Here is a 110,900-nt window from a genome sequence, read left to right as displayed (position 1 = left end):
CCAACGTGACCTTACCGCTGCGCGTGTCGAGCCGGACATCGCCCGCGGTCAGTTCGGCCGAGGCATTGCCAGCGGCGCGGCGGATCAGTGCGCGAAGCCGGGCGATCAATTCCTCCGACTGAAAGGGTTTCGCGACATAATCGTCGGCCCCGGCATCGAGCCCGGCGACCTTGTCCGACCAGCTGTCGCGCGCCGTCAGCACCAGCACCGGCGCGGTGCGGCCTTCCTTGCGCCAGCGGTCGAGCACGGTCAGCCCGTCAATCTCGGGCAAGCCAAGATCGAGGATGATTGCGTCGTAATTCTCGGTCGAGCCCATGAAATGGCCCTCCTCGCCATCGGTCGCGAGGTCGATCGCATAACCGGCGCCTTCGAGCGTCGCTTTCAATTGTTGGCCAAGATTGGGTTCGTCCTCGACGATCAGAACACGCATGTGATTTTTCCCTTTGGACGGCGCGCCGCAGCGCTCAATTGCCGGAGCGGCCGATGATTTGACCGGAACTCCCATCGACCTCGACCCAGATAACGGTTCCATCGCGCAGGAATTTCAACGTGTAAATCCCGCGATCGGTATCGAAGTCGAACCCAAGATACTGGCTGCCGCGCATCGTCGGCAACACGCGCCCCTCGATCTCACGCAAGGGAAGGATACGGCCCTGCTGCCGCGCGCGAAACGCCTCGCGCTGGTCGCGGTGCTGCAACGGCACGCCCGGCGGCGGTGCAGGCGCGGTCGCGGTGGCAAGTCCGATCATAAAGGAAACGAGCATTGTCATGGCCGTCGCATACGTGACACGCATTGAACAGCTTGTGAATGCACCGCTCAGTAACTTGTAAGGTTGCGGGTTATGCTGCACCGCAGTAACGCGCATGCTATGGCAGCAGCACCAATCCTAGCTTACGAAAATCTCGGAGTCATTCAGGGCTCCGGTTGGCTCTTTCGAGGATTGGACATCCACGTCGGCCCGCGCGACCGGCTCGCGCTGATCGGGCGCAACGGCGCGGGCAAGACCACGCTGATGAAGCTGCTCGGCAACATCATCGATTCGGACGAGGGGCGCCGCACGATCGTGCCGGGGACGCGCGTGATCCTGCTCGAACAGGAACCGGCAATGACCGGCTTTGCGACGCTGGCCGATTATGTCCTGTCGGGCGACGATGCGCCGCAGCGGCATGAGGCGGAAGCAATCGCCGATCAGCTCGGCATCGATCTGACGCGCGAAGCCGCCAAGGCCTCGGGCGGTGAGCGCCGTCGCGCCGCGATCGTCCGCGCGTTCGCGCAAAACCCCGACGTCTTGCTGCTCGACGAGCCGACCAACCATCTCGACATCGGTGCGATTGAATGGATCGAGGAATGGCTGCAGCGCTTTCGCGGCGCGTTCGTCGTGATCAGCCATGACCGCACCTTCCTGACCAAGCTGACCAAACAGACGTTGTGGATGGACCGCGGCAATTTGCGCCGTGCCGAGATCGGCTTTGGCGGGTTCGATGCGTGGACCGAGGCGGTCTATGCCGACGAAGCGCGCAATGCCGAGAAGCTCGACGCCAAGCTGAAGCTGGAAGAACATTGGCTGCTGCGCGGCGTCACCGGGCGGCGCAAGCGCAACCAAGGGCGCCTGACCAAGCTGGTCGAGATGCGCGCGGAACGTTCGGCGATGGTCGGGCCGCAGGGTTCCGCCAACCTCACGATCGGCACCGACGACGCCAAGTCGAAAGTGGTGATCGACGCCAAGCACATCTCCAAGGCGTTCGGCGAGCGGACGATCATCGGCGATTTGACGCTGAAGGTCACGCGGCGCGACCGGATCGGGATCGTCGGCGCGAACGGTGCGGGCAAATCGACCTTGCTCAAGCTGTTGACCGGCGAGCTTGAACCCGACGGCGGCACGATCCGCTTCGCCAAGACGATCGAGCGGATCGTGATCGATCAGCAGCGCAGCAAGATGGAGCCCGACAAGACGATTCGCGACGTGCTCGCCGACGGCGGCGACTGGGTCGAGGTGCAGGGCATCCGCAAGCATGTGATCGGCTATTTGAAGGAATTCCTGTTCGAACCCGGCGTGCTCGATGCCAAGATCGGCACGCTGTCGGGTGGCGAGCGCTCGCGGCTGCTGCTCGCGCGCGAATTCGCCAAGCCGAGCAATTTGCTCGTGCTCGACGAGCCGACCAACGACCTCGATCTCGAAACGCTCGACCTGCTGCAGGACGTGATCGGCGATTATGACGGTACCGTGCTGATCGTCAGCCACGATCGCGACTTTCTTGATCGCACCGTGACGATTACGCTCGGGCTCGACGGCTCGGGGACGGTCGATGTCGTGGCGGGCGGCTATGAGGATTGGGAGCGTCGCCGCAAGGCGAACGCGCCGACCAAGCGCGGATCGATCGCTAAAAACGCTACCTCGGCCGCCGCCGCGGCGGTGCCGGGCGCAAAGGTCAAGCTGACCTATAAGGATCAGCGCGATTACGATTTGCTGCCCAAGCGGATCGAAGCGCTCGACGCCGCGATTGCGCGCGATCAAACGCTCCTCGAAGACCCCGATCTCTACACGCGCGACCCCGATGCGTTCGAGCGGCTGATGGAAGCGATTGGCCAGGCGCAGGAAGACAAGACGCTCGCCGAACTGCGCTGGCTCGAACTGGCGGAGATGGTTGAAGCGCTGGCTTAGGCCAACGCCCGTCCGTGCCGACCCGCCAAATCGGTGATGTAATGCCACGCCACGCGCCCCGAGCGACTGCCGCGCCGCGTCGCCCAGCCGATCGCGTCGGCCGGATCGAACGGCAAGTCATAGGCCTGCGTATAGCCCGCGACGATCGCGAGATAGCCGTCCTGATCGACGACGTGGAAGCCGAGACTAAGGCCGAAGCGATCGGCGAGCGCTAGCCCGTCATCGGCGGCATCGCGCGGGTTTACCGCACTCGGCTGATCGATCATCTCGCGCGGGACGAGGTGGCGGCGGTTCGAGGTGACGACCAGCCGCGCATTGGCGGGCCGCGCCTCCGCCCCGCCATCGAGCATCGAGCGCAACGCCCGCCCGTCGGCAGCCGCGTCGAAACCGAGATCGTCGAGGAACAGCAGGTACGCACGGGGCAGATTGGCGATCTGCGCGAACAGAGCGGGCAGAGTATCGAGGCGCGGTGTCACGATCTCGACCAAGGCGAGCGCGCTGCCGCGCTCGGCCTGCACCGCGCCGGCAACCGCCTTCACCAACGCCGATTTGCCCGACCCGCGCGCGCCCCATAACAAAACGTCATGCGCTGCCGCGCGCTCGGCCAAATGCCGCACGGTGCCGAGCAAAGCCGTTTTTTGCGCATCAATCCCGTGCAGCCGGTCGAGCGGCTGTGGGCGGAAGTCGCGCACGCTTTCGAGCACCGCGCCGCGCCAGACATAGGCCGGGTGGGCGAGCGGATCAGAGGCGACCGCGATGGGCGGCGCAAGGCGTTCGAGGGCTTCGGCGATGCGGAGGAGCGGGTCGGGGGGGGGAAGAGCCATGCCGCCCCCTTATCCTGACTGTCATCCCCGCGAAAGCGGGGACCCATCACGTGCCGCCGGAGCTGGGTCCCCGCTTTCGCGGGGATGACACTAACAGAAGGCGAGCTCGCGAACTTAGCCAAGCACCTTCAACGCGGCGAGTGCCGCCGCACGATCCCCGAAATTCGGGTCGGCCAGCGCCGCGCGGATTTGTGTCGCGGCTTCGGTCTTGCGGTCGAGATCGGCATAGGCCTGCCCGAGATGCCAGCGCAGCGCCGCATGATCGGGCGCGATCGACGCCGCCTTTTCGAGCAATTGCAGCGCCGGTTCGCTTTTGCCTTGTGCGTAGAGCGCCCAGCCATAGGCATCGCTCGCCGCCGGGTTCATCGGCGCCAGCGCATAGGCCGCCTTGCCATAAACGAGGCCCGCATCGCCATCGCCATCGCCGGTATAGGCGTAGGATAGTTCGGCAAGCAGCGCGGCGTCGCGATTGCCAATCCGCTGGCGCAAGGATTCGAGCGTCTCGATCGCGGCATCCCACGCGCCGCCAGCAATCTGCCAATGCGCGGTCAGCCGCTGTGCCGCGACGTTCTGCGGGTTTTGCGACAGGAACAGCGCGAGCACATTCGCCGCCTCCGCGCGCCGCCCGGCACGATCGAGCGCATCGGTCGCGCGCAGCATCGTCGGCTCGTCGAAGCGGATGTCGGCGGCGCGGCGGTAGGCGTCGGCGGCATCGCCATAGCGGTTCATCGCCATCAGCGTGTCGCCAACCGCGATGTGGGCAGGCGGCGCGCCGGGGGTGAGCTTGACCAGCGCCTGTGCTCGCGACAGCGCGGCAGCGGTGTCGCCCGCATCGATGAGACCGCGGATCAGCCCAAGTTGCACAACCGGTTCATCGGGCGCGTTCGCCGCCGCTTCGCTGAGCGCGGGCAAGCCGGTGTCGCTGCCGAACGGGGTCGAGCCGACGATCTCTGGCATGGCCGAGCGATCGAGATATTTCGCGGCCCAATCGCGCTCGCCCGATTGCTCGAACGCGCGCGCGACCAGCGATAAGGTGTAGCTGTCGGCATCGGGTCGAAGTGCAACGGCGCGCAGCACGTCGAGGCTCCCGCGCGGATCGCCCGCGCGGAGCAAGGCCGCCCCAAGCAAGCGCCGCGCAACGATATTGGTCGGTTGTTGCCCAACCAAAGCGCGCCAATTGTCGATCGCTTGTTGGTACGCCCCCGCCTTATAGGCGAGCGTCCCCGCTAGCAGCAGCGCGCCTGGTGTGCCGCCGAGCTGTCCCTTGGTGCGCTCCAGCAGCGAGCGGGCGAGATCGTCATTGCCTGCGCGCGCGGCGAGCACCGCCTGGAGATAGAGCGCCTGCGGGCTGCCTGGGCGGGCCGCGAGCGCCTTGCGCGTTGCGTCGAGCATGTCGGCATAGCGCCCGACGTCGCCGAGTGTGGCGGCATAGTCGATCAGCGCTGGGTGATAATATGCGTCATGCGCCAGCGCATTTTCGAACCAGGGGAGGGCTGCGACGAGGCCATATTGGCTCCGCACCAATTCGCCGCGCAGCGTCAGCGCTTCGACATTGTTGGGGTCGAGATCGATCGCATGCTGCGCCGCGCCGATCGCCCCGGCCATGTCCCCGGCGCGGTATTTGATCCGCGCGAGGTCGGATAAGGCGAAACTGTCGTTGGGTGCGTCGGCGATCAGTGCGTTCAGCGCCTCCTGCGCACGCGCGACATTGCCCTGCGCGGCCAGGGCCTGCGCACCGATGCGGATCGCATAGCCTGTGTAGCGTGGGCTGGCCTTGATCGATTCATCGAACGCGCGCTGCGCATCGCCCTGCAACAGCCAGGCGTGCGCATATAATTGATGCGCGCGCGCGGGATCAAACCCGACGTCGCGCGCGCGGTCGAGTTCACCCTCCGCCGCCACGCCGTCGCCCAGCGCAAGGAAGCTCCGCGCGAGCATGGCGTGGGCGAGGCCCCAGCCGGGATCGGCTTTGATCGCCGCCTGCGCGTGGCTACGCGCGGCACTGTAATTTCCCGCCTTCAGGGTGCTGACGCTTTGCGCGAGTTCGGTGCGCGCGGTGGCGGCATCGGCCTTCGCGGGTGCGGTCGTTGCGAAGGCGAGGAGCGTCGCGCTGGTTGCAGCGGCGAGACCCCCGAGGGCGATGGAGAGGTGGCGGTTACGCATGGAGATCATAGCTCTTCAACAAGTCGTAGAGAGTGGGCCGGCTCACCCCTAACAGCCTAGCAGTGTTGGAAATGTTACCCTCGGCGCGGGCGAGTGCTTGCGCGATTGTCGCGCGATCGGCGTTTTCGCGCGCGGCGCGCAAATTGATCGGCGGCTCGGGCGCGCCCTCGCGCAGATCGAGGTCGGCGGCGGTAACGAGCTTGCCCTCGGCCATGATGACCGCACGCTTCATGCGATTTTCGAGCTCGCGGACATTGCCGGGCCAACCCCAGGCGGCAATCGCGGCGCGCGCATCGGGCGACAGGCCGGTGACGGCGGAGTGCATCGATTTCGCATAGCTTTTGAGGAAATGCTGCGCGAGCAAGACGGCATCACCGCTCCGTTCGGCGAGCGACGGAATGCGTACGACGATCTCGGCCAGGCGGTAATAGAGATCCTCGCGGAAGCTTCCCGCCGCGACCATCGCATCGACATCCTGATGCGTCGCGCAGACGATCCGCGTATCGACTGCAATCGCCTTGCGCCCGCCGATCCGCTCGATCGTGCGTTCCTGCAGAAAGCGCAGCAATTTCACCTGGAGCGGCAACGGGACGTCGCCAATCTCGTCAAGGAACAGCGTGCCGCCCTGCGCTTGCTCGATCTTGCCCTCGGTCATTTTCACCGCGCCGGTGAACGCGCCTTTCTCGTGGCCGAAGAGTTCGCTTTCGAGCAAGGTTTCGGGGATCGCCGCGCAATTGATCGCGACGAACGCGCCCTTCCGGCGTGGGGACGTTTCGTGGAGCCCGCGCGCAAGCACTTCTTTGCCAGTGCCGCTCGCCCCGAGCAGCATCACCGAGACATCGGCGCCCGCGACGCGTTCGATCGTGCGCGTGACCTTGAGCATTTCAGGTGCAGCGGTGATCATCCCGCCAAGCGCGGTGGCGGTCCCGCGCGCGGCAAGGCGGCGGTTTTCGGTCTCGAGCGCGTGGACGTGAAAGGCGCGCGCGACGATCAGGCCGAGCGCATCGATATCGATCGGTTTTGCATAAAAATCCCAGGCGCCATCGGCAATCGCCTGTAGCGCGCTTTCACGCGCGCCATGGCCGGAGGCGACGATCACCTTGGTGTCGGGCTTGATCCGCAGGATTTCGGCGAGCGTGGCAAAGCCTTCGCTCGTGCCGTCGGGGTCGGGCGGCAGGCCGAGATCGAGCGTGACGACGGCGGGTTCCTCCGCGCGCACGGCGTCGAGCGCGGTCGCCCGGTCGACCGCGGTGATGACCTCATAGCCTTCATACGCCCAGCGCAGTTGGCGTTGCAGGCCGAGATCGTCCTCGACGATCAGGAGTTTGGGTTTATCGGTCATAGAGCGATCCGAAGCGGACTCCCCTCCCTTCCAGGACGGGGAGAAAAAGGAGATTGGCGCTCGTCATGCCGCCTGATCCAGCGTGAGCGCGCGTGCCGCCGGGAGCATCACGCGGAAAACCGTGCCCTCGCCGGGGCGGCTGTCGACCGCGACGCTGCCGCCCATCGCTTCGGCCAATTGCTTCGCTTCGAACGCGCCAATGCCGAAGCCGCCGGGCTTTGACGACACGAACGGCTTGAACAGTTGGTCGCGCAGGAAGGCCGGGGTCATGCCGCAGCCCTGGTCGATCACCGATAGCAGCACCCTATCCCCTTCCCTGGTCAGCGAGATCGTGACGGGATCGGTCGGCGGGCTTGCCTCGATCGCATTCTGGACAAGATGGCCGAGCAATTGCTCGAGCCGAGCTGGGTCGGCCTGGGCGAGCAGGCCGGACGTGCCAATGATCACGATCGGATGCTGCACGCGGCGGCGCGCGGCGACCTGTTCGACCAGCGGCAGCACATCGACCGCACGCAGATCCTCGCCGCGCGCCCGGTGGTTCTGCGACAAGCGCGCGAGCAGATCGTTCATCCGCCCCGCCGAATCGTGCAATGTCGCGACCATGTCGGCGCGGAAGGCCGGGTTGTCGGCATGGCGTTCGGCATTACGCGCAACCAGCGTCAACTGGCTGACGAGGTTCTTGATGTCGTGCAGAATGAAGGCGAAACGGCGGTTGAATTCGTCGAAGCGTTCGGCCTCGGCCAGCGCTTCCTGCGCGCGCGCCTCGGCCAGATAGCTCGCGACCTGGCGGCCGGCGATCCGCAACAGATCGAAATCCTCCCAGTCGAGCGCGCGGTCGACCGGTGGGCGCGCGAGCAGGATGGCGCCCTGCAAGCGGCCAAGGTGGACCAACGGCACCAGTACCCAGCCGTCGCCATCGAGCATCCACACCGGAACGCTTGCCGCCTCGATCGGCTCGGCGGTATCGGCGCGGATGCTATCGAGCTCGACGATCCGACCGCTGTCGGAGAGGTGCGCGACGAGGCGCGCATCGGCGCCTGCGCTCGGCGCTTCCCAATTCCATCCGGCACCAGTGCCAAGCCCAGGGCCATCGGGCACCAGCAACAGCCCAGCCGGCGAATCGGTCAGGTCGGCGACCGCCTTGACGATCCGCTGGTCGAGCGGGGCGGCCCCGTCGGGCTTGCCGAGCGTATCGGTGAAGCGAATCCATTCGACGCGGTAATCATAGCGATGGCGGAAGAGATGTTTGGCGACCTTGACCTTAGTCCACGCCTTGACCCAGGGCGAAGACAGAATCGTCAGGCCCGCTGCGGTCGATCCGAACACGAACGCTGTTTGCCACAGCCGGGCATTGTCGCCGCTCACGCTCGCGATCATGCTGGTCGCGGCAAGCATCGCCGCCGCATAAAGCAGCGTCGCGGCGAAGGAGAGCGTCTGCCACGCGACGGTGCGCGACAAATGCAGCGTCCAGTCGCCGTTGCGCTGCACCGCGATGGCGAGGACCGGCGCGGCCAGCGCCATCACGCAGCCGCGTCCCGCGATCAACGCGCTCGGCGCGGCATCGCCTGCGTAGAGCGCGGCGTAGAGCAGAAAATCGACGCCCCACATCGCCGAGAGCGCCACCACCACCAGCCGAATCCCGCCGCGTGCACGCGGGGCGACCGCCGCATAGAGGTGGTGGACCAATAGCAACGCCCCGACCGCGACCATCATCCGGAGCACGATTCCGACGGCGGCAAGCGGCGGAACGGCAGCCGCGCCAACGGCTTCCTCGACCACGGCGAGGCCTGCCCCGGTCAGCACGACCAGCGTCACGACGCCGTAGATGATCGTGACCGCGCGGTGCTCCTGGCTGCGCCGGTCGCGGCGGATCAGCGCGTACATGAAGCCCAGCCAGGCGAGGTTGCGCGCCGCTTCGGCAATGCAGGTGACGACATCGCTCGCCCCGATGCCGGCCACCGCCAGCGCCCATAACGCCGTCGTGCCGAGCGCGATGACGAAGGTCAGGCGCGGCAATGCCGCCGCGGCCGTCACCGCATCGGCGCGCAGCCGCGTCAGCGCGACGCCGGCGAACAGCAAGGCCGCGAGTGCATGGCTCCACAGGATGAGGGTGGCCGGGCCCGTCATCGCGTTACCGTGCGCCCTCGGGCCACAGCACGACGCGGATCGTCTGGAGCAGGATCAACAGGTCGAGGAAGGGTGAATAGTTTTTCGCGTAATACAGGTCGTATTCGAGCTTCTGGCGGCTGTCCTCGATCGACGCGCCATAGGGATAGTTGATTTGCGCCCAGCCGGTGATGCCCGGCTTCACCATATGACGCTCGGCATAATAATTGAGCTGCTGCTCGAGATCCTCGACGAATTGCGGGCGTTCGGGGCGTGGGCCGACAAAGCTCATTTCGCCCTTCAGCACCGACCAGGTCTGCGGCAATTCGTCGATCCGCAGCTTGCGGATGATCCGGCCGATTCGCGTGATGCGCGGGTCGTCCTTCTCGGCCCATACCGCTTGCCCTGCGACCTCGGCGTCCTGCCGCATCGAGCGTAGCTTCACGCAGTCGAAGCCAACGCCGTACAGCCCGACGCGCCGCTGACGATAAAAGGCCGGGCCCTTGCTTTCGACCTTGACCGCGATGGCGGTGACGATGATCAGCGGCAGCGTGAGCGTCAGCAGCAGCGTACTGGCGGTAATATCGAACAGACGTTTGAAGATGCTCGACAGCATCCGCCCGGACGAAAATCCGTCGGAAAAGATCAGCCAGCTCGGATTGACGCTTTGCAAGTCGACGCGCCCGGTTTCGCGTTCGAGGAAGGTCGAGATTTCGTTGACATGGACGCCGGTCGTCTTGATCCGCAGCAAATCCTTGAGCGGCAGCGCATTGCGGCGTTCTTCGAGCGCGAGCACCACTTCGCTGGCGTTGAGCAGCACGACATGGTCGGCGAGATTGTAGATCGCATCGCGTGCGATCGCCTCGGGAATGACGCGCGCGGGCTCGCTCATCGAGATATAGCCGACGACGACGAACCCCGCGCCTGGGGTCTGGGCGAGTGCCTTCAGCCGCGCCGCGCGCGCGCCCGCACCCAGCACCACCACGCGCCGCTTGAACGCCTGACCGCCGATCAGCTTGCCCACCAGAATGCGCAGCGCGATCAACAAAGCGGCGGCGATGCCCATCGAATAGAGCAGGTTCGAGCGCCAGAAGGTGGCGGCCGGCAGCAGGAAATAAATCACGCTCAGGAAGATTACGCCCAGCGAAACCGCCACCAGCAAGCGCGCCGTCGCATAGCGGAGCGATTGCAACGCTCCGGCACTATAAACACCAACCGCGATCATCGCCATCTCGAGGCTGCCAGCGAACGTCAGGAGTTGCGGGATGCGCGTCGCGATCGGCGTGATCGGCATCCCGACCTGGCCCATCCGCAGCGTATAGCCGACCTCGCCCGCCACGATCAGCAGGACGAGATCGAACAGACCGAGCAGCAGCACGGCATTGGGGATATAGTGTTTGAACACCCTGATCATCGCGCGCGCCTTGTCTGCGGGGCACTGACTGCCACGGCCCATGTCAAGAAAACCGACACCGACCGCGCCGATGTCGCAGAAATTGACAAAGAAAGGCTGAACGCAAATGGCGATCCGGGGATCGCACTTGATCCTCGTCAGTTACGCTGGCACCGGCACCGCGTTACAGCGTTTGCCACCCGGAGGACTTCCCGCATGCAGCATTCGACGCCGATCGTTCCTGTCATTTTGTCGGGCGGCTCGGGTACGCGGCTATGGCCGCTGTCGACTCCGGCCATGCCCAAGCAAATGCTGGCGCTGACGGCGCAAGAGACGATGCTGCAACTGACCGCGCAGCGCGCGCGCGGTGACGGCTTCGCCGCGCCAATTGTGGTCGCCAACGCTCAACATGCCGATCTGGTCGAGGCGCAGTTGGTGGCGGTGGATGCGGCGGCGCAGGCGCTGATCCTTGAACCGGTCGGCCGCAATACTGCGCCGGCGATCGCGCTGGCGGCGATTGCGGCGGGGGGCGGCGCGGCGCCGTTGCTGGTGATGCCATCCGATCACGTCATTGCCGATGTCGCTGCCTTCCACGCCGCAGTCGATGCCGCGCTGCCGCTGGTTGTGGATGGCTGGCTGGTGACGTTCGGGATCGATCCGCACGCGCCCGAAACCGGCTATGGCTGGATCAAGGTCGGGGACGAGATTTCGGGTGGGGTGCATCGCGTCGCGAGCTTCGTCGAAAAGCCGCCGCGCGATGCGGCCGAAGCCATGCTCGCGGCGGGCGATCATGCGTGGAATGGCGGGATCTTCCTGTTCCGCGCCGATGCCTATCTCAGTGCGCTGGCGATTCATGATCCGGCGATGCTGGCGGCGTGCCGGCACGCGATGGACGCCGCGCGGCACGAGGGCGCGCGCATTTATCCCGATGCCGACGCGTTCGCGGCTGCCCCGTCCGACTCGATCGATTATGCGGTAATGGAAAAGGCCGACCGCGTCGCCGTCGTACCGGTCAGCATGGGATGGAGCGACCTTGGTAGCTGGGACGCGCTGCACGAGATCAGCGATCTGGATAAAGACGGCAATGCGCACGCGACCGGTGAGGGCGGCGAGGTCATCGCGATCGACACCGCAAACTGCCTGGTGCGTAGCGACGGACTGCGGATCGCGATGGTCGGAGTCGAGGATTTGATCGTCGTCGCCAGCGGCACCGATGTGCTGATCCTGCCGCGCGGGCGCAGCCAGGAAGTGAAAGCGCTGATCAAGAAGATGAAAGCGAGCGCACCCAAGATTTAGCGCAGCTAAATCGAGCGGCGCGAAGCGGCGAGCTCCGGACGGCGGTGCCTAGGCACCGACCGACGACGCGGCTTTGCCGCGGCGGGTAGTTCGGATAAGATCAGGGCCATGCCCGCCCTGACAACCCACCGCTTCCGTGACGACCTCGCCCAGGCCTTCCACGATATCAACGCGCAGTGGATCGGCGCGATGTACCGGATCGAGCAGACCGACCGCGACGTGCTGGAGAACCCGCGCGCGCGGATCATCGCTTCGGGCGGGGATATTCTGTTCGTGGAGGCGGACGGGCTCGGTATCGTCGGCGCGTGCGCGCTACAAAAGACCGGTGAACGCCAGTTCGAACTGACCAAGATGGGTGTGCTGGAGGCGGCGCGCGGGCGCAAGGCCGGTGAATTTTTGCTCCAGGCGATCATCGCACGCGCGCGCGAAATGGGGGCGGAGCGGCTCTATTTGCTGAGCAATGCCAAGAGTGCGGCAGCGATCCACCTCTACGAAAAGCTCGGCTTCGTCCACGATGCCAAGATTATGGAAGAGTTCGGTTCTCGATATGAGCGATGCAACATCGCGATGCGGTATCCGATCGGATGAGGCCACCGCGCGTGCCGGATCGTCGCGCTGCCGGAACAATCGGTGTCGACGGGCGTCATGGCATTGCAAACCTATGAGGGAAACAATGATGCGGCGGACATTCATCACGGCGACTATGGTGGCAATGGCGCTGGCACCGCTCGCCGCCCATGCCGACGGGACGCAGGATAACAGCGTCGGCAAGGCGCTCACTCAGCCGCTGCGCGACACGCGGATCAAGGACGAGAAGATCCCCGAAATCCTGCAACTGGCGGCGTCGGCACCCTATTCGTCGGTCAATACCCGCAACTGCCGGGCGATTGCGGGTGAGGTGCGACAGCTCGACGAAGCGCTTGGCCGTGATGTCGATGCGCCGGGCGTGACCAAGAATCAACGCGCCGAAATGGCCGCGCTGGCGGCGCGCACCGCCGTCAATACGCTGATCCCGGGACTCGGCATTGTGCGGGTGCTGACCGGGGCCGACAAGCAGCAGCGCCGCGTAGAGGCGGCCGTCTATGGCGGTTCGGTCCGGCGGGCGTATCTGAAGGGTATCGGGCTGACGCGGCGTTGCGCCGTGCCGGCGGCACCAACGGCCGAGGCCGTATCCGACGTGCCGGAATTGCCCGGCGGCTGACCCGGCGGCTGACCCGTCGGTCAGTCCTGTGCGAAAAGATCGTCCAGCGATAGGTCGAGGCCGATCGAGGTGAGATGGATCGCGCCGGTTTCGACCCATTGGTCGGACCAGCCGTGCGGGCCGGTGCGCTGTATGTGTCGGACCCGGCGCGTGTCGGGATCAATCAGGACGATATCCTGAACATCGGCCAGCGCCTGATACTCCGGCACTTTGGTCCGCTCGTCGAGCAGCATGGTCGAGGGGGACAACACTTCGAACACGGCGCGCGGCTGGCCGATCAGCTTGTTGCGGTCTCCGTCATCGGCATGCGGGCGGCAGAAAATGCTGACATCGGGGTAGCGGATCGAGCGCGGGCCGGTCTGCACCGCAAGGTCCGAGCCGAAGGGGCGACAGCCTGTCCCGCGTAATTTGGGGCCAAGGGTCATGATGATGTTGGCGGCGACTCCGGCATGTTCGATGCTGCCGCCCGCCATCATAAAGATGACGCCATCATCGAGTTCGGCTTTTCGCCCACCGAAATCCATGTCGAGAAAGGCGTCGATATCGACCTTTCCGTTAGCGGAGTCGTTAGCGAAGGGTGTGGCCATCGGCGATGTTTAGCATCGCGCGACGGGCAAGACAAAGGGCCGGGGAGTGATCCCCGGCCCTTTGCTTGTGTCCAGCTTTGGGGCTGGGAGATGCGGGCTTCCGGCACCGGCAAAGCCGGTGCTCGTCGGACGGGTTCGACGGCATTGCCGCCGACCCGCCGTCCGGAGCCACGCGAGTCCTGGAATAGCATGCGCCATTCCAGGCCGCGTTGGCTCAGAAATCCATACCGCCCATGCCGCCCATGCCGCCGCCCATAGGCATTGCGGGCTTGTCTTCGGCCAGTTCGGACACGGCCGCTTCGGTCGTGATGAGCAGGCCCGAGACCGACGCCGCGTTCTGCAGCGCGGTGCGGACGACCTTGGTCGGGTCGATCACGCCGGCTTCGACGAGGTTCTCGTACGTGTCGGTCGCAGCATTGAAGCCCATCGTGGGGTCGTTGCCGTCGAGCAGCTTGCCCGAGACGACGGCACCATCATGGCCCGCATTCTGTGCGATCTGGCGAACCAGCGAGGTCAGCGCCTTGCGGACGATGTCGATGCCGCGGGTCTGGTCTTCGTTCGCGCCGGTCATGCCTTCGAGGCACTTGGTCGCGTACAGCAATGCCGTGCCGCCGCCCGGGACGATGCCTTCTTCAACGGCTGCGCGGGTTGCGTGCAGCGCGTCGTCGACGCGGTCCTTGCGCTCCTTGACTTCGACTTCCGACGAACCGCCGACCTTGATGACAGCAACGCCGCCAGCAAGCTTGGCGAGACGCTCCTGGAGCTTCTCCTTGTCGTAGTCGCTCGTCGTGATCTCGATCTGCTGACGGATCGCATCGGTGCGGCCCTTGATCGCGTCATGGTCACCGGCACCGTCGACGATGACGGTGTTGTCCTTGTCGATCGTGACGCGCTTGGCGGTGCCGAGCATGCCGATCGTGACCGACTCGAGCTTAATGCCGAGGTCTTCCGAGATCATCTCGCCCTTGGTCAGGATCGCGATGTCTTCGAGCATCGCCTTGCGACGATCGCCGAAGCCCGGTGCCTTGACCGCTGCGACCTTGAGGCCGCCGCGCAGCTTGTTGACAACGAGCGTGGCCAGAGCCTCACCCTCGATATCCTCGGCGATGATCAGCAGCGGACGGCCCGACTGAACGACGGCTTCCAGGATCGGGAGCATCGCCTGCAGGTTCGACAGCTTCTTCTCATGGATCAGGATATAGGGGTCCTGAAGCTCGACCGACATCTTCTCGGGGTTGGTGATGAAGTATGGCGAGAGATAGCCACGGTCGAACTGCATGCCTTCGACGACGTCGAGTTCGAACTCGAGCCCCTTGGCTTCCTCGACGGTGATCACGCCTTCCTTGCCGACCTTTTCCATCGCCTCAGCGATCTTCTCGCCGACGACGGTGTCGCCATTGGCGGAGATGATGCCGACCTGGGCGATTTCCTTGGTGCCCGAGACGGGCTTGGAGCGCGCCTGGAGATCCTTGACGACTTCAACGACCGCAAGGTCGATGCCGCGCTTCAGGTCCATCGGGTTCATGCCGGCCGCAACCGACTTCATGCCTTCACGGACGATCGCCTGCGCCAGAACGGTCGCAGTGGTCGTGCCGTCGCCGGCGACGTCGTTGGTCTTGGAGGCGACTTCGCGCAGCATCTGCGCGCCCATGTTCTCGAACTTGTCCTTGAGCTCGATTTCCTTGGCGACGGTAACGCCGTCCTTGGTGATGCGCGGTGCGCCGAAGCTCTTGTCGATCACGACGTTGCGGCCCTTTGGCCCCAGCGTGACCTTTACCGCGTCGGCGAGGATGTCCACGCCGCGAAGAATACGTTCGCGGGCGTCACGCCCGAATTTTACGTCCTTGGATGCCATGGTGAGGCTACCCTTTCAAAATGGAAGTTTAGGCTAAGTTTAGGCATAAAACGTCGAAATTCCAACGTTTCCAACACAAAGTCAGGATTAGCCAACGATGCCGAGAATGTCCGATTCCTTCATAATCAACAGGTCTTCACCGTCGACCTTGACCTCGGTGCCCGACCATTTGCCGAACAGAATCTTGTCGCCGGCCTTGACTTCGAGCGGGTGAATTTCCCCGGCTTCGTTGCGGGCACCGGTGCCGACGGCGACGACTTCGCCTTCCTGCGGCTTTTCCTTAGCGGTTTCGGGGATGATGATCCCGCCCGCGGTCTTCTCTTCTGCCTCTACGCGGCGGACGAGGACGCGGTCGTGCAACGGACGAAAGTTCATGCGCGAAGTCCTTCTATAATGAACGATTGTTAGCACTCGCCGGTGGTGAGTGCCAGCACGGCGCATATGATGTCGCCTCTGTCCCGCGTCAACCGGTGGCGGGGCCAATTGCGGGACAAAAATAATGCGTGTTAGCGACGCAACACGCATTTACTCGTGCCCGCGCTTGCCCTAGCCCTAAGGCCTATTTGCGCCAAGCAGGGAGCGGCGAAGTGAAACTGGTACGGGGCGCATGGAAGATTCTGGTCGGCATCAAGGACGGGCTCGTCCTGATCGCGATGCTGTTGTTTTTCGGTCTGCTGTTTGCCGGGCTTTCGGCCAAACCGAGCACGGTCGCGGTGCGCGACGGCGCGCTGGTGCTCAAGCTCAACGGCGCGATCGTCGAGCAGCCCGCCGAGTCCGACCCATTCGCCGGCCTTAGCGGCGGCGGCAGAGCAAATGAGTTCCGCCTGCGCGATGTCGTGCGCAGCCTCGACAAGGCGGCCAAGGACGACCGCGTCAAAGTGGTGGTGCTCGATTTGGATTCGTTCGGCGGCGGCTATCCGGCGGCAGTCGACGAAGTTGCCAATGCGATCCGCCGTGTCCGCGATACCAAGAAGCCGGTGCTGGCCTTCGCCACTGCCTATACCGATTCCGCCTATCGCCTTGCCGCCAATGCCAGTGAAATCTGGATGAGCCCGATGGGCGGCACGCTGTTCATGGGTCCGGGTGGATCGCAGCTTTATTATAAGGGGCTGATCGACAAGCTCGGCGTCAACGCGCACGTCTACCGCGTCGGCAAGTACAAGTCGTTCGTCGAACCCTATACCCGCACCGAAGCCTCGCCCGAGGCGAAGGAAGAAGTGGTCAAGCTGTACCAGGTGCTGTTCGCGCAGTGGCAGGAAGCGATCACCAAGGCGCGGCCCAAGGCGAAGTTCCAGCCGTTCCTCGCGACGCCGGGCGCGGTCATCACCGCTGCTCAGGGTGACATCGCCAAGGCCAATCTCGATGCCGGGATCGTCGACAAGCTCGGCAGCCGGCTCGATTTCGGCAAGCGCGTGGCCGAGATTGCCGGGGCCGACACCGACAAGGCGGCGGGCACGTACAAGACGATCAAATACGATGCCTATGTCGCCGACAACCCCTTGCCGACCAACGGCAGCAAGATCGGCGTGCTGACGATCGCAGGCGACATCGTCGACGGCAAATCGAACGGCGGCAGCGTCGGGTCCGATACGGTCGTCAAGCTCGTGCTGGATGCGTTGGCTAAGAAGGATCTGAAGGCGCTGGTCGTACGCGTCGATTCACCGGGCGGTTCGGCGCTCGCGTCGGAGGACATGCGCCGCGCGATTCAGGAAGCGAAGGCGCAGAAATTGCCGATCGTGATTTCGATGGGCAGCGTCGCCGCATCAGGTGGTTATTGGGTTGCGACCGCGGGCGACATGATCTTTGCCGAGCCGACGACGATCACCGGGTCGATCGGCATTTTCGGAATCATCCCGACCTTCGAGAATACGCTCAAGAAGATCGGGCTCACCACCGACGGCGTGCGCACCACGCCGCTGTCGGGCCAGCCTGACATTTACGGCGGCACCAATCCTGAGACCGATGCGATTTTCCAGGCGGGGATCGAGAATGGCTATCGCCAGTTCATCACGCGCGTGGCGAATGCGCGCAAGCTGAGCATGACGCGCGTCAATGAAATTGGTCAGGGTCGCGTCTGGGATGGCGGCACCGCGCGGCAAATCGGGCTGGTCGATCGCTTCGGTGGGCTGAATGATGCGATCGCCGAGGCGGCGAAGCGCGCGGGTCTGAAGCCCGACGACGTGCATGCCGAATATCTTGAGAAGAAGCCGAGCGCTTGGGCGAAATTCTTCGCGCAGATCCTCGAATCGAACAAGGATGACGATACGTCGGCCGGCGATGCCTTCACGCGGATGGCGGCCGAGCGTCGCGCGGTGTTCGCACGCGCGCTGGGCGATATGAAGCGGATCGGCACCGGCGCGGCGATCCAGGCACGCTGCCTTGAGTGCGACGGTCTCGGCGGTAACACGCCGCGTGCGGGCGATGCGCGGCTGGTCGATTTGGTCTTGGCGCGGATTGGCCTGTGAACGTCGATCCGGCACCGACCAAGATCGCGATCCGGCCGGCGACGCCCGACGATGCCGCCGCGATCGCCGCGATCTATCGGCCCTATGTCGAACGCGGCACCGTCTCGTTCGAACTCAAGGCGCCGACCGAGCATGTGATGCGGCAGCGGATGGCCTCGTCCGAGGGCAAATATCCGTGGCTGGTGGCCATGGCGGCGGCGGACGGGGAAGTGCTCGGCTATGCCTATGCCTCGGCGTTCCGCGATCGTCCGGCGTATCGCTACACGATCGAGACGACGGTCTATCTGCTCGAAGGTACCGCTGGCCGCGGCAACGGGCGGCAGTTGTATGACGCGCTGATCGACACGGTGCGCGCGCAGGGCTTCACCCATGCGATCGGCGTGATCGCGCTGCCCAACGATCATTCGATCCGGCTGCACGAATCGGTCGGCTTCAAGCGCACCGGCGTGCTGCGCGAAGTCGGCTATAAAGACGGGCGCTGGATCGACGTCGGCTTCTGGCAATGCGAACTCAACGACGCGACGATGCCGCCGATGGAGCCCAAACCGTTCAGCGAGACGGGGATGGTGTGGGATTGGTGACGCCGCGCTGACTTCCCGCGAAGCGGTTCCATCTCCCTTCTTCTCTGCGTCCTCTGCGCCTCTGCGCGAACAAAAAAAGGTTGGTTCGCGCAGAGGCGCGGAGGACGCGGAGGGGCGTTCGCGGCGGGCGCATCTCTTCTTCTTGGTGGCTTTGCGTCTTTGTGTGAGAAAATCGGGCTCACACAAAGGCGCAAAGCCACCAAGAAGAGAGATTGCGCCGCTACGCGGATCATGTCGGAGGGGGTTTATAGAGCGCCGCCCCTCGGCTAAGGCCGCACTCAAATGACCGACACCCCAGACACAGCACCCGCCCAGCGCGATTGGCGCGACACCGTCTTCCTGCCGAAGACCGATTTTCCGATGAAGGCCGGCCTGCCCGCCAAGGAGCCCGGCATCCTCGCGCGCTGGCAGGCGATGGACCTGTATGAAAAGACGCGCGCGGCGCGGGCAGGGCGGGAGAAGTTCATCCTGCATGACGGACCGCCTTATGCGAATGGCGACATGCATATCGGCCATGCGCTCAACCATATCCTCAAGGACACGGTGTGCCGCACGCAGAGTCTGCTCGGCAAGGACGCGCCCTATGTGCCCGGCTGGGACTGCCACGGCCTGCCGATCGAGTGGAAGGTCGAGGAAAAATACCGCGCGAAGAAGCTGAATAAGGACGAGGTGCCGCCGGCCGAATTCCGCGCCGAGTGCAGGGCGTACGCGCAGCATTGGGTCGATGTGCAGCGCGAGCAGTTGAAGCGGCTCGGCATCAATGGCGATTGGGACCATCCCTATCTGACGATGGATTTCGCGGCGGAAGCGACGATCGTCACCGAGCTGATGAAGTTCGCGGAGAGCGGCCAGCTCTATCGCGGTGCCAAGCCGGTGATGTGGTCGCCCGTCGAAAAGACCGCGCTAGCCGAGGCCGAGGTCGAATATGAGGACGTCGTGTCGACGCAGATCGACGTGGCGTTCGAGATCGTCGACGCGCCGAACGCACCCGAGCTGGTCGGCGCGCATGCGGTGATCTGGACGACGACGCCGTGGACGATCCCGGTGAACCAGGCGCTGAGCTATGGGCCGGAGATCGAGTATGTTGCCATTCGCGTTGGCCATGCTTTCCACGAAGGCCCTGCAGTTTCTCCTTGGTTTGGTAAGACTATTGTCGTTGCCAAAGAACTCGTCGACCCATCATTTTCTCGAGGAAAGCAAACTGCTGCTGCCCAAGAGATTGTCTGGAGCGGTAAAGGGACACAATTTAAAGGCGCCACCGCGCGCCATCCGATGCACGAACTTGGCGGCTTCTTCGCGAAGCCGCGGCCGTTCCTGCCGGGTGATTTCGTCACCACCGACGCGGGCACCGGGCTCGTCCATATGGCGCCCGATCATGGCGAGGACGATTTCCTGCTGTGCAAGCAATACGGCATTGAGCCGGTCTTCGCGGTCGATGGCGCGGGGATGTATCGCGACGATTGGGCGTGGCTCGGCGGGCAGGGATCGGTGATCAACAAGAAGTTCGTCTCCGCCGAGGGGCCGATCTGTTCGGATTTGCGCGGCGTCGGTGCGTTGCTCGCGGCGAGCGATGATTTTGCGCATTCCTATCCGCATTCGTGGCGTTCGAAGGCGAAGGTGATTTTTCGGGCTACGCCGCAATGGTTTATTCCGATGGATGTGCCGCTTTCTCCCCTCCCCTTCAGGGGAGGGGCTGGGGGTGGGGCCGTGCCGCAAGCGGTATCGCCCGCGGAGACGCCCCACCCCAACCCCTCCCCTGAAGGGGAGGGGCTTAGCCTTCGTCAAACCGCCCTGCGCGCCATCGAAGTCACCACCTGGTATCCGCCCAAGGGCCAGAACCGCATCACCGCGATGGTCGCCGGGCGCCCCGATTGGGTGATCAGCCGCCAGCGCGCGTGGGGCGTGCCGATCACGCTGTTCGTCGATCGCAAGACCGGCCAATATCTGGTGGACCCCGCCGTCAACGCCCGCATCGTCGCAGCGGTGCGCGAGCAGGGCGTCGATGCGTGGACGGAGGAAGCCGCGCAAGACCTGCTAGGCCCCGACTATGACCTCGCCGATTATGAGCGCGTCACCGACATTCTCGACGTGTGGTTCGACAGCGGCTGCACGCATGCCTTCGTGCTCGAGAGCGGGCGCTGGCCCGATCTGCAATGGCCCGCCGATCTCTATCTCGAAGGCTCGGACCAGCATCGCGGCTGGTTCCAGTCGTCGCTGATGGAAGCGTGCGGCACGCGCGGACGCGCGCCGTACGATGCGGTGCTGACGCACGGCTTCACGATGGATTCGAAGGGCATGAAGATGTCCAAGAGCCTCGGCAACACGATCAACCCGCTCGATTTGATGAAGGAATCGGGCGCGGACATCCTGCGGCTGTGGGCGCTATCGGTCGATTTCACCGAGGACCACCGCATCGGCAAGGAAATCCTCAACGGCGTCTCCGACCAATATCGCAAGCTGCGCAACACCTTCCGCTATTTGCTCGGCGCTTTGGATGGGTTCGAGGAGGCGGAGCGGCTGCCGGTGGCGGAGATGCCCGAGCTGGAGCGCTATGTGCTCCATCTGCTCGCGGAGCTCGACGCGAAGTTGCGCGCGGCGGTTTTGGTGTACGATTTCAACAGCTATGTCCGGCTGCTGACCGAATTCGCGCAGGAGGATCTGTCGGCCTTCTACTTCGATATCCGCAAGGATTCGCTGTATTGCGATGCGCCGACCGACCCCAAGCGGCGTGCCGTGCGCACGGTGTTCGACACGCTGTTCCATGCGCTGGTGCGCTACGCCGCGCCGGTGTTGTGCTTCACCGCCGAGGAAGTGTGGCAGGACCGTTTCCCGAGCGAGAATGGTTCAGTGCATTTGCTGGAGTGGCCCGAAGTACCGTTTCTGCCGCAGGACCGGGACCTTGCCGACAAATGGCGCAAGGTTCGGGAACTACGTGACAGGGTAAACGAGGCGATTGAGCCGGTGCGTCGTGAGAAGATCGTGCGGTCGAGCAACGAGGTCGACATCAGCGTCTACGCCCCTTTCAGCCAGGATGTGCGCTCGATCAATTTCGCCGAGATCTGCATCGTCGCCAAGGTGACGTGGGACGATGGCAACGAACCAGCTCCCTATTATCAGGTCACGAAAACGAACTTTCACAAGTGCGGTCGTTGCTGGCGGTGCCTGCCCGAAGTGGTGGAAGATGGCGATCTGTGCGACCGTTGCGCAAAGGTGGTCGCATGAAACTTCCTTTTGCCGGGTTCGCCACCGCCGCGCTGCTGTTCGTGGCCGATCAGGCCACGAAATATGGCGTCACCGATGTCATGCGGCTGAACGAGCTGACCAACGCGCATTATGTGACGGAGTTCTTCAACGTGCGTTTCGTCGCCAATCGCGGCGTATCGCTCGGACTTATGCGCGCGGACGATCCGATGGCGCGCTGGCTGCTGGTGGCGATGACGGGGGCGATCGCGCTCGGCGTGCTGGTGTGGATGCTGCGCGAGCGCAACCGGATCGACCAGATCGGGCTCGGGCTGGTGCTCGGCGGGGCGATCGGGAATATCCTCGATCGCATTCGCTTCAGCTATGTCGTCGACTGGGCCGATCTGCATTTTGGCAGCTGGCAGCCGTTTCTGGTGTTCAACCTGGCCGATGCGGCGATTACGATCGGCGTGCTGATCTTGTTCGCGCGCGCGCTTCTGGTACGAGATGCACCGAAAGCGGAATCGGGGACAGATTCCGGCCCCAATTCTGCGTCAGAACAGGGCGTAACGGAGACACATCATGCGTAAAGCCACCACCCTCATCGCCGGTCTCGCGCTGGTTGCCCTGGCGTCGGGCTGCGCAACCAACAAGCTTGGGCGCACCGGCCCCGACGAATTCGCGGTGGCGCGTCAGGCACCGCTGGTGATCCCGCCCGATTTCTCGCTGACCCCGCCGCGCCCGGGTGCGCCGCGTGCCAATGACGTGAGCCCCAATGCGCAGGCGCTCGACGCTTTGTTCGGCGGTACGGCACAGCGCAGCGCAGGCGAAACCGCGACGATCGCGGCGGCGGGTGTCGACAGCGACGACCCCGGCATCCGCTCGACCGTGGGCGACCCGGGTACGACCGTGGTCGACAAGGGTGCGACGACACGCGACGTGGTCGCAGCCCCCGAGGGCGACGGCCAGAACGCAAAGGCTGCAACGCCAAAGTAAACCGTCGCCGCGCGGAGCGAACCGCTGGCACGAAAAAGGCCGCGTACCGGATCATCCGGTACGCGGCCTTTTCGCTTTGGCGGACGGGAGGTGTTAGAGCGCGATGACGTTACGTTGATCCGGCAAGCCCCTCCCCTTCAGGGGAGGGGGTGGGGTGGGGCCTCTCCACGGATGCGTCGGTCTCGGTGAGACTGATACGCCCCACCCCCAGCCCCTCCCCTGAAGGGGAGGGGACCGTCAGATGTCATCGCGTTCTAGAAGCTTGCCGTCAGCGACGCGACCACGCCGCTCTTGCTTTCAACGGCGCCAACCAGATTGTTGAACTTCGCGTCGGTGTCGACATAGCTCACGCCGAGCGTCAGCACCTTGTAGGTCGCGGTGACGCCCAAAGCCCAATCGGTATAGCCGTCCTGTTCCTTGCCCTTGCCGAACGACGATGCCAGCCAGCTGGTGCCGAAGGTATGGCCGAGATGCGCAGTGAGGCTGAACGGTGTCTTCGGGATCGCGCCGGTAAAGTCACCCGCGAGATAGACGTTATCGCGGCTACGGCTGTTGAACGAGCTGCCGACGCCAGTCTGATCGAGCGCCAGAGCCTTCTGCTTCGGCGCGTAGTTCACCGTTGCCTTGGCGGTGACCGGGCCGAGCGTCGTCGAGATATCGACATACGGCTCGAAGAAATCCGAATGGACTCCCGGCGTCTTGTCGCGCGGGTAGAAATAATAGAGCACGCCGCCATCCAGCTTGATGCCGTTGATGGTCTTGCTGTAGCCCGCGATCAGATCGATTTCCTGCCGCGCATTGCCGCCGGCAACGACATAATCGGTCACCGACGACCCCCATGCCGAAACGTAGAAGCCCGAGGCGTGCGTGACCGTGATTGATCCCTGGAAAGCGAACTGCTTGTCGGTCTGCGAAATGCCGCGGAAACGATAGTCCGAGACGATGGCAGCCGTCGCGTTGACCGTAATCTCCGGCGGCGGTGCGGTGGGCGCGTCCTGCGCAAAGGCAGGGGTAGCGGAAGCGGCGAGCAAGAGCGCGCCGAGCGTCATTGTGGAGATGCGCATCATTTCCCTTTCGAAAATGCGATCGTCCCCGCCTGCTTCACCGGTGCAGCGTCTGTCAGGGGCAATCCGCCTCCCCGCGCTACTAACCGGTAAGGGCGTAGGAGTGGCGGTTCATGCGGCACTGCACAACTCAATTTTCCGGATTTGGCACCGGTTCGTGTCCGATTGTTGCAGTTCAGCAACAGTTGGGCAACGTAAAGGAAAGGTCCCAGCAATGTTTCAGCAATGAAAAAACCCTCAGCGCAGCGCCGCAAACCGCGCCAGAGCGGCCGCCAGATCGGCGATCAGATCTGCCGGGTCCTCCAGCCCGATCTGCAACCGGACGATCGGCCCTGCATCGGCGCGGCGGGTGACGCTGCGGTAGCGCTGCGGATCGACGGGGAGCGCGAGGCTTTCGAAGCCGCCCCAGCTATAGCCGATGCCGAAATGCTCGAGCCCGTCGATCAGCGCGGCGCGAGCTGCTTCGCCGCCGCCGTTGAGGACGAACGAGAAGAGCCCCGACGATCCCTTGAAGTCGCGCACGAAATGGTCGTGACCGGGGCACGTGGCAAGCGCGGGGTGGAGCACGATCGCGACTTCGGGCTGCCCTGCCAGCCAGTGCGCGATCTGCAACGCGCTCGATTCATGCTGTTTGAGGCGGATCGCCATGGTGCGCAGACCGCGACTGCCGAGCCAGCAATCGTCGGGGCTGGCGACCTGGCCCAGTTGGAAGCTGGTGTCGCGCAACTTGGCAAAATGCCCCGGCGCGGCGGTGACCGAACCGAGCATCACATCGCTATGGCCGACGACATATTTGGTGCAGGCCAGGATCGACAAGTCGATGCCGTGCGCGATCGCAGGGAAGAACAGCGGCGTTGCCCATGTGTTGTCGAGCAAGGTCACCACGCCACGCGCCTTGGCGGCCGCGACGATGGCGGGGACATCTTGCACGTCGAAGGTCAGGCTGCCGGGGCTTTCCATAAGGATTGCGCGGGTATTGTCGGCGATCAGGTCGGCGATGCCCGCGCCGATCAACGGATCGTAGAAGCGCGTCGCAATCCCCATGCGCTGGAGCAAGCCGGTCGCCATCGACCGCGTCGGATCATAGGCGCTGTCGGGCAGCAGCAGATCGTCCCCGGGGGCGAGCACCGAGAGCAACGCCGCCGCAATCGCCGCCACGCCCGAGGGATAGAGGAAAGTGCCTTCCGCGCCCGGCTCAAGCTCGGTCAGCGCATCCGCGAGGCTCCACTGCGTCGGTGTGCCCTTGCGCCCGTAGAACAGCCGGTGGTGCGTGTCGCGTCCGCCCGCTGTGCGCAGGTCCGCAACGGTATCGTAGAGGATCGTCGAGGCACGCCACACCGGCGTGTTGACGATCCCCTGCGTCCATTCCTTGCGCCGCCCGGCCGAGACGACGCGGGTCGAATCGCCCTTCGGGATTTTTGGTTCGTCACTCATTGGAATATCCCGCCGTCACCCCGGCCTCGTGCCGGGGTCCACCGTGGATCGCAACCATCATTTGCAGGACGCGCGGCACGGTGGACCCCGGCACGGGGCCGGGGTGACGGTTGGAGGTGTTACGCTGCCCCGGTCGCCTTGGGGGTGGTGCGATCGGCCCCCCATTCCGACCAGCTGCCGTCATAGACCGCGGCTTCGTTGCCGAGCAAATGCGCGCCGAACGCCAGCGCCGAGGCGGTGATGCCCGAGCCGCACGTGGTGACGAGCGGCTTTGCCAGATCGACGCCAGCGCCTTCGAACGCGGCCTTCAGCGCATCGCCGGTCTTCCACGTGCCGTCTTCGTTGAACAGCTCGCCGTACGGCAGGTTCTTCGAGCCGGGAATGTGGCCGGCATGCGTTGCCGGACGCGGGTCGGGCTCCTCGCCGGTGAAGCGTGCGGCCGAGCGGGCGTCGAGCACTTGCTCCGCGCCGCTGTCGATGTTCGCCTTCATCTGGTCGAGCGTGCGCACGCCCTTGTCATCGGCCCAGACGGTGAAGTGGCGGTGACGAAGCTGTTCCTTGCCGCTTGCCGTCTCCCGGCCCTCGGCCTGCCATTTGGCGAAACCGCCGTCGAGGATCGCGACATCGTGCGCGCCGAAGGTGCGGAGCATGAACCACGCGCGCGCCGCCGTGCGCAGCGGCGAATTGTCGTACAATACGATGCGGCTGCCATCGCCCAAGCCGAGCGACTGCATGCGGCTGGCGAATTTCTCGGGGCGCGGCAGCATCGAGGGCAAGTCCGACGACGTATCGGCGATCTCGGCCAAATCCATGAACACCGCGCCGGGGATATGCGCCGCCTCATATTCGGCGACGGGATCGCGCGATGCGTCGAGGATGTAGGTCGCGTCGACGATCCTGAGGTCGTTCGCGCCCAGTTCGTTCGCGAGCCATTCCGTCGTTACCAGCGAGTCCATACATCGTCTCCTTAGTTTTGCGTGTCCCTAGCCATCCGCGTCGAGCGTGTCGAGAAACGCATTGGCCGAAGCGCGCAGATCCTGCTTCACGCCGTCGTCCATTTTTGCCCAGTTGCGATACGGCATGGCAAGGCGTTGGTTCCGCCCGAGCTTGTCTTCGTTGCGCGCGAGAAAATCCCAGTAGAGCGCATTGAACGGGCAGGCGTCGGGGCCGATGCGTTGCTTCACGTCATAACGGCACGATCGGCAATAATCCGACATGCGATCGATGTAAGCGCCGCTCGACGCATAGGGTTTGGAGCCGAGCAGACCGCCATCGGCGAACTGGCTCATGCCGAGCGTGTTGGGGAGTTCGACCCATTCATAGGCGTCGATATAGATTTCGAGATACCACTGATGCACCGCCTTCGGGTCCGCGCCGATCAGCAGTGCGAAATTGCCGGTGATCATCAGACGCTGGATATGGTGGGCGTGGGCGTTGCTGAGGGTCTGTCCGATCGCCTCGGCCATGCAGTGCATATCGGTCTCGCCGGTCCAATAGAATGCCGGGAGCGGACGGCGCGCCTCTAGGAAATTGCGGTCGACGTAATCCGGCCCCTCGCGCCAATAAATGCCGCGGACATATTCGCGCCAGCCGATGATCTGGCGGATAAAGCCCTCCGCTGCGTTGAGCGGCACCTTGCCCGCCGCGTAGCGCTCGGCGACGGCGCGGCACAGGGCGAGCGGATCGAGCAGTCCGGCATTGAGATAGGGCGACAGGATCGAGTGCCACAGATGCGGCTCGCCGGTGAGCATCGCGTCCTGATAATCGCCGAACTTCGCCAGTGCGTGATCGAGGAAGTGCGTCTGCTGACGCAGCGCATCGTGGTGCGTCACGGCCCAACCGAAGGGAGCGAGCGTGCCCGGATGATCGGCGAAGCGCTTGGCGACGAGCGCGAGCACGTCTTGCGTCACCGTATCGGGCGCGAAGGCGAGCGGGCGCGGCATCGCCGAATCGGCCTTGGCGGGCTTGCGATTGTCATGGTCGAAATTCCATTGCCCGCCGATCGGCTTGTCGCCTTCCATCAGCAGCCCGGTCTTGCGGCGCATGTCGCGGTAGAAATATTCCATGCGTAGCGCTTTCCGCCCTTCGGCCCAGGCGGCGAATTCGGCATGGCTGGCGAGGAAGCGGTCGTCGGGGCGGATCTCGACGGGGATGCCGAACAGCGTTTCCCACGCCTCAAGCATCGCCTGCACGCGCCATTCGCCGGCTTCGGTGACGACGATCCGGTCTGGATTTAGCCGGGCGACCGCGCGCGCGATTTCGCCGGTGGAACTGCCGCTATTCTCCGGGTCGTCGAGCGTGACGTAATCGACCGTCCAGCCGCTGTCGCGCAACAGCGCAGCGTGGTGGCGCATGGCGGACAGGATGTAGGCGATCTTCTGTTTATGGTGCCGCACATAGGTCGTCTCGTCGGCGAGCTCCAGCATCAGCACGCGGGTCGTGGCGGGGTCGGCACCATGCAACGAGGAAATGGTCAGCGAGAGCTGGTCGCCCAGGATCGGGATGAGGGTCAGGTCGGTTGGTTTCATTTCGGGCGCTCCTATCCTATCTTGACCGGATGACCCCAAAGTATCTCGGCCAGACCAGCGCGCTTCCGACATCGCCCGACGACGCGGTGCTCGATTATGTTCCCAACCCGCGCCCCGGACGCACGTATCTCGTGCGCTTTGCGGTGCCGGAATTCACGTCGCTGTGCCCGGTCACGGCGCAGCCGGATTTCGCGCATCTGGTGATCGATTATGCGCCCGCCGCAACGATCGTCGAATCGAAATCGCTCAAGCTGTTCTTGGGGAGCTTCCGCAACCATCAGGCCTTCCACGAAGATTGCACGGTGGGGATCGGCGAGCGTCTGTTTACCGAGATGCAGCCGCTGTGGCTGCGGATCGGCGGATATTGGTATCCGCGCGGCGGCATCCCGATCGACGTTTTCTGGCAATCCGCGACGCCGCCCGATGGGCTCTGGCTGCCGCCGCAGGACGTGCCTGGCTATCGCGGTCGCGGGTGATCGTGTAGGTCGGATCATGACGCCACAAGATTGACTTAAATCAATGCGATTCCTCGTGTTGCAATGCAACATGTCTGCAACCATATTGAAACTTGGCCGTTCGTGGGGATGTAACTGAGGGCGTCTAGTCCATTTCATTCGGAGGATTACACACATGATGCATTTGGCGGATGTCGTGACCCCGATCGATCACATTGCGTTGATCGGCAATTTTCTCCCCCGGAAATGCGGCCTCGCAACTTATACGACGGATACGTTCACTGCGTTGAAGGGCCGGTACGCCGATCTGAAGATCGACGTTTACGCGATGGACGATCAACCCGGCCTGTATGAGTATCCGCCAGAGGTGACGCGGAGCATTCCAGATCAGGACCGCATGGCCTATTTCGATGCTGCGCGTGCGATCGAGGCGAGTGGTGCGCAGGCGATTTGGTTGCAGCACGAATATGGCATCTTCGGCGGGGCGGCGGGGGAGCATATCCTAGCCTTGCTCGACCGGGTTTCGATCCCCGTCATCGTGACGCTCCACACCATCCTTGAAAAGCCCAACGCCGACGAGCGGCGCGTGATGGAGGGCCTGCTGCGCCGCTGCGCGCGCGTCATTGTGATGGCCGAGCGTGGGCGTGAAATCATTGAGCGCGTTTACGGTGCGAGCGGACGCAACATCGTGATGATCCCGCACGGTGTGCCCGACCGTGATTTCGTCGATCCCGATTCGCTCAAAAGCCGGTTCGGCTGGGACGGGCGCAAGGTCGTGCTCACCTTTGGCTTGCTTGCGCCGGGCAAGGGAATCGAAGTGATGATCGAGGCGCTGCCCGCGATCGTCGCGCAACACCCGAATGTGCTCTACGCCGTGCTCGGGGCGACGCACCCGAACCTCGTCAAGCATGAAGGCGAGAAGTATCGCGACGGGTTGAAAGCGCTGGCGGCGGAGTTGGGCGTTAGTGCCAACGTGGATTTCATCGACGCGTTTCTCGAACATGAAGAATTGATCGATTATCTGCAGGCAGCGGATATCTATGCAACGCCGTATCTGAACCCCGCACAGATCACCTCGGGCACGCTCAGCTACGCCGTCGGGGTTGGCAAGGCGGTCGTGTCGACGCCGTATGTCCATGCGACCGAAATTCTGGGCGACGGGCATGGCGTGCTGGTTGATTTCGGCGATTCGGCGGCGTTTGCGCGCGAGATCAACGCACTGCTGGCCAGCGAGCGCAATCGCATCAAGCTGTCGGAACGTGCCTATGCCCGCGGCCGCACGATGATCTGGCCGCGTCTGGCCGAAGTCGCGATGCGCGAGATTGTTCAGATGGTCGCGGCCAAGCCGCAGCGCCTGCCCACAAATACGGTCGCGACGATCCCGCTCAAGCCCGACTTTTCTGCCGTCGAGCGGATGAGCGACGCGACCGGCATGTTGCAGCATTCGATCTATTCGGTGCCCGATCGACGCCACGGCTATTGTATCGACGACAATGCGCGTGCGTTGATGCTGGTCAGCCAGATCGTTGAGATGGATGAGGCCGCGCGCGATTCGTGGATGACGATTTATGCGTCGTTCCTTCAATATGCGTGGAATCCGGAAGCGCGGCGCTTCCGCAATTTCATGAATTTCGACCGGACGTGGTGCGAGGATTTCGGATCGGAGGATTCGAACGGTCGTACACTTTGGGCATTGGGCGTCACGGCGCGCGATGCGCAATTGGCCAAGCACCGCGACTGGGCACTGTCGATGTTCGACATGACGGCGTCGCTCGCGCTTGAGCTCGGTTCGCCGCGTGCGCACGCCTTTGCGATGCTGGGTGCGGCCGCAATCATCCAAGCGTATCCGAGCCATACGCTGGCGCGCACGATCTTGTCGCGCTTTGGCGACGAACTTTGTGGGCTGCTCGAAGAGGTGCGGCGGCCCGAATGGGAATGGTTCGAGATCGTGCTGGCGTATGACAATGCGCGGCTGCCCGAGGCCTTGATCCGCGCGGGCGTTGCGCTCGGCCGCGATGATTTGACCAAGTGCGGCATTTCGACACTCGACTGGATCGTCAGCAAGCAGACATCGCCTGAGGGTCGGTTCCGCGCGGTCGGCAGCGACAGCTTCGGGCGCATCTATGCCGAGCCGCTGCAATTCGACCAGCAACCGCTCGAAGCGCAAGCGACGATCGATGCGTGCAGCGCGGCGTTCGATGCGTCCAAGGATTCGCGGTGGGTTGAGGAAGCCGGCCGCGCGTATCGCTGGTACCTTGGTCATAACGACCTTGATCTGCCGCTGGCGACTGCGCGCGATGGCGGGTGTTTTGATGGCTTGATGCCGGGCGGTTTGAACCGAAATCAGGGGGCCGAGTCGATTTTGGCGCTGCAACTGGCCGGTTGCGCCATTTCGGGGCTGGCAAAGCGGGCGGAAAGCGTGGCAGGACCGATCAGCGCCGTCGCCTAGCCTCGCTCGGGACGCCGCCAAGGCGTTACGCGAGGCTGTCTAGTGATCGAGCTGTTTGAACATGCATTGAGACTCCATGCCGATCCGTCCCGGGTCGTCGTGCGGCCGTTCCACCTTGCCTGGAGCGGGAATGGCGGCAATCGTACCGAACGGATCGTGAGCGCAGTGATGGCGCTCGATGCGGCCGAGACGCGCGCCGAACTCGAGCTGGTGCTCAAGGATTTCGAAGCGCGCCATTGGCAGACGCGGCGCGTCTTCATGACGCGCTACGATGAGATCGAGCAGATGCTGGGCCTCGACGGGACCGAGATTGGCGATGAGAAGCGCCAGCTGATCGGCGCCTATTTCTGCCACGAATATAGCTATGCCGCCGCCGCGTTGATGAACCCAAGCGCGGTGCCGCATTTCGATCAGTCGGGGATGCCCGCCGGATCGCAGCGCATCCTGATGAGCCTGCGCGCGGTGGGGGAGGGGCATATCTCCTCCGTTGCGTTCCGCGAAGGGATTATTGCCGACGGTAACCTATTGAAACTGGCACCCGAACCGCCGTTTGCGACCGCGACCGATGCCGCCGGCCTCGACGAGGAAACGATGCCCGAAGGCCCGATCACCGTCTACCGCCACCGCGATTCGACGCTGTCGGGCACGGTGATTTTCCCGATCACGGCGGCGCAATCCAAGGGACTGGAGGATTTGCGCCTCGTTCAGTTCCATCACGACGATGGGTCGGTCGAATGGCTCGGCACCTATACCGCGTATAACGGTTCGGCGATCCAGTCGGAATTATTGCGGACGCGCGATTTCCGGGCGTTCGATCTGGTGCCGATGACTGGCCCGGCCGCGCGCAACAAGGGCATGGCGCTGTTTCCGCGCAAGGTCGGCGGGCAGTATATGATGATCGGGCGGCAGGATGGCGAAAATCTGTTCCTGCTCAAATCGGACACGCTGACGCACTGGGACGAGGGGCAGAAGCTGCTGACCCCGATGTTCCCGTGGGAGCTGGTGCAGATCGGCAATTGCGGCCCGCCGATCGAACTGCCCGAGGGTTGGCTGTTGCTGACGCATGGCGTGGGGGCGATGCGCAAATATGCGATCGGCGCGGTGCTGCTCGACAAGACCGATCCGTCGAAGGTGATCGGCCGCACGCGCGAGCCGATCCTCGCGGCGGCGGACCAGGACCGCGAGGGCTATGTGCCCAATGTCGTCTATACCTGCGGCGCGATCCGGCATGGCGACACGCTGTTCGTGCCGTATGGGGTGGCGGATAGTTCGGTGGCGTTTGCGTTCATTCCGATCGCGGCATTGCTGGCGGCGATGGCTTAGGACAGGCCGGTTGCCGAACGGGCGTCCATTGCGCGACCCACCGCCATTGGCGACGGCGCGGATGTCGCCGGGGCCAAGGATAACGGCATCGATGCTCCGAAACGCGATTGCGGCGCGATGCGTAGATCCCCCCGTGAAGTATGACTGGCGTGTCGGCCTTGCCTTCACCTGCCTGTGTTTCTGGGTCAGCTATCCTGGGCGGCTGAACGCCGATTCGCTCTATAGCGTCATCACCGCGACCGCTCCGGCGCAACTCGGCAATTGGCACTCCCCGACACTAGGCTGGCTGTGGAACTTGGCTGGTCCAATTCTCGGCCAGCCGTCCGCTGCGCTGTTGATGCAGTCCGCATTGTTCGGCCTGTTTGCGGGGTTTCTTCCGCGCGTGCCGGCGACTTGGCGCGGGCGTACCCCGATTGCTGCCGAGATCGCGCTGCGTGTCGCGCTCGTCGGCGCATTCGGGGCGATCGGGAAGGACGTCGTGGCGCTGGGGCTTATCCTTTTCCTGATCCGCCTTCTTCCCCGCGTCATCCACCGCCCGCTCCACCCGGTTGAAGCCGTGATCGTCGGGACGCTCATATTGCTGTTTCTGCTGATCAAGGCTCCCAATTTTCTCACGATCGTCTTGGCGACGGCGCTGGCGCTACCGTTTTTTGCGCGATCGGCCAAAGTGTACGGCGCCACGCTTTTGGTCGTGCTGCTGTTGGGATTGGCCGCCGTGCCGCTCAACCGCTGGGTGGATCGCACGCTGTTTGCGGCACAAGACCATCACCCCGACAAGCAACTCGTTATTTTCGATCTCGCTGCGATCTCGCTCCGAACTCATCACAACGCGTTTGCGGAGGTGCACGGATGGCCGACTGCGTCGGTTCCGCCGATCGCCGATTGCTTCTTGCCCAACATGTGGGACCCGTTTGCTCCGTGGGGGCCATGCAAGGGATATTCGACCGCGTTCGATCGACTTGACGCAGCGCTGACGCGGCAGTGGCTTCGGCAGATCGCGTTGCACCCGATTGCCTACGCACGGCATCGTCTGACCTATGCCGGGGCGTTGCTGATGTCGCGGGATCATATGAGTTGGGGTCTAAGCGGGAGCGCGGTGAACGATGCCAATCAGCCAATAGCGCAGCTTGAACGCGCAGAGATGATGCACCGCCTTGGCGCCAACCGGCCGATCCAGCTGTGGCGCGACAGCGGTGCGACCGAGGTTTTGAAGATGCTCGAGCGGGTGCTGTTCAAATATCCGAAATCGCAAGCTTTCCCGCTGATCGGTTGCCTGGGCCTTCTGCTGTGGTGCTGGCTACGGCGCGCGACGGAAATACGGCTGGACGTCCTGCTTCCGGCTACTTTTGGGGTCGCGAACTTTGGCATGTTGCTCTTTTTCGGGGTGGCCGACCCGGGACGATACATGCTGCTGACGATCGTGCTCTGCTATGGGAGCCTGATCGCCCTTTTGGTGCCAGCCACGACATCACCGCACAGCGCGCTGCATGGACGAGCGATAGAGCCAGGCGGCGATCAGTAAAAAGAGCGTGGTCCCCCCGACCAGACTCGCCGTCTCATACCCCTTGCCGATCAACGCCAGCGGCGCATCGCTGTTGGTGGCGTAGACGACCACCGCGAACGCCACGCCCCACAGGCTTTCGCCGACGATCAACCCGGTGGCGGTGAGCGTGCCCATCCGTTCGGCAACTTCGGGGTTGGCGGCGGTACGCGCCCAGCGGTTGTAGAACCAGCCGATCACAGAGCCGAGCACCGTCGGCAGGATCACCGACATCGGCAGATAGATGCCGAGCGCGACGCCAAGCGGGGGCAGGCGGAGCAGCTTCAACCGCCCGAGCAGCTCATCGAGCGCGATCAACACCACGCCTGCGAGCGCGCCATATTCGAGCATCGGCCAGTTGGCATTGCCCGACAGCACGCCCTTCGCGAGCGCCGAGATTAGTCCGGCCTGCGGGGCGGCGAGCGCGTTCGGCCCGGCGCCGGGCACACCGACAAAGCCGATCCCGCTGTTGAGCACGTTGAGCACCGGCGGGATAATGAGCGAGCCGAACACGACGCCGATCAGCAGCGCAACTTGCTGCTTCCACGGCGTCGCGCCGACCAACTGGCCGGTCTTCAAATCCTGCAGATTGTCGTTCGAGATCGTCGCGACGCCGAACACGATGCCCGTGACGATCAGCGAGTAAGCGATCAGCGCGGTGGTCGTGTCGGCACCAGGATTTTGTCCGAACAGGCCGACGAGCATTAGCGCCGAGCCCAGCACCGAGAGGATGCCGATGCCCGACACCGGCGAATTCGATGCGCCGATCAGCCCGGCCATATAGCCGCACACCGCCGCAATCATGAGCCCGGCGACGAGGATGAAAACCAGCGCACCTGCGATCAGCAGGAGCGCCGAGGCAGCGAGCGCGCCGCCTGCAATGACATCCCATAACAGCCAGGCGATCGGCAGCAGCGTCAGCAGCGATCCGCCCGCGACCCAGGCGATCGGGATATCGCGTTCTTCCAGCGCGAGCGTTTCACCTTGGCCGCGCGCCGCGCTGGCCACCAGCGCCGAGCGCACGCCGCCGATGACGGGTCCGGCGATCTTGAGCAATGTCCAGATCGCCGACACGCCGATCAACCCGGCACCGAAGAAGCGTACGTCATTCTTCCAGATCGTGGTGACCCACGCGGCGATGTCGCCGGGCATTGGATGCGCGGCCGTCATCACCGGCACGAGGATGAACCAGCCAATCACCACGCCCAGCGCCATTGCTGCGCCAACCGAAATGCCGACGAGATGCCCGACGCCGAGCAGAGCGAAGGACAGGCTGCCCGAAATGCCGGTCGCGCCCGCGCCGACGCGGAAGGTGGTGGCGGCGGTGTCGGTGACGATCTTGGTCTGGGTGAAGATCGCAAATCCGGCGGAGGCGATGCTGTTCCAAACCAGCACAAGCAAGCCTTGCTTGGCTTCGGCCTCGCCAGCACGCGAGCCTGCGCCGATCTGCAAGACTTCGGCCGCGGCGACGCCTTCGGGATAGGGCAAATCGCTGTCGACGACGAGCGCACGGCGCAACGGCACCGAGAACATCACGCCGAGAATACCGCCGGTCATCGTGATCGCGGCGGTCTGCACATAGGGAAAGCCGTGCCACCAGCCGATCATCACGAGGCCGGGCAGCACGAAGATGATCGCGGCGAGCGTGCCCGCCGCGCTCGCGACGGTCTGCACGATGTTGTTCTCAAGGATCGTAGCACCCGGCAGCATCCGCAGGATCGCCATCGAAATGACAGCGGCAGGGATCGAGGTCGCGAAGGTTAGCCCGACCTTCAGCCCGAGATAGACGTTGGCGGCAGTGAACAGCAGCGTGATGATCCCGCCAAGCAGGACCCCTCGCACGGTCAGTTCGGCGATGGGGTGAACGGGCGCGGTGCGGTGATCGGTCATGCCGCATCGTGGCACAGCGCGCGGTGCGGGAAAAGGGACGGAACCAATCGGGCCCTCGTGTTTTATTGCGCCGCACAATGCTACGCATTGGCAAACCTAAGTATGCTTATTATATGGATGTCATGAGCGACTCGATTGCCTTTCTAATCAGCGATGTTTCACGCCTGATGCGCCGCCGCTTCGATGAGCGCGCACGGCTGATCGGCGTGACGCGGACGCAGTGGCGTGTGCTGAAATTCCTGCAGCGCGACGAGGGGATCAATCAGGGCGGGCTTGCCGATTTGCTCGAGGTCGAGCCGATCAGCCTGTGCCGGATGATCGATCGGCTCGAAGATGGCGGCCTAGTCGAGCGTCGCCGTGATCCGAAGGATCGCCGTGCCTGGCAAATTTTCCTGACCGAGCGCGCGCATCCGTTGTTGAACGATCTGACGAAAATCTCAGAGGGTCTGCTCGGCACTGCGCTCGCCGGAATTCCGCAAAGCAACCATGAAGTCGCTGTCGCGGTGCTCGAGCGCATCTATTCCAATCTATCCGACACGCATGAAGACAGTGAGGCCGCCAATGGCTGATGCAGACCCCAGGATCGATCGGGCGAGTGCGACCGAGACCGAGACCGTCATTCTTGCGCCGCCGCTGACCGGGATGACCGAGGCCCCGGCCAAACGCCGCGTGTGGCTTTGCCCGGTCCTGATGATCAGCGTGCCGTTGCTGCTGATCGCGATTGCGGGCTATTTCTGGCTGACCGCCGGGCGTTTTGTGTCGACCGACAATGCCTATCTCCAACAGGATAAGGTCTCGGTTTCCGCCGACGTGGCCGGGCGGATCGTCGAGGTCGCGGTGCGCGAGAATCAGCCGGTCAAGGCTGGGCAATTGCTGTTCCGGATCGACCCCGCGCCGTATCGCATCGCACTGGCGCAGGCCGAGGCGGCGATTGCGACCGCGCGCGTCCAGGTTAGCACGCTCGCCACCGATAGCGGCAGCGCTGCCGCCGACATATCGAGCGCCAAGGCCGATATCGCGCTGGCGCAGGCGACCTATGGGCGGCAGGCCGAGTTGATGAAGCAAGGCTTCACGACGCGAGCAAGCTTCGACGCCGCCGCGCAACAGGTGGCGGCGGCCCGCGCGCGGCTCGCAACCGCGAATGCCAGCGCGAACAAGGCGCGCGTGCAAGTCGGCAGCGGTACTGGCGGATCGGGCGCACCGGCCGCCGTGCAGGCGGCCATGGTCCAGCGCGACAAGGCCGCGCTCGATCTGGCGCGGACCGCAGTCTATGCGCCGGTCGCGGGTACGATCAGCCAGTCGGACCGATTGCAGGTCGGGCAGATGATGATCACCGGGCTCCCCGCCGTCAGCGTCGTTGCCGCGCATGCGGCGTGGGTCGAGGCGAATTTCAAGGAGACCGACCTTAACAAAATGTGCGTGGGTCAGCCCGCCGAAATGGCGTTCGAAGCTTATGGCGGGCTGAAGCTCAAGGGTCACGTCCAATCGATCGGGGCGGGTACCGGGTCGGAATTTTCGGTGCTTCCGGCGCAGAATGCGACCGGCAATTGGGTCAAGGTGACGCAGCGCGTGCCGGTGCGAATCGCGATCGACGCAGCGAGTCCGCGTCCGCTGATCGCCGGGCTCAGCACCAATGTCACGGTCGACGTGCGTGGCCACTGCTAACCCGAGCGACCGCGAGGAGGCCGACCGGCTCGCCCGCACGCCATCGACCGAGGAGGCGGTCCCGTTCGAGGAGCGCGCCGCGCTCTCCACCAGAAACCGCCCGCTGCTGACGATCGGCGTGATGGCCGCGACGATCATGCAGATCCTCGATTCGACGATCGTCAACGTTGCTTTGCGCGACATGACCGCGTCGCTCGGCGCGACTGCCGATACGATCACCTGGGTGCTGACCAGCTATATCGTGGCGTCGGCCGTGGCGATTCCGCTGACCGGCTGGCTCGCTGACCGGATCGGGTCGCGTAACCTGTTTCTGGGCGCAGTGGTCGGCTTCGTGATCGCGTCGATGCTGTGCGGGCTCGCGACCAATTTGCCCGAAATGGTGGTGTTCCGGATCCTGCAAGGCATTGCGGCGGCGTTCATGAACCCGCTTAGCCAGACGGTGATGATGGACATCAACCCGCGTTCCAAACAGGCGGCTGCGATGTCGATCTGGGGCATGGGGATCATGGTCGGGCCGATTTTGGGGCCGGTGATCGGCGGCTGGCTGACCGACAATTATGATTGGCGCTGGTGCTTTTACGTCAACGTGCCGATCGGTGCGGTGTGCTTCGCGATCCTGTGGACGTTGCTGCCGTCGCGTAAGATCACACGGCGCGGGTTCGATTTGTTCGGCTTCGCGACGCTGGCGGTGGCGATCAGCGTGTTCCAGCTGATGCTCGATCGCGGCCAGACGCAGGACTGGTTCAGTTCGTGGGAAGTGTGGACCGAAGGGATGGTCGCCTTGGGCGCAGGGTGGCTGTTTCTGGTGCAATTGCTGACCGCGAAGAACCCGATGTTCGACCGCGCACTGTTCCTCAATCGCAATTTATTGACCGGCATCGGTTTCATGCTCGTCATCGGCGTGCTGATGACCGCGACGATTGCGTTGCTGCCGCCGATGTTGCAAACGCTCTATGGCTATCCCGTGCTCGATGCCGGGATCCTGCTGATGCCGCGCGGGATCGGGATTGTCGGCTCGATGTTCGTCGCTGGTCAGTTGATGAAGCGGCAGGTCGATCCGCGGTTTTTGGTCGGCGGCGGGCTGCTGATCGCGGCTTGGTCGCTGTATGACATGACCGGTTGGACGATCGAAATGGACGCGCGGCCCTTCGTCGTTACTGGATTCATTCAGGGCATCGGGCTTGGCCTCGTCTTCATCCCGCTCAATATTATGGCGTTCGGCACGCTTTCACCGCATTATCGCACTGAGGCGTCGAGCCTGATGAACTTGTCGCGCAATATTGGCGGATCGGTTGGCATTTCGGTGGTGACGGCGTTGCTGGCGCGCAACATCCAGACGAGCCATGCGGAACTGGCGCAGCACATTCCCGATCCTGGCCTGGTCGCGAACGATCCGGTGGCGAGCTCGATCACCGGCGGATCGACCGACGCGGTGCTCGCCATCGCCGATGCAATGGTCAATGCGCAGGCGGCGATGATCGCCTATCTCGACGATTTCAAGCTGATGATGATCCTGACGCTGTGTGCCGTGCCGCTGGTGCTGCTGCTCCAGCGACCTGCGCCACCGAAGCCCGGCGACGAACCGATCCACGTCGCGGTCGATTAGCGCTTTTTCCGTTGCGCAGCCGTCACCTTTGGCGGAGTCGTGCGTTGGCGACGCCATGCAGAAACTCTGGTTCATCACCAATCCGAAATCCGGCACGGCGACCCCGGCCAAGGCCGATGCGCTCGCCGCATTGTTCGTCGAAAGCGACCTGACGCTCGTTGGGCGGACGGCGTTCCCGGATGACGCGCTGCCGACCCCCGAATCGCTCGATGCGGCGGGGGTGGATACCGCGGTGCTGTATGCTGGCGATGGCACGATCAATGCGGCGGTGGCGGCGCTGGCCGAGTGGAACGGCGCGATCCTGATCTTGCCCGGTGGCACGATGAATATGCTCGCCAAGCTGCTCCACGGCCCGGCGGACCCGGCGGCGATCATTGCGGCGGCGGTGACACAGGAGCGCACGGTCGCGCTGCCGTGCGTCGAAGTGGCCGGACAGCGCGCGTTGGTCGGGCTGATCCTCGGGCCGGCGGCGAATTGGGTGCGCGCGCGCGAACTGGTCCGGGCCGGACGGTTGCGCGGGCTGGGGCGCGCACTGCGGCATGCGTGGCGGCGGACGTTCGGGCGCGGCATCCGGCTCGATGGGGTGCCGGGGCTCAAGCACGGTGCGCAGGCGGTGCTGGTTCGCGCCAAGGCCGGGCATCTCGATGTCGCGGCGATCGATGCACGCGATTTTCGCGCCCTGACCAGGCTGGGCTGGGAATGGCTGACCGGGGATTGGGTTGCGGCCTCCGAGGTGACGCAGTGCCATACGCGCGAATTCCGCACGCGCGGCGATAAGCCCGCGCTCGCGTTGGTCGACGGCGAGCCGATCATGCTGGAACCGCGCAGTGTGGTGCGTGTAAGCATGACGCGTGACCGGTTCGTCACGACGCTCCCGGAGGCTTGATGCGTCTGTTCCATGTCAGCGATGTGCATTTCGGGCGTGAGGATCCCACGGCGATCGCGTGGTTCGAAGCCGTGGTGAAGGCGGAGCAGCCCGATGCGGTGATCATGACCGGCGACTTGACGATGCGCGCACGGCGGCGGGAATTCGCGGCCGGGCTCGGCTGGCTGCAACGCCTTGGCGTGCCGGTAACGGTCGAGGTCGGCAATCACGATCTGCCCTATTTCAATCCGATCGATCGTTTCTTCCGCCCCTATCAACGGATGGGCGCGATCAAGCGCCTTGTGGAAGTGCCGCTCGATTTGCCCGGCGTTGCGATCGTGCCGCTGGTGACGACCGCGCGGGCGCAGTGGCGGTGGAATTGGTCGAAGGGCAAGGTGAGCAAGGGCGCGCTCGCGCGGGCGCTGGCGTTGCTCGCGGAGGTGCCCAAGGGCAAGCTCGTGTTCATCGCGTGCCACCACCCGCTGATCGAGGGCGCGACGTCGGCATCGGCTCGGACGCATCGCGGTGCCGATGCGCTGGCCGCCTTGGCCGAGGCGGGGGCACATGCGGTGCTGACCGGGCATGTCCATGATCCGTTCGACATCACCCACGTTATCGACGGGCAGACGATCCGGATGATCGGCGCGGGGACGCTGTCCGAACGCACCCGCACGACCCCGCCGTCGTTCAATGAGATTCGGGTGGATGGCGCGCAATTCGATGTCGTGGTGCGGGCGATGGATAGCGCGCCGGACGAAGTGCTGGTGCGCGAGCGGGCGGAGTAGAAGTTTTTCCTTTTGCTTCCCCGGCGAAGGCCGGAAGGGGACTGGCGCTCAGAACACGCCTTGCCGCACCCCGCCGCATCGATATGCTGGCGCAATGAAACCAGCCCTCCTGTTCGCTCCGCTTGCGCTGCTTGCAGCGCTTCCCGCTTACGCCGCGCCGTCCGACGTCGATGCCCGCGTCGCGCGCGTGCTTAAGGCGACACCGCTGATCGATGGGCATAATGACTGGGGCGAGACTTTGGTCGGCGTCGCGGGCGATGCGCGCTGGACGATCGACCTAAACCGGCTCGATCCGGCCAAGTTCGACACCGACATTGTGCGGCTGCGCAAGGGGCAGGTCGGCGGGCAATTCTGGTCGGTCTATGTGCCGGCAAGCTTGCCCGGCCCCGAACAGGTCGAGGCGACGCTCGACCAGATCGGGCTGATGCAGCAAATCTTTGCGCGCTATCCCACGGTGTTCGAACCGGCTGTCACCGCTGCCGACGTCCGTCGCATCCACGCGGCAGGGCGGATCGCGTCGCTGCTCGGGGTCGAGGGCGGCGGGCAGATCGACGGCAAATTTTCGGTGCTACGCGCCTATCGGCGGCTTGGCGCGTCGTACCTGACGCTGACCCATTCCCGGACGATCGCCTGGGCCGATTCGGCGACCGACGACCCGCAGCACGATGGCTTGACCAAGTTCGGTGAGGCGGTGGTGCACGAGCTCAACCGGCTCGGCATGCTGGTCGATCTCAGCCATGTCAGCGAAGCGACGATGCGTGATGCGTTGCGCGTCACCACGGCACCGGTGATTTTCTCGCATTCCTCGGCGCGCGCGCTCGACGATCATCCACGCAATGTATCGGACGCGGTGCTCAAACTGCTCGCGGCGAATGGCGGCGTCATCATGGTCAATTTCGCGCCGAGCTACATCTCGGAAGAGCGGCGGGTGTGGGAGGCGGCGCGCAATGGCGAAATCGCCAGCTACAACGCGCCGCCATTCGGCGGGCTGTATATCGGCCAGCCCGACAAGGCCAAGGCGGCGCTTGCCGCGTGGGAACAGGCGCACCCCCGGCCGATTGTGACGCTCGCGAAAGTCGCCGACCATATCGACCATATCGCGAAGGTGGCGGGCGTCGATTATGTCGGCCTGGGCGGCGACATGGATGGCGTGCCTGATCTGCCGCAAGGGCTGGACGGAGTCGATACCTATCCCGCGTTGCTCGCGGAACTCGCGCGGCGCGGGTGGAGCGACGGCGATCTTGCCAAGCTTGCGGGCGGCAACGTGCTGCGCGCGATGGAGGGGGCGGAACGCGCCGCGCTGGCGCTGCGGCGTGAACCGATGGCGACCGGGACCGTGGCTGCGATCGACGCCCGCTGACACATCGCTTTTACATTTGCGATTATCGTTAAATCTTAACGGGTAACGCGCCATTGTCGCGGGATGCACGAACGTCTCACACCCCCGTCCGCCGTGGCAGCCGGTTGCAAGGGATGCCGCGATGGCGCGACATTCGACTTGCCCTTCTCGATGGCGTTCCAGCCGATCGTCGATATCGAGCAGGAATGTGTGTTTGCGTATGAAGCGCTGGTGCGTGGCATGGGCGGCGAATCGGCGTCCAGCATCCTGAGCCAGGTGAGCGATGCCAATCGCTACGGCTTTGACCAGCAATGCCGGGTCAAGGCGATCGAAGCCGCGACTCGGGCTGGCATCCTCGCCACCCCGGCGCGCCTGTCGATCAATTTCCTGCCCAATGCGGTCTATTCCGCCGCCGCCTGTATCCAATTGACGCTCAAGACCGCGCGGGCAAATGCTTTCCCGAGCGACCGGTTGATCTTCGAATTCACCGAGAATGAGGAGATGGCCGACCCTCAGCATGTTTCCAAGATCATCGCCACGTATCAGCAAATGGGTTTCGGTACCGCGATCGACGATTTCGGCGCAGGCTATGCCGGGCTGAACTTGCTCGCACGGTTTCAGACCGACCTGATCAAGCTCGATATGGATCTGATCCGGGGTCTCGATACCAGTATGCCGCAGCGGATGATCGTCGGCGGTGTGGTCAGAATGTGCGACGCGCTCGGCGTCAAGGTCATCGCCGAGGGGATCGAGACGGCGGGCGAGTTGAAGGCGCTGCGCGAGATCGGCGTACGCTACATCCAGGGTTTCTATTTCGCGAAACCTGGGTTCGAACATCTGCCGGAAGTGCACTTCGCGGTGCAGTTCGGACAGCAATCGCTCACCGGATAAGCGTTAGTCGGTACCGTTCAGCGCAGCCAGCGTGTCATCGCCGGATAAGCGGCGTTGCTCGTCAGGCCGTAACCGACGAGCAAATGCACCCCGAGATAAACCCCCATTTGAAAGCTCATTGCCAGCGACGGCCCGTTGCCGCGATAGCCATCGCCGTGGAACACAATCGCCGGATCGAGCCCGATCGCCCGGGCGGCGGCGTAAGACCAGCAGATCGCGGCAAGCTCCTCGCTCTGATTGTCGGCGACCGTTTCGAGCGTATCGCGCACCGCCGGATCGGTTACGGCGATATGGCCGGCTTCGTGCAACAGGTCGCCGGGATAGGTCAGCCGCGCGGGGTCGACCAGCAAGGTGCCGCGCGTCACCGTCATGGCGGGGAGGAGCGTATCCTCTGGTAGCGGCGTCAGGACCACGGGAATGCCGATGCCGTCGAGAAAGGCGACGATTTTGGCGGTTATGAGGTCGGGGGCGGGCATTGGCAGAGTGTATCGTTACGCTGGCGCTGCGTCATCCCTGGCGGGGGGGGGGATACGAAAAGGGCGGCCCGTTTCCGGACCGCCCTTTCAATATTTCTGCATCGCGCCGTCACGGAGTAAATCCATGACGTTAGACGGGACGGCTGTGCCGCCCGTCGGCCGACGCTACGAGTCTTAACGCTTCGAGAACTGGAAGCTGCGGCGTGCCTTCGCGCGGCCGTACTTCTTGCGCTCGACCGTGCGGCTGTCGCGGGTCAGGAAGCCTGCTGCCTTGACCGGCGCACGCAGGATCGGTTCGAACTTGGTGATCGCCTGGCTGATGCCATGCTTCACGGCGCCGGCCTGGCCGGAAAGCCCGCCGCCCTTGACGGTGCAATTGACGTCATACTGGCCTTCGCGCTCGGTCACGCCGAACACCTGGTTGATGACGAGACGCAGCGTCGGACGCGCGAAATACACTTCCTGGTCGCGGCCGTTGATCATGATCTTGCCCGTGCCGGGCTTGATCCAGACGCGTGCGACGGCGTCCTTACGACGGCCGGTCGCGTAAGCGCGGCCGAACTTGTCGAGGATCTGTTCGCGCAGCGGCATCGGCTCGGGCACGGGGCCGGAGTTGTTGACCGGCGCGCTGACTTCGGTCGGCACGGTGTCAGTTGCGGCCTGCGTGACCGGCGCGGGGGTGTTGGTCAGGCCGGCGAGATCGGCCAGCGACTGGCGGTTGTCGGACATTATGCGCCCACCTTATTCTTGCGGTTCATGGCTCCGATGTCGAGGACTTCGGGGTTCTGGGCCTCGTGCGGGTGCTCGGTGCCGGCGAAGACGCGCAGGTTGCGCATTTGCGCGCGACCCAGCGGACCGCGCGGAATCATCCGCTCGATCGCCTTTTCGATGATCCGCTCGGGGAAACGACCCTCGAGGATCTTGCCGGCTGCGACGCCCTTGATGCCCCCGGCATAGCCGGTGTGGCGATAATAGATCTTGTCCTTGAGCTTGTTGCCCGTGAACCGCACCTTGTCGGCGTTGATCACGATGACATTGTCACCGCAATCGACGTGCGGGGTGAAGCTCGGCTTGTGCTTGCCGCGCAGGATGTTCGCGATGATCGACGCCATACGGCCGACGACCAGACCGTCGGCATCGACGATGATCCACTTCTTTACCACTTCAGCCGGCAGCGCCGGCTTCGTGGTCTTCATCAGCGCCTTCATGGGGCTTGTGACCTTCTATGCTAAAACGACAGGTGCCGCCCCGAAGGACGGCACCAATGGCGGCCTATTGCTGCGAGGCCGCGTGGAAGTCAAGCAATTGGCGGGTTTCGTGACGGGTAACCTGGTACCGCCGACCTTTATGGGCGGAGTTGCAGCGTCAGGATGGTCTCGATCTGCGTGGCGTGGATCGTCGCGCCGTCGCTCAATCGTGTCTCGGCGATGTCGCGCGCATCGCGCAGCAGCCCGGTTGCGGCATCGATATGACGGGTCGTGCTGATCGTGGCGGTGGGCAGATGCGCTGGTGTTGCGACGTCGTGGCCATGCGTTTCGGGCGTGGCGCGGGCATCGACGCCGCCGGACGCCTTGACCTCGATCGTGATGATCCCGCCTGCGCTGCGTGTGGTCTCGATTCCGCTAAGCGCGGTACCGGGCGCGAGCGGCGGCCGGCTGGGCACGGAGACCGGGCGCTGGCCCGGCGTGCGATCGGCTGTGGGACTGGCGATGACAGGGGTCAGGATCGAGCGCAGCATCGCGGCCTTGCGCTCTGGGGGCAGCGTGCGCAGCGGGCTGGTGAGGACGCGCGCATCGCCGCTGCGTACGCGCCGGGCGCTGATCCGATCGATCGCGTCGGCGATCAGCGCGATCGCGCTATCGGCATCGGCGACGTCAACGATCGCGCCGCTGGCATCGACCTGATAGCGGATCGGGCGGTCGAGCAAGGCGCCCGTCGCCGCGCGGAACATCGCCCCGACCTCGTCACCGGCCTGGTCATCGATCGTGTCGAGCGTCACCGTTACGGCATACCCGGTGTCGGTCTTGTGGAACACGACAGTGCGGCTGGCCTGGAAGCGCCGCGCGACGCCGTCCGCGGTACGGGTTTCGATGGTGTCGTAACGGTAGGGGCGATCCTCGACCGGGCGAAATTCCGCCGCCGCTGCGCTCGACCATAGCAGGACCGACAGACCGAACCCGGCGCGAATCACGCGGTGCGGCGGCTCACCGCATGCGCCGCTGCGGTCGCCGCGATCAGCGTCAGCGCGGCATTGGCCTGATGTGCGACCGCGATGACGATCTCGACACCGCTCAGCAAGGTCGCGATGCCGAGGATGATCTGGAAGCCAACCAGCGCGATAACGGCCCAGCCGATGCGCGGCGCTCCGGCCCGGATCGCCTTGGTCCCCAGCCAGACGATCCCCGCCGCCGCGACGAAGGCGAGCCAGCGATGGATGAATTGCACCGCCACCGGATTATCGACCGCATTGCGCCATAGCGGATCGGTTAGCGGTGTCGCGGCCGGGAAGATTTCGTCGCCCATCAGCGGCCAGCTCGAAAAGGCATAGCCCGCATCGAGCCCGGCGGTGAACGCGCCGAACATGATCTGCGCGAAGAGCAGGAGTAGCGCCGCGCCCGCAAAAGCACGCAGCCGCGCCGGGTTGGCGAGCCGGTTGGCCGCAAGATCGCGCAAATCGAGCGCGGTCCACACCGTGCCGGCGAGCAGGGTGAGCGCGGTGACAAGGTGGACGGCGAGGCGGACGTGGCTGACATCGGTGCGCTTGGCGAGACCCGACGACACCATCCACCAGCCGATCGCGCCCTGGAAACATACCAAGGCGACGAGCGCGAACAGCCGCGGGGCATAGCCGCGCGGAATCCGCCCCGCCGCCCAAAAGGCGAGCAACGGCAGCAGATAGGCCGCTCCAACGACGCGCCCGAGCAAGCGGTGGATATATTCCCAGAAGAAGATCGCCTGGAACCCGGCCATCGTCATGCCGCGGTTGAGCTGCTGATATTCCGGGATTTTCTTGTAATTATCAAACTCGGCTTGCCACTGCGCACCGGTGAGCGGCGGGATAATCCCGCTGATCGGTTTCCACTGCGTGATCGAAAGTCCCGATTCGGTCAGCCGCGTGATGCCGCCGATGACGACCATCGCGACGACCAGCGCGGCGACGATAAAGAGCCAGTTCGACAGCGTGCGCGGACGAAGGCGGGTGGGAAGCGTGGATGCTTGGAGCATGACGCTGCCTTACGCCCCCGTAAGGCCCGCGTCGATTGTGGATTTTGGGTGTGCGGGTGCAAATTTTGGGGGTGGGGCATGGTTGCGGGGTTTGCTGGGTCGCAGATCGACGGCGTTCAGAAACGCCGATCGCTTAAGCTGCGGCCCGTTGGATCGGTCGATAACGACACCGTGCGCCAATCACGGCCGGGCCACAGCCCTCGATTTGAGCCGGAATCTGCCAATGGCGCGACCATAAGCGCAACCGTTGTCCCAGTTCGGCGAGGCCGGTACGTCGCTACATGCTTGGCGTGGCAATCCGGCCGAATGTGGCACGGCCGTTCCGGATTGCACGTCTAATTGGGTGCTGGGCAAGGCCGGCATCGGCAATCGGCCCGGCGATCCGCCACATCAGGAATGCGAGCGCGATGCCAACGACACCGTCGATCGCGTAGTGCCAGCCAAGGTGGACTGACCCGAACAGAATGAGTGCGCTATACGGCACCGCCAGCCACAGCCAATGGCGGCTGAAACCCATCACGAAGCACAGGAACAATGTGGATAACGCATTGTGCATCGACGGCAGCGCCGCGATGCCGCCGCCATCCGCGATGCTGGGCGCGCCCAAAAGCGACTGCAGTTTTGCTTGGGCGGCGAGCGATTCAAATCCGGGATAGCCGTTGGCGACAAGGCTAGCCTGTTGCGCTGCAAGCGTGTTGGTCAATTCGGCGAACTGCAGATTCTGGTGGTAAAATGCTTCGAAGCAAGGCCCCACCGCCGGCACCAGTGCCGCAACAAGGCTCGTCGGAACGATGATCAGCATCGCAAAAGACAGCGTGTGTCGGAGGCGGTGGCGCGAATCGAGCGGCAGGAACGTGCAGATCGCAATTCCCATTGTCATCGGAAAGAAGAAGGGATGATAGGCCAGATCGATGATCCGCGTGGCCTCTGCACTGGGCAGCAGAGTATGGGTCAGCCGCCAAGGATCGGTACCGAAGACGCTACGATCTATCCCTGCGAGAACGCCGTCATAGCCATATCCCGTCGATGGCAGCATTCGCTGCTTGAAAACGTTATACGCGGTGCCAACCAAGATTGCGGTGAGCAAGGGCGTCAGGAAGGGGAGCCCCCATCCGGGGCGGATGCGCGTCCGGACGAACGTGCGGACGATATCGGTGACCGACTCATCGATCCCGTACCGGTGGTTGTACGCCATTTTGCCAAGCAACATGACGGGCGCGACAAGCGTTATCGCGCAGATAAAGCCCTTACTTTTCAGCCGAGCGACCGACGTCCAGTCGATCAAGGGATCGCGCACGAGCAGGTAGACGCAAGTCGCGTAGAGAAATGCGAAGATAAATGGCATCACAATCGGCTGAAGCGGCGGCATCGTATAGCCGTCGTCTGCCTTGATTCTGGAGGATCGCCGAATAGTCGGGGTCATCGGCTCCGCTCCCTGCGGCGTCGCCACAATGTCCCGGCGAGCATGGCCGTCGCGACGGATCGCGATAACCACGGTTTAGCGTATAAACGCCCTCGCGCGCTCTGGATCATCAAACCTGACAGCGACCAAAGGGCGATGGTCGCCACAAACGCCACGACGCCGTCGAGCGCATAATGCCAGCCGAGATGGATCGAACCGATCCAGACGATGGCGGCATAGCCCGTCATGATTCGCCCCAGCGAACGCGACAGATGCCAGGCGACACAAGCGAACAGCACCGCCAAGGCGTTGTGGAGCGACGGCATCGCCGAAATACCCCCGCCCATCACGATCGTTCCGTGCTTGAAGTTGACAAGAAGATGCTGCTGATAGGTGAGCGCACTCAGCCCGCTCGCGCCATGCATCCGGAGCGTCGCATCCTCGGACGCCAGCAATTGTGACAGCTCGGCAAAGCGCCCCGCTTGGTGCTGGAACTCAGCAAAGTAAACTGGCCCAGCGGCGGGAAAAGCATAGGCCATGAGTGACCCGAGCACGATCCAAAGGAGACAGTAAGAAAGCAGGTAGCGCCACGACAGAATTGAGCCCGGCTTCGCAAAAGCGCAAAATGCCACGCCGAGCGTCATCGGCGCGAACCACGCGTGATACGCCAGATCCAACGCCTGGGTCGACCAAGGCGAGGCAAACAGAATGTGGGTGATGCGCCAGGGATCGGTCCCAAACAGCGTCCGGTCCGCATCAGCAAACCATGGACCATAGCCAAAGCCAGCGCCTCGCAACGCCGATTGCTTGAAAAACGTGAATGCGGTCATCAGAACGATGAAAGTCAGCAAGGGTTGCCATAACGACAGACCTCGGTCGACCCGCCATCGTTCCAACAAAAAATGACAGATCAGTGACGTGACCGAAGTCGCCTCGCCCCGACGTCGACGGATCCAGACCGCATAGACCAGTATCGCGCTTGCGTTAAAAACACATGCCGCCATGATAGCAGATACGTAGCCCGTGCAAAGTGCGATCAGTTCTGCTGTATGACCACTACCCCAGCACATTATAACGACAAACGCATATGTTGTAGCAACAATTAATGGTGCAGCAACAACAAAAGGGTTGCTGATCGAATCAGAGCTCATGCAGCGTTAAATAACAATGCGCTCCTTACCGGTACGTTACTTTCGCATCAAAATATCTTGTAGTGAAGGATCAGCAAAGATCTCCGGACAGCGCTCCGTTGCCGCAGCGCTGTGCGGCGGGGCATGATTCGCTCAAGTGGGGCGCGGTGTTGGTGCGGCGTCACGGGGCGCGGCACATAGGAAATGCCCACGCCGCTCAAAAACCGTAAGATGATATGTTGTAACTTGTCGCTCGCCGTGCCACATGGCGGCCAGCATGACGACTCTCGCTTACACCCCCGCGGTCAACTGGATCGAGCAGCGCTTCGATAATATGGCGATCGGCCTGTCGGGGCTGTGCGTGGTGCATTGCATCGCGAGTTCGGTGTTCATCGCGCTGGCCTCGACCGCAGGCGGGCTATTGCTCAACCCGCTGTTCCATGAAATCGGCCTGACGATCGCGATCGGTTTCGGGATATTGGCACTTGGGCGCGGGATTTTCGCACATGGCTATATGATCCCGGCCGTGGTCGGCTCGGCCGGGCTGGGTACGATGGCGGGGGCGATTTCGCTGCCGCACGACGGGTCTGGCATGGAGACGGTGTGGACGTTGATCGGCGTCGCGATCCTCGCGCTTGGCCACGACCTCAACCGGCGCGCGGCCAGCTAGGCGAGCTCGAAGCGTCTGGCCCCAAGAGTCTGCCGCGAGTCGGCGCATTGCGGGGCGGGTGCCGAGAGCCTATCTCTGGACGATGGCAGCGCATCATCATCACGAGCCGCAAGGCGCCGATCTTGCAACGGCAGCACAAGCAACGCTCGAAAAATCGGGCGAGCAATGGACCGTGATGCGCGCCAATATCTTCCGCGCGCTCGCCGGGTTCGACAAGCCGGCCTCGGCCTATGACATTGCCGAGGCGGTCTCCAAGACCGAGGGGCGCCGCGTCGCCGCCAACAGCGTGTATCGCATCCTCGATCTGTTCGTCGGCGCGAACCTGGCGCGGCGAGTCGAGAGTTCGAACGCATACATCGCCAACGCCCATCCCGATTGCCTGCACGACTGCATCTTCCTGGTGTGCGACACGTGCGGGCAAACCACGCATCTCGATGACGATAGCATCACCCGGGGCGTGCGTCTGGCAGCGGAGGCGGCCGGTTTCTCGCCAGTGCGCCCGGTAATCGAAGTCCGCGGTAAATGCGCGACGTGCGACTGATCTAACGCTTCAGGGCAAGTCCTTGCCCATCCGGACACCGGGCACCGCCGGGCCGGTTTCCGCCATTTTCATCACCCGTTCGATCGGTTGATAGCCGCACGCGAGGTAGAGCGGCTCGCCCGCCAGCGTCGCCATCATCTCGACCCGGCGGAAGCCCGCCGCGCGCGCGGCATCCTCGCACAATGCCAGCACCAGCCGCCCGATCCCGCGCCGGACATAGGCAGGATCGGTATACATCGCGCGGATTCGGGCGGCATCGCGCGCCGGATCGAGCGTGCGGACATCGCGTAGCGCCGCGCTGTGGTCGCCGCCATACAGCGTGGCGCGGTAGCTCCACCCGCCGCAGCCGACCGGCACGCCATCCTGTTCGACCAGGAAATAGGTGCGGTCGGCGATCAATTGCGTATCGAGCCCCATGCTCAACCGGCTCGCCATGACCTGCGCCGAGGAGAGAAAGGGGCGCTGCAGCGACTCGATCGCGCGTTCCATCAGCGTTGCGATCGCGGGGATATCGGCCTCGGTCGCGAGGCGGTAGGTGAGGCCGGGCATCCCCCATATGTGGTGCGCCGATGCATCATTCGTCAAGAAAATGTGGCGTCTCAAAGTGGTGTTGATCCGACAATCGACACGGCCCCGGAGCGGCGCTAAACAGGGGGATGGTTGACGTACTCACAACGCCGTTGCTCGACACGGTCCAGCTCCCCTCCGATCTTCGTGCGCTCGCGCCGACGCAGTTGCGGCAGCTCGCCGACGAGTTGCGCCAGGAAACGATCGCCGCGGTCGGCGTGACCGGCGGGCATCTGGGTTCGGGGCTGGGCGTGGTCGAGCTGACCGTCGCGATTCACTATGTGTTCGACACTCCCAACGACAAGCTCGTGTGGGACGTGGGCCACCAATGCTATCCGCACAAGATCCTGACCGGGCGGCGCGACCGCATCCGCACGCTGCGCATGGGCGGCGGCCTGTCGGGCTTCACCAAGCGCAGCGAGAGCGAGTACGATCCGTTCGGCGCGGCGCATTCGTCGACCTCGATCTCGGCCAGCCTCGGCTTTGCGATCGCCAACAAGATAGCGGGCAAGCCCGGCAAGGGCATCGCGGTGATCGGCGACGGCGCGATGTCGGCGGGCATGGCATATGAGGCGATGAACAACGCGGCCCAAGCCGGCAACCGGCTGGTCGTCATCCTCAACGATAACGATATGTCGATCGCGCCGCCGGTCGGCGGGCTGTCGGCCTATCTCAGCCGAATAGTGTCGAGCCGCGAGTTCCTGGGTTTTCGCGATCTGGCGCGCAAGCTTGCCAAGCATTTGCCCAAGCCGATCGCGGCGGGGATGCGCAAGACCGACGAATTTGCCCGCGGCATCGCGATGGGCGGTACGCTGTTCGAAGAACTCGGCTTTTATTATGTCGGGCCGATCGACGGGCACAACCTCGACCAGTTGATCCCGGTGCTCGAAAACGTCCGCGATGCCGAGGAAGGCCCGATCCTGGTCCATGTCGTGACCAAGAAGGGCAAGGGCTACGGTCCGGCGGAAGCCGCAGCGGACAAATATCACGGCGTGCAGAAGTTCGACGTGATCTCGGGCGTCCAGTCCAAGGCCCCTCCAGGGCCGCCGCAATATCAGAACGTGTTCGGCGCGCAGCTGTCGAAGGAAGCCGAGAGCGACCCGACGATCTGCGCGATCACCGCGGCGATGCCGTCGGGGACCGGGCTCGATGCGTTCAGCAAGGCGCATCCCGACCGCTTCTTCGACGTCGGCATTGCCGAACAGCATGCGGTCACCTTCGCCGCGGGCCTTGCCGCGCAGGGGATGCGGCCATTCTGCGCGATCTATTCGACCTTCCTGCAGCGCGCCTATGACCAAGTCGTCCACGACGTGTGCATCCAGAACCTCCCCGTCCGCTTCGCGATCGACCGTGCGGGCCTCGTTGGGGCGGACGGCGCGACGCATGCCGGGTCGTTCGACGTGACCTATCTCGCCACGCTGCCCAATATGGTGGTGATGGCCCCGGCCGATGAAGCCGAGCTGGTCCATATGACGCACACCGCGGTGCTGCACGATAGCGGGCCGATCGCGATTCGTTATCCGCGCGGCAATGGCACCGGGGTCGAGCTGCCGGCGCAAGCGCAGCAGCTCGAGATCGGCAAGGGCCGGATCGTCCGGCTAGGGCACAAGGTGGCGATCCTCTCGCTCGGCACGCGGCTGGGCGAGGCGTTGAAGGCGGCCGAGGCGCTCGAGGCCCGGGGGCTCAGCACCACCGTCGCCGATCTGCGCTTCGCCAAGCCGCTCGACGAGGACCTCATCCGCAAGCTGCTGACGACGCACGAAGTGGCGGTCACGATCGAGGAGGCCGCGGTCGGCGGGCTCGGTGCGCACGTGCTGACCTTTGCGTCGGATGATGGCTTGATCGATGCCGGGCTCAAGCTGCGCACGCTGCGCTTGCCCGACATCTTTCAGGACCAGGACAAGCCCGAGGTGCAATATGCCCAAGCTGGGCTTGATGCCGATGCGATCGTCGAGACGGTGCTCAAGGCGCTGCGCCACAATTCGGGGACGGTCGCGGAGGGCGCGCGGGCCTGATCGGGACGGGCGCGAACGCGCGACCGATTGCTGCCTGCGGTTTTCGGGATTAGCCTTGACGCTTTCCAGCCGAAGGAAACCGTCATGCGCCTAGCGACCCTGATCCTCCCCACGCTCCTCATCGCAGGGGGCGGCGTTGCGGCTCTTGCCCAGACCGCGCCAGCGGTCGCCCCGGCGGCGAGTTCCCCCGCGAGTGACATCGTGCAGGGCCGCCGTGCGGCGTTCCGCCTGTCGGGCGCCACCCTGGGGAATTTGAAGGCGGCTGCCGCGCGCGGCGATGATCTGACCAAGGTTGCCGGACAGGCCCGCGCACTCGCCGGATGGGCGCGCGCGATCCCCGGCATGTTCCCGGCGGGCAGCAATGTTGCGCCGAGCGAGGCGCTCCCCAATGTGTGGACCGACCGCGCGGGCTTCGCCGCCAAGGCCGCCGACTATGCCGCCGCCGCCGATAAGCTCGCCGAGCTGGCCAAGGCGGGCGACACAGCGGGGTTCACCGCGCAGGTGGATGCGGTGGGCAAGACGTGCGGGGCGTGCCACGCGGTGTATCATGTGCCGCCCAAGGCATGAGCGGGTGCGCGCAAGATTTAGCGCAAGCTAAATCGCGCCTCCAGCGCGCCCGCCGGCCGGCGCGGCCAGCAGCCGCGTCCGACGCCGCGGCTTTGCCGCGGTGCTGTAATACCCCCGCTAAAGTCACACGAGTCACACCATCGCGGGTGCGGGGCGGGCGCTAAAGTCACACCGAGTCGCACCATTGGCGACCTTGCGCCCGGCACCTCAGGCGCCTTCGTCGCGCGGCGGCTGGGGCATGTAATCCTCGGAGACCAGCGCGTCGGGGCTCTCCTCGTCCACATCGGTCAGCGCGCCGAGCGTGGCGGGCAAGGCGGCGCGGGCGCGCTCGATTTGCGCCTCGACCGTTCCGTTGCCGGGGCCGGTCTGGCCGTAGATGAGCGGAAACAGGCGCTGCAGCATGAACATCAGCATCTTGTCCGACGGGATCGACATTTCGGCGATCAGCTTGCCGCCGCGCCAGATCTCGCGCGGGGTGCCGACGATCGCGCGTTTGAACGCGATCGCGACGAGCCGCCCGGTCGCGACCAGCAGCGCGTCGTCCCACGCCTTGGCAAAGGCGGCACCCTTCGGATGGCGGCGCAGCCGGTAGCACGAGCGTGGCGTGATATCCGCCGCCTCCGCCGCGACCGAGACGCAGCCGGTGTCGGCGAGCGCGGCGAGGAAGGTGCGCTGCCGCTCCGCCGTCCATCCGTTGATCCGGTGGCGGGCGAGCTGGACGGCTTCGTAATTGGCGCGTCGTTTCGCAGCATCCTCCGCCGCGATTTTCTCGTCGGCGATGTTCATGTTGATCAGGAGGTCGGGGTTGGGATGGTCGGCGATTTGTTCGTCACTGAACATGGGGTGCTCCTTGGTTGTAGGAGCGCGACTATTTAACCGTTCTGGTTCGTGTAGGACAGCGCGGCGTATTTCCGTAACGGTGTTGGCATACCAATTGGCGCACCCCCACGAATAGCCCTTCCCCGGCGAAGGCCGGGGCCCAGCAGCGAGGCGAATGTGGCGGCGGGAAGCGCTTCGTCATCGACGGCCCGCAACTGGGCCCCGGCCTTCGCCGGGGAAGGGAAGTGGGTTGGCGCCACTTCCCTTGCACCGGGCGCTGGGATATGTTGCCAAAATGGCAATCGTGACTGTCCCTGCCGAGAAAGTGACCGAGGAAGCCGGTGCTGTGGAGCGCGGCCATGCCGCTTGGCAGCGTGCGAAGGTCGAGCGTGGTTCGGCGCAAAGCAAGGACCGCGCGGCGATGATCCCGCTCGAGCAAGTCTGGCGCGATCTCAAGCTTGAGGGTTAGCTTCACGCCGCAAGCGCGGGACGATCTGATCGCGATCCGCGACTGGATCGCACAGGATGATGATCGTGCGGCGGATCGCGTGGTCAGCTGCTATGCGGCCTCCCGCACCAGCGCGCCTGCGGAGTCGAGGCGGCGGTGGAGCGCATCGGCGGAGAGTTCGAAGCCGTTGGGCCATGCCAGCGAACCTGCCTCGATGAACGCGCGCGCGAAATAGGCCGGATCGGCGAGGGGGCGGGTCATCACCGTGTCGCGCGCGATGTAGTCGGCGGCGGACCAGCGGGCGGTCGCGCCATCGGAAAAGGTCAGCCACAGCGTGGCGTCGCCGTCGGGATTGATCTGGACGAGCTTAATCATCGAGGTCTGCTCCGGGGATCATCTCCATCGGCATCAACGAAATGCCGCGCTGCCAGTTTGCCACGAGTTCGGCTTGGTGGTCCAGCGCCCATTGGCGGACGATGCGAGCGGCCTTTTTGGGAAGCGTGCCTGCGACGATCTCGCCGGTCTCGATAGCAACGAACGCTTCGAAGCCCTGATAGGTGGCATGGAAGTGGGGCGGCGGATGATCGTCGAAGTACATTCTGATGACGATGCCGAAGAAGAGCGAGATAATGGGCATCTCTCGATTAAGCTACCGGCCGGAGTTCGATTTCTTCAAGATTGGTTTCTTCCTCGCATTCGTGGCAGAAGGCGTAATCGAATACAGCACCCAACGCCCACTCCTGCTTATCTTGGTCCCAATCGGCCCAAGCGTCGCGCGTAACGGTTTTTCCTCCGCAACGATTGCAAACAAAAGTTACGCGCATCTAGCGTTCCCCGAGTTCTGCGATTGCGCTACTGTATATCGGAGGGTACTTTTATTTCCATTGGGGATGGAGGTAAATCGCTCCGAAACGGACAAGTTTGGGATTCCGATGACAAGTTGGACGGAAGCAGTTGAACAGGCGGTACGACGTCACGTGGCAAACACCGGAGATATGGTATTCGAACGGCAGGCGCTTATTGACGCCGAACTCCTGAACATCGTTGAGCAGACAGGGTCGGTTGGCGCGACTCCTGCGATGACATTAAGCCGCGAACTGCAGGAAATGCGGGATAGAGGATTGTTAGAATTTGTAAATGACAGAGGAACTTATCGTCTTTTGTAATAAGTTATCCAAGCGTATTCGGCCTACGGACACAGATTAGCTGAGTATCGATAATTCGCCATTCGGACGCGCCACGGGCAAAGCCCGTGCCGTCGGTCGGCGCTTTAGGCGCCGCCGGCCGGTCGCGCCTTGAGGCGGGGATTAGCGGCGCTAATCCCGCGCCCGGCGCGACTTACTCCGCCGCCACCCCAGCCCGCGAGAACATATCCCCGCCCTCTGCGTCATCCGCCTCATTCGCCGCAGGCCCAGCCTTCGCCTTCTGCCGCTTATCGAACCCGTCCCACACTTCGTTCCAATTCCCGCGCGTCGCGGCCTTCGAATATTCCGTCGCGCGCTGTTCGAAGAAATTGGCGTGCTCGACGCCGTTGAGCATGGGCGCTAACCACGGCAGCGGATGTTCGTCGATCATGAAGATCGGCTTGAGGCCGAGCTGGCCGAGGCGCCAATCGGCGGTGAAGCGGACGTACTTCTTGATTTCCTTCGCGGTCATGCCGTTGACCGGACCCATTTCGAAGGCGAGATCGACGAAATTGTCCTCGAGATGGACGGTGTGCTGGCACATCTCGCGAATGTCCGATTTCACCGCTTTGGTGAAGCAATCGCGTTCGCGCACGAAGGTGTGGAACAGCTTGATGATGCCTTCGCAGTGCAGGCTCTCGTCGCGGATCGACCAGGTGACGATCTGCCCCATGCCCTTCATCTTGTTGAAGCGCGGGAAGTTCATCAGCATCGCGAAGCTGGCGAAGAGCTGCAGCCCCTCGGTAAAGCCGCCGAACATCGCGAGCGTCTTGGCGATGTCCTCGTCGGTGTCGACGCCGAAATTCTGCAGATAGTCGTGCTTGTCCTTCATCTCGCTATATTCGAGGAAGGCGCCATATTCGCTCTCGGGCATGCCGATCGTGTCGAGCAAATGGCTGTAGGCGGCGATGTGCACCGTCTCCATGTTGCTGAACGCCGCGAGCATCATCTTGATCTCGGTCGGCTTGAAGATACGGCCGTATTTCTCGTGATAGCAATCCTGCACCTCGACATCGGCCTGGGTGAAGAAACGAAAGATCTGCGTGAGCAGGTTGCGCTCATGATCGCTGAGCTTCTGCGCCCAGTCGCGGCAATCCTCGCCCAAGGGCACTTCCTCGGGCATCCAGTGGATTTGCTGCTGACGCTTCCAGAAATCGAACGCCCAGGGGTATTCGAACGGCTTATACTGCTTGCGGGCTTCGGTGAGCGACATCGGGATTTCCTGAAGTGATGGACGAAAAAGGGGGGTGGATCAGAGCAAGTGCGAGAGGCTGAACACCGCATAGCCGAGGCCGAGCGCGATCATGCCGATGCCGAGGCCGCGGCGGCCCGGGCTTTTGGCCGGTGGCGGAGACTTGCCGGCTGACAGCCCCTTGGGCGAGCCGACGACGAATCCGACCACCCAGCCGAAATACACGATATTGAGCGCGATGATAACGCCGAACAGATCAAAGGCATTGGTCAAAATGTCTCACTCCACGGCCGAGGGATATCGGCAAAACTGTTCATGCCGCCATGCTCCAGCGCCACATCGCGGTGGCACTCATCGCCAGCACGATGCACAGCGACAGCGCCATGATGCCGACCATGCGGAAGGCATAGACTTTGGCCTCGCTCGTCTGCCGGATCAGCGCGAGCAGCAGCGCGGTGCCGCTTGCGCCGAACAGCGCTGCGACGACGTACATGATCACGATCGAAACGGTCATCGCCGCACCGTGCGGTTGATATAGACGGTCTTGCTGCGGTGCGACCCGACGCCCAGAAACACGACGCCGATGAAGAAGCCGAAATCATACCAGCCGCCATTGTTGGGCACGGCGTAGACCGCGACATCGGGCACGAACAGCGATGCGACCCACGCGACCGGGAAGATGAAGCCGTGCCACAGCCCGAGCAGGAAGCCGGGTGCGGCAGGCGCGACCGCGCTTGGCACCTGATGCGCGCACGCCGTGAGTAGCAGGGGGGCGAGCAGCAGCGGTCCGGCGAGCAGGGCGCTGCGAAGGCGTAACAATCCCATCATACGTTCTCCCGTGCATCCATTGCGCGGGTAGCGCGTTTGGAGCGAGCAACGATAACGCAGGAGCTACGCAAATGGTCGACGCATCGCAGATTAAAGAACATGCTGAGGTCATCGGCGCGGACGGCGTCCATGTCGGCACCGTCGACCATGTCGAGGGCGGTCGCATCAAGCTGACCAAGAAGGATTCGGGCGCGCAGGTCAACGAAGGTCACAGCGCGCATGAGGGGCATCACCATTACATCCCGCTCGGCCTGGTCGCCGATGTCGAGGACGGCACGGTCCGCCTCTCCGCCAACGCCGACGTGGCGGTGACGTTCGAAGAAGAGAAGTGACCCTTTAAACCCTCTCCCTTTGGGAGAGGGTGGCCGAGCGTAGCGAGGTCGGGTGAGGGCAGGGCGAGTCATTCCGCGCTGCCCTTTTCATTTGTGCTGTCCTCGCCCTTCCCACGCGGCTTCGCCGAGCGGGCCCCTTCCCTCTCCCGGAGGGAGAGGGAGATTGCGGCGACTACACCTTCCCGATTTTCCATGACGTCGTTGTTCGAGAAGCGCAGAACGCGGCACCCTTCGCCTTCGATTATTTTGGTCCGGCTTGCATCGCGCCCGGCCTGATCGGCATGCGTGTCGCCATCCACTTCAATTACCAGCTTCTCCGAAAAGCACAGAATGTCGGCATAGAATGGCCCGACCGGTGCCTGATGCCGCCACTTCAGCGTCGGAAATGTCTCACGTAACGCCCGCAGCAACCAACGCTCGGGTTCGGGCGCGTCACGACGGAGTTGTCGCGCACGGGGAACGGTGCCGGAGGGCTGGTTGTCGTAAAGGCGCATCGCCCTCACCCTTCCGCGGCTTCGCCGCTCCCTCCCTCTCCCACAGGGAGAGGGAATTTGGGTGCGCCGCAACCCCTCTCCCTGTGGGAGAGGGAGGGGCCCATTGCGTCAGCAATGGGAGGGTGAGGGTGACTTAACGCCGCCACCTCACTGACACGCCAAACATTCATCGTAATTCTTCACTTCGATGTCGAATTGCGGCTTTTCGATCGTGTTGTCGGCCTCGACCCCGCCGGCGAAACCGGCGCGCTGCACCGATTTGGAGCGGAGATAGTAAAGCGACTTGATGCCCAATTCCCACGCGCGGAAGTGGAGCATGAGCAAGTCCCACTTCTCGACATCAGCGGGGATGAACAGGTTGAGCGAGGTCGCCTGATCGATATAGGGCGTGCGGTCGGCCTGGAGCTCGATCAGCCAGCGCTGGTCGATCTCGAAGCTGGTCTTGAAGCAATCCTTTTCCTCGGTGCTGAGGAAATCGAGATGCTGGACCGAGCCGCCTTGTTCGAGGATCGAATTCCACACCGCGTCGCTGTTCTTCGATTTCTCGTTGAGCAGCTTTTCGAGATACGGATTCTTGATCGAGAAGCTGCCCGACAGCGTCTTGTGGGTGTAGATGTTGGCGGGGATCGGCTCGATGCACGCCGAGGTGCCGCCGCAAATGATGCTGATCGATGCGGTCGGTGCGATCGCCATCTTGCAGCTGAAACGCTCCATCACGCCCATGTCGGCGGCATCGGGGCAGGGACCGCGCTCGGTCGCGAGGTGCATCGAGGCTTCGTCGACCTGGCCCTTGATGTGCTTGAACATGCGCAAGTTCCACGACTTGGCCATCGCGCCTTCGAACGGCAGCCCGCGCGCCTGCAGGAAGGAGTGGAAGCCCATCACGCCGAGACCCACGGAACGCTCGCGCATCGCGGAGTAAGCGGCTTGCTCCATGCCGGGTTCGGCGCGGTCGATGAAATCCTGCAGGACGTTGTCGAGGAAACGCATCACGTCCTCGATGAAGCCCTTTTCGTCCTTCCACTGGTCCCACGTCTCGAGGTTGAGCGACGACAGGCAGCACACCGCGGTGCGCTCATTGCCGAGATGGTCCTTGCCGGTCGGCAGCGTGATCTCGCTGCAAAGGTTCGAGGTCGAGACCTTGAGGCCGAGATCGCGGTGATGCTTGGGCATCGCCTTGTTCACGTGATCCGAGAAGATGATGTACGGCTCGCCGGTGGCGAGGCGCGTCTCGACCAGCTTCTGGAACAGCGAGCGCGCATCGACGGTGGCGCGCGCCGAGCCGTCCTTCGGGCTGGTCAGCGTCCATTCGCTGCCCGCGCGGACCGCTTCCATAAAGGCGTCGGTCAGCAACACGCCGTGATGCAGGTTGAGCGCCTTGCGATTGAAATCGCCCGAGGGTTTGCGAATTTCGAGGAACTCCTCGATCTCGGGATGCGACACGTCGAGATACACCGCCGCCGAACCGCGGCGCAGCGAGCCCTGCGAAATCGCGAGCGTCAGCGAATCCATGACGCGGACGAACGGGATGATGCCGCTGGTCTTGCCGTTGAGGCCAACCGGCTCGCCGATGCCGCGGACATTGCCCCAATAGGTGCCGATCCCGCCGCCGCGCGACGCAAGCCAGACATTCTCGTTCCAGGTGTCGACGATGCCGTTGAGGCTGTCAGGGACCGAGTTGAGGAAGCATGAGATGGGCAGGCCGCGCCCGGTGCCGCCGTTCGACAGGACGGGCGTCGCGGGCATGAACCACAGCCGCGAAATATAGCTGTAGAGCCGCTGCGCGTGGCCGGCATCGTCGGCATAGGCCGACGCGACGCGCACGAACAGATCCTGGAAGGTTTCGCCGGGCAGCAAATAGCGGTCCTTGAGCGTGTCCTTGCCGAAATCGGTGAGCAACGCGTCGCGCGAATGGTCGACCTCGACCGGGTAAAGCTGCGCGCGCACTTCCTTTGAATCACCGCGCGCGGCGAGTGTGCGGTTTGCGCCGCTCGTGTCGCTGACGGGCGGGGCTGCGCTGGTCGTCAGCGCCTCGATCGTATCGGTGGCCATGTCCGTATTCGCTTCCCTGCTGTCCCGAAAATCCATCGTCATCGCCTTCGTCTTTCCCGCCACATATCGAACCGGAGCGCCGCCATTTCACAATGGGCGTTCCCGGTCCGTTTGAAGCGGGGGGCCGAACCCCCATGCTATCATTTCCGGGCGACCACACGAGAACAAAATAGGTCCGCCCCGCGCTATAAACACAGGCCAGGACGTCTCTGCAATATGGGGTTGCAGGCTCTGTTCTACCAGTTCTTGGGTTCGCCCCCGAACTCAACCCCAACAGATTGTGCCGGATCGCTCGGCGGCGCAAGTCGGTAAATGACAAATTAGCGACTCAACTCGTCGCTATTTTGACTCGGTTCACAGCAAGTCCCGATCGGCCCTATCGTGCGACGCGCGGTCAAAGCTGGCGTTGGCGAAACGCAAGAGACCGAAGCGGGAACATGACGTTTTTTTCACACGTCGGATGAATGCGACGTCCGAAGCGATTGCGGTAGGTCGACGGCCGCAGCCAAGCCCCCGAGACTCGCAGATTCGAGCGTCAGCGTGCCGCCATAGAGCGTCGCAAGCTCGTACGCGATCGACAGGCCGAAGCCATGGCCGTCACCGCGTTCGTCGAGTCGCTGCCCGGCGGCAAGCGCTGCGACGCGCGCTTCGGGCGCGATGCCGACGCCGTCGTCGGCGATGCATAGGCGGATGAAGCGCGGGTCTGCTCCAACCGCGGCGGTGACAGTGATTCGAGTGGCGGCCCAGCGCCACGCATTGTCGAGCAGATTGCCGATCAGTTCGTCGAGATCCTGCCGGTCGACCGCGACGCTGAGATCGGGCGCGATCTCCACGTTTGCGGTGACGCCGCGCTCGGCATGGATGCGGGCGAGGGCGTCGGTCAGGTCGGCGAGCACGGGCGCGAGCGCGGTGGCGACGCGCATCCCGCCGCCCGGCGTTGCGGCGCGCGCGCGGCCGAGATGGTGGCGCACCGCGTGGTCAATTCGGTCGACCTGTTCGCGCAAAAGGCCGTCGGGGTCGTGCGGCGGGAGCGCGAGTGCGAGCGTCGCGAGCGGGGTTTTGAGCCCGTGCGCGAGATTGGCGACATGGCCGCGGGCGTTGGCGAGCGCGGCGGCATTTTCGGCAAGCAGCGCGTTGATCTCGCTCACGAGCGGGGCGAGCTCGCTCGGCTGGTCTTCGGGCAGCGCGGCGGCCTTGCCGGCGCGGATCGCAGTGAGGCTTTCGCGCATCGCCTTGAGCGGGCGCAGGCCGATGCGCAGTTGCACGAGTGTCGCCGCTGCCAGCGCGAGGCCGAGCAGCAGCAGCGAGCCGAGCAGCGGCATCATGGCGGCGCGCAAGGGACGATCGACGATCGCGCGTGGAGCGGAGGCGGTGATGCGGACGGGGCCGGCGGGGGTGGCGAGCATCAGGCTGCGCGCGTGACGCGGGCCGTCGTGATCGCGCCAATCGAGCGCGCGCGCGCGGTTCCGATCACGACGGTCGTGCCAGTCGAGGAAAGAATTTGGCGGCCCGAGCATCGCGCCGAGATCGGGCGGGGCAGGCGAGGCGGTGGTGCGGCCCGCTGCATCGATTCGCCAACCCCAGCCGCCGCGCGGATCGTCATAGGGGGCAGCGAGGATCAGGCGGCGGCGGTCGATCCCGCCATCGGGGCGGACGGCTTGCGCGAGCACTGCGATCTGCGCGTCGAGCCGATCGTCGAGCCCGCGCATCACGAACCGCTCGAGCACGGCGCCGATCGAAAAGGCGGCAAAAGCGAGCGCGGCCAGCGTGGCGATCAGTGCGGTGGCGAGGAGGCGGCCGTAGAGCGAGCGGGGGAGGAGGTTCATGTTCGCCCACCGTGTTCTCCCGCGAAAGCGGGAGTCCAGGGCTGCAAACACAATGCGTGTGGCTCTGGACTCCCGCTTTCGCGGGAGAACAACAAGGATCGCGTAACCCCCATCATCCCACCACCCGATACCCGCGCCCGCGCACCGTTTCGATCCGCTCTGCGCCGATCTTCTTGCGCAAGCGGCCGACGATCACTTCGAGCGAATTGGAATCGGGATCGGCATCGCCTTCATAGACATGGTCGAGCAAGTCGAGCCGATCGACCACCACGCCCTTGCGCAGCATCAGCGTCGTCAGCACGCGCCATTCGAGCGCGGTGAGGCGCAAGGGCAGTCCGTCGCGCTCGACCTGACCGGTCTGTGCATCGAACGCGACCGACCCGCAGACGATGCGCGCGGCGGCGTGGCCAGCGGCCCGGCGTACCAGCGCGCGCAGCCGCATGACGAGCTCCTCGACGCGGAACGGTTTGGTGAGATAATCGTCGGCTCCGGCGCGGAAACCGGAGACCTTTTCCGACCAGCCGTCGCGCGCGGTGAGGATCAGCACGGGCAGCGCGCGCCCGGCGGCGCGCCATTCTTCCAGCACGGTGAGACCCGATTTGATCGGCAGCCCGAGATCGAGCACTGCCGCGTCATAGCTGCCGGTGTCGCCGAGATGCGCGCCATCCTCGCCATTCGCGGCCACATCGACCGCGAAATGTTCGGCGCGGAGCGCCCGGGCGATGCCGTCGGCGAGCGCGGTGTCGTCCTCGACCAGCAGGATGCGCATGCATGTGTCCTTTGATCCGGTTGCTAGGCCGCGTCGCTAAACCGGGGCTGAACCGGCGGGTTCAGCGGGGTGGTGGGGTGATCCCCTAAAAAGGGCAACACCAACCACCAAGGAATGCCGATAATGACCGATTACATCGAAGGACCGACCCCGACCCCAACCCCGGCCGCACCGAAGCGTGCGCGGCGCTTTTCCACGCAGACCGCGCTGGTTGCCGCAGCGTTGCTCGCGGTCGGGGTCGGTGGTGGGGCGACGTTCGCGCAGCTGAGCGCGCCCGCGGCCGAAATGGCGCCGGCCAACCCGGTGGCGATCAGATCACTGGCGGATGGCGGATCGATTGTCACGGTGCGGGGCAAGGTCGCCGAAATCTATGGCCGTGCCTTCATCCTGGCCGATGGCAGCGGGCGGGCGCTGGTCGAGGCGGGGCCGCGTCACGGTTTCATGGGGGGCGAGTCGAGCCTGGTCGCCATTGGACAAACGGTAACGGTGCAAGGGCCGTTCCGTGACGGGACGATCCACGCCTCGTTCCTCGTCGGCGCGGACGGCACGGTGACGGCGTTGCGACCGATGGGGCCACCGCGTGGCGGGCCGGGGGGGCCGGGTGGGCGACACGGCCCGCATAGAGGTCCCGGCGGAGCCGAGGGCTTCGGTCCAGATCGGGGGCCGGACCGTGGGCTGGATGATGGCGCGGACGGCGGGCCGGATGGGGCGGGTGCGCCGCCGCCGCCAGCTGCTGCTGCGGTGACGGCGAACAGCGCGGGCTGAGCGATTTGCTCCCCTCCCTGGAAGGGAGGGGAGCAAGGGCACGCCCGCCCGTCTAGGGGGGAGCTAGCGCATCCTACCCCGCCTTGCGCAACGGCACCGGTGCCGTTGCCAGACGTTCCATGTTGAAGGTCTCGGCGAATTCGAGGCCGGCCTTGCCGTCGGCAGCCCAGCGCAGCGTCGCCGGGAACATCTGGTCCTCGAGCAACTCGATCAGCACGTCGAGATCGCCGGTGCCGTCCTCAACATCGATCCCTTCGATCATCACGCCGGTCGCGGAGATGTTGCGGATGCGCACTTCGCCGACCACGTCGCCCGATTGGATGCGCGCGGTGCGCAGCATTGCGGTGCGAGGGGATCGGCTGATCCGATACCCGCTCGCGGTCGCCATTCCGTCCGCGATCGCCAAATGCATCAGCACGTCGGCGGCGCGCGCCGGCTTGCCGTAGACATAGCCCTGAATATGGCTGCAGCCGAGTTCGCGGATCAGTGTGACTTCGTCGTGATTTTCCACGCCTTCCGCGGTCGTCTCCATGCCGAGCGTATCGGCCAGGCTGACGATCGCCTTGATGATCGCGGCGTTGCGATTGCCCGCGATCGTCGCGCCTTTTACGAAGCTCTGATCGATTTTGATCTTGTCAAACGGCGCCTTTTTCAAATAGCCGAGCGAGGAATAGCCCGTCCCGAAATCGTCGAGCGCGAGGCGGACGCCACAACCTTTGAGCGTCCTGAACATCTGTTCGGTCGTGGCGGTTTCATCGACAAACACGCCTTCGGTGATTTCGAGTTCGAGCCGGTGCGGCGCGATCCCCGACTTCGCGAGCGCCGAGGTGACGATCGCGGGGAGCGCGGCGTTGGCGAACTGGATCGGCGAGACGTTGACCGCGACGCGGACGTCGTTCGGCCAGCCCGCCGCTTCGATGCACGCCGTGCGCAGCACCCACTCGCCGATCGCCTCGATCAACCCGCAATCCTCGGCGACAGGAATGAAGTCGGTCGGGCTGATCAGGCCGCGCGTCGGATGTTCCCAGCGCAGCAACGCTTCATAGCCGACGATCCGTTCGGAACGCGTACTGACCACCGCCTGATAAACGATGTAGAACTGGTTGCTCGCCAGCGCATTGCGCAGATCGTCCTCAAGCTGCTTGCGGCTTTGCGCGCCGACCAGCAGCTCGTCGCGAAAAAAGCGGTGGATGCCACGCCCGTCGCCTTTGGCGGCATAGAGCGCGAGATCGGCGTTGCGGACCAGCGTTTCGGCATCGGTCCCGTCATCGGGCGACAGCGCGACGCCGATCGAACAGCCGATGCTGATTGCCGATCCGTCGATGCTGTAGGGCTGCGACAAGTCGAAGATCACGCGGCGCGCGAGCTCGCTCAACGTTTCGCGGTCGGCCATCGTCGGCAGGATCACCTGAAATTCGTCGCCGCCGATGCGGCCGACCAGCCCGGCCTCACCGATCGTGCGCTGCAGCCGTTGCGCGACTTGCCGCAGCAGCGCGTCACCGGTCTGGTGGCCCAGCGTGTCATTGACCGCTTTGAACCGATCGAGATCGAGCAGGAACAGTGCCGAGGAACGCATGTGTCCCGGTTGCGCCAGACGCTGCGCGAGCGTCTGATCGAGCGAGAGGCGCAGCCGCTGCCGGTTGGCAAGCCCGGTCAGCCCATCGAACAGCGCAAGACGTGTGATTTCGGCATCGGCGCGGCGGCGCTCGGTCAGATCGCTACCGCTGCCGACGAAGCCGACGAAATGACCCAAATCGTCGATCACCGGGCGACCGGAAATCGACCACCAGCGATCGAGCTTGGCATTGCTTGCCGGGCGCACCGAATAATTGGAAAAAGCAGTGCGCGACGCGAGATGGAAAGCGAGTGTCCGCTCGGTCTCAGGCGTGGCGCTGTCCATCCGGAACAAGCTGGTGAGCGGTGCCCGGATCGCGGGCGCATCGGGCAGATCGAGTTCGTTTGCGACCTTTTCGGTAAGATAGGTAATCCGTCCGTTCGCATCGCTTTGCCAGAACCAGCCGTTCGAATGCGCCTCGAACTCGGCGACCAGGCGCGATGCCATCCGCCCTTGCGCTTGCTCCACCTCGCGCCGCGAGCCGGCGCGACGATCGAACACTCCAAGCCGATAGGTGGCGACGGCGAGGCACAGCAAGAAGCATAGCCCGATGCCAAATGCCGTGCCGAAGCCGTCGCGCACGCCGAGCATGCCGACCAGACCGAGCGCGAAGCCGAGCGTCGCCGCGCGTACCGGATGCAGCGCGATGATCGTCACGATGATCGCGCCGAATACGGCGACGAAGCTGATCAAGGGAAACGCGCCAGACCCTGCTGCGACGGTTGCATAGAGCAACGACAGCAAGGCCGCTGCGATCCCGGTACCGACGAGCGTGGCGATGCGTACATGGACATAAGGCGACCACCGCCGCGCCCGGGGATGCGCGACCGCGGCGAGCAGGAGCAGGCCCAGCCCCGCAATTACGCCGCCCCATAGTACCACCACCATCATTGCGCGCAGGCCGTCGTGGCGCGATTCCCAACAGACAATCGCCGGCGCAGCGCTCGCCACGACGAGCGCGAACGGCCAGGTCGAGGCCAGCCGCCGCACCTGTATCCGGAGCGCATCGCGGTGCGGTTCCGATGCGCGCGCACCGGGAACCAGATCGGTCCGAAACGCCGTCAACGCAAAGGCCAGGGCCTGGAGGGGATTGAAACGGGACCGCATCGCGTGTTGCCTAGGCCGCGAACCTTGCCAAAGTGCCTGCGGCCCATGGTAAACGATCGGTAAGGATAGACTGGATCATGCATAAAGCGAGTAGCTTGGCGGCAGGCGTGCGGGCGCATAGAGGGAGCGCAGACGCCAGCACCGAAAGCCGCTTCATGACGACCATCATCCGCCAAGCCGATCTGATCGAGAGCGTCGCCGACGCGCTGCAATTCATCAGTTACTACCACCCGATGGATTATATCCACGCGCTGGGTGCCGCGTATGAGGCCGAGCAAGGCCCCGCCGCCAAGGACGCGATCGCGCAGATTTTGACCAACAGCCGGATGTGTGCCGAAGGGCACCGCCCGATCTGCCAGGATACCGGCATCGTCAACGTCTTCCTCAGATGGGGGATGGACTGCCGCTTGGACGAGACCGGCCGATCGTTGCAGGACGTGGTCGATGAAGGTGTGCGGCTGGCCTATCTCAATCCCGATAACAAGCTGCGCGCCTCGGTACTGGCCGACCCGGCGTTCACGCGGCGCAATACCAAGGACAATACGCCGTGCGTGCTGCACGTCGAGATGGTGCCGGGTGCGAAGGTCTCGGTCGATGTCGCGGCGAAGGGCGGCGGATCGGAGAACAAGTCGAAGTTCAAGATGATGAACCCGTCCGATTCGATCGTCGACTGGGTGCTCGAAATGCTGCCGCAAATGGGGGCGGGCTGGTGTCCGCCGGGGATGCTCGGCATCGGGGTCGGCGGGACGGCGGAGCAGTGCGTGCTGTTGGCGAAGCAAGCGCTGATGGAGCCGATCGACATGGCACCGCTCAAGGCGCGCGGGCCGAAGAATGACATCGAGGCGCTGCGCATCGAGATTTTCGACAAGGTCAACGCGCTCGGCATCGGCGCGCAGGGGCTGGGCGGGCTTTCGACCATTTTGGACGTGAAAATCCTCGACGCGCCGTGCCATGCCGCCGGCAAGCCCGTCGCGATGATCCCGAATTGTGCCGCTACGCGCCACGCCCATTTCGTGCTCGACGGATCTGGCCCAAGCTTCCTCGAAGCGCCCAAGCTCGATGAGTGGCCCAAGGTCGACTGGCAACCCGACAGCGCCGCGATCCGCGTCGATCTCGACACGCTGACGCCTGCCGACGTGCAGGGGTGGAAGCAAGGCGACCGGCTGCTGCTCAATGGCAAGATGCTGACCGGGCGCGATGCCGCGCACAAGCGAATCAAGGACATGCTCGATGCGGGCGAGCCGCTGCCGGTCGATTTCGCGGGCCGCGTGATCTATTATGTCGGTCCGGTCGATCCGGTCGGCGATGAAGTCGTTGGCCCGGCGGGCCCGACCACGGCGACGCGGATGGATTCGTTCACGCGGATGATGTTGGGGCAGGGTCTGCTCGCGATGGTCGGCAAGGCCGAGCGCGGGCCCGATGCGACCAAGGCGATCGCCGAGGGGAAATCGGCCTATCTGATGGCGGTCGGTGGTGCTGCCTATCTGGTCGCGCGCGCGATCAAGGGATCGAAGGTCGTGGGCTTCGCGGACCTCGGCATGGAGGCGATCTACGAATTTGAAGTGGTCGATTTCCCGGTGACGGTGGCGGTCGATTCGACAGGGGCGAACGTTCACCAACTGGCACCCTTGATGTGGAAGGAAAAGATCGCGCGCGAGGGGTTGCTGGTCACCTGATCGGCGCGCCCGCGCTAGGCGTCTTCCTCCTCGTCGATCGGGCGGGTTGCCCAGCTCGCGTGGAGAGTGGGTACGCTGGACCACATCGTCATAAGATAGACGGCGGACGATGTCAGCGCGCGGAGCGAATCCGGCGCCGACCACGCCTGGGACAACGTGAGCCAACAGAGCAAGACGAGCCCGAAAATCGAGATTGCGCTGATCGCCGAAAAGGTGGCGAAATAGGCGTTGTGTCGCACCTGACGATCCCACTCATCGACGCGGGCTCCGGACCATGGTTTGATCGGGCCGAAAAGGGGCAGGATAGTGCCGAGCGAAAAGCCGACCATCAGCAGCGTGTAGCCCAGCCAGTAGAGCTGGCGATCGGCGAGCAGCAGCACCATGCCGACGCTGGCCAGACCAAGCGTAATGATCGGCAGGATGCGGAGGTGATAGCGCGGCTGACGGCCCTCGCCCATCGCTTCCAACAGTTGCGGAATTCCGGTCCAGCGAACGCTGTCATCGGCATAGTCGGCGAACGTCTTGCGGGTCATGGGGTGTCTCCGGCGCGGCGCAGCACTGCGGCCACGCTTTCGAAAGGGGTGAAGGAAAACAGGTGTTCGACCGCGACGCCGAAATAGGCCGCGATCTTCATCGCCAGCTCGAGGCTCGGCTTGTAATCGCCGCGCTCTAGATAGCCGATCGTCTGCGGGTTGACCCCGACCGCGTCCGCCAAGGTGCGACGCGAGATGCCGCGCTCCGCGCGAAACAGCGCAATTCGATTGTAAATTTCCGCATTCATGTCGGTTTCTATATCATATTGTTGTGTATAAACAACGATTCGTTTGCGAACGATGGAGAATGCGCTGCATAGATGTGGGCCGCATCGATGGGCTCGATGCGGCTGCCTGCGTCGCACTGCGGGACGGGCTTGGGATGGCGGTCGCGCGATGCTACACGCGCGCCGGGGAGAAAATGCTTGGCGTCTGAGGGGGCAGTGCGGACTTACGAAGCTTCGCTCGACCGGGCCGGGCTCGCGCTCGGCGCGGGCGGGCTGGTGGGTGGCGTCTTCGCGGCGGCGCTGGTGAGCGTCGGTAGCGGGCTTGCCCCGCTCGAACTGCTGGTGGGGTTCGTCATCGGCGTGCTGATTACCACGATGGCGGCGGTCGCGATCGGTGGCCCGGTCGGGCTGCTCTGCCATGCGATCGGCTGGCGCGGGCCGGGGGTGGCGGTCGCGGTCGGTGGGCTGGCGGGCTTTGCTTTATTTCTGGGCGGCCAGACTTATGGTTTTGGCCTGTTCGACATGCCGGTCAGCGACACGCAGACCTTGCTGTTCCGCTGGATGAGCGCGGTCGCGACCAGCCTGATCCTGGCGCTGGTCGCCGCGCTGATCGGCTGGACGATGTGGCGCGTGGCGTATCGCCGGGTGCGCTGAGCCGGTTACGGCTTCAGGCCCGCTTCCGGCACGCTGGGGTGCCCCGCGGGGAGCTCGGGCGGGGTGATGTCGCCCGGCTTGCAATCGCCGCCCCGGATGGCGCGCACGCGCATCTCCATCGTGCCTTGCGTCTTGCCGGCCGCATCTGACCCGACCATCGTCATCGTGATGTCCTGCACGGTGGCTGCGTTGCTGCCGATGGCGGTCAGTTTCATCGAACCGCCCCCCGCCTGCTTGCACACCGCATCGAAGCCGATCGACGGACCGGTCGTGTCACGATTGCTGAAGGTACAATTCTGCCCGCGCGATCCCATCTGTTCGAGGTTCTTGCCTAGATCCTCCTTCGCCACCGCGGCGGGGGTGACGCAAATCGACAGGCCCGCCATCGTATCGAACATCTTCTGCATCTGCAGCCGCGTCGCGGGCGTTGCGCCTTTGCCCTCGAGTTTCAGGATTTCGACCTTTTGCGACCAGCTGCCGGGTTGCCGCTTGATCTGCGCCTCGGGCCCGCACGCGACGGCGAAAAGGGGGAGGGCGAGGATGGCGATGTTGCGAAGGGACATGGCGGGGAAACTCTCCGGGCGGCGCGGCGCCGGGAGGGCGACGGGCTGGGTGGGGTCATCCTCCCAAGATTGGCGCGCTATGGCAATCGCGGATTGATTGGCGAGGGTTTGGCCAAGCTGAGCGTGGAATGTAACGTTGTTCTTGCAATGTTCTCATTTTTCTGGTAGCGTGTCTTACTCTTTGATCAGGGGGAGTGGGTATGCCGGGAGGGCTTCAGCGCAGATCGCGCGACACCGCGTTTTCGATCTATTTGCGCACGGGACAGCGGGTCGCGGTCGGGCCGATCGAACTCAAATTCAATCCGTATCACGATCCGAGGAACGGGCGCTTTACGTTCGCACCGGGTGGCAGCGTGGGCAATGCGGCACCCCGTAGAGCCGCCCGTCCAACCCCCGGAAAAACGCCGCCCAAGCCCGTAAAGTGGGGTGGTGATTCTTTCGCAGGCGGGGGTGGCGGGTCCGGTGGTGGTGCTGGCGCGACCGGCGACGGGTATTGGCTAAACCCAAAAGAGGTCGCGGACTTCAAGCGAAAGCATCCCACGATGAAACCCGTGGTCGTCGAGCCCGGCGACACGATGCATTCTGTGGCGCGAGCTAACCATCTGACCGCAGCGGAACTGGCGTCGGCCAACCGGATGTCGGTGGATGCGAAGCTCAAGCCGGGCGACGTGTTGGCGATCCCATCCCCGAAATCACGCGCGCCGAAGGCTGCTCCAGCGCCGGATTTGACCGCGCCGGTGACCGGTGTGGTCGCAACGCGAGACCCGTATCGGCATCAGGTTAGAAATGGCTATGATTACGCGATCGACGACGGCGACAGGATGCGGCGGGCAAAGGGGGTGCTATCCAATGAGACAGCGAGGCGGTCGCGCCGCAATCAGGCGGCGGCTGGCGGGACGGATCGTTTGCCTAGCGATGACGGTGGCCATTATATTGCCGCTCGCTTCAACGGGCCACGCGATGCGTTCAACCATTTCGCGCAAGACTCAAATTTCAACCGCGGCGCATATCGCCAGCTCGAAGAGCGCTGGGCGAGGGCGCAACGTGCCGGACATCGCGTCTATGTCGATATCGTTCCCGAATATCGAGGCGCGTCGAAGCGACCGTATGCGATCGAAGTCACTTGGTATGACAACGGTGAGCGACGCTTTAGGGCGTTCTCGAACAGCAAAAAGGGCCAATAGGATGGCGGACAAATTTGATAAACTCGGCCCGATCTTCGATGAAATCGGCCATGAATTGGGTCGAATTGTTGGTGGAGATCCCGACAAGACCTATCTCTATGCAGAGCTACAGGAGGGTGTCGTAGGCGCGGGCGTTTTCAAGGATGAGGGGAACAGCGTTCGCTATTTTGATCCAAGTCGCCCGTTGATCGATCTGCTCATCGAAGCATGGGAAACCGAAGAGCCGGGCAAGCGCTGGGAAGTGATCGAGTATGCGGTAGTCGGCAAGGAATTCGACGCGGTCTTCAAATTTCCAGAGGAATTGAACCCGGATGAATTTGAGGATGAGCGACGCGATGTGGCGTTGCACGCGCGCTATGGCGACAAGCCTGTGATCTATCCGCCGATGCCGGAGCACTGACAGCCACGCCTCGGTTGGCTATCGCGCGCACCCTCTGGAACAAACCCGGTCCGGTCGCCATATTACTCCAATGGCTATCCAGATTCGCACCTCGCTCGACGAACCCGAGACCGGGCAGAGCTTTATCCCGCACCGCCCGGCGCGGCCCCCCAAGGCGGAAGGCGGGCGGCCGTTCAAGATCGTGTCGGAATACACGCCGGCGGGCGACCAGCCGACTGCGATTGCCGAGCTGGTCGCGCAGACCGAGGCGGGCGAGCGTGATCAAGTGCTGCTCGGCGTCACCGGATCGGGCAAGACCTTCACGATGGCCAAGGTGATCGAGGCGGTGCAGCGACCGGCTTTGATCCTGGCGCCCAACAAGATCCTCGCGGCGCAATTGTATGGCGAGATGAAGTCGTTCTTCCCGGACAACGCGGTCGAATATTTCGTCAGTTACTACGATTACTACCAGCCCGAAGCCTATGTCGCGCGCAGCGACACCTATATCGAGAAGGAAAGCTCGACCAACGAGGCAATCGACCGGATGCGGCACGCCGCGACGCGCTCGCTGCTCGAACGCGACGACGTGATCATCGTGGCGTCGGTGTCGTGCCTGTACGGCATCGGATCGGTCGAGACCTATTCGGCGATGATCTTCGACCTCAAGAAGGGCCAGGTGGTCGATCAGCGCGAGATCGTGCGCAAGCTCGTCGCGCTGCAATATAAGCGCAACGACACGGCGTTCCAGCGCGGCAGTTTCCGCGTGCGCGGCGATGCGCTCGAAATCTTCCCGTCGCATTATGACGACACCGCGTGGCGCGTGTCGTTCTTCGGCGACGATATCGAGGAGATCGTCGAGTTCGATCCGCTGACCGGCAAGAAGATCGCCAGTCTCAATTCGATCCGCATCTATGCGAACAGCCATTACGTCACGCCCGGCCCGACGCTCAAACAGGCGATGGAGGCGATCAAGTTCGAGCTACAGGAACGGTTGAAAGAGCTGATCCCCGAGGGCAAATTGCTCGAGGCGCAGCGGCTCGAGCAGCGCACCAATTTCGATCTCGAAATGATCGCGGCGACCGGATCGTGTGCCGGGATTGAGAATTATTCGCGCTTCCTCACGGGGCGGATGCCGGGCGAGCCGCCGCCGACCTTGTTCGAATATCTGCCCGAGAATGCGCTGCTGTTCGTCGACGAAAGCCATCAGACGATCGGGCAGATCAACGGCATGTCGCGCGGCGATCACCGGCGCAAACTCACGCTTGCCGAATATGGCTTCCGCTTGCCGAGCGCGATCGACAACCGGCCGCTGCGCTTCAACGAATGGGACGCGATGCGCCCGCAGACGACCTATGTCTCGGCGACGCCGGGCGCGTGGGAAATGGAGCAGACCGGCGGGGTGTTCGCCGAACAGGTGATCCGCCCGACCGGGCTGATCGACCCGCCGATCGAGATCAAGCCGGTCGAGGAGCAAGTGCAGGACCTGATCGTCGAGGCGCGCAAGACCGCCGAGGCGGGGTATCGCACGCTCGTCACCACGCTGACCAAGCGCATGGCCGAGGATCTGACCGAGTTCATGCACGAAGCGGGCATTCGGGTGCGCTATATGCATAGCGACGTCGAGACGCTGGAGCGTATCGAGCTGATCCGCGACCTCCGGCTCGGCGTGTATGACGTGCTGATCGGCATCAACTTGCTGCGCGAGGGGTTGGATATCCCCGAATGCGGGCTGGTCGCGATCCTCGATGCCGATAAGGAAGGGTTCCTGCGCTCGGAAACTTCGCTGATCCAGACGATCGGCCGCGCGGCGCGCAACGTCGACGGGCGCGTGATCCTCTATGCCGACCGGATCACGGGTTCGATGGAACGCGCGATGAACGAGACCAGCCGCCGCCGCGAGAAGCAGCGGCTGTACAACGAAGCGCACGGCATCACGCCGACGACGATCAAGCGCAACATCGGCGATATCATCAAGGATGTGTCGAACCGTGATCAAGTAACGATCGAAATCGATGAGGACCGTCCGCACATGGTGGGCCACAATCTGCGCGCTTATATCGAGGATCTGGAGAAACAGATGCGCGCAGCGGCGGCGGATCTGGAGTTCGAGACGGCGGGCAGGTTGCGCGATGAAATCCGGCAATTGGAGCAGGAGGAACTTGGGCTGCCGGTCGACCAGCAGAAGCTGCCGGTGATGGGGCGGTCGAACGAGGGCAAGCCGGGGACCCGAAAAACGCGGTATGGGAAGAGCCAGAAGATGCGGGCGGGGATGGCGGGGAGTTCGCGGCGGGCGCGGTGAGGACGGCTAAAGGGTCGCCAGCTTTTGTGGTTGTGACGCGATGGTGTAATCTCGGATAATCTCGGGAAAGGAGCTTCCCGGTGACCGACGACTTTGACAAGCGCAGCTTTGTCCTTTACAAAGGACAGGTAAATGAGGTTCGGCAAACGTCCGAATTCCACGAGTGGCTCACATCTCTGCGCGATCTGCAGGGTCGGGCGCGTGTTTTCGATCGACTGCTGCGCGTTGCCGATGGCAATTTCGGCGATGCCAGGTCGGTCGGCGAGGGTGTCGAGGAGTTACGGATGCGTTTTGGCCCAGGGTATCGGGTCTATTTCAAACGCCAGGGTAGCGCGGTCGTTTTACTGTTGGCAGGCGGTGACAAAAGCGGCCAACGGCGTGATATTGCCAAGGCGATCAAACTGGCAAAGCGAGAAGATTATGGCGCTGAAAACGACGATCTTTGATCCGGCCGAATATCTCGATACCGAGGAAGAAGTGATTGCCTTTCTCGATGCGTCGATGGACGGCGGTGATGCGCAGCATATCGCGCGCGCGCTGGGGATCGTCGCGCGCTCGAAAGGCATGACCGAAATCGCGCGTAAGACCGGTGTCGGGCGACAGGCGCTCTATACCGCGCTATCCGAGAATGGGAATCCGACGCTGGCAACGCTTACTGCCGTGCTTGCCGCGATGGGTTTGCGTCTGAGCGTTTCGCGCGACGCGGCCTAACCACTCACCCCAGCGACAAATCCTCACCCGCCACATCATAATATTTCGACACGCGGTCGGCATAGGCCTGGTCGAACTCGGGCGCGTTGGCCGCCCAGCTTGGGCCGCCTTCCAACACGCGGCGGTCGATCGTCACCACATAGGTATCGTTGACGGGGTCGAATTGCAGCAGCGAAAAGGGCAGCGGGTAGTACGCCTTGCCCATGCCGAGGAAGCCGCCGATCGTCAGCACCGCGTACAATGCCTGCCCGCTGCGCTTGTTGACCATCAGCGTGTAGAGCGTGCCGATCTTGTCACCGTCGCGGCTGCGCACCGCAATCGCGTCAGATTTGTTGGCTTGCAGCAGCAATTGGGTCGGTTCGGTTTGGGCCATCGTCTTTCCTCAATATCGGTGGCGTAACGGTGCGGGGACCGTGGCGGTTCCTCAATCTTCGGAAATCAGGCTGGTCCGTTTGGTTTCAGGCAGCAGCCAGAAGCACAAGGTCGTCATCGCCAGGATGATCGCGACGTACCAGTAGAAGCCGCTCTCAACATGCGCTTGCTTGAAGCGGAGCGCGACATATTCGGCGGTGCCGCCGAACAGCGCATTGCCGAGCGCATAGGGCAGCGCGACGCCGAGTGCGCGGATGTGGGCGGGGAACAGCTCGGCCTTCACCAGTGCGCTGATCGAGGTATAAGCCGCAAGCAGCAGCAGCGGGATCATGATGATGCCGAACGCCGCCACCGGATCGCGTGCTATCGCGAGCGCGCTGAACACTGGGACCGACACCAAAGTACCGCCAACCCCGAACAGCAACAGCATCGGCTTGCGCCCAACCCGATCGGCCAAACTCCCGAACAGCGGCTGGACGAGCATGAAGACAACCAACGCCGCCGTCATGATGCCGGTCGCGGTCTGGATCGAGAAGCCGGCGGTATTGGCGAGGAATTTCTGCATGTAGGTGGTGTAGGCGTAGAAGGCCAAGCTGCCGCCGGCGCTGATGATCGCCACGAGCACGAATTCGCGCGGGTGGGCGCGCCACAGCGCCGCCGCGCCCGACGCGGGGCGATCCTTGGAAAGCGCCTCGAACGACGCCGTCTCGGCCAGCCGCCGCCGCAGCAGATAGACCCCGAACGCCAGTGCCGCGCCGAGCAGGAAGGCGATGCGCCAGCCAAAGTTTTCCATTTCGGCCTTGGTCAGTAGCGCTTGCAGGATCAGCGTGACGGCGAGCGAGGTGAGCTGTCCGCCGATCAGCGTGACATATTGGAAGCTCGACCAGAAGCCGCGATGCTGTCGCGTCGCCATTTCGGAAAGATAGGTCGCGCTCGCGCCATATTCGCCGCCGACCGAGAGGCCCTGAATCATCCGTGCGATGAGCAGGATGATCGGCGCGGCGAGTCCGATGCTGGCATAATTCGGCACGAAGGCGATCATCAGCGAGCCGGCGCACATCAACGCGACCGAGACCGCCAAACCGGCTTTGCGGCCATGGCTGTCGGCATAGCGGCCCATGACATACGCGCCGATCGGCCGCATGAAGAAGCCGACCGCAAACACCGCCGAGGTGCCAAGTAATTGCGCGGTGGCGTCGCCCTTGGGAAAGAAGGAAGCGGCGAAATACAGCGAGAGCGAGGTATAAGCGTACCAGTCATACCATTCGACGAGATTGCCGGCCGATCCGCCGATGATGGCGCGTAACCGTTTCGCTTCGAGTGCCATCATCATCCCCTGTAAGACGCGCACAAGAGGCGAAATCGCGACGAGGCGCAAGATCGTCCGGGGATGCGTGGTTGAGCCGGGATGCCGCATGTCGCATAGACAGGGGCATGCGCTTGACCTTTGCCCCGCTCGCTGTGCTGGCAGCTACCCTTTTCATCTCCGGCTGCGTCAGCCCGCCGGCGCCGCCGCGCCCGGCACCCGAGCCCGTCGCCCCGCCCCGCTCCACGCCACCTGTATCGCCCAAGCCGCAGGGGGCGGATTGGCGCGATTGGGCGGTCACGCCGGGCGACTGGGCCTATCGCGCCGATACGCGTGGGTCGACCGCCGTGTTTGGTGCCGCGCGGGGGGACGCGCTGTTGACACTGCACTGCGACCGGACGGCGGGGATGGTGTATCTGTCGCGCAGCGGTGCGGTGGCAGCACCGCTGACGCTGCGCACGTCGAGCCTTGAGCGGACGGTGCCCGTGCAACCGAGCGGCGCATCGGTCTCAGCCACGTTGACGGCGCGCGATCCATTGCTCGACGCGATGGCGTTTAGTCGCGGGCGCTTCATCGTCGAGCAGCCGGGCGCGACGACTTTGGTGGTACCGGCCTGGGCCGAAGTGGCGCGCGTGATCGAGGATTGCCGAGGCTGAGCGCGCGTTTCGCGGTGCTTTGGGCAGGCGGAAGAGAATCGTCCAAAACCCGGAATATTACAAGACTTGTTTCGTAAAATTTTATGATTCAAAGAGGTTTCGTGCCCAGGCCTGGGCACGTCGTTTTAACTAGCGAAAGGAGGTGATCCGATGTCTCATGGTTCAGCAAAGGGGTCGGTTCAGTTGGTTTGGAGGACGCACCTTTAAGCCCTTTGGGATGACGGCGGGGGGTATTCTTCCCCAAACAACGCCGCCGTCTATCGGGGTTTTCAGGTTTCGCATGGTCCTCCAAGCTGGAGCTTCCGGCCGCTGACCATGTCAGGAGGTTGCCGGGGTGTCGTGAGACCCCCGGCAGCCTCTTTTCATTTGGGGCGAAGGCGCGCGCCGCGCGCCGGTGCCCGCAAAGGCGGGCATTGCCCCAAACGGCCGGCGGGTTACGCGCCAGCGAGAACCCGACCGACGGCTTTGCCGGCGGCGCGTCGGTGTTGCGGACATCAAAGGCAAGCGTATCTCAATCGTCACCCCGGCCTTGTGCCGGGGTCCACCGCGCAGCAAGATAGTGCCCAAGAGGATCGAGATCCGCATGAGATCAAGACAGTCTGGCACGGGATGATCTTGCCGTCGCGCTTGGCCTACCGCCCCTCACCGTGTGATCGCGGAACGGTGGACCCCGGCACAAGGCCGGGGTGACGGTTGGGGAGACGTCCGCACCCAATCCCCGCCTTGCCCTCGACCGCATTCTCCCCGAAGATACCCGACACGCGCCGCCACGAGCGCGTCGATGTTCAAAGGGTTCCGATTATGCGCACCGTCCTTCTATCGCTGCTGCTCGCCTCCGCAGCCGCCCCGCTCGCGGCGCAGACCGTGCCTGCGGTCGAGGAGAAATCGATCGACCAATTGCAGGCGATGATGGCGGGGGGCACGTCGTCCGAGGCGATCACCCAGGCTTATCTCGCGCGGATCGCAGCGATGGATCGGACCGGCCCGACGCTCCGCGCGGTCATCGTCACCAATCCCGACGCGATCGCCGAGGCACGCGCGAGTGACGCGCGACGCAAGGCCGGTAAGGCACTCGGCGCGCTCGACGGTGTGCCGGTGCTGATCAAGGATAATATCGAAACCAAGAACCCGATCGCGACCACGGCGGGGAGCCTCGCGCTGAAAGACAATGTCACGCTGCGTGATGCGCCGCTGGTCGCGAATCTGCGTGCGCAGGGCGCGGTAATCCTCGGCAAGACCAACCTCAGCGAATGGGCGAATATCCGTTCGACCAATTCTATCAGCGGGTGGAGCGCGGTCGGCGGGCTGGTGCGCAATCCGTATGCGCTTGATCGGACTTCGTGTGGATCGTCGAGCGGCTCGGGTGCGGCGGTGGCGGCAAGCTTTGCCGCAGTGGCAGTGGGGACCGAGACCGACGGATCGGTCGTCTGCCCGGCGTCGATGAACGGGTTGGTCGGGTTGAAGCCGACGCTCGGCATGGTCAGCCGTACGCATGTCGTGCCGATCAGCCATAGCCAGGACACCGCCGGGCCGATGGCGCGCAGCGTGAAGGACGTGGCGATCCTGTTCGCCGGGATGGTCGGGGTCGATCCGGCCGATCCCGCGACGACGCGCCAGCCGCAATATCGTGTTGCGCCGACCGGCTTCGTCGAGGGCCTGAAAAGCGCGTCGCTCAAGGGCGTGCGCGTCGCGGTGCTGCATCCCGACATGCCGGCGATCCTGAAGGCGCAATATGAGGCGGCGCTTGGGGTGTTGAAAGCGCAGGGTGCGGTACTGGTCGATGTCGAGCAGCCCAAGCTCGACGGACTCGGCGCGGCCGAGGGGATGGTGCTGCATGTCGAGTTGAAGGCCGATCTCGACGCCTATCTCGCCACCACACCCAAGGCGGTCAAGGTGCGCACACTCGACCAGGCGATCACCTTCAACGAAGCGAACAAGGCGACCGAAATGCCGTTCTTCGAACAGGAAACCTTCATCGAAGCGGCGAAGACCGATGGCCTCGCCAATCCCGAATATCTCGGCGCGCGGGCGAAATCGCTGCGGCTTGCAGGGAAAGAGGGGATCGACGCGATGCTGGCCAAGGCGAATGCGACGATCCTGGTCGAGCCGACCTATGGTATGCCGTGGCTGTCCGACACGGTTTATGGCGACAATTTCAACGGTCCCTCGGCGAGCGAATTGCCCGCGGTGTCGGGCTATCCGCATTTGACCGTGCCGATGGGGCTTGTGCGCGGCGTGCCGGTTGGGCTGTCGTTCATCGCGACCGCATGGGCCGATCGCGCGGTGCTCAATGCGGGTTATGTCTATGAGCAAGCGGCGAAGGCGCGTGTGGCGCCGACCTATGCGGCGACCAATGATGCCGGGCCGGGGCTGGCGGGCGTGCGCTGATCGCCTCCCCTCCCTTGCAGGGAGGGGGGCCTTGGGGTTACCGCTCCAGCAATTCCTGCCGGACGTGGATCGCCGACAGCGAGATGCGGACCTCGATCAGGAAGCTGACGAGCGACGCGATGAGCAGACCCATCGCCAGGATGAACGATAGCGCCACCACGGTGCCGATGTGGAGCTTGACCAGTTCGGCGACGAACAGCAACGCGACGACGATGCAGGTCATCACCGCGCTCGACACGGCGAGCACCAAAGCGCGGTTGATCACCGACATGCGCCGGTCGAGCAGGCGCAGTTCCCAGACGTGGCGCTCATGCTCGGGTCCGCTCGACAGCGGATGCAAATCCTCGAGCGACCGCGCGCGATCGACCACGCGGGCGAGGCGACCGACCAGTACGTTGAGCAACGCCCCGATTCCCGCCAGCATAAAGACGGGCGAGAGCGAGAGCTGGATCGTCTGCGCGATCGTGGTGACGCCGGGAATGGAGAACATCGCCGCCTTCTGCGGTGCGGCGCGTCGCGACGCAAGCCGGGCCTGCACGGAATGGTAACCCGTATGCGCTAACCCTTTGCGACATGACGAATTCTATGTGCCTTGCCGACTTCACGCGCTTGCCGTCGCAGACGCGCGCGGTCGTGCTCGACGGGCTGGCCGGGGCGATCGACACCGTGGCCGAGCATGCTGCCCCGACCCATGGGTTCCTGCGCTATGCCTGGTTCGCGGCGGCGCTTGCGGCTTACGGCGGCGCGGCACGCACGATCGTGGTTGAGGAGGATGACGTCCCGGTTATCGCCTTGCCGATTGTCGGCGTCGGTCCGGCGGTGGCAGGGATGGCGACGGTGCCGGGCAGCTATTGGCCATTCCGCAGCTTTCCAATGCATGAGGATGCGGGGCCACGCGCGATCGATGCGCTGCTCGGGGCGCTGGCAGGGGCGGTGACGGCGCTGCGGATCGGGCCGGCCTATGATCACGACCCGGCGCTGGCACCGGTCCTGGCGCGCGCGCGGGCAAAGGGTTGGGCGGTGCTCGATCGCTTCGTTGCCGACAGTTTCGTGTTCGATCTGCAACAACCCGATTGGCCGCGCGGATCGAGCTTGCGCAAAAATCGCTTCCACGAAAAACATCTGGCCGATCACGGCGCGCTCGACTGGTCGTTTCCGGAGGCGGGTGAATGGCCAGCGACGTTCGATGCGATGGCGACGGTCGAGCAGAAAAGCTGGATCGCGGCACGGACCGATGGCCGCGACGCGAAGTTTACCGAGGCCGGCCACGGCGGCTTCTGGCGCGAGGTCGCGTGCGATCCGGTGCTGGCAAAGATGCTGTCGGCGGCGCTGCTGACCGTCGATGGGCAGCCGGCGGCGTTCTCGTTCGATCTCGATTGCGGGGCGACCAAATATGCCATCGCCAACAGTTATGATCCCGCCTTTGCCAAACATTCGCCGGGCAAGCTGCTGTACTATCGCAACCTCATCCGCGCGCGCGGCCACGGTATCCGCACCGTCGATTGGGGTGCGGGCGATAGCGGGTATAAACAGACGATCGGCGCGGTGCAGGGGCCGGTGCTGCGCGACTGGCTGCTGGTGCGACCGGGGTTGTCGGCGATGGTCGGCCGCATGCTCAAAGGGTGGTGGGGCGCGAGCGGCAACCCCGGTTGAGGCCGAACCGCGTGTCGTGCGTTGGTGCGGTTATGGATGAGATTGAACGCCTGCGCCTCGCAATGGAAGCAGCCGCCGCCGCGCTCGATTTCGAGCAAGCACGGCGGTTGCGCGATCAACTCTCCTTGCTGCGCGGCGGGGCGAGCCTCGTCGATGCGGCGGCTGCCGATACTGCTGACATGATCCGTCAGCAGCCCGGCGCGATGGGGCTGGGCAGCAGCCAGCAGCGCATGACGCCCCCGCCGGGGTGGCAAAAGCCCAAAAAGCCCGACCCGATGACGCGCGCGACCGGGCGGCGTCAGACGCGCAAGTAGCGGAAGTACCAAACTTCGCGACCTTGCCGCCGCGCCTTGCGTTCGTAGCGCGTCTCGGGCCAGTCGTCGGGGCGCGTCAGAAAGTCGGCCGGGCCTTTTGCGGTCCATGCGAAATCACGCCGCTGATTCAGGACCATCATCGCCCAGCGGCAATAGGTCGGATCGTCGGTGCCGAGCCTAAATTCGGCGCCGGGCTTCAACTTTGCGGCAATCAGGTCGAGCGGACCGTGGTTGATCATGCGACGCTTGGCATGGCGCGCCTTTCGCCACGGATCGGGGTGGAGCAAATAGACGCGGGAAAGCGAGCCGTCGGGCAAGCGTTCGAGCACGTCGAGCGCATCGCCCATGTGCAGCCGGACATTGTCTAGCGCCGCGTCACGGATATGGCTGAGCGCGCCGACGACGCCGTTGAGGAACGGCTCGCACCCGATGAAGCCGGTGTCGCGCCGTGCGGCGGCTTGCCCCGCGAGATGCTCGCCCGCGCCGAAGCCGATTTCGACCTCAAGCGGCCGGTCTTCGCCGAACAGGCTGGCGGCGTCGATCGGCCCGGTTTCGGGCACGCTGATCTCGGGCAGCAATTGCTCGACGAGATCGGCCTGGCCGAGGCGCAATTTATGCCCCTGGCGGCGGCCATAGAGGCGGCGGGTGGTCATCGGATCAGTCATCCGTCGTGGCTCTAGCGAAGCCCGGCCACGGAGCAAAGCGCCGTCGGCATCGTTACAGGCGATCAACGATATCGGGCGACACACTTTGGCGGACAACGAAGAGAAGAATGGCGAGACAGGGACGGTCGAGGACCTGAAGTCTGCCAACGCGCTGGAACTCCACCGCGCGGTGCGGGAGGAAGGGCAGGCGGAACTCGAGCGGCCGACCGGGTCGCTGTTCTGGTCGGGCGTGGCGGGCGGTTTGGCGATCACGGCATCGCTCGTCGCGGAAGGGGCGATCGCCGCGCATACCGCGCCCGGCCCGGCGCGACCGTTGTTACTGGCGATCGGCTATCCGATCGGATTTCTGATCGTCATTCTCGGGCGGATGCAATTGTTCACCGAAAGCACGGTCACCGCGATGCTCCCGTTGGTCAACGCTCCGTCCTGGGGTGCTACGGGGCGGACGCTGCGGTTGTGGAGCGTGGTGCTGGCGGCAAACTTCATCGGCACCGCGCTTGCTGCGGCTGCCTTCGCGTTCCTGCCGCTGGGCGATGCGGCATTGCACGCCGGGATGCTCGAAGTGTCGATGAAGATCACCGAACACGGCCCGCTTGCCACCTTCGTCAATGCCGTGCCCGCCGGGTTCCTGATCGCGATCGTTGCGTGGACACTTCCCAATGCACGCGAACAGGCGTTTTTCGTGGTGTTCGGGATCGTCTATGTCGTCGCGATCGGCGGGTTCAGCCATTCGGTGGTCGGCTCGACCGAGACGTTCCTGTTATTGTTCTCGGGCAAGATCGGTGGCGCGCAGGTGCTCGCATTCCTGGCGCCCGCGGTGCTCGGTAATCTGTTCGGCGGGGCCGGCCTGTTCGCCCTCCTCGCACACGCTCAGGTGCGCGAGGAGGGCGTGTAACTCAGGCCACCGCCGCCTTCAGCGCATCGACCAGATCGGTCTTTTCCCAAGTGAAGCCGTCGGCATCGGGTTCGCGCCCGAAATGGCCGTAGGCCGCCGTGCGCTTGTAGATCGGCTGGTTGAGATTGAGATGCTCGCGAATGCCCTTGGGGGTCAGGCGGACCAGCTTGGGCAGCACTTCCTCGATCTTGGCTTCGGGCACGGTGCCGGTGCCGTGCAGATCGACATAGAGCGACAGCGGCTCGGCAATGCCAATGGCATAGCTCAATTGGATCGTGCAGCGGCGCGCGAGGCCCGCCGCGACGACGTTCTTTGCCATGTAGCGCGCGACATACGCCGCCGAGCGATCGACCTTGGTCGGATCCTTGCCGCTGAACGCGCCGCCGCCGTGCGGGGCGGCACCGCCGTAAGTGTCGACGATGATCTTGCGGCCCGTCACGCCGGCATCACCATCCGGCCCGCCGATTTCGAAGGCGCCGGTCGGATTGATGTAGATCGCGGTATCGGCGCTGATGAAGCCGTCGGGCAGCACGTCGTGCAACACGCCGCTGACATAGGTGTGGAGCTCTTCGTACAGCGCCGGGTTGGCATTGTCGCCTTGCAGGCAATAGCCTGCCTTGTGCTGGGTCGAGACGACGAGCGCGGTCGCGCGGACCGGGACTTCGTCCTTATATTCCAGCGTGACCTGGCTCTTGGCGTCGGGCTCGAGGAAGGGCGCTGCGCCCGAATGGCGATCGGCCGCCATGCGTTCGAGGATCTTGTGGCTGTAATAGAGCGTCGCGGGCATCAGGCCCGGCGTCTCGTCGGTGGCATAGCCGAACATGATGCCTTGATCGCCAGCGCCCTCATCCTTGTTCGCGCCTTCATCGACGCCCATCGCGATTTCCGCCGACTGGCCGTGGAGGTTGTTGTGGAACGCGAACGACTCCCAATGGAAGCCCGATTGCTCATAGCCGATCTCGCGCACGGTGTTGCGCACCGCCGCCTCGATCTCGGCGAGCGCGCCATCGGCCCACTGACCATTCTCATACACGCCCTTGCAGCGGATTTCGCCGGCGAGAACGACAAGATTGGTGGTGGTCAGCGTTTCACACGCGATGCGTGCGTACGGGTCCTTGCCGAGGAACAGATCGACGACGGTATCGCTGATCTGGTCGGCGACCTTGTCGGGATGGCCTTCGGAAACCGATTCGGAGGTGAAGAGAAAACTGGAACGCATGCGTGAAATCCTCAAAGGTTGAGGAGAGCTTTGGCCGTTGCCATGCCTGATATAAAGCTTTCCTTATATCCGCCCCTATCGCGCGAAACGGCGCAATGCAATCGCGGAAAACCCGAGGATTGCGGCAACGAGCAATGCCATCAAATTGCCGAACCGCGCGAACAGCGTCGGGGGTGCGGCGGGCGGGATGGGGAGTTCGATCGCGCCCGCCGTCTCCGCCGGGACCTGTGCGAGCACGCGGCCCTGTGCGTCGATGATCGCGGAAATGCCGGTCGGCGTTGCGCGGATCACGGGCAAGCCCTCCTCGATCGCGCGCATCCGCGCTTGCGCGAGATGCTCGGCAAGGCCCCACGGGCCGTACCAGCTGTCGTTCGACGGGTGGAAGATAAAGGCCGGGCGATGCGCGCGGTCGACTACTGCGCCGGAAAAGATGATTTCGTAGCAGATTTGGAACCCTACCGCGCCGAACGGCGGGAGCGATAGCGACGCGGGGCCGTTGCCGGCCGCGAAATCGAACTCGCCGGGCACCAGCCGCGACAGGCCGATCGCCGACATTAGCGGCCGCGCGGGCAGATATTCGCCCCACGGCACCAGGTGTGCCTTGTCGTAGCGGCCACGGATCACGCCCTTCGCGTCGAACACGAAGATCGAATTGGTGGCGGCGGTGACATTGCCCGTCGCATCGAATTTCAGCGCGTTGCCGCCGGTCATCACCAAATCGTTCGGCCCGAGCAACGCGGCGATGCGCGCGCGGGTGACGGCGGGGGTGCCTTTCCAGTAATATTGCGCTGGATAGCCGTCTTCGGGGAGGAAACGGAGCGCGCCTTCGGGCCAGACGATTAGCCGCGGGGCAGCGCCGGGGGTGCCGCTGAGCTTGGCGAGCGCGGCGAAATTGGCCTCGGCATAATCGTCGCGTGGGCGCTGTTCCTGGTCGAGATTGGGTTGCACGACGCGGATGCGGGGGGCGTTCGTAATGTCGACCGAAGTCACCGACGCGGACCAGTCAACCGCGGAGATTACCGTTGTAACAAGCATAACGCCCATCGCAACGGGGAATCGCCACTGACCTTCCATGGCGATGATCGACGCGCCCGCAATCGCTATGGTCATGCCCGACAGCGCATAGGTCCCGATCCACTGCGCGCTGCGAGCAACGCCGATCAGCGGCAGCCAAATCTCCGACAACGGGTTCCAAGGATAGCCCGTCAGCATCGTCCCGCGCAGATATTCGGTGGCGATCCATGCCACCGCGAAGATCAGCACGAACGCCGCATCGGGCCGCTCGCGCCGGAAGCGCCACGCGACCGCGCCGGCTGCCATCGGGAAGATCGCCAGATACACCGACAGCAACACCGGCGCGACGATCCCGAGCGCCTGCGGCATCGCGTCCTGAAAGGTGAAGGCCTTGGCGATCCAGTAATTGCCAACCGTGAAATGCGCGAGCCCGAACAGCCACCCGCGCCACAGCACCGCCTTAAGGCTCGGCGTGGCGTGGACCAGCCACATCCACGCGGCGAAACAGGCGAGGGTGACCGGCCACCAGCCGAGCGGCGCGAACCCCGTCGCGGCGATCCCGCCGAGCAGGAGCGAAAGGAGGGCGGGGCGGGTGAACATGGGGGGGCTATTGCTGTATTTGCTCTTATCGGCAACCATTCCCCTTCCCCGGCGAAGGCCGGGGCCCAGTAGCGCATCGCGTATTGGAGGCCGCTTCCCCTCGTCACCTCAGCCATTTCGGCTGGGCCCCGGCCTTCGCCGGGGAAGGAACTCTCTTGAAGGGTGACGCAGAAATGGGACGGCGCTATCCAAGACCCATGACTCGCCCCTTCCACCTCGCTTTCCCCGTCCACGATCTCGCCGCCGCGCGCGCGTTTTACGGCGGGGTGCTCGGCTGCTCCGAGGGGCGCAGCTCGGATGCGTGGATCGATTTCGACCTTTACGGCCATCAAATCGTCGCGCATCTCGATCCGGCGGCGCGTGCTGTCGCCGTCTCCAACCCGGTCGATGGCCATGACGTTCCCGTGCCGCATTTCGGCGTGGTGCTGACGATGGCCGATTGGCAGGCGCTCGCCGATCGGCTCACCGCTGCGGGGACGCGCTTCGGGATCGCACCGCACATCCGCTTCGTTGGCCAGCCGGGCGAGCAAGCCACGATGTTCTTTTATGATCCCTCCGGCAACGCGCTTGAGTTCAAGGCGTTTGCCGATGATGCGATGTTGTTCGCGCAATAAGGAAGCCCGGATGAGCGAACCGATTACGTTGGAAATTCCGCACAAGCTCGGTCTCGCCGCGTGCAAGGCGCGGGTGGCTGGTGGCATCGACAAGCTCGCCGGCATGTTCCCCGGTGGGGCGGCGGTCGATCATCGCTGGGAGGGTGACACGCTGCATTTCACCGTCGCCGCGCTGGGTCAGCGCGTGGCGAGCCGGTTGAGCGTTGGTGAGGCTAAGGTCCGCGCCGAGATCGACTTGCCGCCGTTCCTGGCGCTGTTCGCCGACAAAATTCGCGCGAAGCTGGCCAAGGAAGCGCCCAAGATGCTGGAGTAGAGCGCGAGCCCCTCCCCTTCAGGGGAGGGGTTGGGGTGGGGCCGGGCCCCAGACGCAAGCTCGGATCCGCGGAGAGGCCCCACCCCCAGCCCCTCCCCTGAAGGGGAGGGGTGAGAGTTCCGCCCTACTTCGCGCGAACCCGCCAGATCGTATTGCCGACATCGTCCGCCACCAGCAGCGCGCCGGTCGCATCGGTGATGACGCCGACCGGGCGGCCTTGCGCTTCGCCCTTCGCGTTGAGGAAACCGGTCAGCACATCGACCGGCTTGGTCCCCTTGATCGGAAAGCCGCGATCGCCGAACGGCACGTACGCGACCTTATAGCCCGAGACCGGCACGCGGTTCCACGATCCATGCTCGCCGACGAACGCGCCGTTGGTATATTTCGGACCGAGCTTCGCATCGGTCGCAAAGGCCAGGCCGAGCGCCGCGACGTGCGGGCCCATCGCGAAGTCGGGCCGCTTCGAATATTCCTGCAAGGCAGGGTTTTCCGGCTGCACGCGGAAATCCTGATGCCCACCCCAATAATACCAGGGCCAGCCGAAATTGTCGCCGATCCCAACGCGCGTGATGTAATCGGGAACGATGTCCGACCCGAGCATGTCGCGTTCGTTGACCGCGACCCACAGCGCGCCCGATTTTGGCTCGAACGCCATCCCCTGCGGGTTACGCAGCCCCGCGCCGTACACGCGGAAGGTCTTGGCTTGCGGATCGACTTGCAGGATCGCGGCGCGATTTTTCTCGGCCGCGATGCCGTTATCGGCGATGTTGGTCGACGAGCCGACTCCGACATAGAGATATTTCCCCTCGGGATCGGCGAGCAGTGTGCGCGCCCAGTGATTGCCGCCACCGCTCAGCGCGATGACCTTTTCGGGTTTGGCATCGATCTTGGTCTGGCCGACGGTGAACGGTACGCGCAGCAGCGCATCGGTGTCGGCAATGTAGAGATAGCCGCCCATCAGCGCCATGCCGGTCGGCGAATTGAGCCCGCCGATCAACACCGTCTTTGCCTCGGCCACGCCATCCCCGTTTGTGTCGCGCAGCAGTGTGATGCGGTTGGGCGAGGCGACTGCCGCGCCGCCCTTCGTCATCAGATAGCCCATCACGACATCGGCAATGCCCTTGGTCGCGCGCGGCGGCGAATTGGTTTCGGCGACCAGAATGTCGCCATTGGGCAAGCGGTAGAGCCAGCGCGGATGGTTGAGCCCGCTCGCAAAGGCCGCGACCTGCAGCCCCGCCGCAGCAACCGGGGTTGCGCCGTCCTTCCAGCCAACCGCATCGGCAACCGCGATCGTCGGGATCGTCTGCGCGCGGGGCGGGGTGATTTTGGGGCGCTCGCCTTGCACCGCCGCGATCGGCAGTCGCGCCGGATCGGGCTGGAACGCCCACCACAAAGCGGCACCCCCCGCGACGATCGCGATCGCCAGGATGATCAGAATATGTTTGCGCATGGGGATCAGTCGCCTTCGGGCTCGGGCTTGGGGGGATGCAGCCGCAGACTTAGCACGCGGCGCGTATTGGCGGCGACCACTTCGAGCGTCCAGCCACTATCATGCACGATGCACTCGCCCACTTGCGGAACATGGCCGGCGAGCACAGCGGCAAGCCCGCCGATCGTATCGATATCGCCATCGACTTCGGCGAGCCGCGGATCGATGATCTCGCCGACATCCTCAAGCTCGGCGCGCGCATCCGCCGCCCACGCACCGCCGTCGAGCGGATTGAGCAAGGCGGTGGTGGCGGCGTCATGCTCGTCCTCGATGTCGCCAACGATTTCCTCGATCAGATCCTCGATCGTGACGAGGCCCTCGGTCCCGAAATATTCGTCGAGCACGATCGCGAGATGGACGCGTTTGGTGCGCATGTCGGCGAGCAGATCGAGCGCCCCGCGCGACATTGGGACGTAGAGCGGCTCGCGGATGAGGCTCGACCAATCGTCCGGGTAAGGCGCGTCGGTCGCGATAATCTTGAACACATCACGCAAGTGAATCATGCCGATGATCGTATCGAGCTCGCCGCGATAGACCGGCAGCCGGCTGTGCGTCGCCTCGGCAAAGATCTTTACCAGATCGGCAAAGCTGGTGCGTTCCTCGACTGCGACGATATCGGCGCGCGGCACGCCGACATCGCCCGCGTCGCGCTCGCCGAAATGGAGCAGATTGCGCACCATCGTACGCTCCAGCGGGGAGAGATCGCCCTTATTGTCGGGCGCCGGATCGTCCTCATGCGCGTCGATCGCTTCCTCGAGCGTGGCGCGGAGCGAATCGTCCTGCGCGCCGCCCGAAATCCAGCTGCGGAAACTGCGCCAGATGCTGGTCTCACTGTGCACGGCACCGCCGAGATGGCTCGGGGTGCCGGTGGTACTATGTCCGTCAGACATTGGGGGTTTTCAATCCTCTTCGAGCAAATACGGATCGGCCAGACCGAGTGCTGCCAGGGCGTCGATCTCAATCGCCTCCATCGCCTCGGCTTCCATGCCAACCATATGATCATACCCTAGCAAATGTAGCGTGCCATGCACGATCAAATGCGTGGCATGATCGTGCAGTGTGATGCCTTTCTCCGCCGCCTCGCGCGCGCACGTCTCGAACGCGAGCACGATATCGCCGAGCAGCACTTCGCCATCGTCGCTATTCTGGTCGATTGCGTCGAGCAGATCGGCCTGCACCATCGGGAAGGAGAGGACGTTGGTAGGCTTGTCCTTCTGCCGGTATTGCGCGTTGAGCGTCTGCACCTCGGCATCGTCGGCCAGCCGGATCGAGATCTCGACCGTGGCCGGGCCGGTGGCAAGCTCGGCATGTGGCGTTCGCGTCAGCGCGGCGGTGGCGGCGCGGGTGGCGAGGGTATCCCAGTCGTGGTCGGGCCATATGTCTTCATGGCTGAGTTCTACGAGGATCATGCTAGGTCCGTTCTGGAAAAATCGTTGCCCTTATAGAGCAGCCGCGCGCCATTGGTCTTGGCGCAAGCGTAGGCGAAGCAATCGCCAAAATTTAGCTTTGCCGGGTGGCCGCTATCCCGACCATAGCGCTGATGCGCGTCGAGCGCCGATGTCAATTCGAGCGCCCCTATCGCAACCAGCCTCAGTCCGAGCGCTTCGGCGGAGCGCTCCACCACGTGCCGGGCAATTTCGATGGTTATGCCTTCCGCCTTGCGAACGGCGTTCACCGTTTCCCAACACGACATTGCCGACTACAATGGATCTTGAACCGCGATGATGGAATCGCGAAAATGCTCACGCTCCGGTTCGTTCAAGACGATCGCGACGAGCGCGGATGCATCAACGAACAGGCTCAATCGTCGTCCTCGCCCCACATCTTGTCGAAAAATGCCTTATCGACCTTGGTGCCTGTCGAGCGCGGAAAGGGATATTCTCGCCAGAGCGCATCGAGCTTGTCCCGAACGTCTTGTCTCGGGTCGGTTCGATCCAACTCAGCCTCGCGCGCTGCAGCAAGTTCGCGAACAAGCGCAGTCTTGGTCATTCCCGAACGCTTTGCCAGGCGCTCGACAAGGGCTGCCGTCTCATTGTCCTTGATATAAAGCGATGCCATCGCGTGGCCTCCAGGATATCCTGAATTTAGTCGAGGATATCCTTTTGTTCAAGCATCCTTCCCCTCATACGCCTCGACGATCCGCCCGACAATCGGATGACGCACCACGTCGCCCGAGCCGAAGCGGCAAATCGACAGGCCGTCGACGCCCTCGAGCCGCCCGACGGCGTCGTTCAACCCGGACGCATTCATGCCCCCGGGGAGATCGGTCTGCTTGGGATCGCCGCACACCACCATGCGGCTATTCTCGCCGAAGCGCGTCAGGAACATCTTCATTTGTCCGGGCGTCGTGTTCTGTGCCTCATCGAGGATGATGAAGGCGTCGGCGAGCGTGCGGCCGCGCATGAAGGCGATCGGCGCGATTTCGATTTCGCCCGATGCGATCCGGCGTTCGACTTGTTCGGCCGGCAGGCAATCGTTGAGCGCGTCGTAGAGCGGCCGCAAATACGGATCGACCTTTTCCTTCATGTCGCCGGGCAGGAAGCCGAGCTTCTCGCCCGCTTCCACCGCAGGGCGCGACAGGATCAGCCGCTGGATGCTGCCGGTGATCAGCTGCGCCACGGCTTGTGCGACCGCGATATAGGTCTTGCCGGTGCCTGCTGGCCCCAGCGCGAAGATGATGTCGTTGTTGAGCAGCTCGCGCATATAATGCGCTTGGGCCATCGTGCGCGGGACGATCGTCTTTTTCCGCGTGCGGATCATGATTTGCGGCGCGCCGCCGCCGCCGGCATCGGCCTGGATGATCCCGGCCAGCGTCGGTTCGGCCGACATTGCGATCACCGCTTCGATCAGCCCGGTATCAACCACTTCGCCGCGTACGATCCGGTTGTAGAGGCCGTGCAGCACGTCGCGCGCCTGTGCGACCGATTCGGCAGTGCCTTCCAGCCCGACTTTGTTGCCGCGCGCGGTGATATAGACGCCGAGTCGGCTTTCCAGAGCGAGCAGATTTTTGTCGAATTCGCCGAACAGCTGCGCCATCAATTGCGGGCGGTCGAACACCAATTCAGTCCGGCTGCGATCGCCGGATTGTGCGGGGACGGGCTTGCGGCTCATGCGGTTCCTTCGGGGGAAAGAGGGCGTGACGGCGAGTGCGGGAGGATGAAGCGGCGGCGCTGAGCGCGGCGAGATTTGAGGGACTGCATCCGCCGACGAGTTTGGCAGAGCGACCGGCGATAGAATAGCGAAAAGTGCGGTGTCGGCGTCGTTTGGTCCGACAGCCGGGTCAGCGCCGCAACCCGATCCGCTCAAGCACGATGCGACCGCCTGACCACAGGATCATGCCCACGCCTGCCGCGATATAGACCCACAAGCCGACCGGATTACGCTTCCATTGTGGCGGCACGAGATCGGTCGGGGCAGGTTTGGGCATACGGCGGTTTTGCGCTTTTTGTGGAGGGTGTCGAGGTTTTCTATGCCTCCCCTCCCTGGAAGGGAGGGGGTAGGGGGTGGGTAGGTATGGGGCGAGAATGACGTTCGACAACGAGCCAACCCACCCCTCGATCCCTTCCCTTTCAGGGAGGGGAGGAATGTGCTGTCAACACCCCCAGCATCGAATTCGCGCCCGCTTCGGCCAGCGTCACGTCGACCAGATCGCCGATCGCCGCATCGCTCACCAGATGGACCGATTGCAGCCACGGGCTCTTGCCGATCAACTGCCCCGGCAGCTTGCCCTTACGTTCGAGCAGGACCTGGCAGGTGCGCCCCACGCTCGCGGCGTTGAACGCCGCCTGATCGCGGTTGAGCGCGGCTTGCAGCCGCTGGAGGCGGTCGTCCATTACATCTTCGGGCACTTGCTCGCCCATCGTCGCGGCGGGGGTTCCGGGGCGCGGGCTATATTTGAAACTATAGGCCTGCGCATAGCCGACCGCATCGACGAGGCTGAGCGTTTCGGCGAAGTCGGCCTCGGTCTCGCCGGGAAAGCCGACGATGAAATCGCCCGACAGCGCGATGTCGGGGCGGGCGACGCGGACGCGGTCGAGGATGCGGAGATAGCTGTCGCGCGAATGGCTGCGGTTCATGGCTTTCAGGATGCGGTCGCTGCCCGATTGTACCGGCAAATGCAGGAACGGCATCAGTTTTTCGACGCGGGCATGCGCGTCGATCAACCCCTGCGCCATGTCGTTGGGGTGGCTGGTGGTGTAGCGGATGCGCGCAAGGCCATCGAGTCCGTCAAGCTCGGCGATCAGGTCGTGCAGGCCTTTGCCTTTGTCTTCCCACGCATTCACATTCTGCCCGAGCAGCGTGATCTCGCGCGCGCCTGCCGCGACCAGCGCGCGCGCTTCGTCGACGATCTGCCCCCAACCGCGCGAGACTTCGGCGCCGCGCGTATACGGCACGACGCAATAGGTACAGAATTTGTCGCAGCCTTCCTGCACCGTCAGGAAGGCGCTCGGCGGCACGCGGCGGCGCGCGGGGAGGTGGCCGAACTTCATGTCGACCGGCATATCGGTATCGAGCGCTGCCTCGCCGCGCGTGGCCTTGGCGACGAGCTCGGGCAAATTGTGATAGGCTTGCGGGCCGACCACGACATCGACCTTCGCGCGGCGCACGATCTCGGCACCCTCGGCCTGCGCGACACATCCGGCGATGGCGATCATCGGGCTGCGCCCTTGTTTGGCGGCATCTTTGCGGAGGCGGCCGATGTCCGAATAGACCTTCGCGGTCGCGCGGTCGCGGATATGGCAGGTGTTGAGCACGACGAGATCGGCGTCGCCGGGGGCGGCCTGCGTCAGGCCTTGCGCGGCCATCAGCTCGGCCATGCGATCGCCGTCATAGACGTTCATCTGGCAGCCGAAGGATTTGACGGCATAGGTTTTGGGCGCGGGTTTCATGATGCAAGCGCTATAGCGGCTGTTGCGGTGGAAAGAACCCTCTCGCTGTTGAGCGGCAGTTTGGGAAGAAGGGGTTCGTGCGAAGGGCGCGAAGAGAAGGAAAGGACGCGAAGCAGAAAGCAGATAACGCTATGCCGCTGCGCGGAAAGTGTGGCTTTGGTCGATGCGTCGCACTGAAACTCGCGCGAACCTCTTGTCCTAAAGCTCTCTCAAGGCTGCGCATGCCCCGTAAACGGCACCAGCGGCCGCCCAATCGCGGCGACCAGCGCGTCTTCGATGCGGCGGCGGCTTTCGGCGGCGATCGCCTTGCGCCCGGTAAAGTCACGTGGGTGGAAGGGTTCGAGAAACGTTACCGTCACCCGAAAGGTGCCGGGGCGAGCGAGCAGGCGTACTGCATTGTCCTTGCCCGATTCTTCGCCGATCCAGGCGATCTCCTCGCTGACTGCGCCATAATCGAGCAGCACGGGCTGGACCAGCACGCCTGGCGGCGGCGGTTCGAGCACTTTGAGCATCGGCGTCTTGAACGGGAAGAGTGAGCGGCCATCGGTGGTCGTCCCCTCGGGAAAGACCGTGACCGACCATGTCTCGGCCAGCGCATCGCGCAGTCGGTTGATCTGCTCGGCCACCCCAAGACGGTCCTCGCGTTCCACAAACACGGTGCGGTTGAGCGTGGCGAGCCAGCCGACCACCGGCGCATCGCGGATCTCGGCCTTGGCAACGAAGGCGGTACCGCTCGCGCCGGCAATCGCCAGGATATCGATCCAGCTGACATGGTTCGCGATATAGAAGGCGTCGCGGCGCAGGGCCGTTCCCTTCACCTTTACCCGCGCACCGCAAATCCGCGCCGCCGTGGCGAGATAATACCGTGGCCAGGGGGATGAGATGTGCAGGATGCGCCACAGATAATGCGGCGGCACGGTGATGCCGAGCATCAGCGCGAGCAAGACGATCCGCGTCCACAGCCGCAGGAAAGCAAGCCAGCTGAGCGGCGGGGGCGTGCCCGCCGCAGCGGCGGCGCGCGCTTGCGGGCTGATCGGCACGGCGCTCAGCTCTTGCGGTCGAGCGCTACGCCGTAGAGTTCCATCCGGTGGTCGACCAGGCGAAAGCCCAGGCGCTCGGCAATGGCCTTTTGCAGCTGTTCGAGCTCGGGATCGACGAATTCGATCACCTTGCCGCTCTCGACGTCGATCAGATGGTCATGATGCGCCTCGGGCGCGGGCTCGTAGCGGGATCGGCCATCGCCGAAATCGTGGCGGTCGAGGATGCCGGCCTCCTCGAACAAGCGAACGGTGCGATAGACCGTTGCGATCGAGATGCCGGGATCGATCGCCGAGGCGCGCTCATAGACCTTCTCGACGTCGGGATGATCCTCGGCATCGGACAGCACGCGTGCGATCACCTTGCGCTGATCGGTGATGCGCAGGCCTTTTTCCGCACAGAGAGCTTCGAGATCGATCTTACGCGCCATAACGGAGGCTGTACGCGCTTAACGTTTGTTGCGAAAGAGGAGAGTCATTCGCAATAGCAGGCCCAACGCCCCCTCCCCGAAGGGAAGGGGCAGGAGCGATCATTTAGCGAACAATTTTGCGACGCTTGGTACCGAGGCCGATCTTCTTGGCCAGCGTACGACGCTGTTCGGCATAGTTTGGTGCAACCATCGGGTAGTCCGCGGGCAGGTTCCACTTTGCGCGATATTGCTCGGGAGTCATTTGATAATGCGTCATCAGATGGCGCTTGAGCATCTTCAGCTTCTTGCCATCTTCGAGGCAGACGATGAAGTCCGGCTTGATCGAGGACCGGATCGAAACCGCTGGTTCCTGCTTGACGACTTCGACCGGGGCCGGGCCACCAAGTCCGCTCAACGCGCCATGAACGTGGGCGATCAAGATCGGAAGATCCGAAACCGCGACGCTGTTGTTGCTGACATGAGCCGCGACGATATCGGCGGTAAGCGTGATCAGGGTCTCCTGAAGCTCGTTCATGCTGTCCATAATAATCCTTTCACTCCAATTCGGACGGCAATTACACACCGTCGAGACTTGCGCCTATCATCTTTTAGGCTGAGTGATGCAAGTCGTAATCGCCTCTATCAAAAGTCTGTCAGGAAATCTCGCGACGATAGGTCAAAGCATCGAAAGCCTTGCCGTCAACACCACGATAGTAATGGCGACGTTCGCCGACTTTGTCGAAACCGACCGCGCGGTATAGTTTGATCGCATCATTGCCATCGCGCACTTCGAGATGAAGCGTGCGCGCGCCCTGCATTCCGGAATCGCTGATCACTGAGCGTAACAAGGCTGCGCCAACCCCGCGGCGGCGAAACATCGGCGCGGTCGCGAGCAGCAGCAATTCCGCTTCGTCGAGCACGCGGCGCGACAAAGCGAAACCGGCCGGTTCGCTTCCAATCTCGGCGATCGTAAGCCACACGCCGGGCATCGCCATTAGGCCAAGTACTTGATTATGCGTCCATGCTTCGCCGAAGCGCGGCTCGAACGCGTCGCGCATCAAGCGGTCGATCACAGCGAGATCGGCGACCGCACCACTGCGGAGATCAATCCGCAACATCGTGCTCATGCCACCACCATTGGTTTTGCGTCGGGCGCGCGACCGTAAATCGGCTTTGGCTCAAGCGTCGTGAAGGCGGGCGGGAGCAGCACTGCGTCGGCGGCATCGGGCAGGGCGCCCCGCGGCGCGGTGCGGGGATCGCCAAATCCGAGCCAGCGCAGGCCGTCGCCGACCGCGTGCATTCCGCCGAGGCGAAGCCGGGCGTCGGCGGGCGCAAGCGAGGCGAGCGTGGATGTCTCGGTCAAAGGAGGCGCTTCGAAGGTCTGCATGAAGACTTCGCCATGCCCGCCCTCCAAAAGCACGGCAAGGGGGCCGTAAACTGTCTCGCGCGCAAAGGCGCCCGCCGCCAGCGCGGCAAGCGAGGAAAAGCCACCGAGCGTCGCCCCCCAACCGAGCGCCAGGCCACGGGCTGCGGCCACGCCGACGCGAATGCCGGTAAAGCTGCCCGGCCCGCAATCGACCAGAATATGCGCCGCGCGCCCGCCGTCCGGCAGCCCCGCGATCATCGGGATCAGATGTTCGGCATGGCCCCGCCCGACCGTCTCATGCGCGCGGGCGATGACCGCGCCATGCTCGATCAGCGCGACCGAACAGGCAGCGGTCGCGGTTTCAATGACCAGCGTGCGTAAGGTGGGGTCACGCAAACCGGATCAAGCGACGCTGTTGAACATGCCGAAATCGGGCCGCGGCGAGCGATCGAAGATCGTGGCGGGGTCGCCATGCCCAAGCGTCGAGACGAAGTTCACCGTGACCGAGGGCGTTTCAGCAAAGAAGCCAGCGTTGACCTTGGCCGCGTCGAAGCCCGACATTGGCCCGGTATCGAGTCCGAGCGCGCGCGCCGCCATGATGAAATACGCGCCTTGTAGTGACGAATTGCGCATCGCCGATTCCGCGCGCAGGTCGGGATTACCGTCGAACCATGCCTTGGCATTCGTGTGCGGGAACAATTGCGGCAGATACTCGTGAAAATCGCAGTCCATGCCGATGATCACGCTGACCGGGGCCTTCAGCACCTTGGGTGCATTCTGTGCCGAACAGCATTCGGCAAGCTTCGTTTTTGCCGCATCGCTCGTGCACCAGATCAGTCGCGCGGGCAGCTGGTTAGCAGAGGTGGGGCCCCATTTCATCAAGTCCCAGATCGCGTGCAAATCGCTCTCTGCGACAGCCTGGTCGGTATACCCATTGAAGGTCCGCGCGGTGCGGAACAGTTGGTCGAGCGATGCATCGGGTAACACGGTCATCAAACGGCTCGCACTTCGGTGACTTCGGGGACATAATATTTGAGCAATTGCTCGATCCCGTTCTTCAGCGTCGCGCTGGAGGAGGGGCAACCCGCGCACGCGCCCTGCATCGCCAGGAACACCTTACCCTTGTCGAAGCCGCGATAGACGATGTCACCGCCATCATTGGCGACCGCCGGGCGGATGCGCGTCTCGATCAGATCCTTGATCTGCGCGACGATATCGGCGTCGGCCGGATCATCGTTGAACGCGTCGTCGGCGGGAACTGCGATACCGCCGGCATTGCCCGGCTTGAACAAGGGCATACCGGCGCTGAAATGATCGACCATCAAGCCGAGAATGTCGGGTTTCAAGTCGCTCCATTCGGCGCCGGAGGCGGCGGTGACCGAGACGAAATCACGTCCGAAGAATACACCGGTGACATCGCCCAGCCCGAACAGCGCTTCGGCAAGCGGCGAGGCCTCGGCCTCTTCCGGCGTCACGAAATCGCGCGTGCCAGCCTCCATTACCGTACGGCTGGGGAGGAATTTCAGGGTCGCCGGGTTGGGCGTCGTTTCGGTTTCGATCAGCATGCGTGGCATGTGGCGCGCGAGGCGGGCGAGTGCAAGGGTCGATGTCGCGGCTGGCGGTCGGCGCTTTCCGCCGCTATCGTTGTGCACATGACGGTCTTCTTGCGTACGACGCGCCTCGCCCTCCTGTCCTTTCTCGTCATCGGTGCTGCGCCGCAGCAGGCGGTGCCCAATGCCGAGATGCCGCGCGCGACCCCGACGCCCGCCGCCACCACCGACGCCGATGCCGCCATCATCAGTCGCAGCGCCTGGCTCTATAAGGGTAGCGACATCACCCCCGATCCGGCATGGCATTTCGGTACGCTGAAGAACGGCGTGCGCTATGCCGTGCGCAAGAATGGCGTACCGCCGGGCCAGATTTCGGTGCGCGTGCGGATGGATGTCGGATCGCTGATGGAGGCCGATTCGGAGCGCGGCTATGCGCATCTGATCGAGCATCTCACCTTCCGCGGCTCCGAATATGTCGCCGATGGCGAGGCCAAGCGCGTATGGCAGCGGATGGGGACGACCTTCGGCTCGGACACCAATGCGCAGACCACGCCGACCCAGACCGTCTATAAGCTCGATTTGCCGAGCGCGACCGAAGCCGGCATCGACGAGAGCCTGAAGATCCTGTCGGGCATGGTGGCCAAGCCCAACATCACGCCGGTCGCGCTGAATGCCGAGCGGCCCGCCGTGCTCGCCGAACAGCGTGAGGCGCCGGGGCCGCAAGTACGGCTGAGCAATGCCGTGCAAGCGACGTTTTTCGCCGGGCAGCCGCTCGCGGATCGCTCGCCGATCGGCCATATCAAGGAATTGGAGGCCGCGACCGCCGACACGGTTAGGGTGTTTCACGATCGCTGGTACCGCCCCGAACGCGCGGTGGTGATCGTCGCCGGCGACTTCGCGCCCGAACAGATCGAGACGATGATCGCGCGCCATTTCGGTACGTGGAAGGGTGTTGGCACCGCGCCGGCCGACCCCGATTTCGGCCAGCCCGACCCCAAGCAGACGGCGACCAAGGCGGTGGTCGAACCCAGTATTCCGGCGCTGATCCAATTCGCGATCGTGCGCCCGTGGCACTACAATGACGACACGATCCTGTTCAACCAAAAGCGCCTCGCCGATTTCGTCGCGCTCGCGGTGATCAACCGGCGGCTGGAGACGCGCGCGCGCACCGGCGGCAGCTATCTTCAGGCGGGCGTTCGGCTCGACGATCCGTCGCGCTCGGCCAATGTCACCTCGATTTCGATCCTGCCGGTCGGCACCGCCTGGGCACCGGCGTTGCGCGACGTGCGCGCGGTGATCGCCGATGCGCAGGCCTCCGCGCCGACCAAGCTCGAGATCGAACGCGAACTCTCCGAACAGCGCGTGCAGTTCAAGACGTTGGTCGACACCTATCGCGCCGAGGCGGGCTCGAAGGAAGCCGACGACATGGTCCAGGCGCTCGACATTCGCGAGACGACGACTGCGCCCTATGTCATCCAGAAAGTCTTTGCCGATGCCGAGAAGAAGGGGTTCTTCGCCCCCGACAAGATCCTCGCTTCGACCAAGCGGGTGTTTCAGGGGACGATGCGCGCGCTGATTTCGACGCCTGCCGCCGAAGCCGGGATCGAAGCGAGCCTCGCCACCGCGCTAAAGGCCGATGTGAAGGGCTTGGCGGGCAAGCGCACGACGCAAGCCAATGTCACCTTTGCCAAGCTTCCCAAGGTCGGCCCGCCCGCGACCATCGTATCGAATACGCCGATCCGCGAATTCGACATGCAGGAGTATAATCTCTCCAACGGCGTGCGCGTGCTCGTCTACCCAACCACGTCGGAAGACAGCCGAGTTTATGTCCGCGTCCGCTTCGGTGGCGGCGATACCGCGCTTCCGGCCGATCGCGAGACCGCCGCCTGGGCGGCGGACGGCACGCTGACCGCCGGCGGGATCGGCACGTTGAAGCAAGGCGATATCGAGGCATTGGTGCAGGGCCGCCGGATCGGGCTCGATTTCGGGATCGACGACGATGCGTTCGTTTATAACGCGCTGACCTCACCCGCCGATCTGACCGATCAGTTGCGGCTGATTGGCGCGGCGATCACGGCACCGGGCTGGGATCCCGCTCCCGTCAACCGCACCCGCGTGGCGGCGCTGGCGGGCTATGCCGCGTTCGAGTCTTCGCCAACCGGGGTGCTGAGCCGCGACCTCGAACGCTTGCTCCACGATGGTGATCCGCGCTGGGGCACGCCGAGCCTAAAGGCGATCGAAGCGACCACGCCCGCCGCGTTCCGCGCGCTGTGGGAGCCGCTGCTCAAGACCGGCCCAGTCGAGGTGATGGTGTTCGGCGATATCAAGGCCGATGTCGCGATTGCCGCCGTGCAAAAGACCTTGGGCGCGATCCCGCCGCGCGCCGCGCCGACCGACTTCGTCCCGCCGCCAGTGCGCTTCCCGGCACACAATACGACACCGATGGTGCTCACGCATAATGGTCCCGAAAATCAGGCGGCGGCGGTGATCGCGTGGCCGACCGGCGGCGGTGTCGCGGGCGCGACCGAATCGCGGCGGCTCGACGTGCTTGCGGCGATCTTCAGCGATCGGCTGTTTGACCGGCTGCGTTCGCAGGCAGGCGCGAGCTACAGCCCCAATGTCAGTAGCTCGTGGCCGACCGGCCTGCCGAGCGGCGGGCGGATGTTGGCCATCGGCCAGGTCGCACCCGAGAACCTTCCGCTCTTCTTCAAACTCTCGCGCGAGATCGCCGCCGAACTGGTCGCCAAGCCGATCGACGATGACGAGTTGAAGCGCACGATCGGCCCGATGCAGCAATCGATCATGCGGCAATCGACCGGCAATCAGTTCTGGATGAACCAGCTCGATGGCGCGGTGTACGATCCGGCGCGGATCGAGGCGTTGAAGCGGCTCTACAGCGACATTTCGAACATGACCGCGGCGGAGCTGCAGGAGACGGCGGCGAAGTATCTGCGACCCGATCGCGATTGGACGCTGCAAGTGGTGCCAGCGAGCGCACCCAAGAAATAGCGCAGCTATTTCGCGGGCGCCCATCAGCGTGGCGAGCCCGGCCGGCGGGGCCAAAGCCCCGACCGACGGCGCGGCTTTGCCGCGACGGGGTGCTTCGCCGAACCCGTCCACCCCCAGCCGTCACCCCAGCGAAGGCTGGGGTCTCAGCGACGTCAGGCAAGCCGGTGGTACAAATCTTCCCACCCGGGATTGCTCTCTTCGATCAAACGGATTTTCCAGGCTCGTTTCCAAGCCTTCAATGCCTTTTCGCGCGCGATCGCAGTTTCGATATCGTCGTGCCATTCCGCCAATACGAGCGTATGAATGCCGTAGCGACGGCAGTAGGCAGAGCCGACATCGCGGCGATGCTGATCAACCCGCGCAGCGAGATGCGCGGTCACGCCGATGTAAAGTATACCGCGAGCCTTGCTCGCCATGATGTAAGTCCAGCCCCCGCGCGCCATATGGCGATGTTAGCGCGAAAACCCTGAGATGCCAGCCTTCGCTGGCATGACGAGGGTGGGTCGGACCGCTGAGACCCCAGCCTTCGCTGGGGTGACGGACGGCGGCTCAATGCAGCTTCAGCTTCGGCCGCACGATCTGGTTCACATGCCCGATCACGATCAGCGCGACGCCGCGCCACCAGCCATGGATCGCGATCAAATGCATGCGGTACAGCGACATATACACCATCCGCGCGATCCAGCCTTCGACGCGCATCCGCCCGCCGACGAGGTTCCCCATCAGGCTCCCCACGGTCGAAAAGCGGCTGAGCGACACGAGCGACCCGTGGTCCTGATAGACGAAATTCTTGAGCGGCTCGCCGGCCTGCGCGCGCACAAGGTTGGTGAACACCAGACTCGCCATCTGGTGCGCCGATTGCGCGCGCGGCGGGATCGGCTTGTCGCGCCCCGGCAGCAGGCACGAGGCGCAATCGCCGAGCGCGTAGATGCGATCGTCGCTGGTCGATTGCAGCGTCGGGCGCACGACGATCTGGTTGCCGCGCGTGAGCTCGAGATCGCTCATCGTCTTGAGTTCTTCGGCCCCCTTCACGCCCGCCGCCCAGACGATCAGATCGGCGTCGATCGCGCCGCCGTCGCCGGTATGCACCGCACGATCCTCGAGCCGGACGACTTGCGTGTTGTCGAGCACGCGCACGCCGAGCTTTTCGAGCTCGCGCTTGGCAGTCGCCGCCAGCACCTCGTCGAGCGCGGGCAGGATGCGCGGGCCGGCCTCGATCAGCGAGACTTCGAGCTTGCTCTCGTCGAACACCTCCAGGCCATAATGCCGCAGCGCCTTGGCGGCGTTGTAAAGCTCGGCGGCAAGCTCGACCCCGGTCGCGCCGCCACCGACGATGCTGACGCGGACGCGCGCCAACGGGTCGCCGGTCTGGTGCGCGTGGTTGGTACGCAGGCAGGCGTTGAGCAATTTCTGGCGGAAGCGGTCGGCCTGCGGGCGATCCTCGAGGAACATCGCATGCTCGCGCACGCCGGGGACGCCGAAATCATTCGAAATGCCGCCGACCGCCATCACGAGATAATCGTAGCGGATCTCATGCCGCCCGATGATCTCCTCGCCGCGTTCGTCGAGCATCGGGGTGGTCGTGATCGTGCGGCTCACGCGATCGACGCTTTCGATGCTGCCGTTGAAGAAACGATAGCCCCAGCGCACCGCATGGCCGCCATAGCCGACTTCGTCGAGATTGGCATCGAGCGACCCGGCCGCGACTTCGTGCAGCAGCGGCTTCCAGATATGCGTGAGGTTGCGGTCGATCAGGATGATGTCGTGCTGCTTGCGGCCATAGCGCGCGCCTAGCTTGCGCACGAGTTCCAGGCCACCGGCGCCGCCGCCCACCACCACAATTTGCGTTTTTTGATTCGGCACCGGATTCCCCATGCGCACGATCGTTAGCGCATGCCTCCCTTGCCAGAAGAGCGCAGGCGAACTCAAGCAAGCGATTGTCGGACGCAGTCTCTACCAGATTGGGTTGCGGACAGGCCGCGGCCCGAACACGCCGTGTTTTACCCCCGATACAACCCCTCGAGCCGCGCACCGTACACGTCCTTCAGCACGTGTCGCCGGATCTTCAGCGACGGCGTCAGTTGCTCATTCTCGATCGCGAACGGTTCGTCGGCGAGCACGAAGCGGCGAATACGTTCGGTGACCGACAGATCGGCATTGACCCGCTCGACGGCGAGGCCAAGCGCGGCGCGGTATTCGCTGTTTTCCGCCAACTGCTTAAAGTCGCAACCAGCGCCACCCCTGGCACACCATTCCTGCGTCCAGTCGGGATCGGGCACCAGCACCGCCACCATATACGGCCGCCGGTCGCCGAAGATCATCGCTTGCGCGATTTCGGATTGGAGCGTCAGCATCCCTTCGACCTTTTGCGGCGCGACGTTTTCGCCTTTGTCGTTGACGATGATGTCCTTTTTGCGGTCGGTGATCTTGATCCGGCCCTTTGCGTCGATCAGCCCGATATCGCCGGTGTGGAGCCAGCCGTCCTTGAGCACGCGCGCGGTCTCGGCGTCGTTGCGCCAATAGCCCTTCATGACCAGCTCGCCGCGCACCAGGATTTCGCCATCCTCGGCGATGCGCACTTCGGTGTCGACCAAAGGTGGCCCGACCGTGTCCATCTTGAGCCCGACCTTGGGGCGATTGCACGAGATGACGGGGGCGGCCTCGGTCTGGCCATAGCCTTGCAGGACGGTGACGCCGATCGCTTCGAAGAAGGTGCCGATTTCGGGCGTCAGTGGCGCGCCGCCCGCGACCAGCGCCTTGATCCGCCCGCCGAAGCGCTGCGCGACCTTTGGGCGCAGCGTCGCGCCGAGGAGCAAGTCCATCGGGCGGTCGAGCAGACCGGCATTGCCCGCCGCCTTCTTCGCGCCCAGCACTTGCGCGCGGGCGAGCAGGAAGCGTGAGAGCTTGCCTTGCTTCTCGACTGCCTTCGAAATGCGCGTGCGCAGCACTTCGAACAGGCGCGGCACGACGATCATCATCGTCGGTCGGACGTCCTCCATATTGGCGGCAAGCTTGTCGAGGCCCTCGCTATAATAGATTTGTGCGCCCAGCCCGATCGGGAAATATTGCCCGCCAGTATGTTCGTAAGCGTGGCTGAGCGGCAGGAACGACAGGAAAATCTCGTCGTCCCAGCCGAAATCCTCCGAGATGACGGTGCAGCAGCCATTGACGTTGTGCAGGATCGCGCCGTGATGCTGCATCACCCCGCGCGGCGCGCCGCCGGTGCCGCTGGTGTAGATGATGCACGCGGTATCCTCGCGCCGCGCGGTGGCGACGATGCTCGCGGGGTCGGCGGCATGTTCGGCGAGCAGCGTGTTCCACTGGTGGAATTCGAGCGCACCCGATTGCGTCGCGCGCAATTCCTCGATGCCGATGACGATCTTCGCGCTGCTCGCGCGGATCGCGGCGGGGAGGAGGGTTTTGGCGAGCTTCGCGGTCGAGACGATCACCGCCTTCGCACCCGAATTCTCGATGATGTGCGTGTGGTCGCGCTCGGTATTGGTGATGTAGGTCGGCACGGTGATGCACCCCGCCGCCATGATCGCGAGATCGGCGATGCACCATTCGGGGCGGTTTTCGCTGACCAGCATGACGCGGTCGCCGCTTTCCAGCCCGATCGCCTTGAGGCCAGCGGCGATGCTCGCGACCTGCCGTGCGGTCTCGGCCCAGCTGCGCGACACCCAGACGCCGCCCGCTTTGTGCCACAGGAACGGCGCTTCGCCTTTTTCTGTGGCACGCGTGAGGAACATGGCGACAAGGTTGGGGAACTGTTCGAGGCGACGGACGGTCTTGGTCAAGGGTCTCTCCCGGGGCGGGCGTGCCGTGTTCGGCTACGCGGATAGGATTATTCGGGCGGGCGAACCGCGATCTGGCGGACGATCTGCGTGGTCTGGCCATCCTCACGGATCGCGACGCCCTCGCTGCGCGGATCGGCGGCCCCGATCCACTGACCGTTCACGCGCTCGATCGCATTGGCTTTCAGGCCGAGCGGCGCGCTGAACACTTGCTCGCCCAGCGCTTGCAGCGCGGGGACCATCGCATCGAGCTGCGTGCCCTTTTCGGCGATCGCGTTGCGCTGTGGCGCATAGAGCAAGCCAAGCCCGATCGCATCCTGCGCCGGCATTTTCCAGTCGAGCACCGCGACGAGCGCTTTTGCAACTTGCGCGATGATCGTCGATCCGCCCGCCGCGCCAATCGCGATGCGGACCTTGCCGTCGGGGCCGTACACGATCGTCGGCGACATCGAGCTGCGCGGACGCTTGCCGCCCTGCACGCGGTTGGCGACGAGATAGCCGCCCTTGGCGGGGACAAAATCGAAATCGGTCAGCTGATTGTTGAGCATCGTCCCCTCGACCGACAGGCCGGAGCCGAATGAGCTTTCGATCGTCGTCGTGACTTCGGCGACATTGCCGCGCCGGTCGACCGCGACAAGATCGGTCGTGCCGGGGACGTCGGCATTGGGGGCGGCGACGCGCGGTGGGGCACCGGGGGGCGTGCCGGCGGCGATCGCGGTGATGCTGCGTTCGGGCGAGATCAGCGCCGAGCGTGCGGCGAGATAGGTCGGGTCGAGCAAGCCTTTGACCGGCACCGTCACATGATCGGGATCGCCAAGGTACAGGTCGCGATCGGCATAAGCGAGCCGCGACGATTCGGCAAAGAGGTGCCACGCGACCGGCGAATCCTTGCCCAGCGCCGCCATGTCGAAACGTTCGAGCTGCTTGAGGATCATCAGCACCGCGATCCCGCCAGATGACGGCGGGCCCATGCCGCAGATCTTGTAGACGCGGTACGTGCCGCACACGGGGGCACGTTCCTTGGCGCGGTAGTTGGCGAGATCGGCGAGCGTCATTTTCGACGGGTTCTTGCTCGCGCCATTGACCGTGGCGACGATCTTCGCGGCGACCGGCCCGGTATAGAAAGCGTTCGGGCCTTTGGTGGCGATCGCGGTGAACAAGGCGGCTTGTTCGGGATTCTTCAGGATCGTGCCGGTCGCGACCGCTTTGCCATCGCTCGCGAAGAAATGCGCCTTCGCCCACGGGTCAATATGGTTGCCATAATTGCCGATCCCGCCGTGCAGCCGCGGGCTGACCGCGAAGCCGTCGCGCGCCAGCTTGATCGCCGGGCCGAACAGGCTGGCCCAGGGCAGCTTGCCATAGCGTTGATGCGCCAGCGCCATCATCCGAATATTCCCGGGCACGCCGACGCTGCGCCCGCCGGGAATCGCGGTGAAGACCGGCAGCGGCTTGCCGTCGGCACCGTAAAACCATTGCGCATCAGCAGCAGCAGGGGCCTGCTCGCGCCCGTCGAAGCTCGCAAGCTTGCCGGTCGCCGCATCGTGATAGACCATGAAACTGCCGCCGCCGATGCCACTGCTCTGCGGCTCGACGACGTTAAGCGCGAGCATCGTAGCGATCGCGGCATCGGTCGCGCTGCCGCCCTTGCGCAGGATTTCGACGCCTGCCGCAGCGGCGCGCGGGTCGGCGGCGCTGATCATGCCGAGGCTGGTGGCGGCCTTGGGCGGGGTGCGCTTCGCCTCCGCCACGACGGGCGCGAGTAACAACAGTGGGAAGGCGAGGAGCAGCTTGTTCATGGCCGCGAACGGTAACGGTCGGGGACGCTACGTCAACCAGTGCCGACCGCTTCGGCGACCGAGGCGAAGCCGTCGCGCTTCAGGTTGGCGGCAAGACCGCGCACGATGCGGCGCGCCAGGCCGGGGCCGTGATAGACCAGCGCCGTGTACAGCTGCACGAGACTCGCCCCGCTGCGAATGCGGGCATAGGCTTCGTCAGCGCTGTCGATTCCACCGACCGAAATCAACGGCATCGTGCCGCCGGTCGCGCTGCGGAAATCGGCGAGGCGCAGGCGCGCGAGAGTGGCGAGCGGGGCGCCCGACAAGCCGCCGCCTTCGCCCGCATAAGGGGAGCGGAGCGCGGGGCGCGACACGGTCGTGTTGCTGACGATCAGCGCGTCGATATGGTGCTCGACCGCGGCGCGGGCGATCGCGTCGATCGCTGTGGCGTCGAGATCGGGCGCGACCTTTAAGAAGAGGCGCGGGCGCGCGATCGGCGCCCGCCGCGCCGCGTCGCACGCGGCGAGCAGGTCGGTCAGCTCCGAGCCATGCTGCAAATCGCGCAAGCCCGGCGTGTTGGGGGAGCTGATATTGACGGTGATATAATCCGCGACTTGCGCCGCCACCGTCACGCCATACACATAATCGGCGATGCGGTCGGTGGCGTCCTTGTTCGCGCCGACATTGATGCCGAGGATTCCGCGCCGCTTTGCGGCCAGGGCGCGCGGTAATGCGGCCTCGATCCCACCATTGTTGAAGCCCATGCGGTTGATCACCGCCGCATCCTCGACCAGCCGGAACAGCCGCGGCTGCGGGTTGCCGGGCTGGGGCAGCGGCGTCAGCGTGCCGATCTCGACGCTGCCGAAGCCGAGTCCGAAAAACCCGTCGATCGCGCGGCCGTCCTTGTCGACCCCTGCCGCCAGCCCGACCGGGTTGGGGAAGTCCAGGCCCGCGACCGTGGTTCGCAAACTGGCGGCACCGCGTGCATGCGGAAGGCGCGGGGTCGCCGCAAGCAGCCGGATCGTGAGGGCATGCGCACGCTCCGCCTCGAGCATGAACACAACGGGGCGGAGGAATGAAAAAAGCATCGCCCGCGCTGATGGCATTGGTGCGGGGCAAGGTCAAAGGGCGGTGGCCTCTATCGGGCGCGGCGGCTTGGCACGAAGACCGCAGAAAGCAAAAAGCCGAAATGGTAGCGATCTCGCGCGGTTTTGTGGCGACTCCATACAATACGGCATTGCATGAACGTGGTTGAAGGGTGGCGCGACCCAAGAGGCTGCTGCACGGCGGCTTCTTTCCTTTGGCTCGGCCAGCCTGTCTGGCCGGGCCACTTTTCTTTGTGCAGGGAACAGGTTACGCTGCTTCGGCACAAAGCGGGGGCGATTGGCGGTGGTCGAAATCGAGCTGGACTATGTCGTTCCCGCAGCCGATCTCGTCGACTATGTCACTTTATTTTATGATTTTTCCGCCAATGTGCCGATGTTCGAGGACGTTGAGCGCGCCGACAATGCGCAATTGCGCTTTCGCCTGTCGGCGGGTCACGGCAGCTATTGCTTCGCCGATGGGACCACGCAGGACGCGCCCGATGTTCATGTCGTCGGCCCGACGAGTGGGGCGGTGCGCGTCCGCGCCGAGGGGCCGGTCGCGATCTTCGGCCTTGGACTGACCGCAGCGGGGTGGGCGGCGATCGTCGGGGTGGATGCCTCGACGATGCTCAATCGCGTGATCGATGCCGATCTCGTGTTCGGCGCGCGACGCCTGGCGGTGGCGAGCGCGGCGCTCGCACGAGTGCAGGGCGTCGCAGCGCGCGCGCAACTGGTCGAGGCGCTGATCCGCGATCGGATCAGTGCCGGCGTCCGGCCAGCGCCGTTCGTGCAGCATGTCGAAGCCTGGCTGGCGGCAACGCCCTCGCCCGAAATGGCGTGCCTGATCGGGGCGACCGGGCTGTCGCGGCGGCAGATCGAACGCAAGTGCAATGCGCTCTACGGTTTCCCGCCAAAGCTGCTGGCGCGCAAATATCGCGCGTTGCGCGCGGCGGTTGCGTTGGTCGCGGGGGAGGAAACCGTCAACGATGCGGTCGATCGCGGCTTTTACGATCAATCGCACATGATCCGCGAGATCAAGCAGTTCACCGGCCTCACCCCGCGGCAAATCTGTGCCGAGCCGAATGTGCTGGCGCGCTTGACGATTTCGGGGCGGCTGGCGCTGGATGGCGTTGTCGGGCCGTTGATCAGCGGGACCTAGCGCCGAGCGAGCAAAGGGGGGTTGACCCGACTCGGGCGGACCCCCATTTGCAATCGGAGCAATCCGCTCCGATTGGATTTCATGCGTCTTTCCAGCCTTGCCGACTATGCCGTCGTGATGATGTCCGCCGCCGCGCGGCATTGCGGATCGTCGTGCCGGCTCAACGCGACCACGCTGGCCGAGGAAACCGGTCTGCCGCTGCCCACCGTGCAGAAACTGGTGAGCCGCTTGTCGGCGGGGGGGCTGATCGAGAGCGCGCGCGGCACCGGTGGCGGGTTCCGCCTGTCGCGCCCGGCTGCCGCGATTTCGCTCGCCGAGATCATCGAGGCGGTCGAAGGGCCGATCGCGCTGACGACGTGCGTCGACGAAGGTCGTCACGACTGCGCACTTGAGGGTGATTGCCGCGTGAAGCCGCATTGGAATGTCGTCAACGGCGCGGTGCGCGGTGCGCTCGGCGGTGTTTCGCTCGCTAGCCTGTCTGGGATACCTGCATAATGGAAGACCTCAAGAACGCCGAAGCCTATGAGGCCGCGAACAAGTCGTACGAATGGGGTTTTCATTCCGACATTGAGCAGGAATTCGCGCCCAAGGGGCTGAGCGAAGACACCGTCCGCTTCATCTCGGCCAAGAAGGGCGAGCCCGCATGGATGCTCGACTGGCGGCTGAAGGCGTATCGCCTGTGGCTGACGCTGGAGACGCCCGATTGGGCCAAGCTCCGGATGGACCCGATCGATTATCAGGACGCCTATTATTACGCCGAGCCCAAGGCCAAGCCCAAGCTTGGCTCGCTCGACGAGGTCGATCCCGAAATCCTGCGCGTCTATGAAAAGCTCGGTATCCCGATTGCCGAGCAAAAGCTGCTCGCCGGGGTCGAGGAACTGAACGAGGACGGAACCCCCAAGCGCCGTGTCGCCGTCGACGCGGTGTTCGACTCCGTGTCGGTCGCGACCACCTTCCGCAAGGAGCTGGAAAGCGCGGGCGTGATCTTCCGGTCGATTTCCGAAGCGATCAAGGAATATCCCGATCTCGTCCGCAAATGGCTCGGCAAGGTCGTGCCGCAGCATGACAATTATTTCGCGGCGCTCAACTGCGCGGTCTTCAGCGACGGGACCTTCGTTTATATCCCGGAGGGCGTGCGCTGCCCGATGGATTTGTCGACCTATTTCCGCATCAATGCCGAAAATACCGGGCAGTTCGAACGCACGCTGATCATCGCCGACAAGGGGGCGTATGTCTCCTATCTCGAAGGCTGCACCGCGCCGATGCGCGACGAGAATCAGCTGCATGCCGCGGTGGTCGAGCTGGTCATCCTGGACGATGCCGAGATCAAATATTCGACCGTGCAGAATTGGTATCCCGGCGATGCCGAGGGCAAGGGCGGAATCTACAATTTCGTCACCAAGCGCGCGCTCTGCCAGGGCAAGAACTCAAAGGTTTCGTGGACACAAGTCGAGACTGGCAGTGCGATCACGTGGAAGTACCCATCGTGCGTGCTTGCGGGCGAGAATAGCGTCGGCGAATTCTATTCGGTCGCCGTCACCAACAATCGCCAGCAGGCCGATACCGGCACCAAGATGATCCATCTCGGCAAGGGCAGCCGTTCGACGATCGTGTCGAAGGGCATTTCCGCCGGGCGCAGCGACAACACCTATCGCGGGCTGGTGCGTGTCGCGCCGACCGCCGAGGGCGTGCGCAACTTCACCCAGTGCGACAGTCTGCTGCTCGGCGACCAGTGCGGCGCACACACCGTGCCCTATATCGAAGTGCGCAATCCATCGGCGCAGATCGAGCATGAGGCGACGACTTCGAAGATCAGCGACGACCAGATGTTCTACGCGATGCAGCGCGGGCTCGATTCGGAGAGCGCGGTGGCACTGATCGTCAACGGCTTTGCCAAGGAAGTGCTGCAGCAACTGCCGATGGAATTCGCGGTCGAGGCGCAGAAGCTGTTGAGCATCAGCCTCGAGGGATCGGTCGGATGATCGCGGCGCTTGCCCTTATGGCGGTGCCGCCGTCCGACGCGATGGATTTCGAAAGCCTCGTCGTGTCGATCGCCAAGTGCGATCGTACCGCGGTGACCAACACCGTCGTCGCTGCCAACAAACGCCACAGCCAGTTTCTGCTCGTCTCCTATCAGGAGCAGCGCGCGATCGCGGCGGCGCGCGTCGAGCTCGCGGAACGGCGTCGCGTGCTGCACGCCAAAGAAGCCAAGGTCGATACCGAGCAAAGCCTCACCCTCGTCGCCGAAAGTCTTGTCGACCGTACCGAAGCGCTCGCCGATCAGCGCGTGCTCGATCAGTCGGAGCAGGACATGCTGGGGTATTTCCGCACACAATATCTGCGGCAATGCTCGGGGAAGGCGTTGTGAGACGCACCACGTTCACTCGACACTCCGGCCGTGTGCCGCGGTCCACCGCGCCTCGGACGGTGCGGCTTGAAGTCCATCTCAGTTGCGAGAAATTTTAGTGCTTAAAATCACCGACCTCCACGCCGAAATCGACGGTAAGGAAATCCTCAAGGGCCTCTCGCTCACCGTCAAGGCGGGCGAGATCCATGCGATCATGGGGCCGAATGGCGCCGGCAAGTCGACGC

At 64.2% G+C, this 110,900-nt stretch carries 113 protein-coding genes (2 of these 113 cut by a window edge); 49 read left to right on the top strand and 64 right to left on the bottom strand.

The annotated features are described in order from the left end of the window. Both IEV62_RS01085 and IEV62_RS01080 read right to left on the bottom strand, forming a co-directional pair. Positions 1-430, bottom strand: partial view of a response regulator transcription factor gene (locus tag IEV62_RS01085; protein ID WP_188444918.1) — the 5' portion only. 236 nt of this gene lie to the left of the window's left edge; the window shows 430 of its 666 coding nt (coding positions 1-430); the start codon lies at positions 428-430; its stop codon lies off the left edge, out of view. A 34-nt stretch (positions 431-464) separates the two neighbouring features. Next, positions 465-764, bottom strand: coding sequence for a hypothetical protein (locus tag IEV62_RS01080; RefSeq protein WP_373868531.1), 300 nt, complete (start codon positions 762-764; stop codon positions 465-467). A gap of 105 nt (positions 765-869) precedes the next feature. Here IEV62_RS01080 and IEV62_RS01075 point away from each other — a divergent pair, with 105 nt between their 5' ends. Further along, entirely contained in the window at positions 870-2,663 is a 1,794-nt protein-coding gene (locus IEV62_RS01075) for an ABC-F family ATP-binding cassette domain-containing protein (RefSeq protein ID WP_188444916.1), read from the top strand. On the opposite strand, the gene IEV62_RS01070 is transcribed toward IEV62_RS01075, so the two are convergent. The 5 genes from IEV62_RS01070 to IEV62_RS01050 form a co-directional block, all read right to left on the bottom strand. After that, positions 2,660-3,487, bottom strand: coding sequence for an ATP-binding protein (locus IEV62_RS01070; RefSeq protein ID WP_188444915.1), 828 nt, complete (start codon positions 3,485-3,487; stop codon positions 2,660-2,662). The genes IEV62_RS01075 and IEV62_RS01070 overlap by 4 nt on opposite strands. 114 nt (positions 3,488-3,601) lie before the next feature. Continuing rightward, positions 3,602-5,650, bottom strand: a complete 2,049-nt coding sequence (locus IEV62_RS01065; protein WP_188444914.1) for a tetratricopeptide repeat protein — start codon at positions 5,648-5,650, stop codon at positions 3,602-3,604. Continuing rightward, a complete protein-coding gene (gene prsR / locus IEV62_RS01060) occupies positions 5,643-6,992 on the bottom strand; it encodes a PEP-CTERM-box response regulator transcription factor (protein ID WP_188444913.1) in 1,350 nt (449 codons plus the stop codon). Before prsR ends, IEV62_RS01065 begins: the two co-directional genes overlap by 8 nt. Before the next feature lie 63 nt (positions 6,993-7,055). After that, positions 7,056-9,119 carry an XrtA/PEP-CTERM system histidine kinase PrsK gene (prsK, locus tag IEV62_RS01055; RefSeq protein WP_188444912.1) on the bottom strand — a complete coding sequence of 688 codons (2,064 nt, stop codon included), beginning with the start codon at positions 9,117-9,119 and terminating at the stop codon, positions 7,056-7,058. 4 nt (positions 9,120-9,123) lie between these two features. Next, entirely contained in the window at positions 9,124-10,512 is a 1,389-nt protein-coding gene (locus tag IEV62_RS01050; protein ID WP_188444911.1) for a TIGR03013 family XrtA/PEP-CTERM system glycosyltransferase, read from the bottom strand. 195 nt (positions 10,513-10,707) lie between these two features. On the opposite strand from IEV62_RS01050, the gene IEV62_RS01045 reads away from it, so the two are divergent. The 3 genes from IEV62_RS01045 (at position 10,708) to IEV62_RS01035 (ending at position 12,988) form a co-directional block, all read left to right on the top strand. Continuing rightward, positions 10,708-11,787 carry a mannose-1-phosphate guanylyltransferase/mannose-6-phosphate isomerase gene (locus IEV62_RS01045; protein ID WP_188444910.1) on the top strand — a complete coding sequence of 360 codons (1,080 nt, stop codon included), beginning with the start codon at positions 10,708-10,710 and terminating at the stop codon, positions 11,785-11,787. 108 nt (positions 11,788-11,895) lie between these two features. After that, the gene (locus IEV62_RS01040) at positions 11,896-12,375 is read left to right on the top strand and encodes a GNAT family N-acetyltransferase (protein ID WP_188444909.1); all 480 of its coding nucleotides are present in this window, start codon (positions 11,896-11,898) and stop codon (positions 12,373-12,375) included. 85 nt (positions 12,376-12,460) lie between these two features. Then, positions 12,461-12,988: a hypothetical protein gene (locus tag IEV62_RS01035; RefSeq protein ID WP_229732742.1), complete on the top strand. Its 528-nt coding sequence runs from the start codon at positions 12,461-12,463 to the stop codon at positions 12,986-12,988. Between the two features lie 20 nt (positions 12,989-13,008). Here IEV62_RS01035 and IEV62_RS01030 read toward each other — a convergent pair whose 3' ends face one another. From IEV62_RS01030 to groES, 3 genes are all read right to left on the bottom strand, one after another. Continuing rightward, the gene (locus IEV62_RS01030; RefSeq protein WP_188444908.1) at positions 13,009-13,575 is read right to left on the bottom strand and encodes a Uma2 family endonuclease; all 567 of its coding nucleotides are present in this window, start codon (positions 13,573-13,575) and stop codon (positions 13,009-13,011) included. 214 nt (positions 13,576-13,789) lie between these two features. Continuing rightward, complete coding sequence (gene groL / locus IEV62_RS01025) at positions 13,790-15,430, bottom strand: chaperonin GroEL (protein WP_188444907.1); 1,641 nt, start codon at positions 15,428-15,430, stop codon at positions 13,790-13,792. A gap of 87 nt (positions 15,431-15,517) precedes the next feature. Next, positions 15,518-15,805, bottom strand: coding sequence for a co-chaperone GroES (gene groES, locus IEV62_RS01020; protein WP_188444906.1), 288 nt, complete (start codon positions 15,803-15,805; stop codon positions 15,518-15,520). Between the two features lie 212 nt (positions 15,806-16,017). Between groES and sppA the strand changes: the two genes are divergently transcribed. From sppA to IEV62_RS00995, 5 genes are all read left to right on the top strand, one after another. Then, positions 16,018-17,895 carry a signal peptide peptidase SppA gene (sppA, locus tag IEV62_RS01015; RefSeq protein ID WP_188444905.1) on the top strand — a complete coding sequence of 626 codons (1,878 nt, stop codon included), beginning with the start codon at positions 16,018-16,020 and terminating at the stop codon, positions 17,893-17,895. Then, the gene (locus IEV62_RS01010; RefSeq protein WP_188444904.1) at positions 17,892-18,476 is read left to right on the top strand and encodes a GNAT family N-acetyltransferase; all 585 of its coding nucleotides are present in this window, start codon (positions 17,892-17,894) and stop codon (positions 18,474-18,476) included. The genes sppA and IEV62_RS01010 overlap by 4 nt, the downstream gene beginning before the upstream one ends. A 282-nt stretch (positions 18,477-18,758) precedes the next feature. After that, on the top strand, positions 18,759-21,698 hold the full coding sequence (gene ileS / locus IEV62_RS01005; protein ID WP_188444903.1) for an isoleucine--tRNA ligase: 2,940 nt from the start codon (positions 18,759-18,761) through the stop codon (positions 21,696-21,698). Beyond that, positions 21,695-22,246: a signal peptidase II gene (lspA, locus tag IEV62_RS01000; protein ID WP_188444902.1), complete on the top strand. Its 552-nt coding sequence runs from the start codon at positions 21,695-21,697 to the stop codon at positions 22,244-22,246. Before ileS ends, lspA begins: the two co-directional genes overlap by 4 nt. Beyond that, positions 22,239-22,652, top strand: coding sequence for a DUF3035 domain-containing protein (locus tag IEV62_RS00995; RefSeq protein ID WP_188444901.1), 414 nt, complete (start codon positions 22,239-22,241; stop codon positions 22,650-22,652). Before lspA ends, IEV62_RS00995 begins: the two co-directional genes overlap by 8 nt. Positions 22,653-22,906: 254 nt before the next feature. Here the strand turns inward: IEV62_RS00995 and IEV62_RS00990 are convergent, their stop codons facing one another. From IEV62_RS00990 to IEV62_RS00975, 4 genes are all read right to left on the bottom strand, one after another. Next, a complete protein-coding gene (locus IEV62_RS00990) occupies positions 22,907-23,716 on the bottom strand; it encodes a TorF family putative porin (protein WP_188445014.1) in 810 nt (269 codons plus the stop codon). Positions 23,717-23,953: 237 nt separating this feature from the next. Next, a complete protein-coding gene (gene metC / locus IEV62_RS00985) occupies positions 23,954-25,150 on the bottom strand; it encodes a cystathionine beta-lyase (RefSeq protein WP_188444900.1) in 1,197 nt (398 codons plus the stop codon). Positions 25,151-25,269: 119 nt separating this feature from the next. Then, positions 25,270-26,106: a 3-mercaptopyruvate sulfurtransferase gene (gene sseA, locus IEV62_RS00980; RefSeq protein ID WP_188444899.1), complete on the bottom strand. Its 837-nt coding sequence runs from the start codon at positions 26,104-26,106 to the stop codon at positions 25,270-25,272. A 27-nt stretch (positions 26,107-26,133) separates the two neighbouring features. After that, positions 26,134-27,678 carry a cryptochrome/photolyase family protein gene (locus tag IEV62_RS00975; protein ID WP_188444898.1) on the bottom strand — a complete coding sequence of 515 codons (1,545 nt, stop codon included), beginning with the start codon at positions 27,676-27,678 and terminating at the stop codon, positions 26,134-26,136. A 29-nt stretch (positions 27,679-27,707) separates the two neighbouring features. Between IEV62_RS00975 and queF the strand changes: the two genes are divergently transcribed. From queF to IEV62_RS00955, 4 genes are all read left to right on the top strand, one after another. Further along, positions 27,708-28,154 carry a preQ(1) synthase gene (gene queF / locus IEV62_RS00970; RefSeq protein ID WP_188444897.1) on the top strand — a complete coding sequence of 149 codons (447 nt, stop codon included), beginning with the start codon at positions 27,708-27,710 and terminating at the stop codon, positions 28,152-28,154. A gap of 154 nt (positions 28,155-28,308) precedes the next feature. Then, a complete protein-coding gene (locus IEV62_RS00965) occupies positions 28,309-30,582 on the top strand; it encodes a glycosyltransferase family 4 protein (RefSeq protein WP_188444896.1) in 2,274 nt (757 codons plus the stop codon). A 42-nt stretch (positions 30,583-30,624) separates the two neighbouring features. Next, positions 30,625-31,905 (top strand): glycoside hydrolase family 130 protein, encoded by a 1,281-nt coding sequence (locus IEV62_RS00960; protein ID WP_188444895.1) that lies wholly within the window; start codon positions 30,625-30,627, stop codon positions 31,903-31,905. A 133-nt stretch (positions 31,906-32,038) separates the two neighbouring features. Then, a complete protein-coding gene (locus IEV62_RS00955; RefSeq protein WP_188444894.1) occupies positions 32,039-33,427 on the top strand; it encodes a hypothetical protein in 1,389 nt (462 codons plus the stop codon). Here IEV62_RS00955 and IEV62_RS00950 read toward each other — a convergent pair. Continuing rightward, on the bottom strand, positions 33,374-35,335 hold the full coding sequence (locus IEV62_RS00950; protein WP_188444893.1) for an OPT family oligopeptide transporter: 1,962 nt from the start codon (positions 35,333-35,335) through the stop codon (positions 33,374-33,376). The genes IEV62_RS00955 and IEV62_RS00950 overlap by 54 nt on opposite strands. Before the next feature lie 122 nt (positions 35,336-35,457). On the opposite strand from IEV62_RS00950, the gene IEV62_RS00945 reads away from it, so the two are divergent. The 7 genes from IEV62_RS00945 (at position 35,458) to IEV62_RS00915 (ending at position 42,486) form a co-directional block, all read left to right on the top strand. Next, on the top strand, positions 35,458-35,904 hold the full coding sequence (locus tag IEV62_RS00945) for a MarR family winged helix-turn-helix transcriptional regulator (RefSeq protein WP_229732741.1): 447 nt from the start codon (positions 35,458-35,460) through the stop codon (positions 35,902-35,904). Then, positions 35,897-37,000, top strand: coding sequence for an HlyD family secretion protein (locus IEV62_RS00940; protein WP_188444891.1), 1,104 nt, complete (start codon positions 35,897-35,899; stop codon positions 36,998-37,000). Before IEV62_RS00945 ends, IEV62_RS00940 begins: the two co-directional genes overlap by 8 nt. Then, positions 36,987-38,606, top strand: coding sequence for a DHA2 family efflux MFS transporter permease subunit (locus IEV62_RS00935; RefSeq protein ID WP_188444890.1), 1,620 nt, complete (start codon positions 36,987-36,989; stop codon positions 38,604-38,606). Before IEV62_RS00940 ends, IEV62_RS00935 begins: the two co-directional genes overlap by 14 nt. A 55-nt stretch (positions 38,607-38,661) precedes the next feature. Next, the gene (locus IEV62_RS00930) at positions 38,662-39,492 is read left to right on the top strand and encodes a diacylglycerol/lipid kinase family protein (RefSeq protein WP_188444889.1); all 831 of its coding nucleotides are present in this window, start codon (positions 38,662-38,664) and stop codon (positions 39,490-39,492) included. Then, the gene (locus IEV62_RS00925; protein ID WP_188444888.1) at positions 39,489-40,256 is read left to right on the top strand and encodes a metallophosphoesterase family protein; all 768 of its coding nucleotides are present in this window, start codon (positions 39,489-39,491) and stop codon (positions 40,254-40,256) included. Before IEV62_RS00930 ends, IEV62_RS00925 begins: the two co-directional genes overlap by 4 nt. A 94-nt stretch (positions 40,257-40,350) precedes the next feature. Beyond that, on the top strand, positions 40,351-41,616 hold the full coding sequence (locus IEV62_RS00920; protein WP_188444887.1) for a dipeptidase: 1,266 nt from the start codon (positions 40,351-40,353) through the stop codon (positions 41,614-41,616). A gap of 63 nt (positions 41,617-41,679) precedes the next feature. Beyond that, positions 41,680-42,486 (top strand): EAL domain-containing protein, encoded by an 807-nt coding sequence (locus IEV62_RS00915; RefSeq protein ID WP_445009361.1) that lies wholly within the window; start codon positions 41,680-41,682, stop codon positions 42,484-42,486. 17 nt (positions 42,487-42,503) lie between these two features. On the opposite strand, the gene IEV62_RS00910 is transcribed toward IEV62_RS00915, so the two are convergent. From IEV62_RS00910 to IEV62_RS00880, 7 genes are all read right to left on the bottom strand, one after another. Continuing rightward, positions 42,504-42,962 carry a hypothetical protein gene (locus IEV62_RS00910; RefSeq protein ID WP_188444886.1) on the bottom strand — a complete coding sequence of 153 codons (459 nt, stop codon included), beginning with the start codon at positions 42,960-42,962 and terminating at the stop codon, positions 42,504-42,506. 174 nt (positions 42,963-43,136) lie between these two features. Continuing rightward, a complete protein-coding gene (gene rpsI / locus IEV62_RS00905; RefSeq protein ID WP_188444885.1) occupies positions 43,137-43,691 on the bottom strand; it encodes a 30S ribosomal protein S9 in 555 nt (184 codons plus the stop codon). Further along, entirely contained in the window at positions 43,691-44,170 is a 480-nt protein-coding gene (rplM, locus tag IEV62_RS00900; RefSeq protein WP_188444884.1) for a 50S ribosomal protein L13, read from the bottom strand. The genes rpsI and rplM overlap by 1 nt, the downstream gene beginning before the upstream one ends. A 137-nt stretch (positions 44,171-44,307) precedes the next feature. Then, positions 44,308-45,153: a hypothetical protein gene (locus IEV62_RS00895; protein ID WP_188444883.1), complete on the bottom strand. Its 846-nt coding sequence runs from the start codon at positions 45,151-45,153 to the stop codon at positions 44,308-44,310. Further along, the gene (locus IEV62_RS00890) at positions 45,150-46,187 is read right to left on the bottom strand and encodes a COX15/CtaA family protein (protein ID WP_188444882.1); all 1,038 of its coding nucleotides are present in this window, start codon (positions 46,185-46,187) and stop codon (positions 45,150-45,152) included. Before IEV62_RS00890 ends, IEV62_RS00895 begins: the two co-directional genes overlap by 4 nt. Positions 46,188-46,464: 277 nt before the next feature. Then, on the bottom strand, positions 46,465-47,610 hold the full coding sequence (locus IEV62_RS00885) for a phosphatase PAP2 family protein (RefSeq protein WP_188444881.1): 1,146 nt from the start codon (positions 47,608-47,610) through the stop codon (positions 46,465-46,467). Further along, positions 47,607-48,740 carry a phosphatase PAP2 family protein gene (locus IEV62_RS00880; protein ID WP_188444880.1) on the bottom strand — a complete coding sequence of 378 codons (1,134 nt, stop codon included), beginning with the start codon at positions 48,738-48,740 and terminating at the stop codon, positions 47,607-47,609. The genes IEV62_RS00885 and IEV62_RS00880 overlap by 4 nt, the downstream gene beginning before the upstream one ends. 256 nt (positions 48,741-48,996) lie before the next feature. Here IEV62_RS00880 and IEV62_RS00875 point away from each other — a divergent pair, with 256 nt between their 5' ends. Then, positions 48,997-49,389 (top strand): MerC domain-containing protein, encoded by a 393-nt coding sequence (locus IEV62_RS00875; RefSeq protein ID WP_188444879.1) that lies wholly within the window; start codon positions 48,997-48,999, stop codon positions 49,387-49,389. An 82-nt stretch (positions 49,390-49,471) separates the two neighbouring features. Beyond that, positions 49,472-49,930, top strand: a complete 459-nt coding sequence (locus IEV62_RS00870; RefSeq protein ID WP_188445012.1) for a Fur family transcriptional regulator — start codon at positions 49,472-49,474, stop codon at positions 49,928-49,930. A gap of 9 nt (positions 49,931-49,939) precedes the next feature. Here the strand turns inward: IEV62_RS00870 and IEV62_RS00865 are convergent, their stop codons facing one another. Then, on the bottom strand, positions 49,940-50,479 hold the full coding sequence (locus IEV62_RS00865; RefSeq protein ID WP_188444878.1) for a GNAT family N-acetyltransferase: 540 nt from the start codon (positions 50,477-50,479) through the stop codon (positions 49,940-49,942). A gap of 107 nt (positions 50,480-50,586) precedes the next feature. On the opposite strand from IEV62_RS00865, the gene dxs reads away from it, so the two are divergent. Both dxs and IEV62_RS00855 read left to right on the top strand, forming a co-directional pair. Beyond that, positions 50,587-52,512 (top strand): 1-deoxy-D-xylulose-5-phosphate synthase, encoded by a 1,926-nt coding sequence (gene dxs / locus IEV62_RS00860; protein ID WP_188444877.1) that lies wholly within the window; start codon positions 50,587-50,589, stop codon positions 52,510-52,512. A gap of 84 nt (positions 52,513-52,596) precedes the next feature. Next, positions 52,597-53,079, top strand: a complete 483-nt coding sequence (locus IEV62_RS00855; RefSeq protein ID WP_188444876.1) for a c-type cytochrome — start codon at positions 52,597-52,599, stop codon at positions 53,077-53,079. A 207-nt stretch (positions 53,080-53,286) separates the two neighbouring features. On the opposite strand, the gene IEV62_RS00850 is transcribed toward IEV62_RS00855, so the two are convergent. After that, positions 53,287-53,919 (bottom strand): hypothetical protein, encoded by a 633-nt coding sequence (locus tag IEV62_RS00850; RefSeq protein ID WP_188444875.1) that lies wholly within the window; start codon positions 53,917-53,919, stop codon positions 53,287-53,289. 274 nt (positions 53,920-54,193) lie between these two features. On the opposite strand from IEV62_RS00850, the gene IEV62_RS00845 reads away from it, so the two are divergent. Continuing rightward, the gene (locus IEV62_RS00845; RefSeq protein WP_188444874.1) at positions 54,194-54,367 is read left to right on the top strand and encodes a hypothetical protein; all 174 of its coding nucleotides are present in this window, start codon (positions 54,194-54,196) and stop codon (positions 54,365-54,367) included. Between the two features lie 90 nt (positions 54,368-54,457). Here the strand turns inward: IEV62_RS00845 and IEV62_RS18140 are convergent, their stop codons facing one another. Further along, on the bottom strand, positions 54,458-54,721 hold the full coding sequence (locus tag IEV62_RS18140) for a DUF2442 domain-containing protein (protein WP_229732740.1): 264 nt from the start codon (positions 54,719-54,721) through the stop codon (positions 54,458-54,460). Next, positions 54,714-54,944, bottom strand: coding sequence for a DUF4160 domain-containing protein (locus IEV62_RS00835; protein ID WP_229732739.1), 231 nt, complete (start codon positions 54,942-54,944; stop codon positions 54,714-54,716). The genes IEV62_RS18140 and IEV62_RS00835 overlap by 8 nt, the downstream gene beginning before the upstream one ends. A 4-nt stretch (positions 54,945-54,948) precedes the next feature. Between IEV62_RS00835 and IEV62_RS00830 the strand changes: the two genes are divergently transcribed. After that, positions 54,949-55,512, top strand: a complete 564-nt coding sequence (locus tag IEV62_RS00830; protein WP_188445024.1) for a hypothetical protein — start codon at positions 54,949-54,951, stop codon at positions 55,510-55,512. Between the two features lie 172 nt (positions 55,513-55,684). On the opposite strand, the gene IEV62_RS00825 is transcribed toward IEV62_RS00830, so the two are convergent. From IEV62_RS00825 to IEV62_RS00810, 4 genes are read right to left on the bottom strand one after another with little or no spacing between them, the layout of a single operon-like run. Further along, entirely contained in the window at positions 55,685-56,743 is a 1,059-nt protein-coding gene (locus IEV62_RS00825; RefSeq protein ID WP_188444871.1) for a ribonucleotide-diphosphate reductase subunit beta, read from the bottom strand. Positions 56,744-56,782: 39 nt separating this feature from the next. After that, positions 56,783-56,995, bottom strand: a complete 213-nt coding sequence (locus IEV62_RS00820) for a hypothetical protein (protein ID WP_188444870.1) — start codon at positions 56,993-56,995, stop codon at positions 56,783-56,785. Between the two features lie 40 nt (positions 56,996-57,035). Beyond that, on the bottom strand, positions 57,036-57,236 hold the full coding sequence (locus IEV62_RS00815; protein WP_188444869.1) for a hypothetical protein: 201 nt from the start codon (positions 57,234-57,236) through the stop codon (positions 57,036-57,038). Beyond that, a complete protein-coding gene (locus tag IEV62_RS00810; RefSeq protein ID WP_188444868.1) occupies positions 57,233-57,550 on the bottom strand; it encodes a hypothetical protein in 318 nt (105 codons plus the stop codon). The genes IEV62_RS00815 and IEV62_RS00810 overlap by 4 nt, the downstream gene beginning before the upstream one ends. A 71-nt stretch (positions 57,551-57,621) precedes the next feature. On the opposite strand from IEV62_RS00810, the gene IEV62_RS00805 reads away from it, so the two are divergent. After that, positions 57,622-57,882, top strand: coding sequence for a DUF2171 domain-containing protein (locus tag IEV62_RS00805; RefSeq protein ID WP_188444867.1), 261 nt, complete (start codon positions 57,622-57,624; stop codon positions 57,880-57,882). Between the two features lie 68 nt (positions 57,883-57,950). On the opposite strand, the gene IEV62_RS00800 is transcribed toward IEV62_RS00805, so the two are convergent. The 4 genes from IEV62_RS00800 to IEV62_RS00785 all read right to left on the bottom strand — a co-directional run bounded on the left by IEV62_RS00800 (position 57,951) and on the right by IEV62_RS00785 (position 63,023). Next, positions 57,951-58,376, bottom strand: a complete 426-nt coding sequence (locus tag IEV62_RS00800; protein WP_188444866.1) for an endonuclease domain-containing protein — start codon at positions 58,374-58,376, stop codon at positions 57,951-57,953. Positions 58,377-58,523: 147 nt separating this feature from the next. Beyond that, complete coding sequence (locus IEV62_RS00795) at positions 58,524-60,464, bottom strand: ribonucleoside-diphosphate reductase subunit alpha (RefSeq protein WP_188444865.1); 1,941 nt, start codon at positions 60,462-60,464, stop codon at positions 58,524-58,526. A gap of 413 nt (positions 60,465-60,877) precedes the next feature. Beyond that, complete coding sequence (locus IEV62_RS00790; RefSeq protein ID WP_188444864.1) at positions 60,878-62,254, bottom strand: ATP-binding protein; 1,377 nt, start codon at positions 62,252-62,254, stop codon at positions 60,878-60,880. Positions 62,255-62,366: 112 nt separating this feature from the next. After that, positions 62,367-63,023, bottom strand: coding sequence for a response regulator (locus IEV62_RS00785; protein ID WP_188444863.1), 657 nt, complete (start codon positions 63,021-63,023; stop codon positions 62,367-62,369). A 123-nt stretch (positions 63,024-63,146) separates the two neighbouring features. On the opposite strand from IEV62_RS00785, the gene IEV62_RS00780 reads away from it, so the two are divergent. Beyond that, a complete protein-coding gene (locus IEV62_RS00780) occupies positions 63,147-63,788 on the top strand; it encodes a hypothetical protein (protein WP_188444862.1) in 642 nt (213 codons plus the stop codon). Between the two features lie 73 nt (positions 63,789-63,861). Here the strand turns inward: IEV62_RS00780 and IEV62_RS00775 are convergent, their stop codons facing one another. After that, complete coding sequence (locus IEV62_RS00775; protein WP_188444861.1) at positions 63,862-66,510, bottom strand: putative bifunctional diguanylate cyclase/phosphodiesterase; 2,649 nt, start codon at positions 66,508-66,510, stop codon at positions 63,862-63,864. A gap of 155 nt (positions 66,511-66,665) precedes the next feature. Here IEV62_RS00775 and IEV62_RS00770 point away from each other — a divergent pair, with 155 nt between their 5' ends. After that, on the top strand, positions 66,666-68,186 hold the full coding sequence (locus IEV62_RS00770) for a fumarate hydratase (RefSeq protein WP_188444860.1): 1,521 nt from the start codon (positions 66,666-66,668) through the stop codon (positions 68,184-68,186). Between the two features lie 14 nt (positions 68,187-68,200). Here the strand turns inward: IEV62_RS00770 and IEV62_RS00765 are convergent, their stop codons facing one another. Continuing rightward, positions 68,201-68,719, bottom strand: coding sequence for a hypothetical protein (locus IEV62_RS00765; protein WP_188444859.1), 519 nt, complete (start codon positions 68,717-68,719; stop codon positions 68,201-68,203). Then, complete coding sequence (locus IEV62_RS00760; RefSeq protein ID WP_188444858.1) at positions 68,716-68,967, bottom strand: helix-turn-helix transcriptional regulator; 252 nt, start codon at positions 68,965-68,967, stop codon at positions 68,716-68,718. Before IEV62_RS00760 ends, IEV62_RS00765 begins: the two co-directional genes overlap by 4 nt. 177 nt (positions 68,968-69,144) lie before the next feature. On the opposite strand from IEV62_RS00760, the gene IEV62_RS00755 reads away from it, so the two are divergent. Further along, the gene (locus IEV62_RS00755; RefSeq protein WP_188444857.1) at positions 69,145-69,600 is read left to right on the top strand and encodes a hypothetical protein; all 456 of its coding nucleotides are present in this window, start codon (positions 69,145-69,147) and stop codon (positions 69,598-69,600) included. Positions 69,601-69,605: 5 nt separating this feature from the next. Here the strand turns inward: IEV62_RS00755 and IEV62_RS00750 are convergent, their stop codons facing one another. Continuing rightward, complete coding sequence (locus IEV62_RS00750; protein WP_188444856.1) at positions 69,606-70,163, bottom strand: DUF3617 domain-containing protein; 558 nt, start codon at positions 70,161-70,163, stop codon at positions 69,606-69,608. 542 nt (positions 70,164-70,705) lie between these two features. On the opposite strand from IEV62_RS00750, the gene IEV62_RS00745 reads away from it, so the two are divergent. From IEV62_RS00745 to IEV62_RS00725, 5 genes are all read left to right on the top strand, one after another. Then, on the top strand, positions 70,706-71,347 hold the full coding sequence (locus tag IEV62_RS00745; protein WP_229732738.1) for a DNA/RNA non-specific endonuclease: 642 nt from the start codon (positions 70,706-70,708) through the stop codon (positions 71,345-71,347). A gap of 1 nt (position 71,348) precedes the next feature. Next, positions 71,349-71,747, top strand: a complete 399-nt coding sequence (locus IEV62_RS00740; RefSeq protein ID WP_188444854.1) for a hypothetical protein — start codon at positions 71,349-71,351, stop codon at positions 71,745-71,747. A gap of 70 nt (positions 71,748-71,817) precedes the next feature. Further along, positions 71,818-74,025 carry an excinuclease ABC subunit UvrB gene (gene uvrB / locus IEV62_RS00735; RefSeq protein ID WP_188444853.1) on the top strand — a complete coding sequence of 736 codons (2,208 nt, stop codon included), beginning with the start codon at positions 71,818-71,820 and terminating at the stop codon, positions 74,023-74,025. Between the two features lie 80 nt (positions 74,026-74,105). Continuing rightward, positions 74,106-74,471 carry a type II toxin-antitoxin system RelE/ParE family toxin gene (locus IEV62_RS00730; protein ID WP_188444852.1) on the top strand — a complete coding sequence of 122 codons (366 nt, stop codon included), beginning with the start codon at positions 74,106-74,108 and terminating at the stop codon, positions 74,469-74,471. Further along, on the top strand, positions 74,446-74,736 hold the full coding sequence (locus IEV62_RS00725) for an addiction module antidote protein (RefSeq protein ID WP_188444851.1): 291 nt from the start codon (positions 74,446-74,448) through the stop codon (positions 74,734-74,736). Before IEV62_RS00730 ends, IEV62_RS00725 begins: the two co-directional genes overlap by 26 nt. A 4-nt stretch (positions 74,737-74,740) precedes the next feature. Here the strand turns inward: IEV62_RS00725 and IEV62_RS00720 are convergent, their stop codons facing one another. Both IEV62_RS00720 and IEV62_RS00715 read right to left on the bottom strand, forming a co-directional pair. Further along, positions 74,741-75,109 carry a PRC-barrel domain-containing protein gene (locus tag IEV62_RS00720; RefSeq protein WP_188444850.1) on the bottom strand — a complete coding sequence of 123 codons (369 nt, stop codon included), beginning with the start codon at positions 75,107-75,109 and terminating at the stop codon, positions 74,741-74,743. A gap of 51 nt (positions 75,110-75,160) precedes the next feature. Further along, positions 75,161-76,435 carry an MFS transporter gene (locus IEV62_RS00715; RefSeq protein ID WP_188445011.1) on the bottom strand — a complete coding sequence of 425 codons (1,275 nt, stop codon included), beginning with the start codon at positions 76,433-76,435 and terminating at the stop codon, positions 75,161-75,163. A gap of 107 nt (positions 76,436-76,542) precedes the next feature. Here IEV62_RS00715 and IEV62_RS00710 point away from each other — a divergent pair, with 107 nt between their 5' ends. Continuing rightward, a complete protein-coding gene (locus IEV62_RS00710; protein WP_188444849.1) occupies positions 76,543-77,070 on the top strand; it encodes a hypothetical protein in 528 nt (175 codons plus the stop codon). A gap of 801 nt (positions 77,071-77,871) precedes the next feature. After that, positions 77,872-79,458 (top strand): amidase, encoded by a 1,587-nt coding sequence (locus tag IEV62_RS00705; protein WP_188444848.1) that lies wholly within the window; start codon positions 77,872-77,874, stop codon positions 79,456-79,458. Positions 79,459-79,495: 37 nt separating this feature from the next. Here IEV62_RS00705 and IEV62_RS00700 read toward each other — a convergent pair whose 3' ends face one another. Beyond that, entirely contained in the window at positions 79,496-79,948 is a 453-nt protein-coding gene (locus IEV62_RS00700; RefSeq protein WP_188444847.1) for a DUF2721 domain-containing protein, read from the bottom strand. Between the two features lie 83 nt (positions 79,949-80,031). Between IEV62_RS00700 and IEV62_RS00695 the strand changes: the two genes are divergently transcribed. Both IEV62_RS00695 and IEV62_RS00690 read left to right on the top strand, forming a co-directional pair. Next, positions 80,032-81,111, top strand: coding sequence for a GNAT family N-acetyltransferase (locus IEV62_RS00695; protein ID WP_188444846.1), 1,080 nt, complete (start codon positions 80,032-80,034; stop codon positions 81,109-81,111). Positions 81,112-81,143: 32 nt separating this feature from the next. After that, the gene (locus tag IEV62_RS00690; RefSeq protein ID WP_188444845.1) at positions 81,144-81,425 is read left to right on the top strand and encodes a UvrB/UvrC motif-containing protein; all 282 of its coding nucleotides are present in this window, start codon (positions 81,144-81,146) and stop codon (positions 81,423-81,425) included. Here the strand turns inward: IEV62_RS00690 and trmB are convergent. Continuing rightward, positions 81,410-82,090: a tRNA (guanine(46)-N(7))-methyltransferase TrmB gene (gene trmB, locus IEV62_RS00685; protein ID WP_188444844.1), complete on the bottom strand. Its 681-nt coding sequence runs from the start codon at positions 82,088-82,090 to the stop codon at positions 81,410-81,412. The two genes, IEV62_RS00690 and trmB, sit on opposite strands and share 16 nt — an antisense overlap. Before the next feature lie 85 nt (positions 82,091-82,175). Between trmB and IEV62_RS00680 the strand changes: the two genes are divergently transcribed. After that, positions 82,176-82,985 (top strand): formate/nitrite transporter family protein, encoded by an 810-nt coding sequence (locus IEV62_RS00680; RefSeq protein ID WP_188444843.1) that lies wholly within the window; start codon positions 82,176-82,178, stop codon positions 82,983-82,985. A 1-nt stretch (position 82,986) separates the two neighbouring features. On the opposite strand, the gene metK is transcribed toward IEV62_RS00680, so the two are convergent. Together metK and lnt are read right to left on the bottom strand one after the other, a co-directional pair. Then, complete coding sequence (gene metK, locus IEV62_RS00675; protein ID WP_188444842.1) at positions 82,987-84,204, bottom strand: methionine adenosyltransferase; 1,218 nt, start codon at positions 84,202-84,204, stop codon at positions 82,987-82,989. Between the two features lie 75 nt (positions 84,205-84,279). After that, positions 84,280-85,818: an apolipoprotein N-acyltransferase gene (lnt, locus tag IEV62_RS00670; protein ID WP_188444841.1), complete on the bottom strand. Its 1,539-nt coding sequence runs from the start codon at positions 85,816-85,818 to the stop codon at positions 84,280-84,282. A 197-nt stretch (positions 85,819-86,015) separates the two neighbouring features. On the opposite strand from lnt, the gene IEV62_RS00665 reads away from it, so the two are divergent. Further along, the gene (locus tag IEV62_RS00665) at positions 86,016-86,432 is read left to right on the top strand and encodes a VOC family protein (RefSeq protein WP_188444840.1); all 417 of its coding nucleotides are present in this window, start codon (positions 86,016-86,018) and stop codon (positions 86,430-86,432) included. A gap of 10 nt (positions 86,433-86,442) precedes the next feature. Next, a complete protein-coding gene (locus IEV62_RS00660) occupies positions 86,443-86,745 on the top strand; it encodes a polyhydroxyalkanoic acid system family protein (RefSeq protein WP_188444839.1) in 303 nt (100 codons plus the stop codon). 124 nt (positions 86,746-86,869) lie between these two features. Here the strand turns inward: IEV62_RS00660 and IEV62_RS00655 are convergent, their stop codons facing one another. The 15 genes from IEV62_RS00655 to IEV62_RS00585 form a co-directional block, all read right to left on the bottom strand. Beyond that, positions 86,870-88,195, bottom strand: coding sequence for a PQQ-dependent sugar dehydrogenase (locus IEV62_RS00655; RefSeq protein WP_188444838.1), 1,326 nt, complete (start codon positions 88,193-88,195; stop codon positions 86,870-86,872). 5 nt (positions 88,196-88,200) lie between these two features. Continuing rightward, complete coding sequence (locus tag IEV62_RS00650; protein ID WP_188444837.1) at positions 88,201-89,124, bottom strand: hemolysin family protein; 924 nt, start codon at positions 89,122-89,124, stop codon at positions 88,201-88,203. Between the two features lie 9 nt (positions 89,125-89,133). Next, entirely contained in the window at positions 89,134-89,643 is a 510-nt protein-coding gene (ybeY, locus tag IEV62_RS00645; RefSeq protein ID WP_188444836.1) for an rRNA maturation RNase YbeY, read from the bottom strand. After that, positions 89,640-89,927 carry a PIN domain-containing protein gene (locus IEV62_RS00640; protein ID WP_308510349.1) on the bottom strand — a complete coding sequence of 96 codons (288 nt, stop codon included), beginning with the start codon at positions 89,925-89,927 and terminating at the stop codon, positions 89,640-89,642. The genes ybeY and IEV62_RS00640 overlap by 4 nt, the downstream gene beginning before the upstream one ends. A gap of 107 nt (positions 89,928-90,034) precedes the next feature. Then, positions 90,035-90,292: a type II toxin-antitoxin system VapB family antitoxin gene (locus IEV62_RS00635; protein WP_188444835.1), complete on the bottom strand. Its 258-nt coding sequence runs from the start codon at positions 90,290-90,292 to the stop codon at positions 90,035-90,037. Between the two features lie 48 nt (positions 90,293-90,340). After that, the gene (locus tag IEV62_RS00630; RefSeq protein ID WP_188444834.1) at positions 90,341-91,345 is read right to left on the bottom strand and encodes a PhoH family protein; all 1,005 of its coding nucleotides are present in this window, start codon (positions 91,343-91,345) and stop codon (positions 90,341-90,343) included. Positions 91,346-91,514: 169 nt separating this feature from the next. Further along, positions 91,515-91,661: a hypothetical protein gene (locus IEV62_RS00625; RefSeq protein ID WP_188444833.1), complete on the bottom strand. Its 147-nt coding sequence runs from the start codon at positions 91,659-91,661 to the stop codon at positions 91,515-91,517. Between the two features lie 142 nt (positions 91,662-91,803). After that, positions 91,804-93,123 (bottom strand): tRNA (N6-isopentenyl adenosine(37)-C2)-methylthiotransferase MiaB, encoded by a 1,320-nt coding sequence (miaB, locus tag IEV62_RS00620; protein WP_188444832.1) that lies wholly within the window; start codon positions 93,121-93,123, stop codon positions 91,804-91,806. Between the two features lie 209 nt (positions 93,124-93,332). Continuing rightward, entirely contained in the window at positions 93,333-94,163 is an 831-nt protein-coding gene (locus tag IEV62_RS00615) for a lysophospholipid acyltransferase family protein (RefSeq protein WP_188444831.1), read from the bottom strand. Between the two features lie 5 nt (positions 94,164-94,168). Beyond that, the gene (locus tag IEV62_RS00610) at positions 94,169-94,591 is read right to left on the bottom strand and encodes a Fur family transcriptional regulator (protein ID WP_188444830.1); all 423 of its coding nucleotides are present in this window, start codon (positions 94,589-94,591) and stop codon (positions 94,169-94,171) included. A 103-nt stretch (positions 94,592-94,694) separates the two neighbouring features. Next, the gene (locus IEV62_RS00605; RefSeq protein WP_373868530.1) at positions 94,695-95,105 is read right to left on the bottom strand and encodes a Ros/MucR family transcriptional regulator; all 411 of its coding nucleotides are present in this window, start codon (positions 95,103-95,105) and stop codon (positions 94,695-94,697) included. Between the two features lie 118 nt (positions 95,106-95,223). Further along, positions 95,224-95,697 carry a GNAT family N-acetyltransferase gene (locus tag IEV62_RS00600; protein WP_188444828.1) on the bottom strand — a complete coding sequence of 158 codons (474 nt, stop codon included), beginning with the start codon at positions 95,695-95,697 and terminating at the stop codon, positions 95,224-95,226. Continuing rightward, positions 95,694-96,332, bottom strand: coding sequence for a tRNA (adenosine(37)-N6)-threonylcarbamoyltransferase complex dimerization subunit type 1 TsaB (tsaB, locus tag IEV62_RS00595; RefSeq protein ID WP_229732736.1), 639 nt, complete (start codon positions 96,330-96,332; stop codon positions 95,694-95,696). Before tsaB ends, IEV62_RS00600 begins: the two co-directional genes overlap by 4 nt. Before the next feature lie 6 nt (positions 96,333-96,338). Next, a complete protein-coding gene (locus IEV62_RS00590; RefSeq protein WP_188444827.1) occupies positions 96,339-96,929 on the bottom strand; it encodes a malonic semialdehyde reductase in 591 nt (196 codons plus the stop codon). After that, on the bottom strand, positions 96,929-97,501 hold the full coding sequence (locus IEV62_RS00585) for a NifU family protein (RefSeq protein WP_188444826.1): 573 nt from the start codon (positions 97,499-97,501) through the stop codon (positions 96,929-96,931). Before IEV62_RS00585 ends, IEV62_RS00590 begins: the two co-directional genes overlap by 1 nt. Positions 97,502-97,588: 87 nt before the next feature. Here IEV62_RS00585 and IEV62_RS00580 point away from each other — a divergent pair, with 87 nt between their 5' ends. Then, the gene (locus tag IEV62_RS00580) at positions 97,589-100,495 is read left to right on the top strand and encodes a M16 family metallopeptidase (RefSeq protein WP_188444825.1); all 2,907 of its coding nucleotides are present in this window, start codon (positions 97,589-97,591) and stop codon (positions 100,493-100,495) included. A gap of 152 nt (positions 100,496-100,647) precedes the next feature. Here the strand turns inward: IEV62_RS00580 and IEV62_RS00575 are convergent, their stop codons facing one another. The 5 genes from IEV62_RS00575 to IEV62_RS00555 all read right to left on the bottom strand — a co-directional run bounded on the left by IEV62_RS00575 (position 100,648) and on the right by IEV62_RS00555 (position 107,152). Then, positions 100,648-100,938 carry a GIY-YIG nuclease family protein gene (locus IEV62_RS00575; protein ID WP_188444824.1) on the bottom strand — a complete coding sequence of 97 codons (291 nt, stop codon included), beginning with the start codon at positions 100,936-100,938 and terminating at the stop codon, positions 100,648-100,650. A 106-nt stretch (positions 100,939-101,044) separates the two neighbouring features. Further along, a complete protein-coding gene (locus IEV62_RS00570; protein ID WP_188444823.1) occupies positions 101,045-102,370 on the bottom strand; it encodes an NAD(P)/FAD-dependent oxidoreductase in 1,326 nt (441 codons plus the stop codon). A 125-nt stretch (positions 102,371-102,495) separates the two neighbouring features. Further along, positions 102,496-104,244: an AMP-dependent synthetase/ligase gene (locus tag IEV62_RS00565; RefSeq protein ID WP_188445009.1), complete on the bottom strand. Its 1,749-nt coding sequence runs from the start codon at positions 104,242-104,244 to the stop codon at positions 102,496-102,498. A 95-nt stretch (positions 104,245-104,339) separates the two neighbouring features. Further along, the gene (gene ggt / locus IEV62_RS00560) at positions 104,340-106,085 is read right to left on the bottom strand and encodes a gamma-glutamyltransferase (protein ID WP_188444822.1); all 1,746 of its coding nucleotides are present in this window, start codon (positions 106,083-106,085) and stop codon (positions 104,340-104,342) included. Between the two features lie 32 nt (positions 106,086-106,117). Further along, positions 106,118-107,152 (bottom strand): quinone-dependent dihydroorotate dehydrogenase, encoded by a 1,035-nt coding sequence (locus IEV62_RS00555; RefSeq protein WP_188444821.1) that lies wholly within the window; start codon positions 107,150-107,152, stop codon positions 106,118-106,120. Here IEV62_RS00555 and IEV62_RS00550 point away from each other — a divergent pair. The 6 genes from IEV62_RS00550 to sufC form a co-directional block, all read left to right on the top strand. Beyond that, positions 107,140-107,319: a hypothetical protein gene (locus tag IEV62_RS00550; protein ID WP_188444820.1), complete on the top strand. Its 180-nt coding sequence runs from the start codon at positions 107,140-107,142 to the stop codon at positions 107,317-107,319. The two genes, IEV62_RS00555 and IEV62_RS00550, sit on opposite strands and share 13 nt — an antisense overlap. A gap of 134 nt (positions 107,320-107,453) precedes the next feature. Then, entirely contained in the window at positions 107,454-108,308 is an 855-nt protein-coding gene (locus IEV62_RS00545; RefSeq protein WP_188445008.1) for a helix-turn-helix domain-containing protein, read from the top strand. 81 nt (positions 108,309-108,389) lie between these two features. Beyond that, positions 108,390-108,803, top strand: a complete 414-nt coding sequence (locus IEV62_RS00540) for an SUF system Fe-S cluster assembly regulator (RefSeq protein ID WP_188444819.1) — start codon at positions 108,390-108,392, stop codon at positions 108,801-108,803. After that, entirely contained in the window at positions 108,803-110,290 is a 1,488-nt protein-coding gene (sufB, locus tag IEV62_RS00535) for a Fe-S cluster assembly protein SufB (RefSeq protein WP_188444818.1), read from the top strand. Before IEV62_RS00540 ends, sufB begins: the two co-directional genes overlap by 1 nt. Then, positions 110,287-110,676 (top strand): hypothetical protein, encoded by a 390-nt coding sequence (locus tag IEV62_RS00530; RefSeq protein WP_188444817.1) that lies wholly within the window; start codon positions 110,287-110,289, stop codon positions 110,674-110,676. Before sufB ends, IEV62_RS00530 begins: the two co-directional genes overlap by 4 nt. A gap of 97 nt (positions 110,677-110,773) precedes the next feature. Beyond that, a protein-coding gene (gene sufC, locus IEV62_RS00525) for a Fe-S cluster assembly ATPase SufC (RefSeq protein ID WP_188444816.1) crosses the window boundary here: on the top strand, positions 110,774-110,900 show its beginning. It continues 617 nt past the right edge of the window; 127 of the gene's 744 nt are visible here — the first part of the coding sequence; it begins with the start codon at positions 110,774-110,776; the stop codon falls past the right edge of the window.

This window comes from Sphingomonas psychrolutea, from assembly GCF_014636175.1.
GTDB lineage: Bacteria > Pseudomonadota > Alphaproteobacteria > Sphingomonadales > Sphingomonadaceae > Sphingomonas > Sphingomonas psychrolutea.
The sequence above is the reverse complement of the archived record's forward strand: the minus strand, read 5'-3'. Positions and strand labels throughout refer to the sequence as shown.

What these genes read in the sequence shown, in the direction of transcription:
- IEV62_RS01075 (WP_188444916.1), top strand. Translation starts at nt 870, where the DNA reads ATGGCAGCAGCACCAATCCTAGCTTACGAAAATCTCGGAGTCATTCAG.
- IEV62_RS00705 (WP_188444848.1), top strand. Translation starts at nt 77,872, where the DNA reads ATGCGCACCGTCCTTCTATCGCTGCTGCTCGCCTCCGCAGCCGCCCCG.
- rpsI (WP_188444885.1), bottom strand. Translation starts at nt 43,691, where the DNA reads ATGTCCGACAACCGCCAGTCGCTGGCCGATCTCGCCGGCCTGACCAAC.
- IEV62_RS00805 (WP_188444867.1), top strand. Translation starts at nt 57,622, where the DNA reads ATGGTCGACGCATCGCAGATTAAAGAACATGCTGAGGTCATCGGCGCG.
- sseA (WP_188444899.1), bottom strand. Translation starts at nt 26,106, where the DNA reads ATGGACTCGCTGGTAACGACGGAATGGCTCGCGAACGAACTGGGCGCG.
- IEV62_RS00845 (WP_188444874.1), top strand. Translation starts at nt 54,194, where the DNA reads ATGGCAATCGTGACTGTCCCTGCCGAGAAAGTGACCGAGGAAGCCGGT.
- IEV62_RS01040 (WP_188444909.1), top strand. Translation starts at nt 11,896, where the DNA reads ATGCCCGCCCTGACAACCCACCGCTTCCGTGACGACCTCGCCCAGGCC.
- IEV62_RS00635 (WP_188444835.1), bottom strand. Translation starts at nt 90,292, where the DNA reads ATGGCATCGCTTTATATCAAGGACAATGAGACGGCAGCCCTTGTCGAG.
- miaB (WP_188444832.1), bottom strand. Translation starts at nt 93,123, where the DNA reads ATGAAACCCGCGCCCAAAACCTATGCCGTCAAATCCTTCGGCTGCCAG.
- IEV62_RS00780 (WP_188444862.1), top strand. Translation starts at nt 63,147, where the DNA reads ATGACCGATTACATCGAAGGACCGACCCCGACCCCAACCCCGGCCGCA.
- IEV62_RS00785 (WP_188444863.1), bottom strand. Translation starts at nt 63,023, where the DNA reads ATGCGCATCCTGCTGGTCGAGGACGACACCGCGCTCGCCGACGGCATC.
- prsR (WP_188444913.1), bottom strand. Translation starts at nt 6,992, where the DNA reads ATGACCGATAAACCCAAACTCCTGATCGTCGAGGACGATCTCGGCCTG.
- IEV62_RS01045 (WP_188444910.1), top strand. Translation starts at nt 10,708, where the DNA reads ATGCAGCATTCGACGCCGATCGTTCCTGTCATTTTGTCGGGCGGCTCG.
- queF (WP_188444897.1), top strand. Translation starts at nt 27,708, where the DNA reads ATGACCCCAAAGTATCTCGGCCAGACCAGCGCGCTTCCGACATCGCCC.
- IEV62_RS00855 (WP_188444876.1), top strand. Translation starts at nt 52,597, where the DNA reads ATGCGCCTAGCGACCCTGATCCTCCCCACGCTCCTCATCGCAGGGGGC.
- lspA (WP_188444902.1), top strand. Translation starts at nt 21,695, where the DNA reads ATGAAACTTCCTTTTGCCGGGTTCGCCACCGCCGCGCTGCTGTTCGTG.
- IEV62_RS00575 (WP_188444824.1), bottom strand. Translation starts at nt 100,938, where the DNA reads ATGGCGCGCGGGGGCTGGACTTACATCATGGCGAGCAAGGCTCGCGGT.
- IEV62_RS00725 (WP_188444851.1), top strand. Translation starts at nt 74,446, where the DNA reads ATGGCGCTGAAAACGACGATCTTTGATCCGGCCGAATATCTCGATACC.
- IEV62_RS00920 (WP_188444887.1), top strand. Translation starts at nt 40,351, where the DNA reads ATGAAACCAGCCCTCCTGTTCGCTCCGCTTGCGCTGCTTGCAGCGCTT.
- IEV62_RS00720 (WP_188444850.1), bottom strand. Translation starts at nt 75,109, where the DNA reads ATGGCCCAAACCGAACCGACCCAATTGCTGCTGCAAGCCAACAAATCT.
- IEV62_RS00990 (WP_188445014.1), bottom strand. Translation starts at nt 23,716, where the DNA reads ATGCGCATCTCCACAATGACGCTCGGCGCGCTCTTGCTCGCCGCTTCC.
- IEV62_RS00590 (WP_188444827.1), bottom strand. Translation starts at nt 96,929, where the DNA reads ATGACCGTGTTACCCGATGCATCGCTCGACCAACTGTTCCGCACCGCG.
- IEV62_RS00700 (WP_188444847.1), bottom strand. Translation starts at nt 79,948, where the DNA reads ATGTTCTCCATTCCCGGCGTCACCACGATCGCGCAGACGATCCAGCTC.
- IEV62_RS00605 (WP_373868530.1), bottom strand. Translation starts at nt 95,105, where the DNA reads ATGAACGAGCTTCAGGAGACCCTGATCACGCTTACCGCCGATATCGTC.
- IEV62_RS00915 (WP_445009361.1), top strand. Translation starts at nt 41,680, where the DNA reads ATGCACGAACGTCTCACACCCCCGTCCGCCGTGGCAGCCGGTTGCAAG.
- IEV62_RS00825 (WP_188444871.1), bottom strand. Translation starts at nt 56,743, where the DNA reads ATGTCGCTCACCGAAGCCCGCAAGCAGTATAAGCCGTTCGAATACCCC.
- IEV62_RS00580 (WP_188444825.1), top strand. Translation starts at nt 97,589, where the DNA reads ATGACGGTCTTCTTGCGTACGACGCGCCTCGCCCTCCTGTCCTTTCTC.
- IEV62_RS00890 (WP_188444882.1), bottom strand. Translation starts at nt 46,187, where the DNA reads ATGCTCCAAGCATCCACGCTTCCCACCCGCCTTCGTCCGCGCACGCTG.
- sufB (WP_188444818.1), top strand. Translation starts at nt 108,803, where the DNA reads ATGGAAGACCTCAAGAACGCCGAAGCCTATGAGGCCGCGAACAAGTCG.
- IEV62_RS00585 (WP_188444826.1), bottom strand. Translation starts at nt 97,501, where the DNA reads ATGCTGATCGAAACCGAAACGACGCCCAACCCGGCGACCCTGAAATTC.
- IEV62_RS00800 (WP_188444866.1), bottom strand. Translation starts at nt 58,376, where the DNA reads ATGCGCCTTTACGACAACCAGCCCTCCGGCACCGTTCCCCGTGCGCGA.
- IEV62_RS00775 (WP_188444861.1), bottom strand. Translation starts at nt 66,510, where the DNA reads ATGCGGTCCCGTTTCAATCCCCTCCAGGCCCTGGCCTTTGCGTTGACG.
- IEV62_RS00750 (WP_188444856.1), bottom strand. Translation starts at nt 70,163, where the DNA reads ATGTCCCTTCGCAACATCGCCATCCTCGCCCTCCCCCTTTTCGCCGTC.
- IEV62_RS00530 (WP_188444817.1), top strand. Translation starts at nt 110,287, where the DNA reads ATGATCGCGGCGCTTGCCCTTATGGCGGTGCCGCCGTCCGACGCGATG.
- IEV62_RS00655 (WP_188444838.1), bottom strand. Translation starts at nt 88,195, where the DNA reads ATGCGCAAACATATTCTGATCATCCTGGCGATCGCGATCGTCGCGGGG.
- IEV62_RS00875 (WP_188444879.1), top strand. Translation starts at nt 48,997, where the DNA reads ATGACGACTCTCGCTTACACCCCCGCGGTCAACTGGATCGAGCAGCGC.
- lnt (WP_188444841.1), bottom strand. Translation starts at nt 85,818, where the DNA reads ATGTTCACCCGCCCCGCCCTCCTTTCGCTCCTGCTCGGCGGGATCGCC.
- IEV62_RS00945 (WP_229732741.1), top strand. Translation starts at nt 35,458, where the DNA reads ATGAGCGACTCGATTGCCTTTCTAATCAGCGATGTTTCACGCCTGATG.
- IEV62_RS01080 (WP_373868531.1), bottom strand. Translation starts at nt 764, where the DNA reads ATGCTCGTTTCCTTTATGATCGGACTTGCCACCGCGACCGCGCCTGCA.
- IEV62_RS00550 (WP_188444820.1), top strand. Translation starts at nt 107,140, where the DNA reads ATGAAAAAAGCATCGCCCGCGCTGATGGCATTGGTGCGGGGCAAGGTC.
- IEV62_RS00760 (WP_188444858.1), bottom strand. Translation starts at nt 68,967, where the DNA reads ATGAATGCGGAAATTTACAATCGAATTGCGCTGTTTCGCGCGGAGCGC.
- IEV62_RS18140 (WP_229732740.1), bottom strand. Translation starts at nt 54,721, where the DNA reads ATGATTAAGCTCGTCCAGATCAATCCCGACGGCGACGCCACGCTGTGG.
- IEV62_RS00835 (WP_229732739.1), bottom strand. Translation starts at nt 54,944, where the DNA reads ATGTACTTCGACGATCATCCGCCGCCCCACTTCCATGCCACCTATCAG.
- uvrB (WP_188444853.1), top strand. Translation starts at nt 71,818, where the DNA reads ATGGCTATCCAGATTCGCACCTCGCTCGACGAACCCGAGACCGGGCAG.
- IEV62_RS00625 (WP_188444833.1), bottom strand. Translation starts at nt 91,661, where the DNA reads ATGCCCAAACCTGCCCCGACCGATCTCGTGCCGCCACAATGGAAGCGT.
- IEV62_RS00790 (WP_188444864.1), bottom strand. Translation starts at nt 62,254, where the DNA reads ATGAACCTCCTCCCCCGCTCGCTCTACGGCCGCCTCCTCGCCACCGCA.
- IEV62_RS00950 (WP_188444893.1), bottom strand. Translation starts at nt 35,335, where the DNA reads ATGACCGATCACCGCACCGCGCCCGTTCACCCCATCGCCGAACTGACC.
- IEV62_RS00830 (WP_188445024.1), top strand. Translation starts at nt 54,949, where the DNA reads ATGACGATGCCGAAGAAGAGCGAGATAATGGGCATCTCTCGATTAAGC.
- IEV62_RS00555 (WP_188444821.1), bottom strand. Translation starts at nt 107,152, where the DNA reads ATGCTTTTTTCATTCCTCCGCCCCGTTGTGTTCATGCTCGAGGCGGAG.
- IEV62_RS01030 (WP_188444908.1), bottom strand. Translation starts at nt 13,575, where the DNA reads ATGGCCACACCCTTCGCTAACGACTCCGCTAACGGAAAGGTCGATATC.
- IEV62_RS00650 (WP_188444837.1), bottom strand. Translation starts at nt 89,124, where the DNA reads ATGTCTGACGGACATAGTACCACCGGCACCCCGAGCCATCTCGGCGGT.
- IEV62_RS00690 (WP_188444845.1), top strand. Translation starts at nt 81,144, where the DNA reads ATGGATGAGATTGAACGCCTGCGCCTCGCAATGGAAGCAGCCGCCGCC.
- rplM (WP_188444884.1), bottom strand. Translation starts at nt 44,170, where the DNA reads ATGAAGGCGCTGATGAAGACCACGAAGCCGGCGCTGCCGGCTGAAGTG.
- IEV62_RS00565 (WP_188445009.1), bottom strand. Translation starts at nt 104,244, where the DNA reads ATGTTCCTCACGCGTGCCACAGAAAAAGGCGAAGCGCCGTTCCTGTGG.
- IEV62_RS00965 (WP_188444896.1), top strand. Translation starts at nt 28,309, where the DNA reads ATGATGCATTTGGCGGATGTCGTGACCCCGATCGATCACATTGCGTTG.
- groL (WP_188444907.1), bottom strand. Translation starts at nt 15,430, where the DNA reads ATGGCATCCAAGGACGTAAAATTCGGGCGTGACGCCCGCGAACGTATT.
- IEV62_RS00975 (WP_188444898.1), bottom strand. Translation starts at nt 27,678, where the DNA reads ATGAAACCAACCGACCTGACCCTCATCCCGATCCTGGGCGACCAGCTC.
- IEV62_RS00570 (WP_188444823.1), bottom strand. Translation starts at nt 102,370, where the DNA reads ATGGGGAATCCGGTGCCGAATCAAAAAACGCAAATTGTGGTGGTGGGC.
- IEV62_RS00660 (WP_188444839.1), top strand. Translation starts at nt 86,443, where the DNA reads ATGAGCGAACCGATTACGTTGGAAATTCCGCACAAGCTCGGTCTCGCC.
- IEV62_RS00795 (WP_188444865.1), bottom strand. Translation starts at nt 60,464, where the DNA reads ATGGATTTTCGGGACAGCAGGGAAGCGAATACGGACATGGCCACCGAT.
- IEV62_RS00870 (WP_188445012.1), top strand. Translation starts at nt 49,472, where the DNA reads ATGGCAGCGCATCATCATCACGAGCCGCAAGGCGCCGATCTTGCAACG.
- IEV62_RS01070 (WP_188444915.1), bottom strand. Translation starts at nt 3,487, where the DNA reads ATGGCTCTTCCCCCCCCCGACCCGCTCCTCCGCATCGCCGAAGCCCTC.
- IEV62_RS00880 (WP_188444880.1), bottom strand. Translation starts at nt 48,740, where the DNA reads ATGAGCTCTGATTCGATCAGCAACCCTTTTGTTGTTGCTGCACCATTA.
- IEV62_RS00600 (WP_188444828.1), bottom strand. Translation starts at nt 95,697, where the DNA reads ATGAGCACGATGTTGCGGATTGATCTCCGCAGTGGTGCGGTCGCCGAT.
- IEV62_RS00640 (WP_308510349.1), bottom strand. Translation starts at nt 89,927, where the DNA reads ATGTCGTGTTGGGAAACGGTGAACGCCGTTCGCAAGGCGGAAGGCATA.
- IEV62_RS00710 (WP_188444849.1), top strand. Translation starts at nt 76,543, where the DNA reads ATGCGCTTGACCTTTGCCCCGCTCGCTGTGCTGGCAGCTACCCTTTTC.
- IEV62_RS00695 (WP_188444846.1), top strand. Translation starts at nt 80,032, where the DNA reads ATGACGAATTCTATGTGCCTTGCCGACTTCACGCGCTTGCCGTCGCAG.
- IEV62_RS00770 (WP_188444860.1), top strand. Translation starts at nt 66,666, where the DNA reads ATGACGACCATCATCCGCCAAGCCGATCTGATCGAGAGCGTCGCCGAC.
- IEV62_RS00910 (WP_188444886.1), bottom strand. Translation starts at nt 42,962, where the DNA reads ATGCCCGCCCCCGACCTCATAACCGCCAAAATCGTCGCCTTTCTCGAC.
- IEV62_RS00865 (WP_188444878.1), bottom strand. Translation starts at nt 50,479, where the DNA reads ATGCCCGGCCTCACCTACCGCCTCGCGACCGAGGCCGATATCCCCGCG.
- IEV62_RS00815 (WP_188444869.1), bottom strand. Translation starts at nt 57,236, where the DNA reads ATGACCGTTTCGATCGTGATCATGTACGTCGTCGCAGCGCTGTTCGGC.
- groES (WP_188444906.1), bottom strand. Translation starts at nt 15,805, where the DNA reads ATGAACTTTCGTCCGTTGCACGACCGCGTCCTCGTCCGCCGCGTAGAG.
- IEV62_RS01050 (WP_188444911.1), bottom strand. Translation starts at nt 10,512, where the DNA reads ATGATCAGGGTGTTCAAACACTATATCCCCAATGCCGTGCTGCTGCTC.
- IEV62_RS00540 (WP_188444819.1), top strand. Translation starts at nt 108,390, where the DNA reads ATGCGTCTTTCCAGCCTTGCCGACTATGCCGTCGTGATGATGTCCGCC.
- IEV62_RS00630 (WP_188444834.1), bottom strand. Translation starts at nt 91,345, where the DNA reads ATGAGCCGCAAGCCCGTCCCCGCACAATCCGGCGATCGCAGCCGGACT.
- IEV62_RS00715 (WP_188445011.1), bottom strand. Translation starts at nt 76,435, where the DNA reads ATGGCACTCGAAGCGAAACGGTTACGCGCCATCATCGGCGGATCGGCC.
- dxs (WP_188444877.1), top strand. Translation starts at nt 50,587, where the DNA reads ATGGTTGACGTACTCACAACGCCGTTGCTCGACACGGTCCAGCTCCCC.
- IEV62_RS00940 (WP_188444891.1), top strand. Translation starts at nt 35,897, where the DNA reads ATGGCTGATGCAGACCCCAGGATCGATCGGGCGAGTGCGACCGAGACC.
- ggt (WP_188444822.1), bottom strand. Translation starts at nt 106,085, where the DNA reads ATGAACAAGCTGCTCCTCGCCTTCCCACTGTTGTTACTCGCGCCCGTC.
- ybeY (WP_188444836.1), bottom strand. Translation starts at nt 89,643, where the DNA reads ATGATCCTCGTAGAACTCAGCCATGAAGACATATGGCCCGACCACGAC.
- prsK (WP_188444912.1), bottom strand. Translation starts at nt 9,119, where the DNA reads ATGACGGGCCCGGCCACCCTCATCCTGTGGAGCCATGCACTCGCGGCC.
- metK (WP_188444842.1), bottom strand. Translation starts at nt 84,204, where the DNA reads ATGCGTTCCAGTTTTCTCTTCACCTCCGAATCGGTTTCCGAAGGCCAT.
- IEV62_RS01035 (WP_229732742.1), top strand. Translation starts at nt 12,461, where the DNA reads ATGATGCGGCGGACATTCATCACGGCGACTATGGTGGCAATGGCGCTG.
- IEV62_RS00610 (WP_188444830.1), bottom strand. Translation starts at nt 94,591, where the DNA reads ATGGCGCGTAAGATCGATCTCGAAGCTCTCTGTGCGGAAAAAGGCCTG.
- IEV62_RS00765 (WP_188444859.1), bottom strand. Translation starts at nt 68,719, where the DNA reads ATGACCCGCAAGACGTTCGCCGACTATGCCGATGACAGCGTTCGCTGG.
- metC (WP_188444900.1), bottom strand. Translation starts at nt 25,150, where the DNA reads ATGAGTGACGAACCAAAAATCCCGAAGGGCGATTCGACCCGCGTCGTC.
- trmB (WP_188444844.1), bottom strand. Translation starts at nt 82,090, where the DNA reads ATGACTGATCCGATGACCACCCGCCGCCTCTATGGCCGCCGCCAGGGG.
- IEV62_RS00665 (WP_188444840.1), top strand. Translation starts at nt 86,016, where the DNA reads ATGACTCGCCCCTTCCACCTCGCTTTCCCCGTCCACGATCTCGCCGCC.
- IEV62_RS01065 (WP_188444914.1), bottom strand. Translation starts at nt 5,650, where the DNA reads ATGCGTAACCGCCACCTCTCCATCGCCCTCGGGGGTCTCGCCGCTGCA.
- IEV62_RS00740 (WP_188444854.1), top strand. Translation starts at nt 71,349, where the DNA reads ATGGCGGACAAATTTGATAAACTCGGCCCGATCTTCGATGAAATCGGC.
- IEV62_RS00850 (WP_188444875.1), bottom strand. Translation starts at nt 53,919, where the DNA reads ATGTTCAGTGACGAACAAATCGCCGACCATCCCAACCCCGACCTCCTG.
- IEV62_RS00745 (WP_229732738.1), top strand. Translation starts at nt 70,706, where the DNA reads ATGAAACCCGTGGTCGTCGAGCCCGGCGACACGATGCATTCTGTGGCG.
- IEV62_RS00995 (WP_188444901.1), top strand. Translation starts at nt 22,239, where the DNA reads ATGCGTAAAGCCACCACCCTCATCGCCGGTCTCGCGCTGGTTGCCCTG.
- IEV62_RS00930 (WP_188444889.1), top strand. Translation starts at nt 38,662, where the DNA reads ATGCAGAAACTCTGGTTCATCACCAATCCGAAATCCGGCACGGCGACC.
- IEV62_RS00810 (WP_188444868.1), bottom strand. Translation starts at nt 57,550, where the DNA reads ATGATGGGATTGTTACGCCTTCGCAGCGCCCTGCTCGCCGGACCGCTG.
- IEV62_RS00885 (WP_188444881.1), bottom strand. Translation starts at nt 47,610, where the DNA reads ATGACCCCGACTATTCGGCGATCCTCCAGAATCAAGGCAGACGACGGC.
- ileS (WP_188444903.1), top strand. Translation starts at nt 18,759, where the DNA reads ATGACCGACACCCCAGACACAGCACCCGCCCAGCGCGATTGGCGCGAC.